The sequence below is a fragment of the Streptomyces sp. NPDC001292 genome (genome assembly GCF_042896465.1).
In the GTDB taxonomy this organism is placed as follows: domain Bacteria; phylum Actinomycetota; class Actinomycetes; order Streptomycetales; family Streptomycetaceae; genus Streptomyces.
In genome coordinates this window covers 112,504-204,680 of the sequence record NZ_JBIAXG010000009.1, presented here as the reverse complement: position 1 = coordinate 204,680, position 92,177 = coordinate 112,504, and the positions used below count along the sequence as shown (strand labels likewise).

Sequence of the window (92,177 nt, the reverse complement as noted above, 5' to 3'; positions counted from 1 at the left end):
AGCTTCGACCCCTGCCTCCCCTGCGGCGTCCACATGTACCTCGGCAACGGCAAAACCCTCACCACCACCCACACCCCCACCTACGGAACCGACCATGTCTGACACGGGGCAGGGCACGACCATGTCTGACACGGGGCAGGGCACCCGGTCAGGCCGGCTCGCGGACCCGGACGTCGAGGCGCGGCTCGCCCGGCTCGACGAACTGCTGGCGGGGCTGGAGTCCGCTCCGGGGCCGACCGTGCGGTCCGCCCTGGAGGCGGTGCGGCTGCTGACCGAGGTCTACGGCGAGGCGCTGGGCCGCGTACTCGACCGCTCGGACGGTGAACTCGCGCTGCGTCTGGCAGAGGACGAGTTGGTGGGCCACCTGCTGGTCCTGCACGAGATCCACCCCGAGCCGGCCGAGCGCCGGGCCGAGCGCGCCGTCGAACGGCTGCGCCCGGCCGTACGGGAGCGCGGCGGCGACGTCGAGTGGGTGGGCCTGGAGGAACAGGTGGCCCGCGTCCGGGTGACCACGGGCGGTGGGGGGTGCGGTTCCGGGTGTGGCAGCGCCACGGACGACGTGACCGGCGCCGTCCGTGCGGCCGTGCTCGCCGCCGCTCCCGAACTGACGGCGGTGGAGGCCGTGCCCAGCGCGTCCGAGCGGCAGGCGGCTCCGGCGTTCGTCCCCCTGGAGTCGCTCGCGCGCCGGGGTGCGCCACGGTCGCAGGAGCCACGGTGACCGGGGACGGAGCGCTGGCCCGCCTCATCCGTTCCTCGGCCGGCCGGACCGCCGCGGCACCGGGCGAGGTGTGCGATCTGTGCGCCGCGCCGGTGCCCGAGGACCACCGCCACCTCTACGACACCGCCGAGGCCGAGGTGCGGTGCGCCTGCGGCCCCTGCTCGGTGCTCTTCGCCGAGGACGGGGCGGGTGGCGGGCACTACCGGCTCGTCCCCCGGCGCCGGGTGCGGCTTCCGCGCGTCGACACGACGGCGCTGGGGGTGCCGGTCGGCCTGGTCTTCTTCGTGCCGCGCGCCGAGGGCACGGTCACCGCCGAGGGCCCGAGCCCGGCGGGTGCCATGCGGTGGGAGGTGGACGCGGCGGCCTGGCGGCAGTTGACCACCCGGTTCCCCGAACTCGCCTCCATGGAGCCCGAGGTGGAGGCGCTGCTGGTCAACACCGTCCAAGGCCTGGACCACCACTGGATCGTGCCCGTCGACGACTGCTTCCGGATGCTGGCCGTGGTCCGCCGCGAGTGGCGGGGCCTGTCCGGCGGGGGCCGGGTGTGGCCCGCCGTCGAGGAGTTCTTCGCGGAGCTGACCGAACAGAACTGACCGGACGGAGCTACCGGTGGAGGTGAAGGGCATCCTGCCCCTTGCGGCCCGGAGGGCCGCAAGGGGCAGGGCTGGGATCGCGTCATCCGATGACGGAGTTGTCGGATCCACCGTCGGACGGGCGGAAAGTGATGCCTGTGGAGGCCCCTGTGAGACCGATCTCCCCGGAGAGCGGCAAGGGCCGGTGAATCAGGAACCCGAGGTGGCGCCGCGTAGCGGTGCGGACCGGAATCTCCTGCCCTCGGGCAGGAGAGGGCGTCAACGAACGGAGCTGACCGACGTGCACGAGTTGTCGATCGCGACCGCGATCGTGGAGCAGGCCGACGAGGTCGCCCGGGCCGAGGGGACGGGCGCCGTCTCGGTGGTGACGGTGCGGGTGGGCGAACTGGCCGGCGTCGTACCCGACGCGCTGAGCTTCGCCTTCGAGGTCGCTCGGGAGGGCACCGCCCTGGCCGGCGCCCGGCTCGTCGTCGAGCAGGTGACCGCGCACGCCTACTGCGTCCCGTGCGACGCGGAGTTCCCGGTCGGCATGCCCCCGTTCTTCTGGTGCCCGCACTGCGACCGTCCGTCGCGGGACCTGCGCAGCGGGCGGGAGTTGGAGATCACCGCCATCGAGCCCGCGCCGTCGCCCGCGACCTGACGGGCAGCCCGACGGCCGAACGGCCCCGCCGGTGCACGACGCACCGGCGGGGCCGTTCGGCCCTGCGGGTCAGCAAATGCGGGGCAGTTGCTCCCCCAGCGGCAGGTCGACGACCCGGGTGCCGCCGAGGCCGGTGGCGACCACCACCATGCCGGGGTGGTCGGCGACGCACTCGCCGATGAGCACGGCTCCGCCGCCCTGCGGGTGGGAACGCATCGCCGCCAGGACGGCCTCCGCCTCGGTGGGCGGCACGAAGGCGACGAGCCGGCCCTCGTTGGCGACGTACAGCGGGTCCAGGCCGAGGAATCCGCAGGCGTTCGCGACCGCCTCGGGGACGGGGATGGCGCGTTCGCGCAGCCGGACGCCGGTGCCGGAGGCACGGGCGATCTCGTTGAGGGAGGCGGCGAGACCGCCCCGGGTGGGGTCGCGCAGCACGTGGATGTCCGGGGTGACGGCCAGCATGGCGGCCACCAGGTCCCCCAGGGGCGCGGTGTCGCTGGCGACCTCGACGCCGAACTCAAGTCCCTCCCGGACGCTCATGATCGCCACACCGTGCAGGCCGATCGGGCCGCTGACGATGACGGCGTCGCCCGGCCGGGCCCGCTGCGGGCGGATGTCCACTCCTTCGGGGACGACACCGACCCCGGCGGTGGTGACGTACACACCGTCGCCGTGTCCGGCCTCCACCACCTTGGTGTCGCCGGTGGCCACGGTGACGCCCGCGGCTTCGGCGGCGGCGCCCATGGCGCGCGCGATCCGGTCGACCACGGTCAGCTCCACGCCCTCCTCCAGCACGAAGGCCGCGGAGAGGTAGGCGGGCCGGGCACCGCTCATCGCCAGGTCGTTGACGGTGCCGTTGACCGCCAGGTCCCCGAGGCTGCCGCCGGGGAAGAACAGCGGCCTGACGACGTAGGAGTCGGTGGAGAACGCCAGCCGGGTGCCGCCGAGATGGAGGACGGCGGAGTCACCCATCGCGGCGAGGGTGGGGTTGCCGTAGGCCGGGGCGAAGACGTCCTGGATCAGTTCGGCGGACAGGGCGCCGCCCCCGCCGTGGCCCATCACCACGACGGGCTGGTCGCGCAGGGGGGCGGGGCAGGTCCAGTTCGCCGGGTCGACGGGGGCGTCGGCCGCCGCGGAAGCCAGTTCAGCCAACGGGGTTCATCTCCTCCTGCGGGATACGGGAGCCCTGCGGCGCCGGGGCGCCCGGTGAGGCCTGTCCGGTCATCCGGCGGTACAGGTAGTAGGCGGCGCAGGCACCCTCGCTGGAGACCATGGTGGCGCCGAGCGGGGTGCGCGGGGTACAGGTGGTGCCGAACGCGGAGCACTCGGTGGGCTTGATCAGCCCCTGGAGCACCTCGCCCGCGCGGCACACGGCGGGCTCCTCGGTGCGGATGCCTTCGACGTCGAAGCGGTGCTCGGCGTCGTAGGCGCGGTAGGCCTCGGACAGACGCCATCCGCTGGCGGGGATGCGTCCGATGCCGCGCCAGGACCGGTCGGCCACCTCGAAGACCTCCTGGAGCATGCTCAGGGCGGCCGGATTGCCCGTCTCGCGCACGGCGCGCGGGTAGGCGTTGTCCACCCGGTGCTCGCCGCGCTCGAGTTGGTGGACGGCCCGGCGGATTCCTTCGAGGATGTCCAGCGGTTCGAAGCCGGTGACCACGATCGGCACCCGGTGCCGCTCGGCCAGGTCCGGGTACTCGGCGGTGCCCATGACGCTGCACACGTGCCCGGCGGCGAGGAAGCCCTGCACCCGGCAGGCCGGGGCCGTCATGATCGCCTCGATGGCCGGTGGCACCCGGACGTGCGAGACCAGCAGGCTGAAGTTGTCCAGGCCCAGTCGGCGGGCCTGGTGCACGGCCATGGCGTTGGCGGGGGCGGTCGTCTCGAAGCCGATGGCGAAGAACACCACCTGCCGGTCCGGGTGCTGCCGGGCGAGCTGGAGTGCGTCGAGCGGCGAGTACACCACTCGTACGTCCCCGCCCTCGCCCTTGACCCGGAACAGGTCCCGGTCGGTGCCCGGCACCCGCAGCATGTCGCCGAACGAGCAGAAGATCACCTCGGGGCGCGCGGCGATCGCCAGCGCCTTGTCGATGACTTCGAGGGGGGTCACGCACACCGGGCAGCCGGGGCCGTGGATCAGCTCGACCTCCTCAGGCAGCAACTGGTCGATGCCGTGCCGGATGATCGAGTGGGTCTGGCCGCCGCAGACCTCCATCAGCGCCCACGGCCGGGTGACCGTCGCGCGGATCTCCTCCAGCAGCCGCCGGGCCAGACCGGGGTCGTTGAACTCGTCGATGTACTTCATCAGGCCTCACTCCCGCTCTTCTCACGTTCCTCGGCCCCGGGGGTGCGCGGGGCCGGGTCGCCGGCCTGCTCGGCCGCCTGTGCCCAGGCGTCGCCGAACTCCTCTTCCAGCAGCCCCAGTTGCTCGAACAGCTCCAGGGACGCCCGGGCCGACTCCTCGTCCAGCCGCTGAAGGGCGAACCCGACGTGGACGATCACGTACTCCCCCACCCGCACATCGGGCAGGTACTCCAGACACGCCTGTTTCCGCACCCCGCCGAAGTCGATCAGACCGGTGAGCGGGTCGGCGCGGTGGTCGATGGCCACGACTTTGCCGGGCACTGCCAAACACATGGGTCACTCCGTCTCGTCGCTGTCGGTCGTCCGCCGGCCCCGCGCCCTCGCGCGGGTCCCGGCCCGTTCGGCTCGTACGGCGTCTTCCGGGCGCCTCCGGTGATCTCGCTCGTGTGCCGCGACCACAAGCTGTCCGAGGGCCAGCCCGCCGTCGTTCGGGGGGACTTCGCCGTGGCGCAGGACGGTGAAGCCGTCCGCGGTGAGCAGTGCGGCGCACTCGTCCTCCAGTAACCCGTTGGCGAAGACACCGCCGCTGAGGACGGCGGTGGTCAGGCCGGTGGCCGCGCGGGCGCGCCGGCAGATCTCCACGACGGCCCGCGCGAGGCCCCGGTGGAAGCGCGCCGCGAGGACCGGCGGCGGGGTGCCGCGCCGCTGGTCGTCGAGGAGCGCCCGCAGCATGGGCGCCGGGTCGCAGCCGAGGGGACCGGGGCCGTCGGTGAAGGCGAAGGGGTACGCCGCGCCGTCGGCGTCCCGGGCCAGGGTCGCGGTCGCCTCCAGTTCCAGCGCGGCCTGCGCCTCGTATCCCGCGCGGTGGCACACGCCCGCGAGGGAGGACACGGCGTCGAAGAGCCGGCCCGTGCTGGAGGTCGGCACGCAGGCCAGGTCGCGCTCCAACTGCCGCCGGAGCAGCGCCCGTTCGTCGGGTGTGCAGGCGGCGACGCTGGGCAGGCGGGGGTCCCAGGGCAGTCCCGCGGCCCACAGCCGGGCCAGGGCGAGCCGGCAGGGGTTGGCCACGCCGGCGTCGCCGCCGGGCAGCGGGGCGGGGGTCAGCCGGGCGAAGCGGCGGTGGCCGGTGTAGTCGGCGAGCAGGAACTCGCCGCCCCAGACGGTGCCGTCGTCGCCGTATCCGGTGCCGTCGAAGGCGACGCCGATGACGGGCGTGGTGCCGTCGAGGCCGTGCTCGGCCATCGCCGAGGCGATGTGCGCGTGGTGGTGCTGGACCAGTACGGGCTCCGGCTGCGGGAGTCCGGCGGCACGGCGACGCGCCCAGCGGGCCGAGTGGTAGCGGGGGTGGCGGTCGGCGGCGACCAGGGCGGGGATCACTCCGGTCAGGCGCAGCAGGTGCCGTTCCGCCCGGCGGGCGGCCTCGAGGGTGGCGAGGTCCGCCATGTCGCCGATGTGCGGCCCGAACCAGGCCTGTTCGCCGTCGCCGACGCAGGGGACGTTCTTCAGGTCGCCGCCCACGGCGAGCGCGGGGCGCACCGCGAGCGGCAGGCGCAGCGGGCGGGGCGCGTAGCCGCGGGAGCGCCGCAGCACCTGTTCGGTGCCGTCGGGGCGAACCCGCAGCAGGGAGTCGTCGCAGGGGCAGGCGATGGGCCGGTCGTGGGCGAGCCAGGCGTCGGCCAGTCCGGCCAGCCGGGTCAGCGCCTCCTCGTCGTCGGTGACGATCGGCTCGCCGGAGCGGTTGCCGCTGGTCATCACGAGTACGCGCGGGCCGGGGGGGTCGCCGGGCAGTCCGAACAGCAGCGTGTGCGCCGGGGTGTAGGGCAGCATCACACCGACGTGGGGGCTGCCCGGGCACACCTCGTCGGACAGGCGGAGCCCGTCCGGCCGTGCGCGCCGGCGCAGCAGGACGATGGGCCGCGTGGGGCCGGTGAGCGTGGCCCGTTCGCGGTCGGTCGGGTCGGCGATCCGCTCGACGGCGGCGAGGTCGGCGCACATCACGGCGAACGCCTTGCCCCCGCGTTCCTTGCGCGCCCGCAGGGTGGCGACGGCGCGGGTGTCGGTGGCGTCGCAGGCCAGGTGGTAGCCGCCGACGCCCTTGACGGCGACGATCCGCCCCGCGGCGAGCAGGGCCCGGGCCGCCGCCAGGGCGTCCGCGTCCAGGGCCGGGCGCAGCTCGCCGCCGGCGGCGGGGACCAGGCGCAGCCGGGGGCCGCAGTCGGGGCAGGCCACGGGCTGGGCGTGGAAGCGCCGGTCGGCGGGGTCGGTGTACTCCCGGGCGCAGGCAGGGCACATCGGGAAGCCGGCCATGGTCGTGGCCGCGCGGTCGTACGGCATGGCGGTGGCGATGGTGAAGCGGGGACCGCAGTGGGTGCAGGTGATGAACGGGTGCCGGTGGCGGCGGTCGTCCGGGTCGGCCAGTTCGCGCAGGCAGTCGGCGCAGGTCGCGGTGTCGGGCGGGAGCTGCGTGCGTCCCGGGGAGTGTTCGGTGGGGCGGATGGCGAAGGGGCCGGTGGCGCCGGTGGCGGGAAGGTCCTCCAGGCCGATGCCGGTCACGGCGGCCAGCGGGGGCGGTCGCCGGGCCAGCCGGTCGCAGAACCGGGTGATGTCGTCCGGCGGGCCCTCGACCTCGATCAGCACGCCGGTGGCGGTGTTGCTCACGAAGCCGGCCAGCGCCAGGTCGGCGGCCAGGCGGTGCACGTACGGCCTGAAGCCCACACCCTGCACCGTGCCGCGCACGGTGAGCCGGCGGCGTACCGGGCCCGTGACGGGTGCGGTCATGAGGAGGGGGTGGTCGCCGGGTGCGGGTGCGCGTGGTGGTCGTGGGCCTGCTCGCCGTCGGCGGCGTGTTCGTGGCCGTGGGGGTGCGGGGTGAGCGGGGGCCGGTGCCGCGGGGCGCCGTCGCGGACGGCCAGCGCACGGTCCAGGACGGTGTCGACGCCGTCGCCGGTGCGGGCGCAGGTCCGTACGATCCCGACGCCCGGGTTGACCTGCTGGACATGGGTGCGGAAGGCGGTTTCGTCGAAGCCGGCGGCCTCGGCCAGGTCGGTCTTGGTGACCACGACCAGATGGGCGGAGCCGAACGCGGTGGGGTACTTCAGCGGCTTGTCCTCGCCCTCGGTCACCGCCATCAGCACGATCCGCAGGGTCTCGCCGAGGTCGTACGACGCGGGGCAGACGAGATTGCCGACGTTCTCCACGAACAGCACCGCCGTGTCCTTGGGCAGCCAGCCCTCCAGCCGGGAGCGGACCTGCCGGGCCTCCAGGTGGCAGAGTCCGTCGGTGAGCACCTGCTGCACCGGGGCGCCGGAGCGGGCCAGCCGGCGGGCGTCGTTCTCGGTCGCCAGGTCCGCGGTCAGCGCGGCCACCGGGACGCCCCGTTCGACGGCGCGGGCCAGCACCCGGCCGAGGAGTTCGGTCTTGCCGCTGCCGGGGCTGGACAGCAGGTTGACGACGGCCACGCCCTGCCGGGCCAGGTCGCCGCGGAGGGTGGCGGCCAGGTCGTCGTTCTTGGCGAGGACGGCCTGCTTGACGTCGACGGACCGGCACATGGCGCTGCTCCTCGGGGTCGGCTCGGGGGAAGGGGACGGGAGGACGGTTCCGGGGCCCCTCACCGATCTTCGGCCGCGTCGGTGGCGAGGCGCGGGAGCGCAGCCGTGTGCGCGGGGGTGGATTCCTCCGTGCGGACCAACGGCGGGGTGGCCGCGGGATCGGCGAGCAGCACCGGGATCATGGTGTGCAGGGCCTCGACGGCGGGGGCGACGGCCTGCCGCACCGGGTCGCTGAGCCCGGGGATGATGTCCTCGTCGCCGCGTGGCCGCACCTGGGGCTCGCAGGCGAGCACGAGGACGCGCGGGAGCGGCCCGTCGCCCAGGTGCGCGGCCAGGGCCAGCACCTTGGCCGGGTCCATGCCGTGGGCCTCCGGCGGGGCCGCGGCGCCGGCCTCGGCGTCGGGGAGTTCCGCCTCGATCAGGGACAGGGTGCCGGGCCGGTGGCCGCGCGGCGCCGCGTCGACCAGGACGGCCGCGTCGTATCCGTCCAGCAGTTCGTAGGCGAGGTCCAGGCCGCGGATGCCGTAGTCCCGCACCCGGACTCCGGCCGGCAGCGGGCGGGAGCCGAGGGCCTGGATCACCTCGGGGCCGAAGGCGTCGTCGGCGAGGAAGATGTTGCCGACACCGGCGACCAGGAGCCGGGTGGCGGGCGGCGGCGTCATCGGGTGCCTCCGGTGAGCGGGGCGCCGGCCGGGGACAGGGGGCGGGCGCAGGCGCCGGGGAGCTTGCGGACGAACGCCGAGCGCAGCGCGTGGTAGGGGGCGGCGGGGTCGAAGAAGATGTCGTGCATCCGGGCGAGTTCGGCGCGCCGGTGGTCCGCGAGCGGCCGTACCGACTCGTCGCGTGCGCGGGCCGCCGCCTTGGCGTCGATCCGCCGGGCGAGGTCGGGTGCGTCGGCGAGTCCGGCCGCCATGCGGTCGACCTCGGCGGTGAACTCCCCCGCGGGCACGGGCACGAGACGGTCCACCAGGCCGAGGCCGTGCGCGGTGGCGGCGCTCACCGGCAGGGCCTCGGTGGTCAGCCGCTCGGCCGTCCCGGTGCCGGTCCGGCGCGGCAGGGTGTACGTCCAGAACTCCGAGCCGCACAGGCCCATCCTGCGGTAGTGCGGGTTGAGCACGGCGCCGGTGCGGCACCACACCTCGTCGGCGGCGAGGGCGAGCATGACGCCGCCCGCGGCTGCGTTGCCGCCGAGCGCGGCGACGACCAGCCGGTCGGTGGTGTGCAGTACCGCCTCGACCAGGTCGTCCATGGCGTTGAGGTTGGCCCATGACTCGGCGGCCGGGTCGTCGGACGCCTCGATGACGTTCAGGTGGATGCCGTTGGAGAAGAAGTCGCGGGCGCCGCCGAGGACGAGTACCGGGGTGGGGCGAGTGAGGGCGTGGCGGTAGGCGGCGAGCAGCCTGCGGCAGTGGTCGGTGCTCATCGCGCCGCCGGGGAAGGAGAAGGTGACGAAGCCGACGTCGCCGCGCTGCCGGTAGCGGATGTCGGTCCAGGTGCGCCGCCCGGGGGGCAGTTCGAGGGGTACGGCCGCCTCCGGGAGACCGGTCGGGCCGAGGACCGAGGCGGCCGGGCGTTTGAAGGGGGCGGGGTCGCCGGAGTTCTTGCGGGGCCTGAGTTCCGGGATCCACACGGCCCCGTCCCGGGTGGCCCGGCACACCGCTCCCGCCCGGGTGGCGAGCAGTTCTCCGGGGCGTCCGCGCAGTTGGTCCTCCGGGTGGCCACCGTGCAGGAACAGTTCACGTCCGAGGAGTTCGTCGAGGACTCCGGGCTGCGAGTCGGCGCCTGACAGCTTGCGCAGCACGGTCGCGGTGCTGTCGTTCTCCCAGTCGACGCGGCGCCGCTCCTGGCGCAGGAAGCCGCGCCGGACGACGCGGATGGAGGGGTCGCTCTGCGGCAGCGGCTTGAAGGAGCCCTCGGCGTAGCGCCGTACGGCCAGCAGCACGGCGGCCACGGCGGCGTCGGAGGCCTCGTTGCGGTACAGGTCGCTCTTGCCGACCGGCGCCGTCGGGAACGGCATGGCCGCCCAGATGTCGCCGGCGTCCAACGCCGCCTCGGCCTGGAGGACCGTCACGCCCCAGTCGGGTGCCTGGTCCGCGATCGCCCAGTCCAGCGAGGAGGGGCCGCGGTCCCCCGGTGGACCGGGGTGCACGATGAGGCAGGTGTGCTCCCGCCACACGTCCTCCGGCAGCGCGGTCTTGAGCATCGGCGCGAAGACGAGTTCCGGGTTCGTCTCGGCGACGGCGGCGCGGACGGCCTCGGGGCCGTGCACGGCGAGCACGACATCGACGTGGTGGCCGTGGTCCGACAGTTCGGCGTAGACGCGCTGGGACAGGCTGTTGAACGCGCTGGCGACGAGCAGAATGTCCATGACGCGGCATGGTCTCCGTTTCGCCGGGCTCCGGGAAGGACCCCGGCGGGGCGTTCGTCCGTCTGCCCCAGGCGCCCTCCGCCGTCCGCGTCAGGTCCCCTCCTCCATCCGGATCGCGTTGCGCAGGTCCTCTAAGGCGCCACTCCGGTCGCCCTTGTTCATCTCCAGCAGCACCCGGGCGACGGCGTCGAGTTTGCGCTGGACGGCGTGTTCGGCGCGCATCTCGGCGTTCTTCAGCAGAGCGAGCAGCAGCAGCGTCACGGCGGTCAAGGACTCGCCGGCCAGCAGCAGCAACTCGACGGACAGGTGCGCCGCGTCGACGGCGACGAAGAAGGCGACCAGGAGCAGGCAGACCAGGAAGAAGACGAGGGAGCTGGTGAAGTTGGAGGCGTACTCCGCGAACTGCTCGAACCGGCCGCGGCGGAGGCCGCCGCGCTCCACGGGGCTCTTGAAGGCCATGAGTGAACCCCTCCGGCGGCACCCGGCGCGCCGCTTCGCTACTTTCTGATCATATGATGTAACAGTCTGCATATGATCTGTCAGCAGAGCATCGACAGGGCCCCCGGCCGCCACCTCCGCCGTCGCGCGCTGCACGGGACCCTGCTGGCCGCGGCGACCACCGCGGCACTGGCCGGCGGGCCCCGGGCGACGGCACTCCCGGCCGTCGGTCTCGGTCCCGACTGGGACGCCATCGCCGCCTGCGAGTCCAGCGGCAACTGGAAGGCGAACACCGGCAACGGGTACTACGGCGGACTCCAGTTCCGCCAGTCCAGCTGGGTGGCCGCGGGAGGCCTGAGGTACGCGCGCCGAGCGGACCTGGCCTCGCGCAGTGAGCAGATCGCCGTGGCCGGGCGGCTGGCCGTCCTCCAGGGGATGTCGGCCTGGGGCTGCGCCTGACGGCGCGTCGATAGCCCAAGTACCGCCCCTCTCACGCCGGTTGAGCAGACGGGCGGTCAGCAGAGCACGGCGAGCGCGCCCGGCAGCACACGGGCCGTGACGGGCAGGACCGCCTCGACCTCGCCGTCGGCGCCGTAGGGCACCTCTCGGTCGGCGGTGACACGGATCCGTCTGCCCCGCAGGATCCGCACCTCGGGGCGCTCGACGTGTGCGCCCGACTTCAGCTCGTTCATCAGTGCGAAGAAGAGCCGGCGCGGTGCCTCGCGGATCATCACCACGTCGAGCAGGCCGTCGTCGACGCGGGCGCCGGGTGCGATCATGCGACCGGAGCCGTAGTAGGCGGAGTTGGCGGCCACCACGGTGTAACCGCGATGGGTGTGCTCCTCGCCGTCGACGGTGACCCGGTAGGTCGCCGCTCGCCAGGTCGCCACGGCGCGCAGCCCGCCGGCGTAGTAGGAGGCGGCGCCGCGCAGCAACCGGGAGTTGTTCGCATGCCGGTTGGCGAGCGCGTCGACGCCCGCGTACACGCTGCCGAGGACGACGGTGCGCTGGTGCGCGGCCGACTCCACCTCGATGGTGTCGACGCGGCGCGGGGTGCTGTGCAGCAGGATCCGGGCCAACTCGGCTGGTTCGGCGGGAAGTCGGAGCGCGCGAGCGAAGTCGTTGCCACGGCCCGCCGGTACCAGGCCCAGGAGGGTGCCGCTGCCGCTGAGGGCTCCGCCGATGCCGCCCGCGATGCCGTCGCCGCCCACGGCGAGCACGACGCGGTCGCGCTCGCCGGCCCGGCGGGCGAGGTCCTGGGCGTGGGCGAGACTGCGGCTGTACTCGGTCTCCACTCCGGCGCCGGCCTCCCGGAGCAGCCTGGCCACCCGCAGCAGCGCCGCGGCCCCGGCGGATCCGCCCGCGGTGGGGTTGACGATGGCGGTGAACTGTCGCATCGGTGGGGCCTCCGGGACGGAAAGGTGGTCGGTCGCGGGTGGTGCCGGGCCGGGGTCGGTCGAGGGGCGGCCGGAGTCAGTCAAGGGGCAGCAGAACGCCCGGGTTCAGCAGGCCGTGGGGGTCCAGCCGGCGCTTGACGGCCCGCAGGGCCTCGACACCGAGCGGTCCGGCCTCCCGGACGTACCCGTCGCGGTGGTCGGTGCCCACGCCGTGATGGTGGCTGATGGTGCCGCCCGCGGCGAGGATCGCCTCGTTCGCGGCCCGCTTGGCGGGCGCCCAGTGCGCCACCGGGTCGTCGCCCTGGGCGCTGACCACGGTGAAGTACAGCGAGGCGCCGTTCTCGTAGACGTGCGAGATGTGGCACATCACCAGGGGCGGGGTGCCCGACGCGGTGAGCGTGGTGGTCAGCGCCTCACGGACGGAGGCGTACAGCCCAGGGACAAGGGACCAGAAGGCGGCGGTCTCCAGCGTCTCGGCGAACGCGCCCGCGTCCAGGAGGGCGTCACGCAGGTAGGGCGCCGAGTAGCGGCCGTGGGCCCAGCGCTCCCCCGGCTCCTCGCCCAGGCAGGTGCCGCCGCACTCGCCCAGCACGGCCGCGGCGCGCTGCCTGCGGTGGGCGACGTCCTCGGCGGTGCCCTCGTAGCCGGCGATCGCCTGGCAGCCGGCGCCCTGCCGGGCGTCCAGGGCGCCGATGGCGTCGGGCTGGGCCAGGCCGATCAGGGTCTCGGTCTCGTCGGACAGGCGCAGCACGGTCGGGCGCGGCCCGTCCTGGGCGAGCCGGCGCAGGGCGGCGGCGCCCTCCTCGAAGGAGGCGAAGCGCCAGCCCTCGTGGACGCGGGTCTGCGGGAGCGGGCGCAGGCGCACGGTCACCGAGGTGATGACACCGAACGCGCCCTCGGAGCCGAGGACGAGCTGGCGCAGGTCGGGTCCGGCCGCCGAGCGCGGCGCGCGGCCCGCCTCCACGGTGCCCTCGGGGGTGGCGAGGGTGAGGCCGAGCACCATCTCGTCGAAGCGGCCGTAGCCGGCCGAGGCCTGCCCGCTGGAGCGGGCGGCGGCGAAACCGCCGAGGGTCGCCCACTCGTAGGACTGGGGGAAGTGGCCGAGGGTGAAGCCGTGTTCGGCCAGCAGCGCCTCCGCGTGCGGGCCGCGCAGGCCCGTTTGCAGGGTGGCGGTGCGGGAGACCGGGTCCAGGGCGAGCAGCCGATTCATACGGCGCAGGTCCAGGGCGACGAACGGGCGGCGGCGCTCGGGGGCGAGACCGCCGACGACTGAGGTGCCGCCGCCGAACGGGACCAGGGCCAGGCCGTGGGCGGCACAGGCGCGCAACACGGCGAGTACGTCTTCGTGGTCCGCGGGCAGCACCACGGCCGCCGGGACGTCCGTGACGTCGCCGCTTCTGACGCGCAGCAGATCGGGGGTGGACTTGCCGCGGGTGTGGCGGATCCGGGACTCGGCGTCGGTGCGGACGTGCGCCTCGTCGCCCACGGCCTCGTTCAGGGCGCGGAGCGCGTCCGCGGTCAGCGGCGAGGCCGGGACGTGGATCTCCTCCAGGGCGACCGGTCCGGCCTCGCGGGGCTTGACGCCGAGCAGGTCGCGCAGGAGTCCGGTCACCGAGTCGGGCAGCGGTGTGGCCCTGGCCGGGTCGCCCCAGCCGCTCCACAGCATGTCCATGGGTGTTCCTCACCGGTCGTGTCGAAGGGGGCCGTGTTCGGGGTTCCGTGTTCCGCGGTGCGCCGCGCCGCGACTCCGCGGGCCAGTTACACTGTGACACATGACGCCTATTCGTCACAACAGCTCGGAGCGGCCGGGCCGCTCGGGCCAGCCGGACCGCTCGGGCCAGCCGGACCGCTCCGACGGCGATCCCGTACTCGACGCCGTGCGCGACTGCGTCCTGGCCGTCGGCGTCCGGCGTACGACCCTGACGGACGTGGCCCGCCGCGCGGGTGTGTCCCGGATGACGCTCTACCGCCGCTGGCCCGATGTACGGTCCCTGGTCGGCGACCTGATGACGCGGGAGTGGATCGCCGTGGCCGTCGAGGCGATGCCGGAGCGCAGACCCGGGACGTACGCGCGCACGCTGATCGTCGACGGGCTCGTGGCCGGGGTGAGGGCGTTCCGCGCCCACCCGCTCTTCCGCAAGATCGTCGACGTGGACCCCGAACTACTGCTCCCCTATGTGCTGGACCGCCGGGGAGCCAGCCAGGAGGCCCTGCTCTCCCTGCTCGCCGACCAGCTGCGCGAGGGCCACGCCGACGGGTCGGTGCGCGCCGGCCACACCGAGCGGCAGGCACGGTCCCTGCTGCTGGTCGTGCAGTCCTTCACGCTGTCGCTGCGCACCATGACCGAGGAGGACGACCCCGAGCTGGACGGCGATGCGTTCCTCGCGGAACTGCGGACCATCCTGGAAAGGACCCTGACGCCATGAGCTTCGGCAACGATCCCGCCGTCCCCGCGCACACGGCGCCGGGCACCTCCCTCACCGCCGCCCGCCGCGCCCGCGAACTGGCCCGGACCGTCGGCGGTCCGGCCGTGGACGTCCTGGTCGTCGGTCTTGGCGCGACCGGCGCCGGGGCCGCGCTGGACGCCGCGGCACGCGGACTGAGCGTCGCCGCGATAGACGCCCACGACCTGGCCTTCGGCACCTCCCGCTGGAGTTCCAAACTCATCCACGGCGGACTGCGCTATCTCGCCTCCGCCCAGTTCGACGTCGCCCACGAGAGCGCGGTCGAACGCGGTGTGCTGATGGAACGCACCGCTCCCCACCTGGTCGGTGCCCAGCCGTTCGTCCTGCCCCTCACCCCGCTGGTCTCGCGCGGCCAGGCCTCCCTGGCCTGGGCCGGCTTCCGCGCGGGCGACGGGCTGCGTTCGGCGGCGCGCACCGCCCGCGCCACCCTGCCGGCGCCGCGCAGGCTGTCCGCGGTGGAGACCCGCCATCTCGCGCCCGCCCTGCGCGGCACCGGGTTGCGCGGCGGTCTGCTGTCCTGGGACGGCCGGCTGACCGACGACGCCCGCCTGGTGACCGCGCTCGCCCGTACGGCGGCGGGCCGTGGCGCCCGCGTCCTGACCCGGGTCCGGGCCCTGGAACTCACCGGTTCCGGGACCCGGGTGCGTGACGAACTGACCGGCGAGGAGGGCGAGATCCGGGCCCGCGCCGTGATCAACGCCTCCGGAGTGTGGGCGGGCGGCCTGGTCGACGGCATCCGGATCCGGCCCTCCCGCGGCACCCACCTCGTGCTGCGCTCCGGCCTGCTCGGTCCGCTGCCGGCCGGGCTGCACATCCCGGTCCCCGGAGAGACCAACCGCTTCGTCCTGGTCCTGCCACAGGACGACGGCCGGGTCTACGTCGGGCTCACCGACGAGCCTGTCGAAGGCGGCGTCCCCGACGTGCCGGAGGTCCCCGAGTCGGACGTCGGCTTCCTGCTCGACGTGCTGGCCTCCGCCCTCGACGTGCCCGTACGCCGCGAAGACGTGGCCGGTGCCTTCGCGGGCCTGCGTCCGCTGCTGGACACCACGCCGGCGAACGGATCCGCCTCGGCGCTCCGGACCGCGGACATCTCGCGTCGGCACGCGGTGCTCACCTCGCCGGACGGCGTGGTCACCGTGGTCGGCGGCAAGCTCACCACCTACCGGCGCATGGCCGAGGACGCCGTCGACACCGCCGTCGCCGCGCACCGGCTCGGCGCGGGGCCATCCCCCACGGCCTCCCTCCCGCTCGTCGGCGCCGCGTCACCGCGGACCCTCGCCGCGCTCCGCGCCCCGCACCGCCTGATCCGGTGCTACGGCACAGAGGCGCCGGCCGTCCTCGCCTTGGGCGCTCAGGACCCACGCCTGCGCGAACCCGTACTGGAGGGCCACCCCGTCACCCGCGCCGAACTCCTGTGGGCCGTACGCCAGGAGGGCGCCCTCGACGAGTCCGACCTCCTGGACCGCCGCACCCGAATCGGCCTCATCCCCTCCGACCGCACAACAGCGCTGAAGGCCGCCCACGAGGTCCTGGGCGAAACACTGGGCTCCCGGTGAACCGGTCGCGGCCGGAGGTCTCGGTGCCGCAGCGACCGGCCCGGCGGCCGGGACCGGCCCGGGTGAGTGGGGCGGAGCCGTGCGTCGGCGGGGTACACGATGTGGCCGCGGCAGCGGCCCGGCAGCCAGCCCGCACGCCGGGCCGCCGGCCCGCGCCCGCCCACACCAGAACCGCGCCCACCGGCGCGGGCGGCCCGCCCCATCGGCACCAGGGCCCGGAAGCGAGTGCCAAGGACGCCAGTCGGCGCCGGAACCACGCCCGCCGGCGCCAGGACCGGCAGAGTGGCACTGGGCGGCGGCCCGGCGGTCAGCCAGGCATCCCGCCCCAGCACCCGATGACCGCCGGGCCGCCGGCCCGCGCCCGCCCACACCAGAACCGCGCCCACCGGCGCGGGCGGCCCGCCCCATCGGCACCAGGGCCCCGCCTGTCGACCCTGGAACCGGAGGTCGGCGCAGGGAACGCCCGGCGACGCCGGAACCACGTGGGTCGGTTCCGGCGACGCCCTTCGATGCCAGGGCCACGCCCGTCAGCACCAAGACAACGCCCGCCAGGGGGCGGACCGGCCGGTCGGCGCCAGGGCCCGTCGGCGCCAGCGCCATGCCAGTCGGTGTCAGGGATACCCGGGGGCGAGGCCACGCCCCCGCCGTCAGCGAGGCCCTCGGTACCAGGGCGGGGCCCGTTGGCGCGGGCGGCACGCCCGTCGGAGCCGGGTGCCGGCAGGTCAGTGCCAGGGATGCCCTTCGGTGCGCGGGCCGTGCAGGTCGGCGTCGGGTGCGCGTCATCGGTGTCGGGTCCCTCGGGCCGACGCCGGGAGCGCGTGCCGGCTCAGGCCGCGAAAGCCGGGCCCGGTTCTTCGAGGCGGGCCAGGAGTTGGGGGTGGTGGAGGGTGGAGATCGGGGCGAGGAGGTCGGGGTGACGCAGTAGGGCCGCTGCCCGTCGGTCGCCCTCGTCGGGAGCGGTCAGGCGGCGGAACTCCGTGGGCGTGGGCGCCGGTTCGGTCCCCTCGGCGAGCGCGTCCACCGCGCGCCCGGCCAGTCCGGGGTCGGTGAGCAGGCAGGCGGCCCAGCTCAGCACGACCTCGTCCACCCAGGTGCGCCACGCGTGCGCCTCCGGGTCGTCGGTCTCGACGCCGTCCGCGCCGGCGATCCAGTCCAGGCGGGCCGACCCTCCGGGGCCGGCCATCATCACCAGCGCGGCGTCCATCGGCGTCGGGTAGCGCAGGCGGGCCGCGACCGTCACCGCCTGGCGTGCCTGCACTTCGCACAGGGCGGAGGCCAGCGCGCCGCCGGACGCCGGATAAGCGCTGGTCAGCCAGTGGGTGGTCGCTGCGATGAGTGGAGAGAGATCTTCGTGCACTGCCGGGCCGTTCGAGCCGTTCACGGACAAAAAGGACTGCGTGAAACGGTAGCCCGCGGCAGGAGCCGAGCCATATGACCCAGGCCGCCTCCGGGGCGTGGCTTCCGCCACATTCGCACGCCGCGATGAGCGGCGGTGCCCGCCCGGAAGGCGGCCAGCAGGCCGTTACCCGTCCGTACCGGTGCCGGTCAGGCCCCGGCGGGGAAGCGTTCCCAGACCCGGTGGGCACCCAGGAGGGAGGTGATCTCCTCCAGCGTGGCGGTGCCGCTCGCGCCGAGGATCACGCCGGGCGCGTCGACGGGCACACCGGCCGCCTCGAGCGCGGCCTCGGCGCCCTTCCACGCGCCGATCGCCTTGCCGTGCCGGAAGGCCTCGAACAGCAGCAGGCCGACCCGCGGGTCGTGGGTCGCCTGCTGGGGGGGCGGTCAGACCGACCTTGGCGTCGCGGGCGCCGTAGGCGTCGGCGCCCAGACCCGGCGGGCCGGCCAGCAGGACCGCGTCGAACTCCACGGACCGCGCGGTGGCGTAGGTGCGCTGGACGGTCAGCGCACCGTCGCCGTTGCCGAGTTTCCCGCCGGACGGCGCGATGACGAGGGGAACCATGCCCCCGGCGAGCACCGCGTCGCGCACGGCCCGTACACCGTCCAGGTCGCCGTCCGGTCCGGCGACGATGCCGATGACCCGCCCGTCCGTGGGCCAGGTGCGCCCGACCTGGGACAGTGCCGGGCTGGGCTCGACGCCGGCCAGGGCCACGGTGGGCCGGGGCGCCGGCAGACCGAGGCCTGCCGCGACCTGGGCACACAGTTCGGGGTCGATGTTGGCCAGTACCTGAAGACCCCGTTCCTTGACGGTCTGCTCGTAGCACTTGCCGAGTTCGAAGGTGTAGGCACCGATGATGTGTTCGCGCTCCACCGGGCTCATGCTGAGCCAGAACCGGCGCGGCTGGCTGAAGTGGTCCGCGAACGTCTCGGGCGCCTCACGGACCTTCTTCGCCTCCGGGACCCGTACGGGCGCCTCGATGTACGCCCCCGTGTCCGCGCCCGCGGTGAACGGGCAACCGCCGTCGAGGGAGTTGGGGCGGTAGGGCGCGACGCCCTGGTGCACGGCCGTCTGGTGGAAGCTGTCGCGCAGCATGTCGTTGACCGGCGCGTGCGTGCGGTTGACCGGGATCTGCCCGAAGTTGGGGCCGCCCAGGCGGGTGATCTGGGTGTCCAGATACGAGAAGAGGCGCCCGGCGAGCAGCGGGTCGTCGGTGATGTCGATACCGGGGACGAGGTGGCCGGGGTGGAAGGCCACCTGCTCGGTCTCGGCGAAGAAGTTCGACGGGTTCCGGTCGAGGGTGAGGAGGCCGACGGGCTGCACGGGGGCGAGTTCCTCGGGGACGATGTTCGTCGGGTCCAGCAGGTCGATGCCCTCGAAGGTCTGCTCCGGGTTGTCGGGGAAGGTCTGGATCCCCAGCTCCCACTGGGGGTACGCACCCGCCTCGATGGCGTCGGCGAGGTCCCGGCGGTGGAAGTCCGGGTCGACGCCGCTCACGATCTGCGCCTCCTCCCACACCAGGGAGTGCACGCCCAGCTTCGGCTTCCAGTGCCACTTCACCAGGGTCGTGCGGCCCTCGGCGTCGACCAGGCGGAAGGTGTGGATGCCGAAGCCCTCCATCGTCCGGAACGAGCGCGGGATGCCCCGGTCGGACATGTTCCACAGGGTGTGGTGGGTGGCCTCGGTGTGCAGGGTGACGAAGTCCCAGAAGGTGTCGTGGGCGCTCTGCGCCTGCGGTATCTCCCGGTCCGGGTGGGGCTTGCCCGCGTGGATGACGTCGGGGAACTTGATGGCGTCCTGGATGAAGAACACCGGGATGTTGTTGCCGACCAGGTCGAAGACGCCCTCGCTGGTGTAGAACTTGGTCGCGAATCCACGGGTGTCGCGCACGGTGTCGGCCGAGCCCCGGGAGCCGAGCACCGTGGAGAACCGTACGAACACCGGGGTTTCGACGTTCTTGGCCAGGAACGCGGCCCTGGTCACCGAGGCGGCCGTGCCGTAGCTCTTGAAGGTGCCGTGCGCCGCCGCGCCGCGGGCGTGGACCACACGCTCGGGGATGCGCTCATGGTCGAAGTGCATGACCTTCTCGCGCAGGTGGTGGTCCTGAAGCAGTACGGGACCGCGCGGCCCGGCCTTGAGCGAGTGATCGGTGTCGTACAGCCGGGTGCCCTGGGCGGTGGTCAGGTAACTGCCGGCCTGCGCCATCCGCGCCTGGTCCGCGCCCGTCGGCTGCCCGGTGGGCGAGAAGGTGTCCGGGCCGGTCTGGTCCGGCTTCGGCGGCAGCGGCCCCCGCGGATCCGTCGGCTCGGCGAGGGACGGCGACTCGGCACCGGGCTTCCCCGGAATGCCCTCCTCCGGTCCCGCGCCGTCGCCGTGCAGGGCGCCGGTCACCTTCCGGGCTGCCTGTTTGATGGGGTTGGCCTTGTTCATGCGTACGTTCCTCCGCTCGTCGGCCGTTGCGCTGTGCGCCGCGGCCGCGTGCTGTCCGGGTACTGGTGGTCGCCCGCCGTGGGTCGCCGCCGAGCGCGTGCCGCCCGCGCCGTGGGCACCGCGGGCGGTGCGCGGGGTCGGCGGGCGTGGGCTCGCACCGGCGAGTCAAGTGAACAAAGCGCCCGGAACGGGCATCGGTCCTGTCAATCTCTCACGGCCCGGGGACCGGCGCATGGGCATGCAACGACGGGGAGCCCCGCCGGCCGCCCCGGCCACGTACCCGGGCGAGGCCACTCAAGGCCTCCGGGCCGCAACCGGTTACAGTGACGCGCCGGCGAGGAGGGGAGAGAGCGGTGCGGGTCCGGGCGGGGACGGCATGGCGGGGTTCGGCCATCCCGGTGGTGCTGCTGCTGAGCGGGGCGCTGACGGCGTGTTCGGGCGCGTCACGGGAGGGCGCGTCCGCCGTGCGAACGGCGGCCGCGACGGACGCAACAGGCACAGCGGTCCGCAGCGGGGGCACGATCGGCGCCCGGGGTTCGGTGTGCGAGCTTCCCGTCACCTTCGACATCGCCGAGCGCTGGAAGGCCGAGGCGGTGGATCCGGCGGCCGGCGACTCCGCCGCCGGCAAGGAGGTCGCGGACGCGCTGCTGCGCCAGGGCCCGGTGACCGCCGTGTGCGAGGTCGACGCCAGGCCCGCGGGGAACATCGGCTTCCTGCGCGTGTTCACCGGCTCCCCGGGCGCGGGGGACGCGAGCACGGTGCTGCGGGCCTTCGTGGCCGCCGAGGACGGCGTGAGCGAGGAGACGTACCACTCGTTCACGACGGGCGGGCTCGAAGGCGTCGAAGTCGAGTACCTGCGCACCGGCGAGATCCTGGACGGGCCGAAGAAGGAACGCGCCCTGGCCGTCGGCACCGCCCGGGGCCCGGTCGTCCTGCACCTCGGCGGCATGGACACCGAGGAACACGAACAGATGTTCCCCGCCTACGAACTCGCCAGGAGGACCCTGCGCAGCGCCTGAGCGGCTTCCGGAGGGGACCCGTACTCTGGGGGCCGTGCACATCTGTTTCGTCTGCAGCGGGAACATCTGCCGGTCGCCGTCCGCGGCGCTGGTGTTCGCCGAGCGGTTGCGCCGGGCGGGGCTCACGGACGCGGTCCGGGTCAGCAGCGCCGGCATCGGCCCGTGGCACGTCGGGGAGGCCATCGACGAGCGGGCCGGTGAGGTGCTGGCCCGGCACGGCTACCCGATCCGGCACGTCGCCGCACAGGTCGGCGCCGAGCACCTGGACGCCGACCTGCTCCTGGCCATGGACCGCGGTCACGAGAAGGCGCTGCGCCGGCTCGTCGACGACCCGTCCCGGGTGCGGCTGCTGCGCTCCTTCGACCCGCACGCGGTCGGCGACCTGGACGTGCCCGACCCGTACTACGGCGGCCCGGAGGGGTTCGAGGAGGTGCTGGTCATGGTCGAGGCCGCGACCCCGGGCCTGCTCGACTGGGTGAGCGAGCGCCTGCCCGCGTGACCGGCCGTCCGCCGGCCGGCTCCTGCTCCGGCTCGGATCCCGCTGCCGCGGCCGCCCGGCTGACCGGGCGTGCGGCGACCGGCCGGCGACCGTCGGCGGCGAACCCCACCGAGGTGACCCTCGACGACGGCGGCGTGGTCGTGGTCAAGCGCGGTGAGAATCCGCAGGCGGTACGCGCCGAGGCCGCTGGGCTGCGCTGGCTCGCCGAGGCGCGCGCGGTGCGCGTCCCCGCCGTGCACGGCCACGACCACCGCTGGCTGGTCACCGACCGGGTTCCATCCGGCCGGCCCGGTCCGGGGGCGGCGGTGCGGTTCGGCCGTGACCTGGCCGCCCTGCACGCCGCCGGGGCGCCCGCGTTCGGTGCCGCTCCGCCCGGCGGACCGCGGGAGGCGTACATCGGGCTCGCGCCGATGCTCAACGTTCCCGGCACCGACTGGCCGCGCTGGTACGCCGAGCACCGGGTGCTCCCCTATCTGCGCCGCGCGGTCGACGCCGGCACCCTGCGCCCCGCCGAGGCGGCCGTGATCGAACGCGTACTGGAACGGCTGCCCGAGCTGGCCGGCCCCGCCGAACCGCCCGCGCGACTCCACGGCGACCTGTGGAACGGAAACGTGCTGTGGGGCGCGGACGGCGAGGTCTGGCTGATCGACCCTGCCGCGCACGGCGGGCACCGGGAGACCGATCTGGCGATGCTTCAGCTGTTCGGCTGCCCGCACCTGGACCGCGTACTGGACGGATACCAACAGGTCGCGCCGCTCTCCGACGGCTGGGCCGGCCGTGTCGGGCTGCACCAGCTCTTCCCGCTGCTGGTGCACACGGTGCTCTTCGGACGCGGTTACGCCGAACAGGCGGTCGCCGCGGCCCGCGGCGCCGGCCGGTGACTCTACGCGTCGCCCTCCACGGCGCCCTCCACCAGCCGGGCGAGGTTGTCCAGGGCCATGCGCGTCCCCAGTTCGTTGTCGGCGCGCGGCAGCTCGTCGGGGATGCCCTCGTGCACGATCATGACCTCCGTCCCGCCGTCCACCTCGGCCAGTGACGTGGTCATCGTCATCGTGCCGTGCAGGGCGTCCTCGTCGGTCTCGAACGCGAGCACCTCGACCACCAGCTGATCGGGCACGAGCCGGGCGAAGTGCCCCCGGTAGGTGTCCGTGCGGCCACCCGACTTCCCCTGGGCCCCCGGCTCGTCGTAGGAGAGGGACACCCGGAACGTGCCGCCCTCACGGGCGTCGAACGCGTGGACGTGAGCGGTCATGCCGTCGGGGACGCGCCATCTCGCCACCGCGTCCGGGTCGGTGAGGGCCCGGTAGACGGCGGCGGGAGACGCCTGCACCCGCCGTGAGACCCGTGTGGCATACATGGCAGCAACATACACACGCGGCGCCCGGATCCGGGGCCGACCGGCGAGGCACGGCGCCTCACGATTGTCGCGGTTCTGTCACCAAGTGGCCCTGGAGTCCCAGGGGTTGCTCTGGCGCTTTTCCCGCGTGCTAAGAAATACGCCGTCACAGTGGCGCGGAGCGTCCCACGGGGGCGCCGTACGCCATGTCGGTCCGGTCCGTGAGGGCCGTAGGGGGAAGGTGTCACCGTAGTGAACCGTACGCGCACGACCGTCGCGGCGCTGGCCGCGGCCGCAGTCGTCACCGCCGCTCAGCTGGGCTTCGCCGGGGCCGCTTCCGCGGCGACCGCCGCACCGCAGAGCTCCGCCTGCCCGATCAACATCGTCTACCCGTCCCGTTTCTACGTGGACCGCAACGGGTGGGTGACGAACGGCGGCCTGTACTTCGGCATCAAGAGCAAGACCACGAAGAAGTTCAAGAACGTCACTTTCACGGTCACCAACGTCAAGAACATCCGCTTCGGCTCGGCGACGCCGAAGGGCGGCAAGATCAGCCGCAAGACCTCGCAGACCGTGGCGGTCCGCACCACGACCTTCAAGGGGAAGGCGAGCCTCGGCTTCAAGGTCCGGACGCACCTGCTGAACACCAGGAGCTACAAGGTGAAGTTCACCCTGCACGGCTCCGGCTGGAACTGCGCCGTCAACCAGGGCACCTGGGGCGCCTGACCCCGCGGGCACCAAACGGCCGGCAGCCGTCTCGGTCCCGAACCACCCGGCATGACGATGCCCCGGCCCGCGCGGCCGGGGCATCGGCGTGCGGGGCCCGGGCGTGGACGTGCGCGGACCATGATCGGTCTCGCCCGGGTAGGCAGGTGGCCGCGGGGGTACGCTGCGAGTACCGGCGGTCGCGGGCGATGCCATGTGCGTACCGGTGGGCGCGACTGGGAGAAGGGCGGGTGCGGATGGACTGGCGTGAGTTCGCCGAACAGATGGCCCAGCTCGCCCGGCGTCTGCTGGCCCAGGACTCCCCTCAGGAGACGCTCGACGAGATCGTCCGGGCGGCCGTCGAGCTGATCGACGGGTGCGAGGCCTCCGGGATCCTGGCCGTGCGCAAGGGGCGTGCCGTGACCCTGGCCGCCAATGGGGACATGGTCATGGAGTCCGATCGGTTGCAGGGCGAGATGGACGAGGGCCCCTGCTTCGACGCGGCCCGCCGCGTCGACGGGGACCGGCTCTTCCGCATCGCCGACCTCACACGGCCGCAGCCGGCGTGGCCGCGGTACGCGCCGGCCGCCCGCGACCTGGGCATCGGCAGCATGATGGGGTTCCTGCTGTACACCCAGGACCAGGACTTCGGGGCGCTGAACCTCTACTCCAGCCGTCCCGGCTCCTTCACCGCGGACAGCGAGACCGCGGGCTGGCTGCTCGCCTCGCACGCCGCCGTCGCCGTGGCGGGTGCCAGAACCGTCGACCAGCTCGAACACGCGTTGGAGACCCGACACGCCATCGGGGAGGCCATGGGCATCCTGCGGGAGCGCCACGGCCTGAGCGAGGAGGACGCCTTCGCCGTCCTGCGCCGCATCTCCCAGCACCACAACATCAAGATCCGCGACGTGGCCCGGACCATCCGCACCGACGCCCGCAAACAGGGCTGACACGGTCCGGGCGAGCCAGGACATGCCCTGGGCCGGACGTTCCCACGGAGCCGTCCGCGCGGCCGTCCCGTGCCCGCCCGCGTGACCCGAGAGGTGACTGCCTCTCGCCTCATGGGGCGTGGCAGTGTAGACATGGCTCATGGTCCGACTCCCGGGTCGTACCGGCTCCCGGTCGGCCCGCCGTCCCAGCGGACGGCGTCTCGAGCTCGCGTCCGGCCCGGCCCGTCGGGCGCGCGAGCGGGCCGGGCATGACCGATCGGGCCGGAGCAGACCGTCCGGGATGCGCTCGGCGCTCGGCGGGCGCAGCGTCGCCGGCCAGGTGTTCCTGCTCCAGGTCGCCATCGTGGTGCTGCTGGTCGCGGCGGCCGTGGTGGCGCTGGTGCTTCAGGTGCGGCACGACAGCGACCAGGAGGCCCGAGACCGTTCCCTCGCCGTCGCCGAGACGTTCGCCGACGCGCCGGGCACCCGGGACGCGCTCGCCGCCCCGGACCCGGCAGCGGTGCTGCAAGCGCGGGCGGAGGCGGCCCGCAAGGAGGCGCACGTCGACTTCATCGTCGTGATGAACACCAAGGGGATCCGCTACACCCACCCCAAGCCGGACCGCGTCGGCGAGAAGTTCGTCGGCACCCTCCAGCCCGCGCTGGCGGGCGGCACGGTCGTCGAAGAGGTCGAGGGGACCCTCGGGCCGCTGGTGCAGGCCGTCGTGCCGATCCAGACGCCGGCCGGCAAGGTGGTGGGACTGGTGTCGGCCGGCATCACCACCAGGAACGTCGGCGGTCTGGCGGACCGGCAGCTGCCGGTCGTCGTGGGCGCCGCGGCCGTGGCCCTGGCCCTGGCCACGGCGGGGACGGCGCTGGTCACCCGGCGGCTGCTGCGCCAGACCCACGGGCTCGGCCCCCAGGAGATGACCCGGATGTACGAGCACCACGACGCGGTGCTGCACTCCGTCCGGGAAGGCGTGATCATAGTCGGCGACGACGGGAAGCTGCTGCTGGCCAACGACGAGGCGCACCGCCTGCTCGGCCTGCCCGAGGACGCCGAGCGCCGGCACGTGCTCGACCTCGGGCTCGACCCCGAGACCGCCGGCCTGCTGGCCTCCGGCCGGATCGCCACCGACGAGGTGCATCTGGTCGGCGACCGGCTGCTGGCGATCAACCAGCGGCCCACGGACATGGCGGGCGGTCCGTCCGGCAGTGTGGCCACGCTGCGCGACTCCACGGAGCTGCGCGCCCTGTCCGGCAGGGCGGAGAAGGCGCGGGAGCGCCTCAGCCTGCTCTACGACGCCGGAGTGGGCGTCGGCACGACCCTGGACGTGACCCGGACCGCCGAGGAACTCGTCCAGGTCGCCGTTCCCCGCTTCGCGGACTTCGCCACCGTGGACCTGTACGACGCCGTGCCGGCCGGCGAGGACCCGGATCCGGCAGCCGCCCTGCGCCGCACGTCCTTCGCCGGGATCCGCGAGAACACGCCGCTCCACCCGCCGGGCCGGGAGATCCGCTTCGTCCCCTCCACCCCGCAGGCGCTCAGCCTCAAGACCCGCCGGCCGGTCCTCGAGCCCCGTCTGGAGGCGGCCCCGGGCTGGCAGGCCCAGGACTCCGAGCGCACCGCGCGGGTGCTGGCGTTCGGCATCCACTCCCTGATCACCGTGCCCGTGCGGGCGGGCAACGTGCTGCTGGGCCTGGTCAGCTTCTGGCGGTCGGAGAAGGACGAGCCTTTCGACACCGAGGAGCTGGCCCTCGCCGAGGAACTGGTCGCCCGGGCCGCCGTCTCCATCGACAACGCCCGCCGCTACACCCGCGAGCACGGGCTGGCGGTCACCCTTCAGCGCAGCCTGCTGCCGCGCAGCCTGCCCCAGCAGAACGCGCTGGACATCGCCCACCGCTATCTGCCCGCGCGGGCGGGCGTGGGCGGGGACTGGTTCGACGTGCTGCCGCTGTCCGGGGCGCGGGTCGCGCTGGTCGTCGGCGACGTGGTCGGCCACGGACTGCACGCCGCGGCCACGATGGGGCGGCTGCGGACCGCGGTCAGCAACTTCTCCGCCCTGGACCTGCCGCCCGAGGAACTGCTCGGGCTGCTGGACGAGCTGGTCTGCCGCATCGACCAGGACGAGACGGCCGACAGTGCGGGTGCGCCCATCACCGGCGCGACCTGCCTGTACGCGGTCTACGATCCGGTCTCGCGCCGGTGCGCGGTCGCCCGCGCCGGCCATCCGCCGCCCGCCGTGGTCGGGCCCGACGGGGACGTGACGTTCCCCGACGTGCCCGCCGGTCCCCCGCTCGGGCTGGGCGGGCTGCCGTTCGAGACGGCGGAGCTGGAGCTGGCGGAGGGCAGCCGGCTGGTTCTGTACACCGACGGACTCGTGATGGACCGGGAGCGGGACATCGACACGGGGCTGGCGGAGCTGCGCACGGCTCTCGCCTCCGCCGGCGAGTCACCGGAGGACACGTGCCGGGCCGTCCTGGACGTCCGGCCCTCCCGGCCGGTGGACGACATCGCGCTGCTCGTGGCCCGCACCCGGGCCCTGGGGCCCGGGCAGGTCGCCGAGTGGGACGTGCCCGGGGAGGCGGCGGCCGTCGGGGACGTGCGCGCGGCGGTGAGCCGGCGGCTGGCGGAGTGGGGGCTGGAGGAACTGACGTTCACCACCGAGCTGATCCTCAGCGAGCTGGTCACCAACGCGATCCGTTACGGCGCCGAGCCCATCCGTGTCCGGGTGCTGCGTGACCGCGCCCTGATCTGCGAGGTCTTCGACAGCAGCAGCACCTCCCCGCACCTGCGCTACGCGGCCAGCACGGACGAGGGGGGCCGGGGGCTGTTCCTCGTCGCGCAGCTCGCCGAGCGGTGGGGCACCCGCTACACGCCCACCGGCAAGGCCATCTGGGCCGAGCAGCCGCTGCCCTGAGCCGCTGCCCCGCAGTCGAGTCACTTGGAGCCCCTTTGGTGCACGACACCCCCGACACGACCGCGCCGGCCGGCACGGCCCGCCGCAGCGTCCTCGCCCTGATCGGCGCCTCGCTCGTCGCCGTACCCCTCCTCGGCGCCCGGCGCGTCGCCGTGGCCCCGGCGGCGGGCCTGGACGACCCGGCGAAGAAGGAGATCGCCATGAAACTGGTGTCGAGCGCGGAGAACTCCACGCTCGACTGGAAGGCCCAGTACGCGTACATCGAGGACCTCGGCGACGGACGCGGCTACACGGCCGGCATCGTCGGCTTCTGCTCCGGCACCGGCGACATGCTCGGCCTGGTGCGGCTCTACACCGACCGCAGGCCGCACAACGTACTGGCCGAGTACCTCCCGGCGCTGCGCCGCGCCGACGGCACCGACTCGCACCGGGGGCTGGACCCCGGCTTCCCCGAGGCCTGGCGCAGGGCGGCGCGGGACACCGCCTTCCAGCAAGCCCAGAACGACGAACGCGACCGCGTCTACTTCGACCCCGCCGTCGCGCGGGGCAAGGCGGACGGGCTGCGCGCCCTCGGCCAGTTCGCCTACTACGACGCGATCGTCATGCACGGCGGCGGTGGCCTGACCGGCTTCCGCAGTATCCGCGATCGGGCCTTGCGCAGGGCCGCGCCGCCGGCCCGGGGCGGCGACGAGGTGACGTATCTGAACGCGTTCCTCGACGCACGCGTGTGGGCCATGCGGCAGGAGGCGGCCCACCGCGAGACCAGCAGGGTCGACACCGGGCAACGGGTCCTCCTGCGCCAGGGCAACCTCGGCCTGGAGCCGCCGCTGGACTGGAAGGTCTACGGGGACGGTTACCACATCGGCTGACGCCACGGAGCGGACCGGGACCCGCGTTCGGCGTCAGCCCAGGGCACGGTCGAGGTTGTAGGCCGCGCTGATCAGGGACAGGTGCGTGAAGGCCTGGGGGAAGTTGCCCTGCTGCTCACCGGTGGGGCCGACCTCCTCGGCGTACAGGCCCAGGTGGTTGGCGTAAGTGAGCATCTTCTCGAACGCGAGGCGGGCCTCGTCGAGGCGGCCGGCCCGGGTGAGGGCCTCGACGTACCAGAACGAGCAGATGGAGAACGTGCCCTCGTCGCCGCGCAGCCCGTCGGGGCTGGCCTGCGGGTCGTACCGGTAGACGAGCGAGTCGGAGACCAGGTCCTCGGTCAGCGCGTCGAGGGTGGACAGCCACTTGGGGTCGGTGGGCGCGATGAACTTCGCCAGCGGCATCATCAGCACGGCGGCGTCCAGTACGTCGCCGTCCTCGTACTGGACGAAGGCCTGCCGCTCGGCGGACCAGCCGCGGTCCATGATGCGGCGGTAGATGGCGTCCCGGCTCTGCCGCCAGCGTGGCAGGTCGGCGGGCAGGCCGCGGCGGTTGGCCAGCCGCATGGCGCGTTCGACGGCCACCCAGCACATCAGGCGCGAGTACAGGAAGTTCCTCCTGCCGCCGCGGGTCTCCCACACCCCCTCGTCGGGCTGGTCCCAGTGCTCGCACACCCATTCCACCAGCGCGGACACGTCGTCCCACTGGGCGCTGGAGATCGGCTGGGCCCACTTGTCGAAGAGGTAGATCGAGTCGATCAGGGCGCCGTAGATGTCGAGCTGGAGCTGGTCGGCGGCGGCGTTGCCGACCCGTACCGGCGCGGAGCCCTGGTGTCCCTCCAGGTGGCCGAGTTCGCGTTCGGGCAGCTCGGTGCGGCCGTCGATGCCGTACATGATCTGCAGTGGGCCCGTCGCCTTGCCGTCGCCGGGGCTGATGTGCCGGGTCAGGAAGCGCATGAACGCCTCGGCCTCGCCGGCGAAGCCGAGCCGCAGCAGCGCGTAGACGGCGAACGCGGCGTCGCGCACCCAGACGTAGCGGTAGTCCCAGTTGCGCTCACCGCCGACCCGCTCGGGCAGGCTCGTGGTGGGCGCGGCGACGATGGCGCCGGTCGGGGCGTAGGTGAGCAGTTTCAGGGTGAGGGCGGAGCGGTGGACCATCTCCCGCCAGCGGCCGCGGTAGCGGGACTGCGCGAGCCAGCGGCGCCAGTAGGCGACCGTGGCGCAGAACTGCTCCTCGGCCTCGGCGTGGGCGCACCGCCGTGGGGCCACCTCGCCGCCGACCTGGTCCAGCGCGAAGACGGCCGACTCGCCCTCGGCGAGCTTGAAGTCCGCCCGCAGGTCCGTGCCGTCGCTCTCCAGGGGCACGGTGGACGTCAGGGCGAGGGACAGGGTCGCCGACTCGAACAGGGCCGTGCAGCCCTCCATCCGGACCGTGTGCGGGTCGGCGCCGTAGTTGAAGCGGGGAGCCACCCGGGCCCGGAACGGCAGGGTGCCGCGCACGCACAGCACGCGCCGGATGAGCCGGTGCCGTTCGGTCTCGGCGGTCTCCCGCCGGTCTCCGGTCACCGGCATGAAGTCCTGCACCTCGCCGACGCCGTCCTCGGTGAAGAACCGGGTGATCAGCACGTTGGTGTCGGGGAAGTAGAACTGCTTGGTGCGCGCCGCCTCGGCGGCGGCGAGCTCGAAGCGGCCGCCGCGCTCGGCGTCCAGGATCGAGGCGAAGACGCTCGGGGCGTCGAAGGCGGGGCAGCAGTACCAGTCGATCGTGCCGTCGGTGCCGACGAGGGCGACACTGCGCAGGTCGCCGATCAGGCCGTGGTCGGCGATCGGAACGTAGCAGGGTGTGCCCGTCTCGGGCCCTCGGCTTCGGGTGTCGGCCATCGCGGCTGCCTCCTGTCCCCTCGCTGTCCCCCCTCGCGCGGACCGGTACTCGCGGCTGTTGCGGTTCCTCCAGCTTAGGAGCGGCCTTCCGGATGCAGGGTGCCGTCCGACCGGCAATCGTGGGAGGAGGTCCCGCTTCCCGCAGCACGAGGGCCGTACTCCGGACCCGGGCGGGGACCCAGCCGGACCCTAGGAGGTCACATGTCGACGTCACAACCCGATGCATCCCGCGAGTCCGGGGAGCGTTGCACCCCGGACGATGTCCTCCACGCCCGTACCGGCACCGACGTCTCGCCCGAGGACGTGGTGCTGGCCGCGGGCCGCGACATCACCCCGCGCAACCTGGAGTGGGCCAGGCGCAAGATCGAGACGGAGGGACCGGCCGCCCTGGACAAGCTGCTGCCCTAGGGTCTTTCGTTCTTCGGATCGGATCCGGCCTGATCCGATCCGAACGAGAGGCCCCAGGTCCTCCGGGCCGTGTGCGAAAGGGGCCGGAGCCCTGCCGTTCCGGTCCCTTTCGCTCGGTGCCGTCGCTCTGCGAGACTCCGGGGCGTGCCCGACTTCGACATGATCGTCATAGGATCCGGACCGGGTGGTCAGAAGGCCGCCATCGCCGCGGCCAAGCTGGGCCGCCGGGTCGCTGTCGTCGACAGCCCCGAGATGGTCGGCGGGGTCTCGATCCACACCGGAACCATTCCCTCCAAGACCCTGCGCGAGGCGGTGCTCTACCTCACCGGGCTCACCCAGCGCGATCTGTACGGTCAGAGCTACCGGCTGAAGGAGGACATCACCGTCGCCGACCTGACCGCACGCACCCGGCACGTGGTGGGCCTCGAGGTCGACGTCATCCGCAGCCAGCTCTCCCGCAACCATGTGTCCCTGCTCGCCGGGACCGGCCGCTTCGTCGACGGGCACACCGTCGCGCTGCGCGAAGTGACCGGCGAGGAAAGGCTGTTGGCCGCCGAACACATCGTCATCGCGACCGGTACGCGGCCGGCCCGGCCGGACAGCGTGGAGTTCGACGGGCGCACCATCATGGACTCCGACAACGTGCTCACGCTGGAGCGGGTGCCGCGGTCGATGGTCATCGTCGGCGCCGGGGTGATCGGGATGGAGTACGCCTCCATGTTCGCCGCGCTGGGCAGCAGGGTGACCGTCGTCGAACGGCGTCCGGGCATGCTCGACATGTGCGACGTCGAGATCGTGGAGTCGCTCCGCTACCACCTGCGGGACCTCGCCGTCACCTTCCGCTTCGGGGAGACGGTGGCCGCGGTGGAGCGGCACGAGAACGGCACGCTCACCGTGCTGGAGAGCGGCAAGAAGATACCGGCCGACGCGGTGATGTACTCGGCGGGCCGGCAGGGCCTCACCGACGGACTGGACCTGGGGAAGGCCGGGTTGAGCGCCGACGCGCGCGGCCGGATCACGGTCGACGAGCACTACCGCACGCAGGTGCCGCACATCTACGCGGTCGGCGACGTGATCGGCTTTCCCGCGCTCGCGGCGACCTCGATGGAACAGGGGCGGGCGGCGGCGTACCACGCCTGCGGGGAGCCGGTCGGCAGGATGCACGGCCTTCAGCCGATCGGCATCTACACGATCCCGGAGATCAGCTTCGTCGGGCGGACCGAGGACCGGCTCGCCGAGGACCGGGTGCCCTTCGAGGTGGGCGTCTCCCGCTACCGGGAGCTGGCCCGCGGGCAGATCATCGGCGACTCGCACGGCTTGCTGAAGCTGCTGGTCTCGCCGGAGGACCGCACGCTGCTCGGGGTGCACTGCTTCGGCGCGGGGGCCACCGAGCTCATCCACATCGGGCAGACGGTGATGGGCTGCGGCGGCACCGTGGACTATCTGGTCGACGCGGTGTTCAACTACCCGACGCTCGCGGAGTCCTACAAGGTGGCCGCACTGGACGCGACGAACAAGCTGCGGCAGATCGACCGGATCGGGGGCTGACCCCGGGGCCCGGATCAGGGCTCAGTGCCCTCGTCCGGGAGGGTGTCGTCGTCGACGATGTGCACGGCGGCCTCCTCGGCGCCGGCGGCTCCCGCGTCGACTCCCTTGTCGGCGGCGATCTCCTCCTTGGTGGTGTCGGTGTGGGCGCCCTCGTCCGGGGCGACGAGCCGGCCGGCGCGGTCCCCGCCCGCCTCGGGGTCGACCGGTTCGCCCTCGCCGCCGGGCAGGTCGCCCACGTCGTCGCTCTCCGGCCCGCCCTCTTCGGGCTGTTCCTGGGCCAGCCGCTGGTCGAGGCTCTCGCCCTCGTGCTGTTCGGCGGCCGTCGTGCCGTACTTGGTGACGCCCAGCGGCTTCTCCGGCGGGGAGTAGCCCTCGTCGAGGATGTCGTCGTAGGTCCGCTCACCCACCGCGTTCTCCATGTCCAGCGGCGCGGCGTCTTCCTGTTCCTCGTTGTCGCCGGTGGGCTGGTAGGCGTCGTCTGCCATCGGATCGGTGCTCACGGGTTCCTCCCTGGCGGACTCTCTGCGTGTCGCGATCCGCGTTTCCCGCGGGGTCCGTCCCAATCACTCCGGCGGTCCGGAGGGAAGTCCCGCGTCCGTCAGGCGGACAGCAGTCCGCGGCCGAGCCAGTCGGAGGAGTCGCGGACGCCGGGCAGGACGAAGAAGTAGCCGCCGCCGGTCGGGGAGATGTAGTCGACGAGGGGTTCGTCGATCAGCCGGGTCTGGGTGACCTCGAACTGGCGGACGACGTCCTGCTGGTAGCAGCAGAAGACCAGGCCCATGTCGAGGTTGCCGACGTTGTCGACGCCGCGGTCGTAGTTGTATCCGCGGCGCAGGATGCGGGAGGCGTCGGTGGCGGCGGTGCGCGGGTTGGCCAGCCGGATGTGGGAGTCCAGCGGGATCGCCGTGCCCCTGGGGTCCTTGGCGTAGTGCGGGACGTCGGTCTCCTTGGCACCGTCCAGCGGGGCGCCGGTGTCCTTGCGGCGGCCGAACATCTTCTCCTGCTCGGTCAGCGACACCCGGTCCCAGAACTCCACCAGCATGCGGATGATCCGGATCACCTGGTAGCTGCCGCCGGCCGCCCAGGCCGGCTCGCCCTGCCCGTCGCCCACCCAGACCAGGCGGTTCATCTCCCGGGCGGAGGCGACGTCCGGGTTGGCGATGCCGTCCTTGAAGCCGAGCAGGTTGCGCTGGGTGCCGGTCGGGCGCGGGCCGCTCTGGAAGCCGTCGACGCGCCACTTGATCTGCAGGGCGCCCCGGGTGTGCCGGGCGATGTCGCGCAGTGCGTGCAGCACCGTGTCCTGGCGGTCGCCACAGATCTGCAGGGACAGGTCGCCGTGACACTCGGCGGGGCTCAGGTTGTCGTTGGGGAAGGTCCGCATGAGGGTGAGCCGGCGCGGTATCGCCTTGGCCAGTCCGTAGCGGTCGTCGAAGAGGGAGGCACCGACGCCGACGGTGACGGTGAGGGAGCCGGCGGGGATGTCGGGGCCGAGGATGCCGTTGTCGGAGGGCGGGGCGCCGACGCCCAGGTCGGTGGGGGTGCCGCCGGCGGTGAGGAAGCGGGCCCGTTCGGTGATGGTCCGCAGCAGTCCGGCGAGTTCCTTGCGGTTCTCGGCGATGACGTCGAAGGAGACGAAGGCGGCGGCCGCGGGGGCGGGCGTGAGGACACCCGCCTGGTGGACGCCGTGGAAGGGGACCTTCGCCGCGTCGGCGGTGTCCGCGGCCTGCGCCTGGGCGGCGCCGCTCTGGGCGAGGGTGAAGCCGCCGCCGGCCAGGACCGCGCCGGCGGCACCGGCGCCCAGCGCCGTCTTGACGAAGGTGCGGCGCCCATGGCCGACGGGGCAGCCGCCCCGGGATGCGGACGTTTCGGCGGACGGCATGGAGCGGTTCCCTTCGGTGCGTATGGTCTCGGGCGTCTCGGCGCACGGTGCGGTCATCAGGCGGACTTCCGGATCTCCAGCAGGTCCGGTACGGGGGCGAGGTCCTCCAGGAGCTGTCCGGTGGCCCCGTCGAGACGGGCCCGGGTGATCGCGTCGAGCCGGTTCACGGGGGTCCAGGCGTTGCCGTGGTGGGCCGCGTCGAGCAGCCGCCGCAGCCGTGCGGTGTCCGCGTCAATGGTGGGCAGCAGGTGCGGGGCGCGGGAGGTGAGCAGCGGCTTGAGCACGGTGAGCAGTTCGCGGGTGCCGGCGAGGTTGGCGTCGGCCGTGGCCAGCTCGGTGCCGCTGCCCTGGTCGGCCTGGCCGGTGAGTTCGAACTGGAGGGTGTTCTCAAGGATCTCGTGGGCGCGCAGCGGCAGGTCGCCCGGGGCGAACGCCTGCCTGGGGAAGGCCTTGCGCAGGCCGGCGGCGTCGTCGGCGAGCTGCTGGGCGGGGGCCCTCAGCCGGTCCGCGCCCTGGCCGTGCCACAGGCCGTACTCGATGCGGTGGAAGCCGGTGAAGTCCTTGTCGTCCACTCCGCCGGGCAGCCCGTCGGGCCGACCGTTGATCTTCTTGTCGAAGTCCTCGAAGGTGCCGTAGGCGGCACCGAGGGAGGAGTAGGTGCGGTGGGCTGTCAGCCAGTCGGTGCGAGCCGCGTCGAGGTCGCCGCCCTGGATGTCGGCGTTCAGCCTGCCGGTCTGGGCGACGAGCGTGGCCAGCCCCCGGTCGACGTACCGCTTGTACTCCTCGAGCGGAGTGGCGAGGTCCTGCTCGGACACCGGGACGACCGCCCTGGCCCCTGCCCCGCCGCCCACCCGGACGGCCTTGGAGGTGACGGCCGTGCCGCCGGTGGGCACGCAGCGCCAGGCGTAGCTGCCGCCCGCGACGGTGGCGACCAGGTCCCGGGTGGTGCCGGGGGCCAGGCCCTCGATCTCGCCGTAGACCGCGTTGGTGGCCGGGTCGATCAGGTACACCTCGGACGTCTTGGCCCCGGTGTTGTGCATCTGGAACGTCTGCCGTCCCGGCTTGGGCGCGGTGAAGCCGTTGCCGCACTCGGTCTCCGAGACGGCGACCGTCTGGGTCCCGGCGGGCTTGGGCCGCCCCAGGGCGACCACGAGCCCGGCGACGACCGCGGGCACGGCGACGACGGCCACGGGTACGACCCAGACGGGACGCTTCCGACGGGCGACGGCAGCCACCGCGGGCGGTTCGGCCGGGGTCTGGCGAACGCCGCCGTCCGGCCTGTGCGACGGGTCGGCACCCTCGGCGCGCGCCCCACCGGCACCGCTACCGGACGCGTCGGTCCCGGGGCCACCGGACGCGGCGGCGCCGGAGGCGGCGGGCGCCTCGGCCACGAAGACCGAGGGCGTCTCGGCGGGCGTCTCGGCCCCGGAGGTGACGGGCGCCTCGCTCGCCGTCTCGGTCGTCGCCGCTGCGGCGGCACCGGCGTGCGGCCCGGCATCGGCCGCCGGCCCGGCGGTGCTTTCGTCCAGGGCCCCGGCTGCACCGCGCGGCCCACTCGCGACGGCTGTCCGAGGCCCTCGCTCGGCACCGGCGCCCCGGTCGGACACCGGCAGGGCGGACGCCGCGCTGCTGGGCGGCGCCGTGGCGGGCGCCGGTTTCGTGGTGCGTACGCCCCGGACGAAGAGGATCATCACCAGGGCGAGGTAGCCGGCGTAGCCGAGGACCTGGAGCCAGGTCATCGTCGGGGTGAGGTTGAAGACGCCCTGGACGAGGGTGCTGTACCAGGAGCCCGCGTCGACGGTGCGGCCGAGGTCGACGGCGTACGCCGCCTTGCCCGGAAGGACTCCGCCCTCCTGGAGGTCGCGCAGGCCGTAGCCGAGGACGCCGGCCGCGATCACGATCAGTACGGCGCCGGTGGCGGTGAAGAACCTGGTGAGGTTGATCTTCAGTACCCGCCGGTACAGGCCCCAGCACAGGCCGGCCGCCAGGACCAGGCCGATCCCTGCGCCCGTCAGCGGTCCCACGGACTCGCCGGCCGCGCGGGCGGTGGTCCACAGGAACAGGGCCGTCTCCAGGCCCTCGCGGCCCACCGCGAGGAAGGAGGTGAGGATCAGCACGCCCGCGCCCATGCCGAGCGCGCCGGTCACCTTCTCCTTGATCTCACCGGAGAGGCTGCGGGCCGAGCGGCGCATCCAGAACACCATGGCGGTGACGAACGCGACGGCCACGACGCTGAGGGCGCCGCCGAACGCCTCCTGCGCGGTCGCGGACAGCGAGGCCGCCGTGAAGGTGAGCACCGCGCCGAAGCTCATCGCGAGCGCGATGGCCGCGAGGACGCCGGTCCACACCTGCGGCAGCCGGGGCCTGGCTCCGGCCCGGACCAGGGTGGCGACCAGGATGGAGACGATCAGTCCGCCTTCGAGTCCCTCTCGCAGTCCGATCAGGAAACTCGGAAACGCGTCGTCCCACATGCCGTACGGCCCTCCCTGGCACGCCGCCCCGGCCACTCCGGGACCGGGTTAGAGAAGGCATGCCTAACTTCGTGATCCATCATGACTGCAGGCGTGTGGTCGGCTGGCCATGAAGCGGCAATGGACCGGTAAAGGTCGGTGTGCGCACGGGAGTCCTCGGTCACAGCCGTTCCCGCCCCGTACACGCTGTGTGCGGGGTCCGGTCGAGCGAACCGGTTCACCCGTGCGGGTGATCGCGGGAACGCTTCGGCGGCACTAATCGTCTACAGTGACGTAGACGGTCTACAGATTTGTAGTCATCGGCCGGTGCCTCAGCCGCGCGCCCGCCGACCCGACGGAAAGGGCTCGCGACGATGATCGCACCCCCGCACCTGTCGTCGCAGCTCGCTGTCAATGTGCTGGACGCCCAGTCGCTGCTGGCCGCCTTCGGCGTGCTGGGCGTCGGCGTGGTGATGTTCGCCGAGACAGGGCTCCTGATCGGCTTCTTCCTGCCCGGCGACTCGCTGCTGTTCACCGCGGGCCTGCTGTGCACCGGCGCGGCCGACCGGGGTGTGAGGCCGGCGCTCGCCCCACTGCTGGTCGCGGCCGTCGTCGGCGCGCTCGCCGGCTCGCAGTGCGGCTTTCTGCTGGGCCGCAAGGCGGGCGGCGCCCTGCTCGCCCGCAGCCAGTCCCAGCGCCTGCACGAGGGCGCCGAGCGCGCCGAGGAACTCCTGGAGCGGTACGGGTTCGCGAAGGCGATCGTACTGGCCCGTTTCGTGCCGGTGGTGCGTACGGTGCTCAACCCGATGGCGGGCGCCCTGGGCGTGCCGACCCGTACATTCACCCTGTGGCAGGTCGTCGGCGGTCTCGTCTGGAGCGTCGGCCTCATCCTCGCGGGGTACGCGCTCGGCTCCTCCGTCCCCAACATCGACAAGTATCTGCTCCCCGTGATCGGGCTCGTCGTGATCGTGTCGCTGATCCCGCTCGTCCCGGAGGTCCTGCGCTCGCGCCAGGCCGCGAAGGCCAAGGAGGCGCGCGGATGATCCTCGCCCTGTCGGGCTCGTCCATCGACGGGTCCCTGTACTCGGACGTGGTGGGCCTGGCCCACCGCTCCCCCGCGTGGTGGGACGACCTGGTGACGGTGTGGTCGGCCTACGGCCTGGCGGTGTTCGCCGTGCTGATGCTGGCGGTCTGGTGGCGCTCACGCCGGGTGGGCGCCGGGGCGGCGGTCGCGGCCCTGGCGGTGCCGCTCGTCGTGGTCCTCGCCTACGCCGTCAACTCGCTGGTGAAGCTGCTCGTGCGCGAGGTGCGCCCGTGCCGCACGCTGCACGTGGTCACCCTCGAGGCCTGTCCGGCCCGCACCGACTGGTCCTTCCCCAGCAATCACGCGGCGATCGCCGCCGCGGCCGCTGTGGCACTGATCCTCGTCTCGCGCCGGCTCGGCGCGATTGCCTGCGTGGCCGCCGTCGCGATGGCCGCCTCCCGGGTCTGGGTCGGCGCCCACTACCCGCACGACGTGGCGGCAGGGCTCCTCACCGGTGCCCTGGTGGCCTACGTCGTGATGAAGGCGCTGCTGCGCCGGCCGGAGCCACTCGCCCGGCGCCTGGCCTCGACACGGCTGCGGCCGTTGCTGGTGTCATGAGGCCCCGGGACACCGCCGACCTGGCGGGCAGCGCCGGGCTCGGCGCCTGGGCCGCGTTCGCCGTGCTCGGACTGGTCGTCGGCGGCCATGGCACCCCCCTGTCCGTGGACGACACCCTGCTCTCCTGGTCCCTCGGGCATCGCCCGGCGATGGCGGTGGCGGTGGCCCGCGGGCTCACCGCCACGGGGACGGGTGTCGTCCCCTACCTGCTCGTGGCGCTGGCAGGCCTCGCCGTCGGCCGCACGGCCCGGCAGCGTGCGGCCGCGGCCGCTCTCGGCCTCGGCTGCCTGGCGGCGGGCCAGGCCGTGCGCTACGGCCTGATGGAGCTGGTCGCCCGGCCGCGTCCGCCGCGGCAGGACTGGGCGACCCACGCCTCGGGCTGGTCGTTCCCGTCCGGGCACGCCACCACCTCGGCGCTGACCGCCGGGCTGATGATCCTGGCGCTGACCGTGCGCCCCCCGCGCGGCCGTACGGCGGTCTGCCTCGTGATCGGCTGCTGGGGCGCGCTGGTGGGGCTGACCCGGGTGTATCTCGGAGTGCACTGGTTCACCGACGTGGTCGGCGGCTGGCTGTTCGCCACGGGCTGGCTCGGGGTGTGCCTGTGCGCGGCGACCTGGGGGCTCCCCGCCGGCCTCGTGTCCGACCTGACGACGAGAGCCGGAGGCCCGGTGGAGGAGCCTGCGGGCCAGGACCCCGGTGGCCGAGGACGATCACGCCCCGCATGACGCCCCGCGTGACGCCCAGCGCCGGGGCTTGCCCGACGAGGGCTTCGCCCCACCCCGACGCGGGCCACCGCGGCGGGACCGGCCGGCGACGGACGACGGGGGCTGACGCCCCCGGCGGCGAACCGCGCGGTCACGAGCCGTCCGCCGGGCAGCGGCTCGGCCACCGCGCCCTGCTGGGCAACGGCCGAACGTGCCTGGGTGGCGAGCGTGACCGCGACGGCCGCCGGTAGCCGTCCCGGGTCGGCGACGGTCGGCGACGGTCGGCGACGGTCGGCGACGGTCGGCGACGGTCGGTTTCCCGGCGATGGTGGCCGGCGCGGCGCTCACCAGGACGGTCGGCGGCCGGTGTCCCATCAGGCCCGCCGGCCCAGCGCGTTGGTGACGGACGGGCGGAGCCGGGGCGTCAGGGGCCGGTGTTCCTGACTGCCTGGGGGGCGACGTACAGGCGCAGGTCTCCGAAGCGGTGGGAGGGCCAGGTGCGGGCGTACGCGGGTGGGGTGCCGTCGGCGGTGGTGAGGGCGGCGACCGGCAGGCGCCGTGCGGCCTGTTGGATGGCCGCCGGGGTGCTGTTGGTGTTGGGTCCCGTGGTCGCGGCGGAGCCGCAGCCGGTGTAGAAGGCGATCGGGATGGCCTCCTCACCCGTGAGCAGACAGGGTGGGCGCACTCCGAGGCGGTGCAGCGTGGCGGCGGTGCCGGACCAGACGCGGCGATCGGCGGTGGTGCGGTGGACGGTGTGCGCGAGGACGGCGTACTGGACGGCCATGTGCCCGGCGAGCCCGAGGGCGACCAGTGACACGACGAGGGGCCGCCATCTGCCGTTCGGCCTTCTGACGAGGTGGAGGAGGGCGTCGGCGGCCGGGATCGCGAGCAGGGCGTAGGCGGGCAGCAGGAAGCGGGGCGCCGCGTATCCGATCATGAACAGGTACGGGAAGGCGGCCGTGGCCGCGCAGGCCACCGCGACCAGCGTGGGCGGGGTCCGCCGGGCGCGCACGGCGAGGACGAGGCCCAGCAGGGCGAGCAGCGGCAGGACGTACCACCAGGCGGTGATGGCCGGGTTCGGCTGCGCGCCGGTGCACGGGCGGCACAGGGCGCGCCCGCCCAGGCTGCGCAGTTGGTCGGTCACGGCGAAGTGCCAGCCCAGGCCGCCCTGTATGGCGGAGCCGTCGGACAGCCGCTGGAACAGGCCGCCGTAGCCGACGTACGCCTCGATCACCCATTCGGCGGATCCGGCGACCAGTCCGGCGAGCAGCGCGGCGAGCGGCTTCCAGCGCCGCTCCAGCAGGGCGAGGGCGAGCAGGGGCAGGATCACCCAGACGGCGTCCATCGGGCGCATCAACGCCATGAGGGCGGCACCGCCGGCCATGCCCCACAGTGCGGCGCGGTCCCGCGGGCCGGTCCGGGCGCGCAGGTAGCAACCCGCGCAGGCGAGGGCGCCGATGGCGACCCAGTAGTTGGGCATGGCCTGCGGACCGTAGAACAGCGTCACCCACAGGGAGGCGAACAGGGCGCCGGCCAGGGCCAGGACGCCGGAGCTGAACATGTGCCGCCACACGCGCAGGGCCAGGTAGAGGGCGAGCCCGGAGAGCACCGCGAGGTAGACGCGCAGCAGCGTGGTGGACGACGACCAGGAGGCGACCGGCACGACCAGCAGCGGGACGCCACGGGCCCGCGGGGCGCTGAAGTAGGCGGCCGGCGCGTGTCCGCTGACCTGGCTGACGTAGACGGACTCGTCCCAGCCGAGGCCCATGCCGGGCCGGACGAGGACGAGTTGGGCGAGGGTGAAGGCGGCGGCCACGGCCGCCACGAGGACGTCGCCGCGGGCCCGTCGGACGCGGGCGGAGCCGGACCCCGGTCCCGCTCGCCGCGCACCGGCGAGTATGGCGTGCGTACTGTCGGCCATCTCCACCCCTCACCCCCGCACCGCGGGTTTTCGGACTGCCCGCGTTCCGCGCCGCCGGCGCAGGAACCAGGTAAGCAGGAACCGGATAGGACGTCAGAGAAACAAGCAGGACGTCGGGAAACAGGTAGGACGTCAGGAAAAACAGGGACAAACTAACCCGCGCCGCGCCCACGCGCCGGGCGGGGCACCGCCGATGGCCTGAACCCCTACGCGCTGTAAGGTTGAGGGCATGGCTGGAAGAGGGCCTCACGGCAGGGTGGAACGGCGCAGTTCGGGCGAGTTGGAGAGCGAGGTCCTCGCGGCCCTGTGGTCCACGGACCACCCGCTCACCCCTGCCGAGATCCAGCTGGAGATCGGCGGCGGCCTGGCCTACAACACCGTGCACACCATCCTCAAACGCCTGTACGACAAGGGCCTGGTGCTGCGCGACGTGGACGGGCGGCGGGGTGCCTACCGGCCGGCCAAGAACGCGGCCGAGCTGACCGCGCAGGCGATGCACGACGCCCTGGACCGCGGCCCCGACCCGATCGCCGCCCTCCAGCAGTTCGTGACCGGGCTGAGCGCCGAGGAGGAGCGGGCCCTGCGCGAGCTGCTCACCGGAGGACCGGCGTGACGGTCGACGTCTACACCCCGCTGGCGCTGTCCGCGCTGCTCGCCGCGATCAGCCCCGTGGTCGGCCGGCGGGTGGCTCCCGCCCTGGCCGCGCGCGTGCTGACCGCCGCCGCCGCGGTGACGGCCGCCACCACCGTGTGGTCCCTCGTCCTGCTGGCCGCCACCCTCCTCAACGACGCCTCGCCGGTCGTCGCCGAGGCCCGGGAGACCGGCCACGCGATCCCCGAGCCGGTGCCCGAGGTGATCGGAATCGCCGCCTGCCCGGCCCTCGCGCTGATCGCCCACCGGCTGTGGCGGGCCGTCCGCGCCGAGTACACCACGCGCCGCGCGCTGCGGCGGCTGAGCGAGGGGCAGCCGGGGGACACCGAACTCATCGTCGCCGCCTCGCCCGTGCCGCGGGCGTTCGCCATCCCCGGCTCACCGGGCCGGATCCTGGTCACCGCGGCGATGCTCGGCGCGCTGGAGCCGGTCGAGCGCCGGGTTCTGCTCGCCCATGAACGCGCCCATCTGGCGCACCGGCACGCGCTGCTTGTGACCGCGGCCACGCTGGCCTTCGCGGCCAACCCGCTGCTCGGGCCGGTCCGCGACCAAGTGGCCTTCCTCGTCGAGCGCTGGGCGGACGAGCGGGCCGCCGCGGCGGTCGGCGACCGCACCACCACCGCCCGCGCGCTCGCCCGCGCGGCGCTCATGGCCGGGCGGGCGGAGCCTTCCTGCGCGCTGGGCTTCACCGACCGCGCCGTCACCCGCCGTATCGCGGCGCTCCAGTCCGCCCCACCGCCGCATCTGCGCTCCGTCGCGGCGGCCGTCCTCGCCCTCGGTGCCCTGCCCGTCCTGGGCGCCGCCGACGCCACGGGCGACATGCTGTGCCTGCTGGCGCACATCGTCCCGTAGGCCGACTGCGTCCCGTACGGCGAGCGGCGCACGCGTCAGCGGGCGTTGGGCTCGCGGTGCGGGGGCTGTTCCGGGGCCGGCAGGTGCTGCGGCGGCGGGACCGGGTGGGCCGTGGCGGCGCCCGGGCGGAGCGTGACCGGGGTGCCGTGGTGACGGATCGTCAGGGTCGGCCCGCCCAGCAGCGAGTACGTGGCGCTCTGCTGGATGATCTCCACGCGCAGCCGGCGGCCGCGGAACTGCAGTGTGAAGGCGAGCCGGCTGAACTTCTCCGGCAGCCGCGGCGAGAACCACAGCTCCTCTCCGGCCCTGCGGGTGCCGCCGAACCCGGCCACCAGCGCCAGCCAGGTACCGGCCAGGGAGGCGATGTGCAGCCCGTCACGGGTGTTGTGCTCCAGGTCCTCCAGGTCCATGAGGGCGGCCTCGGCCGCGTAGTCGTAGGCCAGGCGCAGATGGCCCGCCTGGGCGGCGATGACGGCCTGCACGCAGGCCGACAGTGAGGAGTCCCGTACGGTCAGCGGCTCGTAGTAGGCGAAGTTGCGGGCGATGTGCGCGTCGTCGAACTCGCTGCCGCAGGTGTACATCGCCAGCACCAGGTCGGCCTGCTTGATCACCTGCTTGCGGTACAGGTCGAAGTAGGGGAAGTGCAGCAGCAGCGGGTACTGGTCGGCGCGGGTGCCGGCGAAGTCCCAGCGCTGGTAGCGGGTGAAACCCGCGTGCTGCTCGTGCACGCCCAGCTCGGCGTTGTACGGGATGTTCATGGCCTCGGCCGCGTCCCGCCAGGTGGCGCTCTCCTCGTCGTCGGCGCCGAGCCGTTCCGCCTCCTTCGGATGGCGTTCGACGACGTCGGCCGCGGCCAGCAGGTTCGCCCGGGCCATCAGGTTGGTGTACGTGTTGTCGTCGGCGATCGCGCTGTACTCGTCGGGGCCGGTGACGCCGTCGATGTGGAAGGTGCCGTGGTGGTCGTGATGGCCCAGCGAGCGCCACAGCCGGGCCGTCTCGACCAGCAGTTCGACTCCGGTGTCGCGTTCGAAGTCCTCGTCGCCCGTCGTCGCCACGTGGCGCACCACGGCGTGCGCGATGGCGGCGTTCACGTGGAAGGCGGCGGTGCCGGCGGGCCAGTACGCCGACCCCTCCTGGCCCTCGATGGTCCGCCAGGGGAACGCGGCGCCGCGCAGGCCCAGTTGGGCGGCGCGCTCCCGGGCGGCGGGCAGGGTGTTCTGCCGCCAGCGCAGCGCCTCGGTCACGGCGTCGGGCGAGGTGTAGGTGAGCACGGGCAGCACGAACATCTCGGTGTCCCAGAAGGCGTGCCCGTCGTAGCCGGAGCCGGTCAGCCCCTTGGCCGCGATCGCCCGCTCCTCGGCGCGGGCGCCGGACTGAAGGACGTGGAAGAGGGCGAAGCGGACGGCCTGCTGGATCTTTTCGTCGCCGTCCACCTCGACGTCGGCACTGGACCAGAAGTCGTCGAGGTACGCCCGCTGTTCGTCGACCAGGCCGCTCCAGCCGCCGTGCGCGGCGGCCGCCAGGGCCGCGTCGACCTGGTCACTCATCGCCGGCAGGGAGCGGGCGCCGGACCAGCCGTGCGCGACGAACTTCTCCACCCGCAGCCGCTGTCCCGGTTCGAGGACGGAGGTGACCGTCAGCCGGGCCAGGTGGGGATGGCTCTCGCTGTCGGTCGTGGTGTGCTCGGGGCCGGAGACGACGTGGTCGGCGGCCACGGCCACCCGCAGGCCGCTGTGCCGGGTGCGGTGGACCAGCCGCAGCCGCTTGCCGGAGGCGAAGTCGTCCTCCGGCTCCAGCGGGGACTCCAGGACCATCGCCGCCCGGGGGTCGCCGTCCGACTGGGGCATCTGCTCGTTGGCCACCAGCTCCGACTGGATGACCACACGGGCCTGGGAGCCGACGGGCTCCACCTCGTAGGCGACCGCGGCGATCGAACGCTGGGTGAAGGAGACCAGACGGGTGGAGCGCACCCGGACCGTCGTACCGGCCGGGGAGATCCACTCGCAGGTCCGCTCCATCACTCCGCGGCGCAGGTCGACGGTGCGCTCGTGGGAGACCAGCCGGCCGTAGCGCAGGTCGAACGGCTCGTCGTCGACGAGCAGCCGCAGCACCTTGCCGTTGGTGATGTTGATGACCGTCTGGCCCGACTCGGGGTAGCCGTACCCGGCCTCCGCGTACGGCAGCGGGTGCACCTCGTACACGCCGTTGAGGTAGGAGCCGGGCAGTCCGTGCGGTTCGCCCTCGTCGAGGTTGCCGCGCCAGCCGACGTGCCCGTTGGACAGCGCGAAGACGGACTCGCTCTGGGCGAGCACGTCGAGGCTGAGTTCCGTCTCGCGCACGGTCCACGGCTCGACGGCGTACGAACGGTGGGTGATCACGGGGTTCCTCCTCCCGCGCCGAGAAGTTCGGCGAGGTCCTTGACGACCACGTCGGCGCCGTGCGCGTACAGCGCGTCGCGCTGGCCCACACGGTCGACGCCGACGACGTATCCGAAGCGGCCCGAGCGGCCCGCCTCCATGCCGGCCAGCGCGTCCTCGAAGACGGCGGCCCGCCCTGCGTCCACGCCCAGGTCGCGGGCGGCGGCCAGGAAGGTGTCGGGGCGGGGCTTGCCGGGCAGCGCGCGTTCGCGGGCGACCACTCCGTCGATGCGGACGTCGAAGAGGTGCTCGGCGTCGATGGAGTGCAGGACGTCCCGGGTGTTGGCGCTGGAGGAGACGATCGCGGTCCGCAGGCCCTTGGCCCGGACGGCCGCGATGTAGCGCAGGGTGCCCTCGTACGCCTCCACGCCTTCGGTGCGGATTTTCTCCAGGAGGAGTTCGTTCTTGCGGTTTCCGACCCCGTTGACCGTCCGCGCGTCCGGCGGGTCGTCGGGGCTGCCCTCGGGCAGCTCGACGCCGCGGGAGGCGAGGAAGGTGCGCACCCCGTCGGCGCGGGGGCGGCCGTCGACGTACTCGTCGTAGTCGGCGACCGGGTCGAAGGGCCGGAAGCCGGCACCCTCCCGCTCGCGCAGGAAGGCGTCGAACGTCTCCTTCCAGGCGGCCGCGTGCACCACGGCCGTCTTGGTGACCACCCCGTCGAGGTCGAAGAGGCAGACGGTGATGTCTTCGGGCAGACCGAGCTCTGTCATAAAGGCACCTTTCCCCGCATCGCGGCATTGAGAGGGTGTCGAGTGCCACATACGGCCGATGCCACATCTGACGCGCTGTCGCGGCGAACCGGCGTCCGTCCCGCGGCCGTCGTGCTCCCGGCGGCGGGCGTACGCCGGTGGCGCGGACGCGTCCTCCCGGCGGCGCCGCAATCCGTCGTCGCCGACCGGGTGACACACTGTGCCGTGTGCCGCTGACCTTCGACGACCTCCTCGCCCGTGCCCGAGCCCTCCCCCGTGCCGGACACCGGGCGATCCTCGGTGTCGCGGGCAGCCCCGGCGCGGGCAAGTCGACCCTGACCGAGCACCTGGTGCGGGCACTGAACGGGGACGGGGGCCGCGAGCCATGGGTGGCGCACGTCCCGATGGACGGCTTCCACCTCGCCGACACCGAACTCGACCGGCTCGGCCGCCGGGACCGCAAGGGCGCGCCGGACACCTTCGACGCGGCGGGGTACGCGGCGCTGCTGCGCCGACTGCGCGAGGAGACGGACGAGACGGTGTACGCGCCCGGCTTCGACCGCGTCCTGGAGCAGCCCGTCGCGGGCACCGTGCCGGTACCGCCGTCGGCCCGGCTGGTGGTGACGGAGGGCAACTACCTGCTGCTGGACACCGGTCCCTGGGCGCGGGTGCGGCCCCGGCTGGACGAGGTGTGGTTCTGCGAGCTCGACGAGCCGGAGCGGGTACGCCGCCTGGTCGCCCGCCACGAGGAGTTCGGCAAGTCGCACCGGGCGGCGGTGGCCTGGGTGCTGGGCACCGACCAGCGCAACGCGGACCTGGTCGCGGCGACCCGGTCCCGCGCGGACCTGATCGTGCCCGAGTCGGCCCTGCCGTCCGGCACGCGCGCGGCATGAGCCCGCCCTCAGCGGCGGCCGGGCCACGCGCCGTGTCCGACTTCGCGCACCGCGTCGGACGGCCGCGGGCCGGCCGTCCGACGCGGCGGGTGCCTCGGCCCTGTTGGACTATGTTGGGCCTCTGTGGGAGACAAAGGAGGCGCCTCGGTGCCATCGCCGCAGCAGGCGCGCGCACAGGCGTCCGCGATCACCTCGGGCAAGACGGTTCCACGGGCGGAGGCCGCCCCTGCGTCCCAGCTCAGAACGATCTTTGACGGGCCACACCTGTCTCCCGGGCAGCGCCGCATCGCCCAGTACCTGATCGAGAACATCACCGAGGCGGCGTTCATGTCGATCACGGAGCTCGCCGACCGGGTCGGCGTCAGCCAGCCGTCGGTGACGCGGTTCGCCGCGGCGGTCGGCTTCAGCGGCTACCCGGCGCTGCGCGAGAGGCTCCAGTCCATCGCGCTGCGGACGCTGGCGGGCGGGCCGGACACGGCCGTGCAGGACCGGAGCAACGAGCTCCAGGCGGCCGTCGACGCGGAGATCGGGAACCTGGAGAACCTGCGCCGCGACTTCGCCGACCCCGGCCTCGTGATCGACACCGGCCGCGAGCTGTCGCGTTCGACCCCGCTGACCGTGCTCGGCCTGCGCATCTCGGGGTCGCTCGCCGAGTACTTCGCCTACGCGGCGCGGCGCATCCATCCGGACGTGCGGCTGGTGACCCGCGGCGGCAGCGTCGCCTACGACGCGCTGTTGCAGGCCCGGGAGGCCGGCGGCACCTGGGTGCTGGCGTTCTCCATGCCCCGGCACGCCCACGAGACCCTGGCCGCCGTCCGGGTCGCCCGCGACGCCGGGCTCAAGGTGGCCGTGATCACCGACCTGGCTCTCGGGCCGGTGGCCGACGAGGCCGACGTCACCTTCGCCACCGGAACCGGTTCCCGCCTGGTCTTCGACTCGTACGCCGCGCCCGGGGTGATGTGCGCGGCGCTGCTCCAGGCCATGACCGACGCCGATCCGGAACGGACCCAGGCCCGGCTGGAGGAGTACGAGCAGATCGCCGACCAGCACCACTTCTTCCTCCGGGACTGACCGGCCCACCACCGGGCTCCCGCGGTCGGCGCGGCACCGGGAGATCGCCGTCGGCGAGCCGTGCAATGCAAGCAGGCATGAATGTTTACATACGCCTTGCCAAGCGGACGGCATATATAAATACTGCTCACGGATCACGACCCGGCCCAACCCCGGTACGTGCCACACCCTGCACGGGCACTCCGAGCCGCCGTCTCCCACCGGCGTCGGCACACGGGTGCCGGTCGGGCATCGCCTGCGCGAGCGCCCGCGGCGGCCCCGGTCATCCCCTAGGCCGGGGCCGCTCACCTCGTCGTGCCACCCCTCCACGACGCCGCACACCGGAAGCGATGACCATGCCCCCGACGACCACGCGCCTCAGCCCGGACTGGCCCCGCCAGGTCAAGACCCCCGGCAGCTACGACTGGGAGCGCTCCGCGGCCAAGTGGCTGCGCGAACTGGTCCCGGCACGCTACGGCAGCTACCCCGCGCTGATCCGCCACCCCGTGCTGCTCGCCCGCCACGCCCAGATACAGGTCCAGCAGGAGACCCGGGTGGCTCGCACCGCCCTGCAGACCGCGCGCGCCGAGCTGCCCCGGTTCGGCGTGCCCGAGTCGGTCATCGAGCACACGATCAAGCTGTACGCCGCCGAACTGCTGCAACTCCAGCACATCGCCCGCGGCGTGCGCGCGGTGACGGACGCGCTCGTGGAGCGCGCCGGACACCGGTGAGTCGTCCCGGCCGCGCGTGTGCCGCGCTCGCCCAGCGCCGGGTCCCGTGTGAATCCGGGCCGGCAATCCGGTGATCGGACCTGCCGGCATGTGCGATGCTCGACGCGTGACCAGCGAGCCCGCCGTTCCCGCGGAATCCGGCACCGCCCCCGACATGGCGGCGCTGGCCAAGGTGGTGGCCAGGCAGCGGGCCGAGCTCGACCGGCTCCAGGACCAGGCGGCGACCTCGGCCGTACTGGAGCGGGCCAAGGGGGCGCTGATGGCGCTGACCGGCTGCGCCGCGGAGGCCGCCTACGAGGAACTGCTGGCGCGGTCCAAGGCCGGGAACCGCACGCTCATGGAGGAGTGCTGGATCACGCTCGGCGCCCTTGAGTCCCGGCCGGGCCACGTACCCGCGCCCGCGCCCGTCGCCCCCTCCACCGCGCCCGAGGGCGCCGCGCCCTCCTCCGCTCGGCCGGAGCCCGCCGAGACCGGGACGGACGGCCCGGCAGGGAGCGGCGGCCCGGGTGGGAGCGGCGGCCCCGGCGTCCTCGCCGTGCTCGGCCGGGCCCTGGTCCACGTCGGCACCCCGCGGGACCTCGCCCGGTGCCTGCTGGACCACCTCGCCGTGCCCGTGGGGGCCGCCGCGGTGGTGATCTACCGGAGGCTCCCCTCCGGAGGGCTGGAGCTGATCGGCCACGCCGGCATCGACGACGCGCTCGCCGGCCTGTGGCGGCAAGTGCCGCCGGTCAGCGCGGTGGCCGCGCGCCACGCCCTCGACACCCGCGAGGAACTGTGGCTGGAGGACCTCGCCGAGGACAGCAGGCGGCACCTGTGGATCGAGGGTCCGACCGGACCGTGGCGCACCCGCGCCTGGCTGCCCGTGCTCAACGGGGACGCGGCGGACACCGTCATCGGTGTGCTGCGCGACCGCAAGAGCCCGTTCCCCCCGGACGTCCGGGAGCTGCTGCGCGGGGTGACCCGGCTGTGCGCGGGCCGACTGCGTGCCTTCGCCGCCCCACCGGAGCCCACCGTGGCGAACGCCGCGGACGGTGCCGCGAAGGTCGTCCGCGCCCTGTTCGACGCGCTGCCCGGCACCACACTGCTGCTCGCCCCGCTGCGGTCTGCGGCGGGTGAGGTCGAGGACTACCGCATAGACGCCGCGACGGCACAGACCGTCGACACCGTCGGCCGCAGCGGACGCGAACTGGTCGGCCGGCGGGTCCTCGAGTGCTGGCCGGCCGTCGCCCGGGAGCCACTGTGGCAGGGCTGGCTGGACACGCTGACCGGCGGGGAGCCCTACGAGGGCGAGCCGTTCGCGCGGCAGGAGCTGGTGGCGGGCGGCCAGGAGCTGTCCACGTACTCGGTGCGGGCCGCCCGGCTGGGCGACGGCCTGGTGGTCACCTGGATGCGGCACGAGTCCTCCGACCGGCAGGAGCAGCGCCTGGCGGACATCCAGCGGCTGGGCCGCCTCGGCTGGGCCACCTGGAACCTGGTCACCCAGGAGGCGGTCTGGTCGTACCAGGTCTACGAGTTGTGCGGCCGCGACCCCGGGGACGGCCCGGTCCGCCTGGCCGAGCTGCCGGAGCTCGCCCTGCCCGAGGACGAACCCGGGCTCGCCCGGGTGGTGCGCGAACTGCTCACCGAGGGCAAGCCGTTCGACGTGCCGTTCCGGGTCAGGACGGCGGTCGGGGTGCGGCATCTGCGGCTCGTCGCCGAGGCCGTCCCGGACGCCGAGGGCACTCCGGTCCAGGTGCACGGCTTCGTGCAGGACCTCACCGCGCAGCGCAGCGCCGAACTCGCCCTGGTCGAGAGCGAGCGGGCGATCCTCGCGCAGCACGGGATCCTGCAGGCCGAGCGGACGCTGGCGGGCCGGCTCCAGCACGCGCTGCTGCCGCTGCCGCGGCGGCCCGTGCGCCTGGCCGGGTTGCGGGTCGACGTGGCCTATCTGCCCGCGCAGTCCGGGATCCACGTCGGTGGTGACTGGTTCAGCGCGATCGAACTGCCTGGCGGCGACGCGCTGTTCGTGATCGGCGACGTCGCCGGGCACGGCATCGACGCGGTGGCCACCATGGCCCAGCTCCGCTTCACGGCCAAGGGCATGATCTTCACCGGTTCGGCGCTGACGGACACGCTGCTCGGGCTGAACACCCTGCTGCTCCACTCCCGGGACACCCGCCGCACGGCCACCATGGTGCTGGCCCGCTACAAGCCGGCCGAGCGCCGTCTGCTGTGGGCCCAGGCGGGCCACCCGCCGCCGCTGCTGCTGCGCCGGGGCGAGCCCCGCTACCTCGACCGTCCGCGCGGTGTCCTGCTGGGGGCGACCGGAACGCCGGTGTTCGAGGAGGCGGAGTGCCGGCTGGAGCCGGGCGACCGGCTGCTGCTGTACACCGACGGTCTGGTCGAGCGGCCCGGCGAGGGCATCCAGCAGGGACTGGAGCGACTCGCCGCGGCAGCCGCGGCCGGCCGCAGCAACCCGGCCGGTGCGCTGGGACCGCTGCTGGCCTCGATGCTGGAGAGCGAACGCCGCGACGACGTCTGCGTGCTGGACCTCCGGGTGCCGGCGCAACCGGCGTAGGCCCCGCCCGGCACGGCAGCACCGCGAAGCCCAACCGCGTCGCACCGCGCTTGCCCGCCACGAGCGCCTGCTCGTCCTTCAGCAGCGCCCGGTGCTCAACGGGCGGCCCTCCGTGCGGCTGTCCGTGTCCGGGCGGTGTCGACACACCGCACTCCTCACGCTCTGCGTCCGGGCCCCATCCCGAGGAGTGATACGCGGGCGCCGCCCCGCCGGTTCGGCGCCGCCCGCGATGCGGCGGGCGGGGGGCTCACCCGGTGGCGGCGAGAAAGCGGCGCAGGGAGGACTTCAGCGCGGCGACGAAGGCCTCCCGGCGCGTGTCGTCGACGGCGTCCAGGGACAGGTAGGGGTTGAGGTCCTCCAGTTCGACCAGCAGCAGTTCGCCGCTCGGGGCACGGCAGGCGTCGACCCGCTGGATGCCGTGGTCGAGGGTGTTCCACTCGACGAAGCTCCGGGCGAACTCCAGGTCCTCGCGGGAGGGTTCGTAGGGGCGCAGCTCCCACCGCCGTTCCGGGTCCGGGGCGTACAGGGCGTACTGGAAGTCGTGGTCGACGAAGTAGAACGAGACCTCGTAGGCGAAGTCGATGTGCGGCTGGACGAGGACGCTGCCGTCGGCCAGGCCGGGCAGTTCCCCGGCGGGAACGGTGCGCAGGCCTATGGAGTCGGCGCCCAGCTTGGGCTTGACCACGTAGCGGTCGGCCACGGGCAGCCGGCGCAGGTCCTCGGGCCGGTCGGCGGTGGGGATGACCGGGCGGCCGGCGGCGCTGAGGTCGAGGAGGTACTGCTTGCCGGCCATGTCCGCCCGGCCGGTGAGCGGGTTGTAGACCCGTGTCTTGCCGGCCAGGGCCCGGGCCCGGAAGTCGTCGTAGGCCTCCCGGTACTCCAGGACGGGTCCGCTGTTGCGGACGACGACGGCGTCGAAGGCGTCCATCAGCGCGGCGGCGTCCCGGGGGTGGCACAGGGCCAGGTCGAAGTCCTCGCGCAGGCGGGAGGTGAGCCGGATGTCCTCGTCGCAGTAGCGGCGCCCGCGGGCCGGGTACGCCAGGTCGGTGACGTAGAGCAGACGGGAACGAACGGGCGGCATGGGCGTCTCCTGGAACGTGGTGTCCGGTGGGACCGACGGGAGCGGAAGAAGGTGGGGAAAGGTTACTGCGCGGGCCGCCCGGTGCCCCCCGTTGCACTCGGTTCCCCCGCCATGCTGCACCGAGTGCCATCGGTGCCCGTCCGGGTGCTACGTTCCCGTCCATGAGCTCCAGCAGCGCCGCGCCCCGCCGCGGCGAGAAGGCGCGGGTGACGGCCGGACGGCCGCCCATGCGGGAGGCCCTCGTGGCGGCGGCGTTCCGGCTGTTCCTGGAGCGCGGCTACGAACAGACCACCGTCGACGACATCGTGGCGCTCGCCGGGGTCGGACGGCGGTCGTTCTTCCGCTACTTCCCTTCCAAGGAGGACGTGGTCTTCCCCGACCACGAGCGGTACCTGACCGACATGACGGCCTTCCTCGCCGCCGGCGGCGAGGAGGACGAGCCCGTGCGACGGGCCTGCGACGCGGCCCGGCTTGTCCTGCGGATGTACGCCGAGAACCCGGCGTTCTCCGTCCAGCGCTACCGGATCACCAAGCGGGTGCCGGGGCTGCGGGCGTACGAGTTGTCGGTGGTGTGGCGCTACGAGCGCGCCCTCGCCGGGTATCTGCGCGCCCGGTTCACGGGGCGGCGCGACGGGACACTGCGGGCGGACGTGATCGCGGCGGCGGTGGTGGCGGCGCACAACAACGCCCTGCGTTCGTGGCTGCGTTCGGACGGCCGGGGCGACGCGGGTACGGCGGTGGACCACGCGCTGAACCATGTGCAGGCCGCCTTCTGCGACCCGGCCGCCGCCCGCGACGAACGGCGGCCCCGGGCGGCGCAGGACGACGTGGTCGTCGTGGTCGCGCGGCGTGGAGCGCCCCTGTGGCAGGTGGTGCGGGAGGTCGAGACGGCGCTCTCTGAGGGCCGGCCGCCCCGGGACTGAGGGCAATCGAGGGTACGCAGTGCCTTTACGAGTGACACCCAGTGCCATACGCTGTGGCCGTGCACGGTGGCACGACGACCGCGCACGTGCGTGCCCGGGTGCGCCGCGCACGCGGGATTCCGGCCGAGCGCAGGGAGTTGACCAGCGTGTACTACCTCTCAGGAAACACCGTTCCTCCGGCAGCCGGCTCCACGACCGGCCTTCTCGAGCCCGCGGCCCGCGGCGCGCAGGCCCTGTACTTCCAACGCTGCACCTGGTGCGGGACGGCCGTGTACCACCGGCTGCTGTGCCCGGTCTGCCGGGGCAGCGACCTGCGCACCGAGCGCAGCGCGGGGACGGGCACGGTCCGCCACTCCACGGTGGTGAACCGCAACTCCCCCGCCGCGCGCAATGTGTCGTTGGTCGAGATGAGCGAGGGCTTCGTCGTACGGGGCCGGGTCATGGGGCCGCCCATCGGCATCCACGGCGGCGACCGGGTCCGGCTGTCCATGGCGAAGGACCCGGTGCGCGGCGAGCCGGTCTTCCAGCTGGTCGACGAGCCGTACGGCGCCTGGAGCTGACGGACGGCGCCTGCATCTGACGGGCGGTCAACCGCCCACGACGTCCGAGCGATCCTGCTCCGGCGCGCTGTCGGCGGCGAGGACGGGCCGGTCGTGTCCCCCGGGTCCGAGCGCCACGGCGGCGAGCGTCAGCACGGCGCACACGGCGTAGACGCAGCCGGGCCAGGCGAGCAGCGCGGGGTAGGCGCCGGGGTGCGCCAGGTGGTCCTCGGCACCGATCAGGAAGGGCACCACGCGGGCGACGGCGACCACGGCCCACAACGCGAGCGTGACGCGGGCGAGCAGTCGGCGGCGGAGGGGTCCGTGGGCCAGCCAGATCATGGCGGGCAGGCACCAGATCCAGTGGTGGCTCCAGGAGACGGGGCTCACCAGCAGCCCGTACAACTCCACGGCGGCCAGGGCGCCGAGCAGGTCGTGCCGCCGTACGGCCGAGCGCAGGGCACAGGCCAGCGCCACGCTCACCAGAGCGAGCACGGACCAGAGGACCACGGCGGCGGTGGCGTCCTGACCGAGCAGCCTGGCGACCGCCCCGCGCAGCGACTGGTTGCGCACCGACCGGACCGGGCCGACCCTGCCGGTGTCCGTGACGAGCGTGGACCAGTAGCGGGCGGACTCGCGCGGGGCGACGCCCCAGGCGAGCGCGGTCGCCAAGGCCGCGGTCGCCACCGCCCACGCGGCGGCCCGCCACTGCCGGGTCGCCAGCAGGTACAGCCCGCCGACGGCCGGGGTCAGCTTCACCGCCGCCGCCAGACCGACCCCCGCTCCCCTGCCCAGCGCCGCGCGCGGTACGGCCAGACCCCACAGGACCACGGCGCCCAGCAGCAGGTTGACCTGGCCCTGGTCGAGGGTGTGGCGCACGGGTTCCAGCCACAGCCCGGCGGCGGCCCAGAGCAGGGCGCGCTGCCGGACCCGGCCGCCGGGACGCGGACCCAGCAGCCGCACCGCGCACACGGCGACGACGACCAGGGCCGCCACGGACAGCGTCTGCCAGAGCGCGACCAGCGCCGCCCAGGGAAGCCGCGACAACGGCAGGAACACCAGTGCGGCGAAGGGCGGGTAGGTGAACGGCAGCCGCGGGATGGGCGGGGTGGTCCGCAGCGCGTAGTCGTACAGGCCGCCGGAGAGCACGTGCGGCGCGGCCTCGCGGTAGACGCGCAGGTCCAGCGGATGTGTCGGGTGGGTGACGACGGCGGCGACGTGCACCGCCAGGGAGACGGCCAGGCACCAGCCGGCATGGCCGGTGAGCCACTGTCCGATCCCCCGGCTCCTGGCCCAGATCCCTTTCACCGCACCAGCCCCGTCGTCTCGCAGCGCCCCGCAGACTAGCCCAGCGGGTACCGCGTGTGGCGGCTGCCACGCGGTCAGAGGGTCACGCGGATTCCCACGGTTCCTCCGAGACCGCGGCGCAGCCTGCTGCCCAGCAGGGTGAGGCGGCCGATCAGCCCGTACTTGCGGGCGATCAGGCCCCGGTAGCGGGCCGTGGTGGCCGGGTCGCAGATCTCCGCCCGCGCCGCCACCTGTTCCCCGGTCGGGTGCCCGCGCAGGTCGCAGGGGCCGACGAGGACGTCGGCGCGGTTGCGGATCCGCTTGACCTTCCAGGAGTCGGCGGCCGTCCACACGCCGAGCGCGTCGCCGTCACGCACCACCCAGACCGGGGTGGCGACCGGGGTGCCGTTCCTGCGGTAGCTGGTGACGAGCAGGTACTTCCCCGCCCCGAGCCGCCCTACCAGGGTGTCGTCCATGCGGCGCAGTCTAGGCCGGGCCCGGGAGTGGGAGACTCGGGCTGTGGTCCGGGACGACGAGGACGGGGGCGGCGGGACGGATGGCGCGGGACGGAGTACGGGAGGTCGCCTGCGACGAGTCGGGGTCGGACGGTGAGAACCTCACCGCCGGCAACACCGACGTCTTCGCGCACGCCAGTGTGCTGCTGCCGGTGGAGTGCGCCGCCGGGTGCGTGCGGGAGATACGGCACCGGATCCGCTCGCCCGCGGAGGAGTACAAGGCCAGCCACCTGCTGCGGGAGAAGCACCGGGCGGTGCTGGAGTGGGTGCTCTCCCCTTCCGGGCCGCTGTACGGGCACGCCCGGGTGGACCTCACCGAGAAGGCGTTCTTCGTGGTGGACCGGGCCCTGGACCTGTTGCTCGGGGACACGGCCGGGGCGGACGTCCTGTACGCGGCGGGAAGAGAGGCCTTCGGCGCGGACGAATGGCGGCGGTTCCTGCGGGCGGCCAACCGGCTGCTGCGGGCCAGGAGCGACGCGGCGCCCGTGGACCCGGTGGACGCCTTCTTCGCCTGCGTCGAGGCGCCGCGGTGTGCGGGGGCGCGGGAGACTCCCGAACCGGCCGCGGCGGTCCTGGAGCGGCTGGCCGGCAGCCGAGAGCGCGCCGAGGCCTACCGCGCCCGGGTCGCCGCAGGCCCGCCCCTGATTCCCGTGCTCAACCCGCTGCCGCCCGCGATCGTGCGGACGGCCGTGCTGTGGAACGAGCCGCCGACCGCCGTGCGGCTCGTGCACGACCGGCAGAACATGCTCACCCCCGACCGCGTCGACTGGCTCCTGCGAACGGCCCGGCAGCGGGGCGTGGCCCTGGACGGCGTGGAACTCGTCCACTCGCGATCGGATCCGCGGGTGCAGATCGCCGACTTCCTCGCCGGCGTCGCCCGCAAGCTCGCCTCCGACGAGCTGAACGGGTACGGCGACCCGGTGCTCACCGCGCTGCTGCGCCCCTATGTCGGTGCGGCCTCCGTCTGGGGGGACGCCCCGAGCTGGGCCCGCCTCGGACCGCTTCCGGACGGCCCCGGCCGGGAGCCGCGGGCCGGCTCGGGTGCGCGCCTCCCCTGTTGACCGGGCGCCCCCGAGGAAGATCACCCGAGCGCCGAACACGGCCGTGCCGGGCGACAGAGGCTGCCCGCTGTTCTCCGAGGGCATCGCCCTGGGGGTGACCTCGGGCGGCAGCGGCGACTGCGCGAGGGGCGGTACGACGTTCTTCCAGCCGGTCGCCAAGGCGCTGTCCGCGCCTGACGTGCGGCTGATCGTGTCCGACGCGCGGCAGGGCACCGGCCGGAGCGCGGAGCCGTCCGCCCCGGCCACCCACGGCGCCATCGCGCCCGGCGCGGCCTCCCCCGGCTCCCCGGCGCCGGTGACCGGCACCGCCGACGGGACCACGCCGCTCTCCCGGCTCTCCGACCCGCACAACGCCGGCCCCGGCCTCCTGGTCATGGGCGGCAGCCTGCGCGAGGGGCGGTACGACGTTCTTCCAGCCGGTCACCAAGGCGCTGTCCGCGCCTGACGTGCGGCTGATCGTGTCCGACGCGCGGCAGGGCACCGGCCGCAGCGCGGAGCCGTCCGCCCCGGCCACCCACGGCGCCATCGCGCCCGGCGCGGCCTCCCCCGGCTCCCCGGCGCCGGTGACCGGCACCGCCGACGGGACCACGCCGCTCTCCCGGCTCTCCGACCCGCACAACGTCGGCCCCGGCCTCCTGGTCATGGGCGGCAGCCTGATCGCCCTGGTGGCCACCCGATGGCTCCGTACGGAACGGGACCACAAGGCCTACCAGAGGTACTACTCGGCGACGTGGGGCTGACGGAGGGCGGAGACGGCCGGGCCGGCGGGGAGGTCGGAGAACGGAGGTCAGGGCCGGCTCAGGCCGCCCTCTCGGACTGCGGGGCGGCCGCGGCCCACTCCATCACCAGGCGCTGGTACTCCTCGCGCTGCTCGGTGGTCAGTATCCCGCCCGACCTGAGCCACAGCGCCCGGATCTCCTCGTTGACCTCCGCGGCCGATCGCTCGGAGGCGGGTTCAACACTGGTGGACATGCCGTGAAGCATATGCCGCCCGACGTGAAGGCGCTGTGAATAAGTACGAGCGATACGGACATATCGGACCGTGTTGCTCATCACGTCAATTCAGCAGGTCACCGACGTGAGTTCACACCTCTTCACACCTCGGCAACGGGTCGCGGCACCGGCCGTGCCCCGACCGTCAGGTGCCCGGCTTGCGGCCGTAGACGAAGACGTCGTCGCCCTTCTTCAGCAGCGACCAGTATTTCTTGGCGTCCTTCGTCGTCATGTTCACGCAGCCGTGCGAGCCCGGCGGGTTCCACATGCTCAGGCCGACGGAGTGGAAGGCCTGGCCGCCGTCGAAGAACTGGCTGTAGGGCATGGGCACGTTGTAGAGGGTGGAGACGTGGTCGATGTCCCGCCAGTAGATCTTCTTCAGGCCGGTGCGGGTCGTGTACCCCTTGCGTCCCGTGCGCACCGGCACCGGCCCGTAGACGAGCCGGCTGCCGTCCTGTATCCAGCTGAGCTGGAGCGTGAGGTCGACACAGGCGATACGGCCTTTGTTGACCGGGCACTTGCCGCTCTTGTCGGGCTTCTTGCCCACAGCCTTCTGCTTGTTCATGAGATCCATCACGCCCCAGGTGACGGAACCCGCGTAGCCGATGTTCGGCGTGATGCCGTGCTTGTTCTGGAAGGCCCGGATGGCCTTGCAGTCGGCGGCCGACTGCCGTCCGTCGACCGGCCGCCCGAGGAACTTCTCCACCTTCTTCTGGTACGGCCCCGCCTTCGTCGTGCAACTCGCCGCCTGCGCCGGTGTGGTACCGAGCGCGAGCGCGAGCGGCGCCACCAGCCCCGTGACGCCCAGTACGACCGCTCCCCGCCTGCCGATTTGCCTCATAACGGCCTTGCCCCCTCGGTGCGTTCCGGCACTTCCCGACACCTAGACCGTTGGCGGGGCACACCGGTTGCAAAGCGGCGCGTGCCGAGACGAAACGGTGACACTCGCCCGGCCGTCGAGGCCGGGGCCGGGTCCGCTCAGGTGTCCGCCTCTTCCCGCTCCTCCTGAACGGCCGCGCGGAAGGCGGTGTTGACCGCGGTGAGGCCACCGTCGACGGTCAGGGTGGTGCCGGTGATCCAGGCCGCGTCGCGGGAGGCGAGGAAGGCCACCGCGGCGGCGATGTCCTCGGGTTCGCCGACCCGGCCCAGCGGGTACAGGCAGCGGACCCGGTCCAGTTCGGCCTCCCGCCCCTCCCAGGCCGAGGTGCGGACCGTGCCCGGCACCACCAGGTTGACGCGGACCCCGCGGGCGGCGGCGTGTCCGGCGAGGGTGCGGGTGAGCGAGGCCAGCCCCGCCTTGGCCGCGCTGTAGCCGTGGTTGCCGAAGTCCTGGACGCCGTTGACCGAGCCGATGCTGACGATCGCTCCCCTGCCGCCCGCCGCCAGGTGGGGCAGGGCGGCGCGGCAGCAGCGGTAGGCGCCGGTCAGGGTGACGTCGAGGTCGCGGGCCCATACCGCTTCCGGGCCGTCCTCGAACAGCGGGGTGTCGGGCGTGCAGTGGGCCGCGCAGTTGACCAGGACGTCAAGGGATCCGAAGGTACGGACGGCCAGTTCCACTGCCGCCGGGACCGCGTCCCGGTCCGCGACGTCCAACGCGTGGGCCCGCGCGGTGAGTCCGCGCTCGCGCAGCGCCGCAGCCGTCTGCTCCGCCACGTCCCCGTCCACGTCGGTGACCAGGACCCCGGCCCCCTCCTCGGCCAGCCGGCGCGCGGTGGCCGCGCCGATGCCCCGGCCCGCGCCGGTGATGAGAACCCCGTGTCCATCGAATCGCCCACTGTCCGTCATGGGCCGAACCTACTGCCCAGAAGGGCCTCCCGGGCAGTCAGCGCGCGCATGTCCCCCATCCCGCGACTTGGCGCAACTCCTCGCGTTCATCGGCGCCGTGGCCGGCGGACCCGGAGGAGCGGCGGCTCGGCCGGACGCGATCAGCGGCGGTCCGGCGGGCTCCGGTCAGCGGTAGCCGGTCGGGTCGGCCGGCCGGCCCGCGTCCTGGACTTCGACGAGGTAGCGCCAGGCGTCGGGGCGGCTGCCGTCCAGGTCGGTGAAGCCGTAGACCCGGGCGAGGCCGCCGCTGGAGAGGGAACGGCCGTTCCAGCGCGCCACCTTGGGATCCGCGGCCAGGGCGGCGACGGCGCGGCCCACATAGCGCGGGGTCTCGGAGATGGCGAAGTGCGGGACGCGGTCCAGGGCGTCGCGCCAGTTGTCCTCCCGGACCCCGAAGTGGTCGAGCATCAGCTCCGAGCGCAGCCAGCCGGGGGTGAGGGCCACCGCGGTGGCGCCGCGCGGGCCGACTTCGTGGCCGAGCGCGAAGGCCATGCGCAGAACGGAGGCCTTGGCGAGGTCGTAGAAGAAGTTGACGCGGTAGGTGTCCCGGTTGTACTCGGCGGTGCCGTCGGTCATCTCCACCACCAGGCCACCGGGGTGACGCAGCAGCAGCGGCAGGGCATAGTGGCTGGTGATCGCGTGTGTCTCCACCGCGAGCCGGAGCAGCCGCAGTCCGTTGTCGAGGTCGTGCTCCCACACCGGGGTGTCCCACGCGAAGAGGTGCTCCGCGCCCCAGATGTCGTTGACGAGGACGTCGAGACGGTCCTGCTCGCGCGCGATGCGGTCCACGAGGGCGCGGACCTGGTCGGGCTCCAGGTGGTCGGTCGGTACGGCGATGCCGTGGCCGCCCGCCTCGGTGACCAGGTCGGCGGTGTCCTCGATGGTCTCGGGGCGGTCGTACTCCGAGCGGCGGGCGCGGGTGGTCCGTCCGGTGACGTAGACGGTGGCGCCGGCCGCGCCGAGCTCCACCGCGATCCCCCGGCCGGCTCCCCGCGTCGCCCCCGCGACCAGCGCGACCTTGCCTTCCAATGGGCCCTGCATGTGCGACCTCCCGATGCGTCTTCCGTCGATGCCGTCATCGAGGATGCCCGGGAAACCGGACATCTTCTGTCGCCTTTGGGGGCGGGAAACGGGAAACGCGGACGGGCCGCACGAGCGCCTCTCGGCCTCGTGCGGCCCGCCCTCCGGACTCGTTGGCTCCCGGCCCGGTCCCGCCCAGTCAGTGCCCGCGGGCGATCCACTCCTGGAGGTGCGGGGCCTCGGCGCCGATGGTGGTCGCGTCGCCGTGGCCGGTGAGGACCTTCGTCTCGGGCGGCAGCGTCAGCAGCCGGTCGCGGATCGAGTCGATGATCGTCGGGAAGTGGGAGTAGGAACGGCCGGTGGCGCCGGGGCCGCCCTGGAAGAGCGTGTCCCCGGTGAAGACCACGCCGAGTCCCGGGTCGTACAGGCAGATCGCGCCCGGGGCGTGGCCGGGCGTGTGCAGGACCTTCAGGTCGGCGCCGGCCGCCTCGATGACCTGGCCGTCGACCAGGTGCTCGTCGGGATCCCGGTTCGGGTGGGTCATCTTCCACAGCGGCAGGTCGTCGGCGTGCAGCCAGATCGTCGCGCCGGTGAGGTCGGCGAGCGCCGGGGCCGCGTTGACGTGGTCGTTGTGGGCGTGGGTGCACACGATGGCGGTCAGCCGGCGGTCGCCGACCGCCGCGGCGATGGCCTCCGCGTCGTGGGCGGCGTCGATGACGACGGCCTCATGGTCGTCGCCGACGATCCACACGTTGTTGTCGACGTCCCAGGTGCCGCCGTCGAGCGTGAACTGCCCGGAGGTGACGAGGCGTTCGATGCGGGCGGCCATCAGAGCACCACCACCGAGCGCAGCACGTCGCCGTGGTGCATCCGCTCGAACGCCTTCTCCACCTCGTCCAGTTGGATGGTCTCGGTGACGAACTTGTCCAGCGGCAGGCGTCCTTGCAGGTGCAGGTCGATGAGAATCGGGAAGTCCCGGGAGGGCAGGCAGTCGCCGTACCAACTCGACTTCAGCGCCCCGCCGCGTCCGAAGACGTCCAGCAGCGGCAGTTCCAGCTTCATCTCCGGTGTCGGCACCCCGACCAGGACGACCGTGCCGGCCAGGTCACGGGCGTAGAAGGCCTGCCGGTACGTCTCGGGGCGGCCGACCGCCTCGATGACGACGTCGGCGCCGAAGCCGCCGGTCAGCTCACGGATGGCCTCGACCGGGTCGGTCTCCTTGGAGTTGACCGTGTGCGTGGCACCCATGGTGCGGGCGGTCTCGAGCTTGCGGTCGTCGATGTCGACGGCGATGACCTTCGCCGCGCCCGCCAGGTACGCCCCGGCGATCGCCGCGTCGCCGACGCCGCCGCAGCCGATGACGGCGACCGAGTCGCCGCGGCCGACGTTGCCGGTGTTGATCGCCGCGCCGATGCCGGCCATCACGCCGCAGCCCAGCAGACCGGCCACCGCCGGGGAGACCGACGGGTCGACCTTGGTGCACTGACCGGCCGCCACCAGGGTCTTCTCGGCGAACGCGCCGATCCCGAGCGCCGGGGAGAGTTCCGTGCCGTCGGTCAGGGTCATCCGCTGACGGGCGTTGTGGGTGTCGAAGCAGTACCAGGGCCGCCCGCGCAGGCAGGCGCGGCACTTGCCGCACACGGCCCGCCAGTTGAGGATCACGAAGTCGCCGGGCGCGACGTCGGTGACGCCGTCGCCGACCGACTCCACGACCCCGGCGGCCTCGTGGCCGAGCAGGAACGGGAACTCGTCGTTGATTCCGCCCTGCTTGTAGTGCAGGTCGGTGTGGCAGACGCCGCAGGCCTGGATCCGTACGACGGCCTCTCCCGGCCCCGGGTCCGGCACGACGATCGTCTCGACCCGCACCGGTTCGTTCTTGCCGGGTGCGATCACGCCGCGCACTTCCTGCGCCATGGTGGTGGTCCCTTCCGTCGAGCGGTGTACGTCCTCCGACCCTACGTCCGATTGATCGGTAAGGGCACCGAGGGGGGCCTCTGATCTGCGGGGACGGGCGGGCGAGGCGCCGGCGCCCGGCCAGCCGGACGGATCAGTGCTGGATGGCGGGAACCAGCCCGAAGACCGGCGAGACCAGGCCGGTGACCTGGTTCAGCCGGTTCACCCGGTTGAGATCGCGTACATGGTCGACCCCGGAGAGCTGTTCGGAGGCCGTGGCCAGTTCGGCCCGGTGCTCGGCCTGGACACCGGTCCCGGGGAGCGAGTCGAGCAGGCCGAGGGGCTGGAGGCCGCCGACGGACGGGGCGCCCGCGGCGCTCGCGGGCAGCGCGGTCGGGCCCGTGACCGAGACGGCGAGTCCGACGGCGGCGACGACGCGCCGAGTGCAGATCATGCCCTCGGCAACGCCGTCCGGGCCCGCCCGGACACGGGCTCGCGGCCGCGCTCACCCGTCGGGCGCAGCGCCCGGACCGCGTTTGCCGTGCCCGCCGGGGCGGAGGAGTCTCGAACTGTGAGGTCCGTCGCGGCCCGCTCCTTCCCGGGCCGCGGCCCTCGTAGGAGGTCATCATGTCCACCTCGGCAAGCCCCGCCTTCGACACCGACACACTCCGCCGCGGCATCGAAGGAGACACGGCGGACACGCTGCTGTCGCTCTACGCGGACGACGCGGAGATCCGCATCGTGGACCGCAACACCCAGCCCAGCAGCCCCAAGGTCCTGCACGGCCGGGACGAGATCGGCACGATGCTCCAGGACGTCTACGGCCGCGACATGACGCACCGCCTGGAGCAGTGCGTCGTGCAGGGCGACCATGCCGCGTACGTGGAGTCCTGCCAGTACGCGGACGGCGTCCGTGTCCTCGCGGAGTCCATGGTGTCGCTGCGCGACGGCAGGATCGCCGAACAGATACTGATCCAGGCATGAGACGAATAGGCAGGAAGGCCACCAGGTTCCAGGTCGGCTCCCGCCTGCCCTTGACCTTCTCGGCCCGCGCCGGCCTGGGCCGGTCCCGCTCGGCCCTGTCGCGCCTGCCGGGGCCGGCGTCCGCGGCGTCCCGCCTGGCGTCCGCCGCGCTGGTCCGGTCGCTGCGGCGGGCGGCGCGGCCTCGTCAAGGCCGCACGCAGCGCGCGGCCTTCGCCCCGGACCGGCCGTGTCGGTTAGGGTGAGACGGGACCGTGACTGGCGCTGAGGTGGAGCACCACCGGGGAGCGGTCCACGCAGAGTCGTGAGCCGCGCGCCTGGGCGATTCCCCGAACGCCCAGGAGTGGACCATGTCCCAGGCCCGTCCGATGGACGGCACCGCGCTCGCCCGCCGTGTCGTCGAGGAGACCGCCCAGAAGGCCGCCGCACTCACCGAACGCACCGGTACGGTGCCCTGTCTGGCGACCGTGCTGGTCGGTGAGGACCCCGCCTCCGTCACTTATGTGCGGATGAAGCAGAACCGCTGCCGCAAGGCCGGTATCGACTCCCGCCACGTGGCGCTGCCGGCCGCGACCACCACCGAGGAACTGTTCGGCACGCTGCGGTCGCTGTCCAAGGATCCCTCCGTGCACGGCATCCTGCTCCAGCACCCCGTCGGCGAGCACATCGACGAACGGGCCGCGTTCGAGGCGATCGCGCCCGAGAAGGACGTCGACGGGGTCACCTGTGCTTCGTTCGCGGCGATGAGCTTCGGCCTGCCGGGGTTCGTGTCCTGCACGCCCGGCGGCATCCTGCGGCTGCTCGACGAGTACGACGTCGAGCTCCGCGGCCGCCGCGCCGTCGTGGTGGGCCGCAGCGCGATCCTCGGCAAGCCCGTGGGGATGCTGCTGCTCGCGCGGGACGCGACGGTGACGTACTGCCACTCGCGGACTTCGGACCTGGCGGCCGCCGTGCGCGAGGCGGACATCGTGGTCGCCGCGGTGGGCCGGCCCCGGCTCATCCGCGGCGAGGACGTCAAGCCCGGCGCCGTCGTGATCGACGCGGGCTACAACCCGGGCAACGTCGGCGACGTCGACTTCGACTCCGCCGTGGAGCGGGCCTCGCTGATCACCCCGGTGCCCGGTGGTGTGGGCCCGATGACGATCGCGACGCTGCTGGAGCAGACCGTGACGGCCGCCGCCCGGCAGCTCGAGGTGTGACCGGCGCGTGGCGTGCGGTGCCCTCGCCGCCGGTCCCCGCCGCGTGCCACCGGTCCGCGCGGGGCCGACGTAGCGGCGGCCCGCTGCGGAACCGCGGCAGGGGCCGGAGCAGGGGTGAAGGCACCGACACCCCTCGGGTCGTTCACGGGCGGCGGGCGGCCGCGCGGCCATACTGACCGTCGTGCGCGTAGCGATCATGACGGCCGGATCCCGGGGCGACGTCGCTCCCTTCACCGGACTGGGGCACGGCCTGGCTCTCGCGGGTCACGAGGTCACCCTGGTCACGCACGGATGCTTCGAACCGCTGGTCGCGGGCTCGGGCCTCGGCTTCCACCCGCTGCCGGTGGACCCGCGGGCCGAGCTGGAGTCCTCGCGCGGGCGGGGGCTGCATCGCAGCGCGACCGGCGCGGGCAAGATGCTGCGGGCCGTGGGTCTTGTGCGGTCGGCCATCGCCCGGATGACGGACGACCTGATCGCGGCGGCCGAGAAGAGCGACCTACTGCTGCTCGCCGGCTCGCTGGGGCCGGTCGGGCACGCCATCGCCGAGGCGCTGAACCTGCCCAGCATGGGCGCCCATCTGCAACCGCTCTCCCCTACAAGGGAGTTCGCTCCTCCGCTGCTGGGCGGCGGACACTGGGGCGCGGCTGCGAACCGCCTCGCCGGGCACGGTGTGAACCTGGCCGTGGAGCGGGTCTTCTCGGCGGCCGTACCCGCCGTACGGAGCCGGCTGGGGCTGCCGCCCGCCCGCGCCGGCACCGGGCGGCGCATCCGCCGGGGGCAGCGCCTGCCGGTGTACCACGGCTTCAGCCCGCTCGTGGTGCCCAGGCCCCGCGACTGGCCCAGTGCGCTCCAGGTGTGCGGGTACTGGTGGCCGTACGACCGTTACACACAACTCCCGGACGAGCTGTGGGACTTCCTCGACGCAGGCCCTCCGCCGGTCTACGTGGGGCTGGGCAGCGCCACCGTGCCCGACCCCGAGCGGCTCAGCGACAGCATCGTGCGCGCGCTGCGCCGGGCCGGACTGCGCGGTGTGGTCCAGCGGGGTTGGGCGGGGCTGGAGGCGTCCGGCGAGGACATGCTGACCATCGGCGAGGTCCCGCACTCCGCGCTGTTCCCGCGGCTGGCGGGCGTGGTGCACCACGCCGGGGCGGGCACGACCGCGGCCGGGCTGCGGGCCGGCGTCCCCGCGGTGCCCGTGCCCGTCCAGTTCGACGAGGGCTTCTGGGCCGATCGTCTCGTCACTCTCGGCGTGGCACCCTGCGCGGTTCCGCTGCGCGCCCTCACCGCGGACAGCCTCGCCGCGGCCCTGGTCCGTGCCACCCGGGACTACGGCCACCGCGAACGAGCGCGGGCCCTCGGCGCCCGGATCCGCGAGGAGAACGGACTGGCACCGGTACTGAACGCGGTCGAACAGCTCGCCCGCTAGGGCCTCCGGGCGGCCGGGTGGCCACCGGATGCCCGGCAGCCGGCGGGGCGGGCGGCCGCCCTGGCCAGGGGACATCGCAACCAGGCGGTGCTCCGCCCGTACCGGAGGCCGTCGGATGCCCGGCGGCCGGCGGGGCGGACCCGTTCGCTGCCCGCCTCGTCCCGGGACGCCTCGACCCGACAGAGCCGGAGGCGTCGGGGCAATGGATTAACCGTCAACAAAGCCTGTCGCACCACTCGCCGCCGCCCTGACACGGCCATAGAGTGACGTACACCACACGGTCGACGATATTTCCCCCACCCACGCCCATACGGTCCCCGGAGGGAACATGACCCATATCTCGGTCACGGTGGACGGCACGGCCTACGAGGACGAGGTGGAACCCCGTCTTCTGCTGGTCCACTATCTGCGCGACCGCCTCGGACTGACCGGTACCCCGATCGGTTGCGACACCTCGAACTGCGGAGCCTGCACGGTCGAGTTGGACGGCACGAGCGTCAAGAGCTGCACGGTGCTGGCCGTCCAGGCGGACGGCGGCGAGGTGACCACGGTCCAGGGACTGGCGAAGGACGGCGAGTGGACGGAGCTGCAGCGCGCGTTCCACGAGCGGCACGCGCTGCAGTGCGGCTACTGCACCCCTGGGATGATCATGGCCGCGCGTGATCTGCTGCGGGAGAACCCCCACCCCGACTCCGACGAGGTGCGCAAGGCGCTGGAGGGCAACCTGTGCCGGTGCACCGGCTACCAGAACATCGTCCGCGCGGTGCTCGCCGTCGCCGAGGGGGAGACGGCCTCCGGTGAGCGGACCGGGTCCGCACAGGAGGTGACGGCATGACCGACCAGGCCGTCGAACGCGAGGTCGGCAGGGCCCGGCTGCGCAAGGAGGACGCCCGGCTGATCACCGGGCAGACCAACTGGACCGACAACATCACCGTCACCGGACTGCTGCACCTGGCCGTCCTGCGCAGCCCCATGGCGCACGCCCGCATCGAACGGATCGACGTCTCCCCCGCCCTGGAACGCCCCGGCGTCGTCGCCGCCTTCAGCGGCCGCGACCTCGCCGAGGGACTCGGCTCGCTGCCCTGCGCCTGGCCGGTCACCGAGGACATGGTGCTGCCGGACCACCCGCCGGTCGCGGTCGACGAGGTGCGCCACGCCGGTGACCCGGTGGCGGTCGTGGTGGCCCGCGACCGGTACGCGGCGGCCGACGCGCTGGAGGCGATCGAGGTCGACTACGAGCCCCTGCCGCCGGTCCTGGACCTGGAGGAGGCGCTCGCCGAGGACGCGCCGCTGGTCCACGCCGACAAGGGCACCAACCGGGCCTATGTGTGGCCGCTGAAGACCGGCGAGGACTTCGAGGCGGTCAAGCAGCGCGCCGACGTCGTCCTCAAGCGCCGCTACCGGCAGCAGCGCCTCATTCCCAACGCCATGGAGCCGCGCGCGGTCGTCGTCACCCCGCTCGCCGCCTCCGGGGAGTTCACGGTGTACTCGGCGACGCAGATCCCGCACATCCTGCGGATCATGCTCTCGGTGGTCACCGGCGTGCCCGAGCACAAGCTGCGGGTGGTCGCGCCCGACGTGGGCGGCGGCTTCGGCTCCAAGCTCCAGGTGTACGGCGAGGAGGCCATCGCGGTCGAGGTCGCGCGCAGGCTGGGACGGCCGGTGAAGTGGACCGAGTCCCGCTCCGAGGGCTATCTGGCCACCCACCACGGCCGCGGCATGATCCAGGACATCGAGATCGCCGCGACCCGCGAGGGCCGGCTGCTCGGCCTCAAGGTCGACCTGCTCGCCGACATGGGCGCCTACCTGATGCTGGTCACTCCCGGCATCCCGATCCTGGGCGCGTTCATGTACCCGGCGATCTACAAGATGGACGCCTACGAGTTCAACTGCACCGGCGTGTTCACCACTCGCACCCCGACCGACGCCTACCGCGGTGCCGGGCGCCCGGAGGCCACGTACGCCATCGAGCGGGCCATGGACGAACTCGCCGCCGAGGTCGGTCTGGACCCGGTGGAGGTGCGGCGGCGGAACTGGATCCGGCACGAGGAGTTCCCGTACACCTCCATCGCGGGCCTGACCTACGACAGCGGGAACTACGAGGCGGCGACCGAGAGGGCGCTCGCCCTGTTCGGGTACGACGACCTGCGCGCCGAGCAGCAGAAGCGCAACGAGCGCGGGGACAGCGTGCGCCTGGGCATCGGCGTGTCGACGTACACGGAGATGTGCGGGCTGGCGCCGAGCCGGGTGCTGCGGGACCTGAGGTACTCGGCCGGCGGCTGGGAGGCGGCGAGCATCCGCATGCTGCCCACCGGCAAGGTCGAGGTGGTCACCGGCACCAGCCCGCACGGGCAGGGCCACGTGACCTGCTGGAGCCAGATCGCCGCGGACGTGCTGGGCGTGCCGTTCGAGGACGTCGAGGTGCTGCACGGCGACACCCAGGCAGCCCCGCAGGGCATGGACACCTACGGCTCGCGCTCACTGGTCGTGGGCGGGTCGGCGGTGCACCGCGCCGCCGAGAAGGTGGTCGCCAAGGCGCGGAAGGTCGCGGCGCACCTGCTGGAGGCCAGCGAGGACGACCTGGAGTTCGAGGGCGGCGTGTTCTCGGTGAAGGGCTCGCCCGAGGCGCGCAGGACCATCCAGGAGATCGCCTTCGAGACGTTCACCTCGCACGACGTGCCCGACGGCATGGAACCCACCCTCAACTCCGAGCACCTGCTCGACCCGGAGAACTTCTCCTACCCGCACGGCACCCATCTGTGCGCGGTCGAGGTCGACACCGAGACCGGCCGGACCCGTATCCGCTCCTACGTCTGCGTGGACGACGTGGGCCGGGTGATCAACCCGGTGATCGTCGAGGGGCAGGTGCACGGCGGACTGGCCCAGGGCATCGCGCAGGCGCTGTACGAGGAGGCCGTGTACGACGCGGAGGGCAACCTGGTCTCCGGCACGATGGCCGACTACCTGGTGCCGTCGGCGGCGGACCTGCCCGACTTCGTGACCGACCGGACCGAGACGCCCGCGGTCTCCAACCCGCTCGGCGCCAAGGGCGTCGGCGAGGCGGGCACCATCGCATCGACGCCCGCCGTCGTCAACGCGATCGTGGACGCGCTGCGCCCGCTGGGCGTGCACGACGTGCGGATGCCGTGCACCCCCGAGCGGGTGTGGGAGGCCGTGCGGTCCGCGCAGGCGCAGTCGGCACAGAAGGAGGCCCCGGCATGATTCCCCCCGCATTCGACTACGCCCGCCCGACCAGTGTCGACGAGGCCGTGCGCACACTCGCCGACGCGGGCGAGGACGCGAAGGTGCTGGCCGGGGGGCAGAGCCTGCTGCCGCTGCTGCGGCTGCGGCTGGCCTTTCCCGAACTCGTCGTCGACATCGGGCGGATCCCCGAGCTGCGCGGGGTCCGCGAGGACGGTGACACGCTGGCCATCGGGGCGCTGACCACGCACCACGAGGTCGTCCACGACCCGCTGGTGCGGCGGCACGCGGGCCTGCTGGCCCAGGCCACCGAGACGGTGGCCGATCCCGCGGTACGGCACCGGGGAACGCTCGGCGGCTCACTCGCGCACGCCGACCCGGCCGGGGACCTGCCCGCGGTGGCGCTGGCGCTGGACGCCGAACTGGTCGCCGAGGGGCCCGGCGGGCGGCGCACGATCCCGGCGCGCGAGTTCTTCGCCGACTATCTGCAGACCGCGCTGGCCCCCGACGAGCTCCTGGTGGAGGTACGGGTGCCCAAGCGGGAGGGCTGGGGCTACCGGTACGAGAAGTTCCACCGGGTGGCGCAGTCCTGGGCCATGGTCGGCGTGGCCGCGCTGGTGCGGCGCGACGACGGGGGCATCGCGGAGACGCGGATCGGGCTGACCAACATGGGCGCGACCCCGCTGCGGGCCGCGGCGGCGGAGGAGGCGCTGGCCGGTGCCGGCGACGCCGACGCGGTGGCGCGGGCGGCCCAGTCGGCGGCCGAGGGCACCCGGCCCTCGCGGGACGCGTCGGCCTCGCCCCAGTACCGGGCGCACCTCGCACGGGTGCTGACCAAGCGGGCGGTCCTGGCCGCCGCCGGGATGGGGTGAGCGCCGATCACTTCCATGGACAGCCCCGAGCAGGTGCGCTCCCGTCTGGAGGAGACCGGCTACCTCGTCGACGACGGGCTCGCCATCGCCTGCTTCCTGGCGCTGCGGCTGCACCGGCCGGTCTTCTGCGAGGGCGACGCGGGCGTCGGCAAGACGGCGCTCGCCTCCGCCCTCGCCGAGGCACTCGACGCGCCCCTGATCCGGCTCCAGTGCCATGAGGGCATCGACGCCTCCCAGGCGCTGTACGACTGGGACTTCCCGCGTCAGCTGCTGCATCTGCGGGCCGCCGAGGCTGCCGGGGTCAGGGACGCCGAGCGGCTGGAGCGCGAGCTGTACGACCGGCGGTTCCTGGTCGCCCGGCCGCTGCTGCGGGCTCTGCAGACGCAGCCGTCGGTGCTGCTGGTCGACGAGATCGACCGCGCCGACGACGAGTTCGAGGCGTTCCTGCTCGAGGTGCTGTCGGAGTTCCAGGTGACGATTCCGGAGCTGGGCACCCTGCGGGCCGAGGTGCCGCCGGTGGTCGTCCTGACCTCCAACCGCACCCGCGAGGTGCACGACGCGCTGAAGCGGAGGTGCCTGTACCACTGGTTCGACCATCCCGGCTTCGGCCGCGAACTCGCCATCGTCCGGCGCAGGTTGCCGCAGGTGTCGGCCCGTCTCGCGGAGCAGGTGACCGCGCTGGTGCAGGCCCTGCGCGCCGAGGACCTGCTCAAGCCGCCGGGTGTGGCCGAGACCCTGGACTGGGCACGCGCCCTGGAGGCCCTCGGGGCCGACGAGGTGGACGCGGAGCTGGCGGTGGCCACCCTGGGATCGGTGCTGAAGTACCGCGAGGACACCGACCGGGCCCGTGGTCTGGACTTCGCCGCGGTCCTCGCGGGACGGGGAGCGTGATCGGCGTGGCCGGGGAACGGCGGGGACGACTCCCGACCGCGAACATCACGGGCGGCGTGGGCCCCAGCACGGCCGCGGGGGCGGGCGGGCATGGTGAAGGCCGTGGGCCGGGGGGCGACGCCGCGCTGCTGGGTTTCGCGCGGGCGCTGCGGGCAGCCGGGGTCGCGGCGAGCGCCGAGCGGGTGCACGCCTTCCTGTGCGCGGTGGACGCGCTGCGCCCCGGGCTGCGGACGGACGTGTACTGGGCGGGCCGGGTGACGCTGTGCGGGGACCGGGACGACCTGGAACGCTACGAGCGGGTGTTCGCCGCGTACTTCGGCACCGACGGGACACCGGCCCGCCCGGCTCGGACCGCTCCCCCGCCCCGGCCGCGGCTGGTCCTGCGGGAGGCGCCGGCCGGGGCGCGCACCGGACCGCCCGGAGAGGAGCCGCAGGGGCCGCCCACCGCCACGCTCGCCAGCTCCGCAGAGGTGCTGCGCCACCGCGACGTGGCGGAACTGGACCCCGCGGAACGCGCGCAGGTGCGCCGGCTGCTCGCCGCGTTCGCGCTGCGCGGGCAGCCGCGGCGCACCGCGCGGCGACGGCCGGCCCGGCGCGGGGACGTCGACCCGCACCGCACCGTGCGGGAACTGCTCCGGCTGGGCGGCGAGCCCGCGCTGCTGCGGCGGCACGCGCGCGCGAAGCGGCCGCGGCGGGTGGTGCTGCTGGTCGACGTCAGCGGATCCATGGGGCCCTACGCCGACGCGCTGCTGCGCTTCGCGCACGCCGCCGCCCGGGGGCGGCGCACGGAGGTGTTCACCATCGGCACCCGGCTGACCCGGGTGACCCGGGAGCTGTCGCACCGCGACCCGGACCTGGCCATGGCCGCGGTCGCCGAGGCCGTGCCCGACTGGCGCGGGGGCACCCGCCTGGGTGAGCTGCTGCGGGAGTTCCTCGACCGCTGGGGCCAGCGGGGCATGGCGCGCGGCGCCGTCGTGGTACTGCTGTCCGACGGGTGGGAGCGCGGCGACCCGCACCTGCTCGCCGCCCAGATGCGGCGCCTGCACCGGCTCGCGCACCGGGTGATCTGGTCCAACCCCCGCAAGGCTCGCCCGGGATACGCGCCCCTCGCCGCCGGGATGGCGGCGGCGCTGCCCAGCGTGGACGACTTCGTCGAGGGTCACAGCCTGGCCGCGCTGGAGCGTCTGGCGGCAGTGGTACAGGGCGCCGGCACGGACACGGCCGGTGAGGCGCGGGGGTTGTGGGAGAGGAGCTGAGCGTGCGGGAGATTCTTCCGGTACTGGAGCGGTGGTACGCGGCGCGGGTGCCGTTCGGCCTCGCCACCGTCGTCACGGTCAGTCGTAGCGCGCCGCGCGAACCCGGTGCGGCGATGGCCGTGGGGCCGGACGACGAGGTGGTGGGGAGCGTGTCCGGAGGGTGCGTGGAGGGGGCGGTGTTCGACCTGGCCCAGGAGGTGGCGGCCGGCGGCGAGGCACGGGTGGCGACGTTCGGCTACAGCGACGAGGACGCGTTCGCGGTGGGGCTCACCTGCGGTGGTGAGATCTCCGTGCTGGTCCGGCCGGTGACTGAGGAGTCCGACCCGACCTTCGGCGCGGTCGCCGCGTCCGTCGCCGCGGGCGACCCGGTGACCGTGGCGACCGTGGTCGACGGACCGGCCCCGCGCGGGGCGACGCTCGCGGTGTGGCCCCATACGGTGGCGGGCACGCTGGGCGCGTCCGGCCTGGACGTGGCGGTGACCGCCGACGCCCGCGGCGAACTCGCCCTGGGCGCCACCGGCCTCAGGCACTACGGGGCGCACGGCGAGCGCCGCGAGGACGCCGTCACGGTGTTCCTGCACTCCTTCGCCCCGCCGCCGCGGATGCTGGTGTTCGGCGCGATCGACTACGCGGCCGCGGTGGCCCGTATCGGCGCCTTCCTCGGCTACCGCGTCACGGTGTGCGACGCCCGCCCGGTGTTCGCCACGCCGAAACGCTTCCCCGAGGGCGTGGAGGTGGTCGTGGACTGGCCCCACCGCTACCTGCACGCAACGGACACCGACGAGCGCACGGTGATCTGCGTCCTGACCCACGACCCGAAGTTCGACGTGCCGCTGCTGGACGAGGCGCTGCGCCGGCCTGCCGCCTACATCGGCGCGATGGGCAGCCGCCGTACCCACCACGACCGGCTGGAGCGGCTGATCGACGCCGGCCTGTCGGAGGACGAGCTCGCCCGGCTGCGCTCCCCCGTGGGTCTCGACCTCGGCGCCCGTACCCCGGAGGAGGTGGCCGTGTCCGTCGCGGCCGAGATCGTCGCGCTGCGCTGGGGCGGCACCGGTGCGCCCCTGACCGCGACCGCCGGAGCCATCCACGCGACCGGCTCCGCCTGAGTACGAGGAGAAGTCATGGAACTGAACCACGAGTTCACCGTGCCCGTGCCGGTCGACGACGCCTGGCGGGCGCTCCTGGACATCGAACGCGTGGCGCCGTGTCTGCCGGGTGCCACCGTGCAGGAGTACGACGGCAAGACCGTGACCGGATCGGTCAAGGTCAAGCTGGGGCCGATCACGGTGACGTACAGGGGGACGGCGGTCTTCGAGGAGCAGGACGAGGCGGCGCACCGCATGGTCCTCATCGCCAGCGGCCGGGAGACGCGCGGTCAGGGCACGGCGCGCGCCACCGTCACGGGCACGCTTCAGGAGCGTGGCGGCGCCACGGCGGTGTCGGTGCGGACCGATCTGACGGTGACCGGCCGCCCGGCGCAGTTCGGGCGCGGAGTGCTGGCGGAGGTGGGCGACCGGCTGGTGGGGCAGTTCGCCGACTGCCTTTCGCAGCGCCTCGCCGAGAAGCCTCCCGTGGCCGCCGAGGGCGCCGCCGGTGGCGCCCCGACGGAGGTGCTCGAGGAGCCCGCGGAGCACGCGGCCCGATACGCGGAGCCCGAGCCGCTGGATCTGCTGCGCACCGCCGGCGTGCCGGTCGCCAAGCGTGCCGCCGTGGCGGTCGGCGCGGCCCTGGCGGTGGCTCTGCTGATCGTGGGCGTACGACGGCTCCGGCGTCCCTGACCGGACGGCCACCGGCCCCATGTCCGGTGCGGAGGGTGCTCGTGAGCCTCGATCGGTCCCTCGTTGCCCCTGTGACCTGCTGTTTCCGGCTTGTTCCGGGTTTCTCCGGGGTTTTGCGGATTCGGTGGTGTGAGGCGGTGCGGGAAGGGTACGCGCGCCATCAACGGATGAGGCATGCATGGCCTCTGCAGCACATGTGCAGCACATCCGAGTGGGAAGGAGGTCCGTGACAACGCATACTCGCAACGCCCGGGCCGCCGCCACGCACGGAGCGGCCCGGATCTCGCCGAGAAGTCGGAAACGAGAAAGGGAAGAGTGACCCCGGGGCAGCCCCTGAGCTCAGGGGCTGCCCTCCTGCGCGGTCAGACGTCGCGCGGCCCCGGGAAGTCACGCGATCCCGGCGCGGCACCGGCACGTCACGGGGTCCGGCGCGGCAGCCGGTGCAGTTCCACGTCGGTCAGACGGCCGCGCGTGACGCCGGCGGTCATGTAGGTGCAGTGGGGCTGACGGCGGCGGTCGGTCGGGGAGCCCGGGTTGAGCAGGCGCAGACCGGAGGGCGCGGTCGTGTCCCAGGGGATGTGGCTGTGGCCGAAGACCAGGACGTCGAGGTCGGGGAAGCGGGCGGCGCAGCGGGCCTCCCGGCCCTGGGCGGGTCCGGTCTCGTGGACGGCGCCGAAGCGCAGCCCGTCCAGGTCGGCGTGGGCCACCTCCGGCAGCCGGGCGCGCAGTTCGGGGCCGTCGTTGTTGCCGTACACGGCGATCAGGCGGCGGCTGCGGCTCTCCAGCAGATCGAGCGTGGCGGCGTCGACCCAGTCTCCGGCGTGGAAGACGACGTCGGCGTGCGGGAGTTCGGCGAGCAGTCGCGCAGGCAGTTCCTTGGCGCGCTTGGGCAGATGGGTGTCGGACATCAGCAGCAGACGCACGAGGTCAGCGTACTGCGGGTGGCGCGGGGGAGGCGCCTGGTTGATCTTCAGTCAAAACTGTTCAGTCCAGGCTGGACAGTTCCGCCCGGGCGGTTCTACGGTGCTCCCATGGATCACAAGGCCGGCGAGGTACCGCCGGATGTCTCCGTCTCCGCCGCGCGGGCCGCCCGTGACCTGCGCGTGGTGTTCAGCCGGCTGCGGCGCCGGCTCCGTGAGGTCGCGCGGGACGAGGACCTCACCCCGCCCCAGGTGTCGGCGCTCACCCTGGTCGGCAAGCTCGGCGCCGCCACGGCCAGCTCCCTGGCCGCCGCCGAGGGGGTCCGCCCTCAGTCCATGGCCGCCACGCTCGCCGCCCTGGAGCGGCACGGGCTCATCCGGCGCAGCCCGGACCCCGAGGACGGACGACGCCAGCTCGTCACCCTGACCGAGGGTGGTCGCGAGCGCATCGCGGGCGACCGGCAGATCCGCGAGGAGTGGCTGACCCGGGCCCTGCAGGACCGTTACACCGAGGCCGAACGGGAAACGCTCCTCGAGGCGTTCGCCCTGCTGGCACGCCTGACCCGACCCTGACAAGCACACATCACCAAAGAAGCCCGTCCCTGAAAGGCCTGCACCCCCCATGGCAGTCACCGCTCTCGACCCGCGCACCGCACTCGTCGTGATCGACCTCCAGGCCGGCATCGTCGCCGCGCCCACCGCGCCGCACTCGGGCTCCGAGGTGGTCTCCCGCACCGCCGAGCTCGCCGACGCGTTCCGCGCCAGGAACCTGCCCGTCGTCCTGGTCCGGGTCTCCTTCGCCGCCGACTTCGGCGACGTGCCGCCCGGCCGCACCGAGGCGGTGCGCTCCGGCGGCGGCCGCCCGGAGGGCTGGGACGTGATCGTTGGCGAGCTGGCGGGGCACCCGGGCGACATCACCGTCACCAAGCACAACTGGGGGGCCTTCCACGGCACCGACCTCGATGTGCAGCTGCGCCGCCGCGGGGTGACGCAGATCGTGCTGGCCGGCATCGCCACCAGCATCGGCGTGGAGTCCACCGCCCGCGCCGCCTACGAGCACGGCTATCACGTCACCCTGGCCACCGACGCCATGAGCGACCTGGACGCCGAGGCCCACCGGGGCAGTGTGGAGCGGATCTTCCCGCGCCTCGGCGAGACCGGCACCACCGCCGACATCCTCGAACTACTGGCCAGGACGCACGGCTGACAAGGGCGCGCCCCGCGCCATCTGCCCTCCCCGACTGTCTCCCTGGGCGCCGTGTCCCTCGCCCGGACCCGCGGGCTCAGTCCTCGCCGCGCACTATGTTCGACTCGTTGCCCGGGTCCCGTGGGGGGCCGCCGCGGTCCTCGAGTGCGGGGAGACAGGTGCGCACTCCCTCCTCCCGCGGACGGCGGGCCTGCGCCCAGCCCGTCTCGGGGTGCCGGACCAGGCGTTTCTCACTGGTGTGCGCGGTCACGACGCCTCATCTTCCTTCTGCGTCTGGGGCTGTGGGGCGGCTCCGTCCGGAACGCCGTGCTCATGCCTGGCCGGGTCCCCCGGAAGCGGCCCGGGCAAACCCCCGGTGCCCGGGCCTCCCTGGTCAGCCGCCACCGGAGCCTCCGCTGCCGAACGAGCCACTGGAGCCGCCGTCCCAGCGCGGGCGCGTCTGGTCCTCGCTGCGCCTGCCGCCGGAGGAACCGAGTTCGTGCGGGGTCAGACGCCGGCCGGTCGCCTCCGCACGGGGCACCTCGGCGGCCTCGCGCCGATGCCGGGCCTCGTGGACGGGTCCGTACTCCGGCAGCGTCGGATGCTCGCCGCCCCAGGGAGTCCTCGGCTCGCCCTGCTTGACCCTGATGCCGAGCCGGACGGCCCACACGAGGACTGCCGCGATCACCAGTCCGCCGACGACGATGACGGCGATCCCGGCGGCCGAGCCGGCGCCTGCTGCTTCGTACCAGGTGGTGTCCATTCGCGGCGGCTACCCGGCCCCGCTCGGCCGATGCGGGCCGGACCGGCGAGGGCGTGGCGCGGGTCCGGCCGCGGTGCAGGGCGGTAGCCTCGCCGCCGATGACCGACATGTCCGAAACACCCGCATCCGCCGCCGAGCGGCCCGCCGCCCCCACCATCCCGCTCGGCCGAAAGCTGATGGAGTGGGCCTCGACGACCGATCACAAGGTGATCGGCAAGCTCTACATGGTCACGGCGTTCTCCTTCTTCCTGCTGGGTGGCCTGCTGGCGATGGGGATGCGCGCCGAACTCGTGAGCCCTGGCTTGCAGTTCATGAACAATCAGACCTACAACGAGCTCTTCACGGTCCACGGAACGATCATGATGCTGCTCTTCGCCACGCCCATGTTCGCGGGGTTCACCAACGCGGTGATGCCGCTGCAGATCGGCGCCCCCGACCTGGCATTCCCCCGCCTGAACGCCCTGTCGTACTGGATGTACCTCTTCGGCGGGCTCATGGTCGTCTCGGGATTCCTCGTGCCCGGCGGCTCCGCCGCGTTCGGCTGGTTCGCCTACGCGCCGCTGAACAGCGCCTACTACTCCCCCGGTGCGGGCGGCGACCTGTGGGCGATGGGACTGGTGGTGACGGGTGTGTCGACCACGCTCAGCGCGGTGAACTTCATCGCCACGATCACGACCCTGCGCGCACCGGGGATGACGATGTTCCGGATGCCGATCTTCACCTGGAACGTGCTGTTCACCTCGATCCTGGTGCTGCCCGCCTTCCCGGTGCTGACCGCAGCGCTGCTCGCCCTGGAAGCGGACCGGAAGTTCGGGGCGCACGTCTTCGACTCGGCCAACGGCGGGGCGCTGCTGTGGCAGCACCTGTTCTGGTTCTTCGGCCACCCGGAGGTCTACATCGTCGCGCTGCCGTTCTTCGGGGTCGTCAGTGAGATCGTCCCGGTCTTCTCCCGCAAACCGCAGTTCGGGTACCTGCCGATGATCGGGGCGACCATCGCGATCACCATGCTGTCCGCGGTGGTGTGGGCGCACCACATGTTCACCACGGGCGCGGTGCTGCTGCCGTTCTTCGCGATCATGTCGTTCCTGATCGCGGTGCCCACCGGGATCAAGTTCTTCGCCTGGATCGGGACGATGCGCGGCGGCTCGCTGTCGTTCGAGACGCCGATGCTGTGGTCGATCGGATTCATGGTGTCGTTCCTGCTGGGCGGGTTGAGCGGCGTGCTGATCGCCTCGCCGCCGCTGGACTTCCACGTGACCGACTCGTACTTCATCGTGGCGCACCTGCACTACGTGCTGTTCGGCACCGTGGTGTTCGCGATGTTCGGCGGCTTCTACTTCTGGTGGCCGAAGATCACCGGGAAGATGCTGGACGAACGGCTCGGCAAGATCCATTTCTGGCTGCTGTTCCCCGGCTTCCAGCTGACCTTCCTGGTGCAGCACTGGCTCGGCGCGGAGGGGATGCCCCGCCGGTACGCCGACTACCTGCCCGCCGACGGCTTCACCCTCCTGAACACACTCTCCTCGGCGGGGGCGTTCCTGCTCGGCGCGTCCACCCTGCCCTTCCTCTACAACGTCTGGCACACCTCACGCCATGGACGGAAGGTCACCGTGAACGACCCCTGGGGGTACGGGCGCGCCCTGGAGTGGGCGACCTCCTGCCCGCCGCCGCGGCACAATTTCGACGCGCTGCCCCGGATCCGCTCGGAGGCCCCCGCCTTCGACCTGCACCACCCCGACATCGTGCAGCGGGCGGAACTGGAGGGACGGCGATGAAGGTCGAGGCCCTGCTCTTCGGCGGCGTGGCACTCTTCTTCGGCAGCACCGCCGCCCTGTACGGCATCTGGTCGGGCGAGCCGGCCGGCACGGCGGCCCTGGTCATCGCGTGCGGAATGGCGGCGCTGGTCTCCTTCTTCTGCCTGGTCCAGTACCGGCGCAAGGGGGTGCGCCCGCAGGACCGCCGTGGGGCCGAGGTCGCCGACGCCGCCGGGCCGCTGGAGTTCTTCCCGCCCGAGAGCACCTGGCCGATCATCACCGCGCTGGGCTTCTCGGTCAGCGCGCTGGGCGTGGTCTACGGGCTGTGGCTGTTCCTCATCGGTCTCGGGGTGCTGGTGCGGGGGGTTGCGGGGATGGCGTTCCAGTACGTGCACCGGGGCGAGTGACGACCGGCCCCGCCGGGGCTCCGGGGCGGCGGGACTCGACGGGGCGGTGGTCGCTCTCGTAGCCCCCGGTGATGGACTGCCGCACCTCGCCGGTCTCCTCGCCCTCGGCGAGGACCTCCTGCTCCTTGGCCAGCAGGGCGTGGCACAGGGCCCGGGTGACCAGGAAGGCGACGACGGGTGCCAGCACGAGCGAGATCCGCAGCACCCAGGTGATCGTGTTCACGGAGACCCGGAAGGTGGCGGCGATGACGTCGTTGCCGCCCTCCAGCAGCAGCACGCCGTAGAACACGATCCCGGCGACGCCGAGGCCGGTGCGCACGGGACGCTCCCGCGGCCGGTCGCACAGGTGCTGCTCCTGGTGCCACTCCCCCGTCAGCCACTGCTCGGCGAACGGGTACGCGTACAGGACGGCGAACAGCAGCGCCGGCAGGACGACCGCCGGCAGGAAGACGTTCCACATGATCGTGTGCCCGGCCACGTTCGTCTCCCAGGCCGGCATCAGCCGCAGCGAGCCCTCCAGGAACCCGACGTACCAGTCCGGCTGGGAGCCCGTGGACGCCTGGTCGGGCTGGTAGGGGCCGTACGTCCACACCGGGTTGATCTGGGCGACCCCGGCGAGCAGGACCAGCACGCCGAAGACGGTGAACTGCAGGCCCACCGAGGAGGCGGTGAACTGCGGGAAGAGCGGTTTGCCCAGTACGTTGCGGTTGCTGCGGCCCGGGCCGCGCCACTGGGTGTGCTTGAGGTGGAAGACGAGGATCAGGTGCACGACGACCAGCGCGATCAGGACGCCCGGCAGCAGCAGGATGTGCAGGCTGTACAGCCGAGGGATGAGCTCGTGCCCCGGGTACTGGCCGCCGAACACGAAGAAGCTGGCGTAGGTGCCGATCACCGGCAGGGACAGCACGATCGCCTGCGCGATGCGCAGCCCGGTGCCGGAGAGCAGGTCGTCGGGCAGGGAGTAACCCGCGAAGCCCTCGGCGATGGCGAGGGCGAACAGCGTCACCCCGATGACCCAGTTGATCTCCCTGGGCCTGCGGAAGGCGCCGGTGAAGAAAATCCGCAGCAGGTGCGCGCCGATCGCGGAGACGAAGACGAGCGCCGCCCAGTGGTGGGCCTGCCGCAGCAGCAGCCCGCCGCGGATGTCGAAGCTGATGCGCAGGGTGGAGTCGAACGCCTCCGACATCGGCACCCCGCGCAACGGCGCGTACGAACCGGTGTAGACGACCTCGCGCATCCCCGGCTCGAAGAACAGCGTCAGCCACACACCGGTCAGGACCAGCACGAGCAGGCTGTACAGGGCGAGTTCGCCGAGCAGGAACGACCAGTGCTCGGGGAACGCCTTGCGCATCAGCCCGCCGCCCTCGGACAGCGGCAGCCGGGCGTCCAGGAAGCCGGTGAACCGTTCACCGGCCCCGGCGCCGCGCGCGGTGCGCCCGCGCCGTGCCAGGCTCACGGCTGCTCCGCTCCGCCGCCCTCGTCCCGGCCGCCTTCGCCCGCCTCCGGGGCCGAGCGCGCCGCCCTCTCCACGTCGGCCTCGATCTCGGTGCGCGGCTTGCCCTCGTCGCTCGCGTACTCGCTCAGGGCGGCCTGGAGATCACGGGCCAGGTCGCGCCAGGCCCGCCACGCCGTCTCGTACGTCTCGCTCTGCGTTCCCGTCCACTGCGCCTGCGCGGGCGGTCCGTAGTTCCGACGCAGCTGCTCGACCCGGGCGTGTGCCTCGTCGGCCGCCCGCTGCTTGGCCACGAGCTCTTCGAAGGTGTGTGACACAGCCCAGGACCCTAAGCACCACCGGCGCGCCCTGCGGTCCCGACCTGCCGGGCGGGGACACGGCGCACCCGTGTGGCGGGTCGCCGGCTCGCGGGCGGTCTCACAGCGCCAGCTCGCTCCACACCTGCTTGCCACCGCCGGCCGGCACGGTTCCCCAGGCCGCCGACATGGCCTCGACGAGGAGGATGCCGCGGCCGCCGGTGGCCTGCCAGCCGATGCTGGTCGGCTTGACCGGGGTGCGGGGCGAGGCGTCGGCGACGGCGACGCGCAGCCGCCGGTTGACGAGGGTCAGGTCCAGGCGGACCTGGCCGTCGGTGTGCACGAGGGCGTTGGTGACCAGCTCGGACACGACAAGGAGCACGGCGTCGGCGTCCTGCGTCACGCCCCAGGAGCGCAGGGTGCGCCGGGTGAAGCGGCGGGCGTGCCGGACGGCTTCGGGCACCCGCCACACCGACCAGCTCTCCCTGAGCGGGCGTACGGCCATGCCGTCGTAGCGCATCAGCAGCAGCGCGATGTCGTCGTCGCGGCCCGCGCCGGTCAGCAGGACGTCGGCGACCAGTCCGAGGTGGGAGGGGTCGGCGGCGGCCAGGCCGTGGGCGAGTCGCGCCATGCCCTCGTCGATGTCGGCGTCCGCGGACTCCACCAGGCCGTCGGTGGTCAGGGCGAGCACCGTGCCGGGTTGCAGGCGCAGCGGGGTCATCGGGAAGTCGGCCCGCGTCAGTACGCCGAGCGGGGGCCCGCCCTCGCCCTCCGCGACCTCGGTACGGCCGTCCGGGTGGCGCAGCACCGGCGGGAGGTGCCCGGCGCGTACGCACCAGGCGGAGCCCTGCTCCATGTCGACCTCGACGTAGGCGCAGGTGGCGAACAGGTCGGTCTCCATCTCCAGCAGGAGGCGGTTGGCGTGCGAGACCACCACGTCCGGCGGGTGGCCCTCGGCGGCGTAGGCGCGCAGGGCGGTCCGCATCTGGCCCATCAGCGTGGCGGCGCCCGCGTTGTGTCCCTGTACGTCGCCGATGATGAGGGCCACGTGGTTGTCGGGCAGCGGGATCACGTCGTACCAGTCGCCGCCGACCTCCAGTCCGGCCGTGGCCGGCAGGTAGCGGGCCACGGCCTCGCCACCGGGCAGTTCCGGCAGGCGGCGGGGCAGCAGGGTGCGCTGGAGCATGCCGACGAGTTCGTGCTCGGCGTCGAAGGCGCGGGCGCGCAGCAGGGCCTGCCCGGCCAGGCCCGCCGAGGCGGTGAGCAGGGCGCGCTCGTCGGGGCCGAAGTCGTGCGGGGTGTCCCAGCCGATCAGGCAGGCGCCCGCCATGCGGCCGGCCGAAGGCAGCGGCAACACCGCGAGACCGCCCGGGCCGACGTCGGCGAGGGCCGGTTCGAGGGCGGCCCCGGCGGGCCAGATCTGGGCGCGGCCCTCGCGCAGGGCGGCGGCCAGGGTGGGCATGGCCCGCACCGGCGCGTCCGGCCACTCGGTGCGCCACTGAAGGCGCCACAGCTCGGGCCAGGCCTCCGGTTCGGGCGGGTCGAGGACGGTGACGACGAGCCGGTCGTTCTCCAGCTCGGCCAGGGCGATCCGGTCGGCCCCCAGGGGTGTGCGCAGCGCGGCCACCACCGCCTGGCTGACGTCCCGGACGGTGCCCGCTGTCGCCAGGGCGGCTGCGAGCCGCTGGACGCGGGCGACGTCGGTGACGCCGGGGCGCAGCGTGGAGGCGTCGGCGACGGTGCCGACGAGGCGGGCCGGGCGGCCCTCGCCGCCGGGCAGCAGCCGTCCGCGCAGCCGCAGCCACCTGGGCGGGCCGCCCGGTCGCAGGGCGCGGAACTCCAGCTCGCGCTCGCCGATGGACATGTGGTCGGCCTCGACCACGGACATCAGGGACGGCAGGTCCTCCGGCACGGTCAGCGCGAGCAGCGTCTCCACCTTGCCGTCGAAGCCGGACCGGCCGATGCCGAACAGGTCCAGGATGCGGTCGCCGACCTCCACTCTCCCACTGTCCATGGCGAGGCTGAACGCGTCCGGTGGCAGTTCCTCGCCCTGGGCGGCCTCCGCGGCGGCGGGGCACGCGACGGCCTCGGCGATCAGTTCGAGGCACGCGCGGTCCTCGCTGTCGAAGCCGCCCGGCTTCTCGGTGACGGCGAGCAGCGCGCCGCCGTCCGGCCCGCGCAGGGGCAACGCGGCCAGGAAGACGACGTCTCCGGCCGGCATCCGCCGGAAGTCGGCGGAGCCCGCGAGCTCCTCGGGTTCCGGCCACACGGCCCGCCCGGTGCGGCACGCGTCGGCCGCCGGGGACCGTCCGGCCAGGCGGTAGTTGTCCCGCAGCCCGTACAGGGTCCGCGGCACGCCGGCCGACTCGGACAGGCACAGGGCCTCGCCCGTCGCGGCACGGACGTAGACGCCGGCGAACGCGGCTCCGGTGAAGACCAGGGCCTGCTCCAGCACGCGGCGCAGCCGGTCGGCGGAGGCCGGAGCGGAGGTGAGCGTCCTGAGAGCGAGTTCGGCCCGCGGGGTTCTCGTTCTTCGTGCTGTAGCGCCCTCACTGACCACGTTGGTCATTACAGCGTGTATCGGCCGGTTGCGCAGCCCCTGTGACAGTTCCGGGAGTTCTGGGGTGGACGATGCCCGAAAGGTTCGAACGTGTGGCGGAGCGCGAGGGGGGCGTGCGCCTGTCTGACGACCGATCCACTGACCGGCCGGCACCGGCGGCCGGCAGGCCGGTCGGTGGCGTGGGGGGAGCCGGTCAGCGGTCCGGGGCGAGCGGCTCAGGGGGTAGCCGCTCGGGGGCCGCTCAGAGGGTCCGGGTACGCCCGGAGCCGTACGCCCGGCCGGAGTTGTGGCCGCCCGTGCCGGACCGCTGCGCGCCGGACTGGCCGGCGCCTGGCTGCTGGTCGCCCGCGCCGTCGGCGGCGCCGGCCGGGTCGCCGCCGCCGAATCGCGGACCGTGCCGAAACGGCCAACTCCCCTGCCCGGCAGGACGCGATGGCACGCTCCGCGACCGAACGGCGACGGCCGGTTGCGGCCAGGAAGCGGAATCCAGGCTTCAGCGAATCTGCACATCGAATACCCAACGAAATCACCGCGGTCAGAGGATCTGCACAACCTCGCGCCCCTTACAAGGCCTTCGGCGCCCGGTGCCGGATCCATCTGCGCGTGGGCAAGGGAGGCGGTGCGCCGATGCGGTGCGACGTGTGAAGAAGTCGCTGCCATACCGTTGCCGCGCCTGCACGGTTCTCCGGTTGCACCGGCAAGTGCCCTGGTGAGAGGCCTGGTTGAGTGGAAGCGGCAGGCCGCACCGTGCTTACATCCATCGCAGCGCGGGACCCCATCCGGGCGCTCGGGGAACCGGGGCCCGGTACCCGCCGTCGCGGCCGTCTGTCCCCAGAGAAGGCCGCTCCCCCTTGTGAGACATCCATATGAAGGGACGTTCCATCATGAACTCCACCCCCCAGGTTGAGACCGTCGAGATCTCCGACGCCGAGCTCGACAACGTCTCCGGCGGTCTGTCCGTGAACGCTCTGGGCACCGCCACCGGCCTGGTGGACAGCGTTGTCCCGGTCTCCGGCGTGGTGAACACGGCCGTCGGCACGGTCGAGGGTGCCACCGGTCTGAGCACCGCCCCGGTCGCCAACCTGGTCGCCGGTCTCTGATCGCACCTCGTTGCCGCCGAGTCCCGGAACCGCACACCGGTTCCGGGGCTCGCGGTTGCCGCAGGAAGCCGTAACGTGCAGTTCCGACAACAGGCCCTCGCCAAACTCCAGTCCCCGGAAGAACTCGACCTCCCGGTGCGGCTCGCCCGCCCCCAGGGATGGCTCGTCCTGTCCGTCACCCTCGTCGCCATGGCGGCCGCCTCCGTGTGGGCCGTGACGGGATCGGTGGCCTCCACCGTCGGTGCGCCGGCCATCCTCACGCACGGGCAGGGCAGTTACGTCCTGCAGAGCCCGGTCGCCGGACAGGTCACCGCGGTCCTCGCCGAGGAGGGCGAGCGGCTGCCCGCGAACTCGCCAGTGCTGAAGGTGCGGACCGGCCAGGGCGAGGAGGTCGTGCGCACGGTGGCCGCCGGCCGGATCACCACGCTCGCCGCCACCATCGGCCAGATCGTCTCCACCGGCGCGAACGTGGCCGCCGTGGAGAAGGTCGCCCACGCCTCCGACCCGCTGTACGCGACCGTGTACGTGCCCGCCGAGAACGCCGCCGCCATTCCCGCCGGTGCCTCGGTCGACCTGACGGTCTCCTCGGTGCCCGCCCAGCGCTACGGCGTGCTGCGCGGCCATGTGAAGGCGGTGGACCGGTCGGTCCAGTCGGCCCAGCGGATCGCCGCCTTCCTCGGGGACGGCCAGTTGGGCGAACAGTTCACCCGGAAGGGCCGGCCCGTCGCCGTCCTCGTACGGCTCGACACCTCGTCCGCGACGGAGAGCGGCCTCAAGTGGTCCTCCGCCGGCGGTCCGCCGTACCGGCTCGACTCCATGACCCCGGCCGCCGCCTCGATCCGGCTGGCCGACCAGCGTCCCCTCGATTGGCTGCTGCCGTGACCACCACCCAGGAGACCCGCGGCCGCCGGCGCGCCGCCCGGCCCGGACGGCCCGTCCCGAAGGGGCGGGGCAGGACCGTCCGCACGCCCACCGTGCTCCAGATGGAGGCCGTGGAGTGCGGCGCCGCCTCGCTCGCCATGGTCCTCGGCCACTACGGCCGCCATGTCCCGCTGGAGGAACTGCGCATCGCCTGCGGCGTCTCCCGGGACGGCTCACGGGCGAGCAACCTGCTGAAGGCGGCCCGCAGTTACGGTCTGACGGCCAAGGGCATGCAGATGGACACCGCCGCCCTCGCCGGGGTGAAGGCGCCGGCCGTCCTCTTCTGGGAGTTCAACCACTACGTCGTCTACGACGGCATGGGCCGCCGCCTCGGCCGGCGCGGGGTGTTCGTCAACGACCCGGGCAAGGGCCGCCGCTTCGTGCCCATGGAGGACTTCGACACCAGCTACACCGGTGTCGTGCTGGTGATGGAGCCCGGCGAGGACTTCGAGCGGGGCGGCCGCAGGCCCGGAGTCCTGGGCGCCCTGCCGGCCCGGCTGCGCGGCACCGCGGGGGCGATGCCGGCGGCGGTGCTGGCCAGTCTGCTGCTGGTCGCGGTCGGCGCGGCGGTGCCCGCGCTCAGCCGCACCTACATCGACTCCTACCTGATCGGCGGCCAGACCTCGCTGCTGGGCGTGCTGTTCGCGTCGATGGGCGCGTGCGTGCTGCTCACCGTCGTGCTGACCTGGTTGCAGCAGGCCAACCTGCTGCACGGGCGCATCATCTCCTCCACACTCGCCAGCGCCCGTTTCCTGCGCCATCTGCTGCGGCTGCCGGTCACCTTCTTCGCCCAGCGCAGCCCGGCCGATCTGGTGCAGCGGCTGGCCTCCAACGACCAGGTGGCCGAGACCCTCGCCCGCGACCTGGCCGCGGCCGGCGTCGACGCGGTGGTCGTGGTGCTGTACGCGCTCCTGCTCTATACCTACGACCCGCAGCTGACGTTCGTCGGCATCGGAGTGGCCCTGCTGAACGTCGTGGCGATGCGGGTGGTCGTACGGCTGCGCGCCACCCGGACGGCGAAGCTGCGCGCGGACAACGCCCGGCTGACCAACACCGCCTACACCGGGCTCCAGTTGATCGAGACGATGAAGGCGACCGGCGGCGAGGACGGCTACTTCCGCAAGTGGGCCGGGCAGCACGCCGCCACCCTGGAGGAGCAGCAGCGGCTCGGGGTGCCGACCGCCTGGCTGGGCGTGGTCGCGCCGGCGCTCGCCACCCTCAACAGCGCGCTGATCCTGTGGATCGGCGGAATGCGGGCCGTCGAGGGGCACATCTCGGTCGGTCTGCTGGTCGCGTTCCAGGCACTGGTGACCCGGTTCACCGCGCCGCTGACCCGGCTCAACGGCGTCGCGGGCCGCATCCAGGACTTCGCGGCGGACGTGGCCCGGCTCAAGGACGTCGAGAACTTCCAGGCCGACCCCCTGTACACCCGCCCCGGCGGCGGGGACTCCACCCGCCGGCTGCACGGGCACGTGGAGCTGGAGAACATCACCTTCGGCTACAGCCCGCTGGACAAGCCGCTGCTGACCGGCTTCGACCTGACCGTCGGACCGGGCCGGCAGGTGGCGCTCGTCGGCGGCTCGGGCAGCGGCAAGTCGACGGTGTCCCGCCTGATCTCGGGCCTGTACACGCCCTGGGACGGAGTGATCCGCATCGACGGGCAGCGCCTGGAGGACATCCCGCGCGGGGCGCTGGCGGCCTCCGTGTCCTTCGTCGACCAGGACGTGTTCCTCTTCGAGGGCACGGTCCGCGACAACGTGGCCCTGTGGGACCCGTCGATCCCGGACGACGCCGTGGTCGAGGCGCTGCGCGACGCGGCACTGTACGAGGTCGTGACCCGACGCCCCGGCGGCATCCACAGCAGGGTCGAGCAGGACGGCCGCAACTTCTCCGGCGGGCAGCGTCAACGCCTGGAGATCGCCCGCGCGTTGGTGCGCCGGCCCAGCATCCTGGTGCTCGACGAGGTGACCAGCGCCCTGGACGCCGAGACCGAGCAGGTCGTGATGGACAACCTGCGGCGGCGGGGCTGCGCCTGCGTGGTGATCGCGCACCGGCTGTCCACCGTGCGCGACAGCGACGAGATCGTCGTGCTCCAGCACGGCACGGTCGTCGAGCGCGGGCGGCACGAGGAACTGGTGGCACGCGGCGGCGCGTACGCGGCGCTGGTCAGGGAGCGGTGAGATGACGACAGCGGACGAGCCGGACCTCGTACTGGGCGCGCTCGGCTCCCTGGGCACGCCGATCGACTGCTCGGGCTTCAACCGGCTCGACCTGGCGGGCCCCCAGGTGCTGTGGCTGGTCGCGGCCGGCGCGGTGGACCTGTTCGCGGTCGACGCGGCGCAGCAGGGGCACTGGCACCACCTGGGCCGGCTGGAGGCGGGCTCGCTGCTGCTCGGTCCCGTCGCGGGCCCGCAGCACACCCTGGTCGCGCGCCCGCTGCGGGACTGCGTGGTGCGCCGCATCGGGCTGCGCGAGCTGTACCAGCCGGCGAGCACCGAGACCTGGTCGTACGACGAGTACGGCAACCCCCAGTACGTGCCGCCGCAGACCAGCCCGCTGGAGTACGCCCTCGCGCTAGGCGTCGGCCGCGGACTGTCCGTGCTCTTCCAGGCGCCGATGGCCGAGGAGCGGGCGGCGGCGCCCACGGACGACGACGTGTTCTGGATGCAGGTCCCGCCGGGCAGCGTGCAGTACGGGGCGCTGTACGGCGCCCAGGCCGCGGCCGATCTGCTGATGGACCCCGCCCTGTGGCAGAGCATGGTCGATCAGCAGTACCGGCTGCTGACCGCCCTGGACCGCTGGATCGAACAGCTGGAGCGCACCCACGAGACCCGGACGGCGGCCGGCATCAAGGCCGGTGAGGCGGTGCGCGCGCAGGCCGACCGGACGCTGCTCGCGTCCATCGGCCGGTCCCCGTCGGGACGGCCCACGGCCGCCGACGCCGACGCCGGCTACGCGGCCTGCGAACTGGTCGCCCGGGCCGCCGGGATCACGCTGGCCGCACCGCCGCAGGCCGGCACCGAGAGCGACCGGCTGGACCCGGTGGAGCGGGTCGCCCTGGCCTCCCGGGTGCGCACCAGGGCCGTACGCCTTCAGGGCCGCTGGTGGCGGGAGAACATCGGTCCGCTGGTGGGCCACCGGGCGCTGTCCGGGGCGCCGGTCGCGCTGCTGTGGCGGCGCGGCGGTTACGTCGCCGTGCACCCCGCCACCGGGCGGGAGAACCCGGTGGAGAAGGCGAACGCGGAGGAGTTCGAGCCGCGCGCGGTGATGTTCTACCGGCCGCTGCCCGACCGTCGGCTCGGCCCGCTCGGGCTGCTGCGGTTCAGTCTGGGCGGTACCGGCGGTGATCTGCTGAAACTGCTGTCCGCCGGGCTGGTGACGGTCGCCCTCGGTGCGCTGGTGCCCATCGCGACCGGCAAGGTGCTCGGCCAGTACGTGCCCAGGGCCGAGCAGGGCCTGATCGTACAGGTGTGCCTGGCCGTGATCATCAGCAGTGTGGTCGCGGCGGCCTTCATGCTCCTGCAGAACCTGACCGTCCTGCGGCTGGAGGGGCGTATCGAGGCCACCCTCCAGTCGGCTGTGTGGGACCGGCTGCTGCGGCTGCCGACGAAGTTCTTCACCGAGCGCTCCACCGGCGAGCTGGCGAGCGCGGCCATGGGTGTCAGCGCGATCCGCCGCCTGCTGGCGGGGGTGGGCCCGGTGGTCGTCCAGTCGGTGACCGTGGGTGCGATGAACCTGGGGCTGCTGTTCTGGTACAGCGCCTCCATGGCGCTGGCGGCGCTCGGCATGCTCGTGGTGATCGGCACCGTGTTCCTGGGGCTCGGGCTGTGGCAGGCGCGGTGGCAGCGGCGGCTGGTGGTGCTCACCAACAAGCTGAACAACCAGGCCTTCCAGACGCTGCGCGGGCTGCCGAAGCTGCGGGTGGCGGCGGCCGAGAACTACGCGTACGCCGCCTGGGCGTCCCAGTTCGCGCACAGCCGTGAACTTCAGCAGAAGGTGGGCCGGATCAAGAATCTCACCACGGTGATGGGCGCGGTGTACCTGCCGGTGTGCACGCTGCTGATGTTCATGCTGCTGGCGGGCCCTGCGCGCGGCTCGATGTCGGCGGCGGCCTTCCTGGCCTTCAACACCTCGGTGACGATGCTGCTGACCTCGGTCACCCAGTTGACCGGCGCCTTCGTCTCGGCGGTGGCCGCGCTGCCGCTGCTGGAGGAGATCAGGCCGGTGCTGGACGCCACGCCGGAGGTGCGCACGGCCAGTACCCGGCCGGGGCCGCTGTCCGGGGCGATCGAGGCGCGGCGGCTGTCGTTCCGCTACACCGACGACGGGCCGCTGGTCCTCGACGACGTGTCCTTCGAGGTGCGGCCGGGCGAGTTCGTGGCGATCGTCGGGCCCAGCGGCTGCGGCAAGTCGACGCTGCTGAGGCTGCTGATCGGGTTCGACCGGCCGCTGTCCGGCAGCGTGCTGTACGACGGCCAGGACCTGGCGGCCCTGGACCAGTCGGCCGTGCGCCGGCAGTGCGGGGTCGTGCTCCAGCACGCGCAGCCGTTCACCGGTTCGATCCTGGACGTCATCCGCGGCACGGAGCCGTGCACGGCCGAGGAGGCGATGGCGGCGGCCGAACTGGCGGGGCTGGCCCAGGACATCGAGCGGATGCCGATGGGCCTGCACACGATCGTCTCGGGCAGCGGCGCGGTCTCCGGCGGCCAGCGGCAGCGGCTGATGATCGCCCAGGCCCTGGTGCGCCGTCCGCGGATCCTCTTCTTCGACGAGGCGACCAGCGCGCTGGACAACGACACGCAGCGCACGGTGATCGAGAGCACCCGCAAGCTCAACGCCACCCGTGTCGTCATCGCGCACCGGCTGTCGACGGTGCTGGACGCCGACCGGGTCGTCGTGATGGAGGACGGCAAGGTCATCCAGCAGGGGCCACCCGCCGAACTGCTCGCGGACACGGGCGGGCGGCTGCACGAACTGGTGCGACGGCAGATGGCGTGAGGGCCGGTCCGGGCCGTTCAGTCCTGGCCCGGGACGGGTGCCCCGGAGGGGACTCCGGCGGCGACGTACGCCTCGTAGAAGCCCTTCCACGGGGCGTGGACCCCGGCGTGCGGTCCCTCGAAGCGCTCGCCGCGCGCCAGGGCGTCCAGAGCGGCCAGGCAGACCTCCCAGCCGGCGCCGTTGCGGGCTGCGGTGTTCTCGGCGGCGAGGACGTCGGTGAGGGTGAAGCGGGTGCGCCCGTCGTCGAGTTCCTCGAGGTCGAAGTGGAGTTCGCTGCCGCCCCATGCGAAGGAAAGGTGCCGGGGCGGGTCGACGGCGAGCACGCTGCCGGTGAAGTCCTGCGCGCCCGCGTCCCCGCGGAAGGCGATGGTGCCGCCGGGCCGCAGATCCATCTCGGCGCGGAACGGGAACCACTGCGCGAGTTCGCCGGAGTCGGTCACGAAGTGCCAGACGCGGTCCACGGGGTGACCGTAGGCGCGGGTGAAGCGAAGGGCGGGGCGGCCGTCGCCGAGCCGCAGAAAGGTGCCGGTGAGGTCGGCGGGCATGGGGATCAGTCCTTCGGGGTCTGCTCGGAGGGGTCCTCGGTGTCGTCCGGCAACGCGTCCAGGCGCCGTCCCGGGGCGTCGAGGGAATGTACCGGGCCGGGTCCGTGCGGGACGCTTGGAACCGCCGGAGGCGATCCATCGGGACGCTTGGAACCGCCGGGCCCGATCCATCGGGACGCTTGGAACCGCCGGGTACCCGATCCATCGGCACGCTTGGAACCGCCGGGCCCGATCCATCGGGACGCTTGGAACCGCCGGGCCCATCCATGCGGACGCTTGGAACCGCCGGGCCGGGACGCGTGGTGGCACGAGGGTCCGCCACCGGCCGCTCCACGTGGCCGCGAGGCTCCGCCGGAAACGAACCGGACGAGGACAGGAGGCGGCCATGACCGAGAAGCCCGGAAAGCGCGGGACCACCGGCAGCGGCAAGCGACGCGCCGACCGGCCCGAGACGGCGGCCGGCGAGGCGCTGCGCGAGTTCGAGAACGCCGAGACGGACGTCGCCGGCACCGCCGAGCGCCGCCGTCGGGGCGAGGCAGGCGAGGCCATCACCCCGAACGCCCGGGCCCAGGAGGAGTCCGAGGGCGAGGGCGACTGACCCGGCCCGGGACCGGGGTCTCGCCGGCTGCGTACGGCAGGGCGGCATCCGGAGTCCGTCCGGGGCGACCGGTCCGCGGGGAAAGGACGGAGGTGGTCCGCCGGGAGTCGCGGGTACCCGGGCCCCATGGCCGGCGATCACCGAGGACCCGCGCTGCCCCCCGCCCGGGGGCCGGTCTCCGCAGCCGTGACGGCGTACCTGCGGGGCGCCGGTCCGCTGGCCCGCGCCGAGGACGCCGGCCGCGCGGCGGCGTACGGCGACGATCTCCAGCTCGCCCTGTACCTCTGCTACGAGCTGCACTACCGCGGTTTCGCGGAGGTCGCCGCCCGGCACGAGTGGGACCCGGGCCTGCTGGCGGTCCGCTCGGCTCTGGAGCACCGGTTCCTGGCCGCTCTGCGCGCCGACACGCCGGGGCACGGCAGCCTCGACGACGCGCTCGCCGACCTGCTCGTCGAGCCGGTCGAGGGCACGGGCGTCAGCCACTACCTGCGGGACGAGGGCACGCTGTGGCAGTTGCGCGAGTACGCGGCACAGCGCTCCCTGTACCACCTCAAGGAGGCCGACCCGCATGCCTGGGTGCTGCCGCGCCTGTGGGGCCGGGCCAAGGCGGCGATGGCGGCGGTGGAGTTCGACGAGTGGGGCGGCGGCCGCGCCGAGCGCGTCCACGCCCGGCTGTTCGCCGACCTGATGAGGGACCTGGGCCTGGACACGACGTACGGCCGCTATCTGGACGCGGCCTCGGCGGAGGCCCTGGCGACGGTGAACCTGATGTCCCTGTTCGGCCTGCACCGTGAGCTGCGGGGCGCCCTGGTGGGCCATTTCGCCGCGGTCGAGATCACCTCCTCCCCCGGCTCCCGCCGGCTGGCCGAGGCCATGCGCCGCACGGGCGCCGGGCCGGCCGCGCAGTTCTTCTACGACGAGCACGTGGAGGCGGACGCGGTGCACGAGCAGGTCGTACGCCACGACGTCATCGGCGGGCTGCTGGCCGAGGAGCCGCACCTGGCGTCCGACGTGACCTTCGGTATCGACGCGACCGGATACCTGGAGGACCGCTTCGCCGGGCGGCTGCTCACCGACTGGCGGTCCGGGCGGTCGTCGCTGCGGACACCCCTCGCGGCGGAAATGACCGGTATCTCCTGAATGCCGGGGTACCCGCCGGATGTGAACGCACTGGTATTTCCGGGGGTCTACGCCCCGCAGGACGACACCGCGCTGCTGGCCGAAGCCCTCTCCGACGAACCGTGGGAGCCGGGTGCGCGGGTCCTCGACGTGGGCACCGGGAGCGGCGCGCTGGCACTGGTGGCCGCCCGGCGGGGCGCCGAGGTGACCGCGGTGGACGTCTCCTGGCGCGCGGTGTGGACCGCCCGGCTCAACGCCCGGCTCAGCCGGCTTCCGGTCCGCATCCACCGCGGGAACCTGTTCGGTCCGGTGCGTGGACGGTCGTTCGACGTGGTCCTGGCCAACCCGCCGTACGTCCCGGCCCCCGACAGCCGGCGCGGCCCGCGCGGCCGGAGCCGCGCCTGGGACGCGGGG

Annotated in this window: 86 protein-coding genes, 2 pseudogenes and 1 riboswitch (1 of these 89 running past the window's edge); of the genes and pseudogenes, 50 read left to right on the top strand and 38 right to left on the bottom strand. The window is 73.5% G+C overall.

Features of this window, described 5'->3' with window-relative positions; translation table 11 throughout:
- Positions 1-94 precede the first annotated feature (94 nt).
- From ACFY4A_RS13495 to hypA, 3 genes are all read left to right on the top strand, one after another.
- The gene (locus tag ACFY4A_RS13495; RefSeq protein WP_390829572.1) at positions 95-718 is read left to right on the top strand and encodes a NifU family protein; all 624 of its coding nucleotides are present in this window, start codon (positions 95-97) and stop codon (positions 716-718) included.
- Positions 715-1,311 carry a DUF5947 family protein gene (locus tag ACFY4A_RS13490; RefSeq protein WP_390829571.1) on the top strand — a complete coding sequence of 199 codons (597 nt, stop codon included), beginning with the start codon at positions 715-717 and terminating at the stop codon, positions 1,309-1,311. The genes ACFY4A_RS13495 and ACFY4A_RS13490 overlap by 4 nt, the downstream gene beginning before the upstream one ends.
- 280 nt (positions 1,312-1,591) lie before the next feature.
- Positions 1,592-1,951, top strand: coding sequence for a hydrogenase maturation nickel metallochaperone HypA (gene hypA / locus ACFY4A_RS13485; protein ID WP_390829570.1), 360 nt, complete (start codon positions 1,592-1,594; stop codon positions 1,949-1,951).
- A gap of 69 nt (positions 1,952-2,020) precedes the next feature.
- On the opposite strand, the gene hypE is transcribed toward hypA, so the two are convergent.
- The 8 genes from hypE to ACFY4A_RS13445 all read right to left on the bottom strand — a co-directional run bounded on the left by hypE (position 2,021) and on the right by ACFY4A_RS13445 (position 10,630).
- On the bottom strand, positions 2,021-3,010 hold the full coding sequence (gene hypE, locus ACFY4A_RS13480; protein ID WP_390829586.1) for a hydrogenase expression/formation protein HypE: 990 nt from the start codon (positions 3,008-3,010) through the stop codon (positions 2,021-2,023).
- An 85-nt stretch (positions 3,011-3,095) separates the two neighbouring features.
- Positions 3,096-4,256, bottom strand: a complete 1,161-nt coding sequence (hypD, locus tag ACFY4A_RS13475; RefSeq protein ID WP_390829569.1) for a hydrogenase formation protein HypD — start codon at positions 4,254-4,256, stop codon at positions 3,096-3,098.
- On the bottom strand, positions 4,256-4,588 hold the full coding sequence (locus tag ACFY4A_RS13470) for a HypC/HybG/HupF family hydrogenase formation chaperone (protein WP_390829568.1): 333 nt from the start codon (positions 4,586-4,588) through the stop codon (positions 4,256-4,258). The genes hypD and ACFY4A_RS13470 overlap by 1 nt, the downstream gene beginning before the upstream one ends.
- Before the next feature lie 3 nt (positions 4,589-4,591).
- Positions 4,592-7,033, bottom strand: a complete 2,442-nt coding sequence (gene hypF / locus ACFY4A_RS13465) for a carbamoyltransferase HypF (protein WP_390829567.1) — start codon at positions 7,031-7,033, stop codon at positions 4,592-4,594.
- Complete coding sequence (hypB, locus tag ACFY4A_RS13460) at positions 7,030-7,803, bottom strand: hydrogenase nickel incorporation protein HypB (protein WP_390829566.1); 774 nt, start codon at positions 7,801-7,803, stop codon at positions 7,030-7,032. Before hypB ends, hypF begins: the two co-directional genes overlap by 4 nt.
- Positions 7,804-7,862: 59 nt before the next feature.
- Positions 7,863-8,465: a hydrogenase maturation protease gene (locus tag ACFY4A_RS13455; protein ID WP_390829565.1), complete on the bottom strand. Its 603-nt coding sequence runs from the start codon at positions 8,463-8,465 to the stop codon at positions 7,863-7,865.
- Positions 8,462-10,171, bottom strand: coding sequence for an enoyl-CoA hydratase-related protein (locus tag ACFY4A_RS13450; RefSeq protein WP_390829564.1), 1,710 nt, complete (start codon positions 10,169-10,171; stop codon positions 8,462-8,464). Before ACFY4A_RS13450 ends, ACFY4A_RS13455 begins: the two co-directional genes overlap by 4 nt.
- 90 nt (positions 10,172-10,261) lie before the next feature.
- Positions 10,262-10,630 (bottom strand): hypothetical protein, encoded by a 369-nt coding sequence (locus tag ACFY4A_RS13445; protein ID WP_390829563.1) that lies wholly within the window; start codon positions 10,628-10,630, stop codon positions 10,262-10,264.
- A gap of 72 nt (positions 10,631-10,702) precedes the next feature.
- On the opposite strand from ACFY4A_RS13445, the gene ACFY4A_RS13440 reads away from it, so the two are divergent.
- Entirely contained in the window at positions 10,703-11,068 is a 366-nt protein-coding gene (locus ACFY4A_RS13440) for a transglycosylase family protein (protein WP_390829562.1), read from the top strand.
- A 56-nt stretch (positions 11,069-11,124) separates the two neighbouring features.
- Here ACFY4A_RS13440 and ACFY4A_RS13435 read toward each other — a convergent pair whose 3' ends face one another.
- Positions 11,125-12,006, bottom strand: a complete 882-nt coding sequence (locus ACFY4A_RS13435) for a diacylglycerol kinase family protein (protein ID WP_390829560.1) — start codon at positions 12,004-12,006, stop codon at positions 11,125-11,127.
- 76 nt (positions 12,007-12,082) lie between these two features.
- Positions 12,083-13,678: an FAD-binding oxidoreductase gene (locus ACFY4A_RS13430; RefSeq protein WP_390829559.1), complete on the bottom strand. Its 1,596-nt coding sequence runs from the start codon at positions 13,676-13,678 to the stop codon at positions 12,083-12,085.
- 100 nt (positions 13,679-13,778) lie between these two features.
- Between ACFY4A_RS13430 and ACFY4A_RS13425 the strand changes: the two genes are divergently transcribed.
- Entirely contained in the window at positions 13,779-14,432 is a 654-nt protein-coding gene (locus ACFY4A_RS13425) for a TetR/AcrR family transcriptional regulator (protein ID WP_390829558.1), read from the top strand.
- A complete protein-coding gene (locus ACFY4A_RS13420; RefSeq protein WP_390829557.1) occupies positions 14,429-16,027 on the top strand; it encodes a glycerol-3-phosphate dehydrogenase/oxidase in 1,599 nt (532 codons plus the stop codon). The genes ACFY4A_RS13425 and ACFY4A_RS13420 overlap by 4 nt, the downstream gene beginning before the upstream one ends.
- 826 nt (positions 16,028-16,853) lie before the next feature.
- On the opposite strand, the gene ACFY4A_RS13415 is transcribed toward ACFY4A_RS13420, so the two are convergent.
- Both ACFY4A_RS13415 and ACFY4A_RS13410 read right to left on the bottom strand, forming a co-directional pair.
- Positions 16,854-17,384 (bottom strand): hypothetical protein, encoded by a 531-nt coding sequence (locus ACFY4A_RS13415; RefSeq protein ID WP_390829585.1) that lies wholly within the window; start codon positions 17,382-17,384, stop codon positions 16,854-16,856.
- Positions 17,385-17,572: 188 nt separating this feature from the next.
- A pseudogene (locus tag ACFY4A_RS13410) lies at positions 17,573-19,853 on the bottom strand (catalase).
- Positions 19,854-20,206: 353 nt separating this feature from the next.
- On the opposite strand from ACFY4A_RS13410, the gene ACFY4A_RS13405 reads away from it, so the two are divergent.
- Genes ACFY4A_RS13405 through ACFY4A_RS13395 form a run of 3 tightly spaced genes read left to right on the top strand, consistent with a single transcriptional unit; the run spans position 20,207 to position 22,252 of the window.
- A complete protein-coding gene (locus ACFY4A_RS13405) occupies positions 20,207-20,872 on the top strand; it encodes a lipoprotein (RefSeq protein WP_390829556.1) in 666 nt (221 codons plus the stop codon).
- Between the two features lie 34 nt (positions 20,873-20,906).
- Positions 20,907-21,371, top strand: coding sequence for a low molecular weight protein-tyrosine-phosphatase (locus ACFY4A_RS13400; protein ID WP_390829555.1), 465 nt, complete (start codon positions 20,907-20,909; stop codon positions 21,369-21,371).
- A complete protein-coding gene (locus tag ACFY4A_RS13395; protein ID WP_390829554.1) occupies positions 21,368-22,252 on the top strand; it encodes a fructosamine kinase family protein in 885 nt (294 codons plus the stop codon). Before ACFY4A_RS13400 ends, ACFY4A_RS13395 begins: the two co-directional genes overlap by 4 nt.
- Before the next feature lie 2 nt (positions 22,253-22,254).
- Here ACFY4A_RS13395 and ACFY4A_RS13390 read toward each other — a convergent pair whose 3' ends face one another.
- Positions 22,255-22,728, bottom strand: coding sequence for an SRPBCC family protein (locus ACFY4A_RS13390; RefSeq protein WP_390829553.1), 474 nt, complete (start codon positions 22,726-22,728; stop codon positions 22,255-22,257).
- Between the two features lie 231 nt (positions 22,729-22,959).
- Between ACFY4A_RS13390 and ACFY4A_RS13385 the strand changes: the two genes are divergently transcribed.
- From ACFY4A_RS13385 to ACFY4A_RS13370, 4 genes are all read left to right on the top strand, one after another.
- Positions 22,960-23,433 (top strand): hypothetical protein, encoded by a 474-nt coding sequence (locus ACFY4A_RS13385; RefSeq protein WP_390829552.1) that lies wholly within the window; start codon positions 22,960-22,962, stop codon positions 23,431-23,433.
- A gap of 236 nt (positions 23,434-23,669) precedes the next feature.
- A complete protein-coding gene (locus tag ACFY4A_RS13380) occupies positions 23,670-24,362 on the top strand; it encodes a GAF and ANTAR domain-containing protein (RefSeq protein WP_390829551.1) in 693 nt (230 codons plus the stop codon).
- A gap of 280 nt (positions 24,363-24,642) precedes the next feature.
- The gene (locus ACFY4A_RS13375) at positions 24,643-27,261 is read left to right on the top strand and encodes a SpoIIE family protein phosphatase (RefSeq protein WP_390829549.1); all 2,619 of its coding nucleotides are present in this window, start codon (positions 24,643-24,645) and stop codon (positions 27,259-27,261) included.
- Between the two features lie 35 nt (positions 27,262-27,296).
- Positions 27,297-28,130, top strand: a complete 834-nt coding sequence (locus tag ACFY4A_RS13370; protein WP_390829548.1) for a chitosanase — start codon at positions 27,297-27,299, stop codon at positions 28,128-28,130.
- A 33-nt stretch (positions 28,131-28,163) separates the two neighbouring features.
- Here ACFY4A_RS13370 and ACFY4A_RS13365 read toward each other — a convergent pair whose 3' ends face one another.
- Entirely contained in the window at positions 28,164-30,008 is a 1,845-nt protein-coding gene (locus ACFY4A_RS13365) for a glycoside hydrolase family 15 protein (protein WP_390829547.1), read from the bottom strand.
- A gap of 201 nt (positions 30,009-30,209) precedes the next feature.
- On the opposite strand from ACFY4A_RS13365, the gene ACFY4A_RS13360 reads away from it, so the two are divergent.
- Together ACFY4A_RS13360 and sthA are read left to right on the top strand one after the other, a co-directional pair.
- Entirely contained in the window at positions 30,210-30,416 is a 207-nt protein-coding gene (locus ACFY4A_RS13360; RefSeq protein WP_390829546.1) for a hypothetical protein, read from the top strand.
- A gap of 144 nt (positions 30,417-30,560) precedes the next feature.
- A complete protein-coding gene (gene sthA / locus ACFY4A_RS13355) occupies positions 30,561-31,964 on the top strand; it encodes a Si-specific NAD(P)(+) transhydrogenase (protein ID WP_390829545.1) in 1,404 nt (467 codons plus the stop codon).
- A gap of 14 nt (positions 31,965-31,978) precedes the next feature.
- On the opposite strand, the gene ACFY4A_RS13350 is transcribed toward sthA, so the two are convergent.
- From ACFY4A_RS13350 to efeU, 3 genes are all read right to left on the bottom strand, one after another.
- Positions 31,979-32,464 (bottom strand): DUF5709 domain-containing protein, encoded by a 486-nt coding sequence (locus ACFY4A_RS13350; RefSeq protein ID WP_390829544.1) that lies wholly within the window; start codon positions 32,462-32,464, stop codon positions 31,979-31,981.
- 98 nt (positions 32,465-32,562) lie between these two features.
- Complete coding sequence (gene efeB / locus ACFY4A_RS13345; RefSeq protein ID WP_390829543.1) at positions 32,563-33,843, bottom strand: iron uptake transporter deferrochelatase/peroxidase subunit; 1,281 nt, start codon at positions 33,841-33,843, stop codon at positions 32,563-32,565.
- 56 nt (positions 33,844-33,899) lie between these two features.
- Complete coding sequence (gene efeU / locus ACFY4A_RS13340; protein ID WP_390829542.1) at positions 33,900-36,314, bottom strand: iron uptake transporter permease EfeU; 2,415 nt, start codon at positions 36,312-36,314, stop codon at positions 33,900-33,902.
- 353 nt (positions 36,315-36,667) lie between these two features.
- On the opposite strand from efeU, the gene ACFY4A_RS13335 reads away from it, so the two are divergent.
- The 3 genes from ACFY4A_RS13335 to ACFY4A_RS13325 are packed head-to-tail and all read left to right on the top strand — an operon-like array spanning position 36,668 to position 38,660.
- Entirely contained in the window at positions 36,668-37,336 is a 669-nt protein-coding gene (locus ACFY4A_RS13335) for a DedA family protein (protein WP_390829541.1), read from the top strand.
- Positions 37,333-37,935: a phosphatase PAP2 family protein gene (locus ACFY4A_RS13330; protein WP_390829540.1), complete on the top strand. Its 603-nt coding sequence runs from the start codon at positions 37,333-37,335 to the stop codon at positions 37,933-37,935. The genes ACFY4A_RS13335 and ACFY4A_RS13330 overlap by 4 nt, the downstream gene beginning before the upstream one ends.
- Positions 37,932-38,660 carry a phosphatase PAP2 family protein gene (locus ACFY4A_RS13325; RefSeq protein WP_390829539.1) on the top strand — a complete coding sequence of 243 codons (729 nt, stop codon included), beginning with the start codon at positions 37,932-37,934 and terminating at the stop codon, positions 38,658-38,660. The genes ACFY4A_RS13330 and ACFY4A_RS13325 overlap by 4 nt, the downstream gene beginning before the upstream one ends.
- A gap of 403 nt (positions 38,661-39,063) precedes the next feature.
- On the opposite strand, the gene ACFY4A_RS13320 is transcribed toward ACFY4A_RS13325, so the two are convergent.
- Complete coding sequence (locus tag ACFY4A_RS13320; RefSeq protein WP_390829538.1) at positions 39,064-40,560, bottom strand: hypothetical protein; 1,497 nt, start codon at positions 40,558-40,560, stop codon at positions 39,064-39,066.
- A gap of 229 nt (positions 40,561-40,789) precedes the next feature.
- Here ACFY4A_RS13320 and ACFY4A_RS13315 point away from each other — a divergent pair, with 229 nt between their 5' ends.
- Positions 40,790-41,173, top strand: coding sequence for a BlaI/MecI/CopY family transcriptional regulator (locus tag ACFY4A_RS13315; protein ID WP_390829537.1), 384 nt, complete (start codon positions 40,790-40,792; stop codon positions 41,171-41,173).
- A complete protein-coding gene (locus ACFY4A_RS13310) occupies positions 41,170-42,063 on the top strand; it encodes a M56 family metallopeptidase (protein WP_390829536.1) in 894 nt (297 codons plus the stop codon). The genes ACFY4A_RS13315 and ACFY4A_RS13310 overlap by 4 nt, the downstream gene beginning before the upstream one ends.
- A 35-nt stretch (positions 42,064-42,098) precedes the next feature.
- Here ACFY4A_RS13310 and ACFY4A_RS13305 read toward each other — a convergent pair whose 3' ends face one another.
- Entirely contained in the window at positions 42,099-44,441 is a 2,343-nt protein-coding gene (locus ACFY4A_RS13305; RefSeq protein WP_390829535.1) for a glycoside hydrolase family 65 protein, read from the bottom strand.
- A complete protein-coding gene (locus ACFY4A_RS13300) occupies positions 44,438-45,190 on the bottom strand; it encodes an HAD family hydrolase (protein WP_390829534.1) in 753 nt (250 codons plus the stop codon). Before ACFY4A_RS13300 ends, ACFY4A_RS13305 begins: the two co-directional genes overlap by 4 nt.
- 206 nt (positions 45,191-45,396) lie before the next feature.
- Between ACFY4A_RS13300 and ACFY4A_RS13295 the strand changes: the two genes are divergently transcribed.
- The 4 genes from ACFY4A_RS13295 (at position 45,397) to ACFY4A_RS13280 (ending at position 50,400) form a co-directional block, all read left to right on the top strand.
- Positions 45,397-46,062, top strand: coding sequence for a nucleoside/nucleotide kinase family protein (locus ACFY4A_RS13295; RefSeq protein WP_390829532.1), 666 nt, complete (start codon positions 45,397-45,399; stop codon positions 46,060-46,062).
- 147 nt (positions 46,063-46,209) lie between these two features.
- Positions 46,210-47,133 (top strand): MurR/RpiR family transcriptional regulator, encoded by a 924-nt coding sequence (locus ACFY4A_RS13290; RefSeq protein ID WP_390829531.1) that lies wholly within the window; start codon positions 46,210-46,212, stop codon positions 47,131-47,133.
- A 329-nt stretch (positions 47,134-47,462) separates the two neighbouring features.
- Complete coding sequence (locus ACFY4A_RS13285) at positions 47,463-47,843, top strand: hypothetical protein (protein ID WP_390829530.1); 381 nt, start codon at positions 47,463-47,465, stop codon at positions 47,841-47,843.
- A 154-nt stretch (positions 47,844-47,997) separates the two neighbouring features.
- Positions 47,998-50,400, top strand: coding sequence for a SpoIIE family protein phosphatase (locus ACFY4A_RS13280; RefSeq protein WP_390829584.1), 2,403 nt, complete (start codon positions 47,998-48,000; stop codon positions 50,398-50,400).
- A gap of 247 nt (positions 50,401-50,647) precedes the next feature.
- On the opposite strand, the gene ACFY4A_RS13275 is transcribed toward ACFY4A_RS13280, so the two are convergent.
- Positions 50,648-51,481 carry a hypothetical protein gene (locus tag ACFY4A_RS13275; protein WP_390829529.1) on the bottom strand — a complete coding sequence of 278 codons (834 nt, stop codon included), beginning with the start codon at positions 51,479-51,481 and terminating at the stop codon, positions 50,648-50,650.
- 161 nt (positions 51,482-51,642) lie between these two features.
- Here ACFY4A_RS13275 and ACFY4A_RS13270 point away from each other — a divergent pair, with 161 nt between their 5' ends.
- Together ACFY4A_RS13270 and ACFY4A_RS13265 are read left to right on the top strand one after the other, a co-directional pair.
- Positions 51,643-52,404: a TetR family transcriptional regulator gene (locus ACFY4A_RS13270; RefSeq protein ID WP_390829528.1), complete on the top strand. Its 762-nt coding sequence runs from the start codon at positions 51,643-51,645 to the stop codon at positions 52,402-52,404.
- A gap of 146 nt (positions 52,405-52,550) precedes the next feature.
- A complete protein-coding gene (locus tag ACFY4A_RS13265) occupies positions 52,551-52,964 on the top strand; it encodes a Zn-ribbon domain-containing OB-fold protein (RefSeq protein ID WP_390829583.1) in 414 nt (137 codons plus the stop codon).
- Between the two features lie 27 nt (positions 52,965-52,991).
- Here ACFY4A_RS13265 and ACFY4A_RS13260 read toward each other — a convergent pair whose 3' ends face one another.
- Positions 52,992-54,251: a glycosyltransferase 87 family protein gene (locus ACFY4A_RS13260; protein ID WP_390829527.1), complete on the bottom strand. Its 1,260-nt coding sequence runs from the start codon at positions 54,249-54,251 to the stop codon at positions 52,992-52,994.
- A 74-nt stretch (positions 54,252-54,325) separates the two neighbouring features.
- Positions 54,326-54,706 (bottom strand): PPOX class F420-dependent oxidoreductase, encoded by a 381-nt coding sequence (locus tag ACFY4A_RS13255; protein WP_390829526.1) that lies wholly within the window; start codon positions 54,704-54,706, stop codon positions 54,326-54,328.
- An 80-nt stretch (positions 54,707-54,786) separates the two neighbouring features.
- Between ACFY4A_RS13255 and ACFY4A_RS13250 the strand changes: the two genes are divergently transcribed.
- The 3 genes and pseudogenes from ACFY4A_RS13250 to ACFY4A_RS13240 form a co-directional block, all read left to right on the top strand.
- The gene (locus ACFY4A_RS13250; RefSeq protein WP_390829525.1) at positions 54,787-55,806 is read left to right on the top strand and encodes a hypothetical protein; all 1,020 of its coding nucleotides are present in this window, start codon (positions 54,787-54,789) and stop codon (positions 55,804-55,806) included.
- Between the two features lie 43 nt (positions 55,807-55,849).
- Positions 55,850-56,251, top strand: a complete 402-nt coding sequence (locus ACFY4A_RS13245; RefSeq protein ID WP_390829524.1) for a hypothetical protein — start codon at positions 55,850-55,852, stop codon at positions 56,249-56,251.
- Positions 56,193-56,546, top strand: a pseudogene (locus ACFY4A_RS13240) (S1 family peptidase); the annotation flags it as partial. The gene ACFY4A_RS13245 and the pseudogene ACFY4A_RS13240, both read left to right, overlap by 59 nt.
- 58 nt (positions 56,547-56,604) lie before the next feature.
- On the opposite strand, the gene ACFY4A_RS13235 reads toward ACFY4A_RS13240, so the two are convergent.
- From ACFY4A_RS13235 to ACFY4A_RS13205, 7 genes are all read right to left on the bottom strand, one after another.
- Positions 56,605-56,790, bottom strand: a complete 186-nt coding sequence (locus tag ACFY4A_RS13235; protein ID WP_390829523.1) for a hypothetical protein — start codon at positions 56,788-56,790, stop codon at positions 56,605-56,607.
- 154 nt (positions 56,791-56,944) lie between these two features.
- Positions 56,945-57,640, bottom strand: a complete 696-nt coding sequence (locus tag ACFY4A_RS13230; RefSeq protein ID WP_390829522.1) for a L,D-transpeptidase family protein — start codon at positions 57,638-57,640, stop codon at positions 56,945-56,947.
- Positions 57,641-57,777: 137 nt separating this feature from the next.
- On the bottom strand, positions 57,778-58,584 hold the full coding sequence (locus ACFY4A_RS13225) for an SDR family NAD(P)-dependent oxidoreductase (RefSeq protein WP_390829521.1): 807 nt from the start codon (positions 58,582-58,584) through the stop codon (positions 57,778-57,780).
- 165 nt (positions 58,585-58,749) lie between these two features.
- Positions 58,750-59,664: an SDR family oxidoreductase gene (locus ACFY4A_RS13220; RefSeq protein WP_390829520.1), complete on the bottom strand. Its 915-nt coding sequence runs from the start codon at positions 59,662-59,664 to the stop codon at positions 58,750-58,752.
- 178 nt (positions 59,665-59,842) lie between these two features.
- A complete protein-coding gene (locus tag ACFY4A_RS13215; RefSeq protein WP_390829519.1) occupies positions 59,843-60,472 on the bottom strand; it encodes an MBL fold metallo-hydrolase in 630 nt (209 codons plus the stop codon).
- On the bottom strand, positions 60,472-61,557 hold the full coding sequence (locus tag ACFY4A_RS13210) for an S-(hydroxymethyl)mycothiol dehydrogenase (RefSeq protein ID WP_390829517.1): 1,086 nt from the start codon (positions 61,555-61,557) through the stop codon (positions 60,472-60,474). Before ACFY4A_RS13210 ends, ACFY4A_RS13215 begins: the two co-directional genes overlap by 1 nt.
- 133 nt (positions 61,558-61,690) lie before the next feature.
- Positions 61,691-61,990 carry a hypothetical protein gene (locus ACFY4A_RS13205; protein WP_390829516.1) on the bottom strand — a complete coding sequence of 100 codons (300 nt, stop codon included), beginning with the start codon at positions 61,988-61,990 and terminating at the stop codon, positions 61,691-61,693.
- Positions 61,991-62,163: 173 nt separating this feature from the next.
- Between ACFY4A_RS13205 and ACFY4A_RS13200 the strand changes: the two genes are divergently transcribed.
- From ACFY4A_RS13200 to ACFY4A_RS13155, 10 genes are all read left to right on the top strand, one after another.
- A complete protein-coding gene (locus tag ACFY4A_RS13200; RefSeq protein WP_390829515.1) occupies positions 62,164-62,520 on the top strand; it encodes a nuclear transport factor 2 family protein in 357 nt (118 codons plus the stop codon).
- 241 nt (positions 62,521-62,761) lie between these two features.
- A riboswitch (ZMP/ZTP riboswitch) is annotated at positions 62,762-62,847 on the top strand.
- A gap of 20 nt (positions 62,848-62,867) precedes the next feature.
- A complete protein-coding gene (locus tag ACFY4A_RS13195) occupies positions 62,868-63,716 on the top strand; it encodes a bifunctional 5,10-methylenetetrahydrofolate dehydrogenase/5,10-methenyltetrahydrofolate cyclohydrolase (protein ID WP_390829514.1) in 849 nt (282 codons plus the stop codon).
- A gap of 196 nt (positions 63,717-63,912) precedes the next feature.
- Positions 63,913-65,142, top strand: coding sequence for a glycosyltransferase (locus tag ACFY4A_RS13190; protein ID WP_390829581.1), 1,230 nt, complete (start codon positions 63,913-63,915; stop codon positions 65,140-65,142).
- 328 nt (positions 65,143-65,470) lie between these two features.
- Positions 65,471-65,977: a (2Fe-2S)-binding protein gene (locus ACFY4A_RS13185; RefSeq protein WP_390829513.1), complete on the top strand. Its 507-nt coding sequence runs from the start codon at positions 65,471-65,473 to the stop codon at positions 65,975-65,977.
- Positions 65,974-68,364, top strand: a complete 2,391-nt coding sequence (locus ACFY4A_RS13180) for a xanthine dehydrogenase family protein molybdopterin-binding subunit (protein WP_390829512.1) — start codon at positions 65,974-65,976, stop codon at positions 68,362-68,364. Before ACFY4A_RS13185 ends, ACFY4A_RS13180 begins: the two co-directional genes overlap by 4 nt.
- Positions 68,361-69,215: an FAD binding domain-containing protein gene (locus ACFY4A_RS13175; RefSeq protein ID WP_390829511.1), complete on the top strand. Its 855-nt coding sequence runs from the start codon at positions 68,361-68,363 to the stop codon at positions 69,213-69,215. Before ACFY4A_RS13180 ends, ACFY4A_RS13175 begins: the two co-directional genes overlap by 4 nt.
- 15 nt (positions 69,216-69,230) lie before the next feature.
- Positions 69,231-70,106 (top strand): AAA family ATPase, encoded by an 876-nt coding sequence (locus ACFY4A_RS13170; RefSeq protein WP_390829510.1) that lies wholly within the window; start codon positions 69,231-69,233, stop codon positions 70,104-70,106.
- 56 nt (positions 70,107-70,162) lie between these two features.
- Complete coding sequence (locus tag ACFY4A_RS13165) at positions 70,163-71,362, top strand: VWA domain-containing protein (protein ID WP_390829509.1); 1,200 nt, start codon at positions 70,163-70,165, stop codon at positions 71,360-71,362.
- 2 nt (positions 71,363-71,364) lie between these two features.
- A complete protein-coding gene (locus ACFY4A_RS13160) occupies positions 71,365-72,471 on the top strand; it encodes an XdhC family protein (RefSeq protein ID WP_390829508.1) in 1,107 nt (368 codons plus the stop codon).
- Positions 72,472-72,486: 15 nt separating this feature from the next.
- The gene (locus ACFY4A_RS13155) at positions 72,487-73,143 is read left to right on the top strand and encodes an SRPBCC family protein (RefSeq protein ID WP_390829507.1); all 657 of its coding nucleotides are present in this window, start codon (positions 72,487-72,489) and stop codon (positions 73,141-73,143) included.
- Between the two features lie 416 nt (positions 73,144-73,559).
- Here ACFY4A_RS13155 and ACFY4A_RS13150 read toward each other — a convergent pair whose 3' ends face one another.
- A complete protein-coding gene (locus tag ACFY4A_RS13150; protein WP_390829506.1) occupies positions 73,560-74,066 on the bottom strand; it encodes a metallophosphoesterase family protein in 507 nt (168 codons plus the stop codon).
- A 108-nt stretch (positions 74,067-74,174) separates the two neighbouring features.
- Here ACFY4A_RS13150 and ACFY4A_RS13145 point away from each other — a divergent pair, with 108 nt between their 5' ends.
- The gene (locus ACFY4A_RS13145; protein ID WP_390829505.1) at positions 74,175-74,636 is read left to right on the top strand and encodes a MarR family winged helix-turn-helix transcriptional regulator; all 462 of its coding nucleotides are present in this window, start codon (positions 74,175-74,177) and stop codon (positions 74,634-74,636) included.
- A gap of 49 nt (positions 74,637-74,685) precedes the next feature.
- Complete coding sequence (locus ACFY4A_RS13140; protein WP_390829504.1) at positions 74,686-75,270, top strand: hydrolase; 585 nt, start codon at positions 74,686-74,688, stop codon at positions 75,268-75,270.
- A gap of 76 nt (positions 75,271-75,346) precedes the next feature.
- On the opposite strand, the gene ACFY4A_RS13135 is transcribed toward ACFY4A_RS13140, so the two are convergent.
- Positions 75,347-75,520 carry a hypothetical protein gene (locus ACFY4A_RS13135; protein WP_390829503.1) on the bottom strand — a complete coding sequence of 58 codons (174 nt, stop codon included), beginning with the start codon at positions 75,518-75,520 and terminating at the stop codon, positions 75,347-75,349.
- Positions 75,521-75,643: 123 nt separating this feature from the next.
- A complete protein-coding gene (locus ACFY4A_RS13130) occupies positions 75,644-76,012 on the bottom strand; it encodes a DUF6479 family protein (protein ID WP_390829502.1) in 369 nt (122 codons plus the stop codon).
- Between the two features lie 107 nt (positions 76,013-76,119).
- Here ACFY4A_RS13130 and ctaD point away from each other — a divergent pair, with 107 nt between their 5' ends.
- Together ctaD and ACFY4A_RS13120 are read left to right on the top strand one after the other, a co-directional pair.
- Positions 76,120-77,787 (top strand): cytochrome c oxidase subunit I, encoded by a 1,668-nt coding sequence (gene ctaD, locus ACFY4A_RS13125; RefSeq protein ID WP_390829580.1) that lies wholly within the window; start codon positions 76,120-76,122, stop codon positions 77,785-77,787.
- Positions 77,784-78,173, top strand: coding sequence for a cytochrome c oxidase subunit 4 (locus ACFY4A_RS13120; protein ID WP_390829501.1), 390 nt, complete (start codon positions 77,784-77,786; stop codon positions 78,171-78,173). The genes ctaD and ACFY4A_RS13120 overlap by 4 nt, the downstream gene beginning before the upstream one ends.
- Here ACFY4A_RS13120 and ACFY4A_RS13115 read toward each other — a convergent pair.
- The 4 genes from ACFY4A_RS13115 to ACFY4A_RS13100 form a co-directional block, all read right to left on the bottom strand.
- The gene (locus tag ACFY4A_RS13115; RefSeq protein ID WP_390829500.1) at positions 78,103-79,629 is read right to left on the bottom strand and encodes a cytochrome bc complex cytochrome b subunit; all 1,527 of its coding nucleotides are present in this window, start codon (positions 79,627-79,629) and stop codon (positions 78,103-78,105) included. The genes ACFY4A_RS13120 and ACFY4A_RS13115 overlap by 71 nt on opposite strands.
- Positions 79,626-79,943 carry a hypothetical protein gene (locus ACFY4A_RS13110; protein ID WP_390829499.1) on the bottom strand — a complete coding sequence of 106 codons (318 nt, stop codon included), beginning with the start codon at positions 79,941-79,943 and terminating at the stop codon, positions 79,626-79,628. The genes ACFY4A_RS13115 and ACFY4A_RS13110 overlap by 4 nt, the downstream gene beginning before the upstream one ends.
- A gap of 100 nt (positions 79,944-80,043) precedes the next feature.
- Positions 80,044-82,491: a SpoIIE family protein phosphatase gene (locus tag ACFY4A_RS13105; protein WP_390829498.1), complete on the bottom strand. Its 2,448-nt coding sequence runs from the start codon at positions 82,489-82,491 to the stop codon at positions 80,044-80,046.
- 232 nt (positions 82,492-82,723) lie between these two features.
- Positions 82,724-82,921: a hypothetical protein gene (locus tag ACFY4A_RS13100; protein ID WP_390829497.1), complete on the bottom strand. Its 198-nt coding sequence runs from the start codon at positions 82,919-82,921 to the stop codon at positions 82,724-82,726.
- Between the two features lie 445 nt (positions 82,922-83,366).
- Here ACFY4A_RS13100 and ACFY4A_RS13095 point away from each other — a divergent pair, with 445 nt between their 5' ends.
- The 4 genes from ACFY4A_RS13095 to ACFY4A_RS13080 all read left to right on the top strand — a co-directional run bounded on the left by ACFY4A_RS13095 (position 83,367) and on the right by ACFY4A_RS13080 (position 89,501).
- Positions 83,367-83,582 (top strand): type A2 lantipeptide, encoded by a 216-nt coding sequence (locus ACFY4A_RS13095; RefSeq protein WP_390829496.1) that lies wholly within the window; start codon positions 83,367-83,369, stop codon positions 83,580-83,582.
- Positions 83,583-83,657: 75 nt separating this feature from the next.
- Positions 83,658-84,464, top strand: a complete 807-nt coding sequence (locus ACFY4A_RS13090) for an HlyD family efflux transporter periplasmic adaptor subunit (RefSeq protein ID WP_390829495.1) — start codon at positions 83,658-83,660, stop codon at positions 84,462-84,464.
- A complete protein-coding gene (locus ACFY4A_RS13085; RefSeq protein WP_390829494.1) occupies positions 84,461-86,683 on the top strand; it encodes an NHLP family bacteriocin export ABC transporter peptidase/permease/ATPase subunit in 2,223 nt (740 codons plus the stop codon). The genes ACFY4A_RS13090 and ACFY4A_RS13085 overlap by 4 nt, the downstream gene beginning before the upstream one ends.
- Position 86,684: 1 nt before the next feature.
- Positions 86,685-89,501 (top strand): NHLP bacteriocin export ABC transporter permease/ATPase subunit, encoded by a 2,817-nt coding sequence (locus tag ACFY4A_RS13080; RefSeq protein ID WP_390829493.1) that lies wholly within the window; start codon positions 86,685-86,687, stop codon positions 89,499-89,501.
- 17 nt (positions 89,502-89,518) lie between these two features.
- Here the strand turns inward: ACFY4A_RS13080 and ACFY4A_RS13075 are convergent, their stop codons facing one another.
- Complete coding sequence (locus ACFY4A_RS13075) at positions 89,519-90,046, bottom strand: SRPBCC family protein (RefSeq protein ID WP_390829492.1); 528 nt, start codon at positions 90,044-90,046, stop codon at positions 89,519-89,521.
- 385 nt (positions 90,047-90,431) lie between these two features.
- Between ACFY4A_RS13075 and ACFY4A_RS13070 the strand changes: the two genes are divergently transcribed.
- From ACFY4A_RS13070 to ACFY4A_RS13060, 3 genes are all read left to right on the top strand, one after another.
- Positions 90,432-90,644 (top strand): hypothetical protein, encoded by a 213-nt coding sequence (locus ACFY4A_RS13070; RefSeq protein ID WP_390829491.1) that lies wholly within the window; start codon positions 90,432-90,434, stop codon positions 90,642-90,644.
- A 126-nt stretch (positions 90,645-90,770) separates the two neighbouring features.
- A complete protein-coding gene (locus ACFY4A_RS13065) occupies positions 90,771-91,784 on the top strand; it encodes an iron-containing redox enzyme family protein (RefSeq protein WP_390829490.1) in 1,014 nt (337 codons plus the stop codon).
- Positions 91,785-92,177, top strand: partial view of a HemK2/MTQ2 family protein methyltransferase gene (locus ACFY4A_RS13060; protein ID WP_390829489.1) — the 5' portion only. Its footprint extends 303 nt past the window's final position; only the first 393 of its 696 coding nucleotides appear in the window; the start codon lies at positions 91,785-91,787; the stop codon falls past the right edge of the window.

What these genes read in the sequence shown, in the direction of transcription:
- ACFY4A_RS13495 (WP_390829572.1), top strand. Translation starts at nt 95, where the DNA reads ATGTCTGACACGGGGCAGGGCACGACCATGTCTGACACGGGGCAGGGC.
- hypE (WP_390829586.1), bottom strand. Translation starts at nt 3,010, where the DNA reads ATGGGCCACGGCGGGGGCGGCGCCCTGTCCGCCGAACTGATCCAGGAC.
- hypD (WP_390829569.1), bottom strand. Translation starts at nt 4,256, where the DNA reads ATGAAGTACATCGACGAGTTCAACGACCCCGGTCTGGCCCGGCGGCTG.
- ACFY4A_RS13470 (WP_390829568.1), bottom strand. Translation starts at nt 4,588, where the DNA reads ATGTGTTTGGCAGTGCCCGGCAAAGTCGTGGCCATCGACCACCGCGCC.
- hypF (WP_390829567.1), bottom strand. Translation starts at nt 7,033, where the DNA reads ATGACCGCACCCGTCACGGGCCCGGTACGCCGCCGGCTCACCGTGCGC.
- hypB (WP_390829566.1), bottom strand. Translation starts at nt 7,803, where the DNA reads ATGTGCCGGTCCGTCGACGTCAAGCAGGCCGTCCTCGCCAAGAACGAC.
- ACFY4A_RS13455 (WP_390829565.1), bottom strand. Translation starts at nt 8,465, where the DNA reads ATGACGCCGCCGCCCGCCACCCGGCTCCTGGTCGCCGGTGTCGGCAAC.
- ACFY4A_RS13450 (WP_390829564.1), bottom strand. Translation starts at nt 10,171, where the DNA reads ATGGACATTCTGCTCGTCGCCAGCGCGTTCAACAGCCTGTCCCAGCGC.
- ACFY4A_RS13445 (WP_390829563.1), bottom strand. Translation starts at nt 10,630, where the DNA reads ATGGCCTTCAAGAGCCCCGTGGAGCGCGGCGGCCTCCGCCGCGGCCGG.
- ACFY4A_RS13440 (WP_390829562.1), top strand. Translation starts at nt 10,703, where the DNA reads ATGATCTGTCAGCAGAGCATCGACAGGGCCCCCGGCCGCCACCTCCGC.
- ACFY4A_RS13435 (WP_390829560.1), bottom strand. Translation starts at nt 12,006, where the DNA reads ATGCGACAGTTCACCGCCATCGTCAACCCCACCGCGGGCGGATCCGCC.
- ACFY4A_RS13430 (WP_390829559.1), bottom strand. Translation starts at nt 13,678, where the DNA reads ATGGACATGCTGTGGAGCGGCTGGGGCGACCCGGCCAGGGCCACACCG.
- ACFY4A_RS13425 (WP_390829558.1), top strand. Translation starts at nt 13,779, where the DNA reads ATGACGCCTATTCGTCACAACAGCTCGGAGCGGCCGGGCCGCTCGGGC.
- ACFY4A_RS13420 (WP_390829557.1), top strand. Translation starts at nt 14,429, where the DNA reads ATGAGCTTCGGCAACGATCCCGCCGTCCCCGCGCACACGGCGCCGGGC.
- ACFY4A_RS13390 (WP_390829553.1), bottom strand. Translation starts at nt 22,728, where the DNA reads ATGTATGCCACACGGGTCTCACGGCGGGTGCAGGCGTCTCCCGCCGCC.
- ACFY4A_RS13380 (WP_390829551.1), top strand. Translation starts at nt 23,670, where the DNA reads ATGGACTGGCGTGAGTTCGCCGAACAGATGGCCCAGCTCGCCCGGCGT.
- ACFY4A_RS13375 (WP_390829549.1), top strand. Translation starts at nt 24,643, where the DNA reads ATGCGCTCGGCGCTCGGCGGGCGCAGCGTCGCCGGCCAGGTGTTCCTG.
- ACFY4A_RS13365 (WP_390829547.1), bottom strand. Translation starts at nt 30,008, where the DNA reads ATGGCCGACACCCGAAGCCGAGGGCCCGAGACGGGCACACCCTGCTAC.
- ACFY4A_RS13360 (WP_390829546.1), top strand. Translation starts at nt 30,210, where the DNA reads ATGTCGACGTCACAACCCGATGCATCCCGCGAGTCCGGGGAGCGTTGC.
- efeB (WP_390829543.1), bottom strand. Translation starts at nt 33,843, where the DNA reads ATGCCGTCCGCCGAAACGTCCGCATCCCGGGGCGGCTGCCCCGTCGGC.
- efeU (WP_390829542.1), bottom strand. Translation starts at nt 36,314, where the DNA reads ATGTGGGACGACGCGTTTCCGAGTTTCCTGATCGGACTGCGAGAGGGA.
- ACFY4A_RS13335 (WP_390829541.1), top strand. Translation starts at nt 36,668, where the DNA reads ATGATCGCACCCCCGCACCTGTCGTCGCAGCTCGCTGTCAATGTGCTG.
- ACFY4A_RS13330 (WP_390829540.1), top strand. Translation starts at nt 37,333, where the DNA reads ATGATCCTCGCCCTGTCGGGCTCGTCCATCGACGGGTCCCTGTACTCG.
- ACFY4A_RS13325 (WP_390829539.1), top strand. Translation starts at nt 37,932, where the DNA reads ATGAGGCCCCGGGACACCGCCGACCTGGCGGGCAGCGCCGGGCTCGGC.
- ACFY4A_RS13320 (WP_390829538.1), bottom strand. Translation starts at nt 40,560, where the DNA reads ATGGCCGACAGTACGCACGCCATACTCGCCGGTGCGCGGCGAGCGGGA.
- ACFY4A_RS13315 (WP_390829537.1), top strand. Translation starts at nt 40,790, where the DNA reads ATGGCTGGAAGAGGGCCTCACGGCAGGGTGGAACGGCGCAGTTCGGGC.
- ACFY4A_RS13300 (WP_390829534.1), bottom strand. Translation starts at nt 45,190, where the DNA reads ATGACAGAGCTCGGTCTGCCCGAAGACATCACCGTCTGCCTCTTCGAC.
- ACFY4A_RS13285 (WP_390829530.1), top strand. Translation starts at nt 47,463, where the DNA reads ATGACCATGCCCCCGACGACCACGCGCCTCAGCCCGGACTGGCCCCGC.
- ACFY4A_RS13280 (WP_390829584.1), top strand. Translation starts at nt 47,998, where the DNA reads ATGGCGGCGCTGGCCAAGGTGGTGGCCAGGCAGCGGGCCGAGCTCGAC.
- ACFY4A_RS13275 (WP_390829529.1), bottom strand. Translation starts at nt 51,481, where the DNA reads ATGCCGCCCGTTCGTTCCCGTCTGCTCTACGTCACCGACCTGGCGTAC.
- ACFY4A_RS13270 (WP_390829528.1), top strand. Translation starts at nt 51,643, where the DNA reads ATGAGCTCCAGCAGCGCCGCGCCCCGCCGCGGCGAGAAGGCGCGGGTG.
- ACFY4A_RS13255 (WP_390829526.1), bottom strand. Translation starts at nt 54,706, where the DNA reads ATGGACGACACCCTGGTAGGGCGGCTCGGGGCGGGGAAGTACCTGCTC.
- ACFY4A_RS13250 (WP_390829525.1), top strand. Translation starts at nt 54,787, where the DNA reads ATGGCGCGGGACGGAGTACGGGAGGTCGCCTGCGACGAGTCGGGGTCG.
- ACFY4A_RS13235 (WP_390829523.1), bottom strand. Translation starts at nt 56,790, where the DNA reads ATGCTTCACGGCATGTCCACCAGTGTTGAACCCGCCTCCGAGCGATCG.
- ACFY4A_RS13230 (WP_390829522.1), bottom strand. Translation starts at nt 57,640, where the DNA reads ATGAGGCAAATCGGCAGGCGGGGAGCGGTCGTACTGGGCGTCACGGGG.
- ACFY4A_RS13225 (WP_390829521.1), bottom strand. Translation starts at nt 58,584, where the DNA reads ATGACGGACAGTGGGCGATTCGATGGACACGGGGTTCTCATCACCGGC.
- ACFY4A_RS13220 (WP_390829520.1), bottom strand. Translation starts at nt 59,664, where the DNA reads ATGCAGGGCCCATTGGAAGGCAAGGTCGCGCTGGTCGCGGGGGCGACG.
- ACFY4A_RS13215 (WP_390829519.1), bottom strand. Translation starts at nt 60,472, where the DNA reads ATGGCCGCCCGCATCGAACGCCTCGTCACCTCCGGGCAGTTCACGCTC.
- ACFY4A_RS13210 (WP_390829517.1), bottom strand. Translation starts at nt 61,557, where the DNA reads ATGGCGCAGGAAGTGCGCGGCGTGATCGCACCCGGCAAGAACGAACCG.
- ACFY4A_RS13205 (WP_390829516.1), bottom strand. Translation starts at nt 61,990, where the DNA reads ATGATCTGCACTCGGCGCGTCGTCGCCGCCGTCGGACTCGCCGTCTCG.
- ACFY4A_RS13200 (WP_390829515.1), top strand. Translation starts at nt 62,164, where the DNA reads ATGTCCACCTCGGCAAGCCCCGCCTTCGACACCGACACACTCCGCCGC.
- ACFY4A_RS13195 (WP_390829514.1), top strand. Translation starts at nt 62,868, where the DNA reads ATGTCCCAGGCCCGTCCGATGGACGGCACCGCGCTCGCCCGCCGTGTC.
- ACFY4A_RS13190 (WP_390829581.1), top strand. Translation starts at nt 63,913, where the DNA reads ATGACGGCCGGATCCCGGGGCGACGTCGCTCCCTTCACCGGACTGGGG.
- ACFY4A_RS13185 (WP_390829513.1), top strand. Translation starts at nt 65,471, where the DNA reads ATGACCCATATCTCGGTCACGGTGGACGGCACGGCCTACGAGGACGAG.
- ACFY4A_RS13180 (WP_390829512.1), top strand. Translation starts at nt 65,974, where the DNA reads ATGACCGACCAGGCCGTCGAACGCGAGGTCGGCAGGGCCCGGCTGCGC.
- ACFY4A_RS13175 (WP_390829511.1), top strand. Translation starts at nt 68,361, where the DNA reads ATGATTCCCCCCGCATTCGACTACGCCCGCCCGACCAGTGTCGACGAG.
- ACFY4A_RS13170 (WP_390829510.1), top strand. Translation starts at nt 69,231, where the DNA reads ATGGACAGCCCCGAGCAGGTGCGCTCCCGTCTGGAGGAGACCGGCTAC.
- ACFY4A_RS13155 (WP_390829507.1), top strand. Translation starts at nt 72,487, where the DNA reads ATGGAACTGAACCACGAGTTCACCGTGCCCGTGCCGGTCGACGACGCC.
- ACFY4A_RS13145 (WP_390829505.1), top strand. Translation starts at nt 74,175, where the DNA reads ATGGATCACAAGGCCGGCGAGGTACCGCCGGATGTCTCCGTCTCCGCC.
- ACFY4A_RS13140 (WP_390829504.1), top strand. Translation starts at nt 74,686, where the DNA reads ATGGCAGTCACCGCTCTCGACCCGCGCACCGCACTCGTCGTGATCGAC.
- ACFY4A_RS13130 (WP_390829502.1), bottom strand. Translation starts at nt 76,012, where the DNA reads ATGGACACCACCTGGTACGAAGCAGCAGGCGCCGGCTCGGCCGCCGGG.
- ctaD (WP_390829580.1), top strand. Translation starts at nt 76,120, where the DNA reads ATGTCCGAAACACCCGCATCCGCCGCCGAGCGGCCCGCCGCCCCCACC.
- ACFY4A_RS13120 (WP_390829501.1), top strand. Translation starts at nt 77,784, where the DNA reads ATGAAGGTCGAGGCCCTGCTCTTCGGCGGCGTGGCACTCTTCTTCGGC.
- ACFY4A_RS13105 (WP_390829498.1), bottom strand. Translation starts at nt 82,491, where the DNA reads ATGACCAACGTGGTCAGTGAGGGCGCTACAGCACGAAGAACGAGAACC.
- ACFY4A_RS13095 (WP_390829496.1), top strand. Translation starts at nt 83,367, where the DNA reads ATGAACTCCACCCCCCAGGTTGAGACCGTCGAGATCTCCGACGCCGAG.
- ACFY4A_RS13080 (WP_390829493.1), top strand. Translation starts at nt 86,685, where the DNA reads ATGACGACAGCGGACGAGCCGGACCTCGTACTGGGCGCGCTCGGCTCC.
- ACFY4A_RS13075 (WP_390829492.1), bottom strand. Translation starts at nt 90,046, where the DNA reads ATGCCCGCCGACCTCACCGGCACCTTTCTGCGGCTCGGCGACGGCCGC.
- ACFY4A_RS13070 (WP_390829491.1), top strand. Translation starts at nt 90,432, where the DNA reads ATGACCGAGAAGCCCGGAAAGCGCGGGACCACCGGCAGCGGCAAGCGA.
- ACFY4A_RS13065 (WP_390829490.1), top strand. Translation starts at nt 90,771, where the DNA reads ATGGCCGGCGATCACCGAGGACCCGCGCTGCCCCCCGCCCGGGGGCCG.